The sequence below is a fragment of the Paenibacillus sp. P13VS genome, assembly GCF_015143645.1.
Classification (GTDB): domain Bacteria; phylum Bacillota; class Bacilli; order Paenibacillales; family Paenibacillaceae; genus Paenibacillus; species Paenibacillus xylanilyticus_A.
In genome coordinates this window covers 1-115,343 of the sequence record NZ_WYEV01000012.1, presented here as the reverse complement: position 1 = coordinate 115,343, position 115,343 = coordinate 1, and the positions used below count along the sequence as shown (strand labels likewise).

The following is a 115,343-nucleotide window of genomic DNA, read 5'->3' as shown; positions in this document are numbered from 1 at the left end:
TAGTTTCTCCCCTTCGATATTTTATCGGCAAGGAAAACTAGTTCCTTTAGTACATCTATAAATCTTTAGTCCCATTCATTATTTCGCAAATTCACTAGTTATGTATAGTTCAATTGCACTTTTTCTCCTTTATTAATATACATTTTATGACTATCTTGCGTAAAATATTAGATACAAGCCCTTATACCTAAGCCTCAAAGCCTATTTAACATTTCTAATAAAATGACAAAAAAGCCCCGTCTCGTGGGAAGAGACAGGGCTTAACGAATGATTAATTATGCAGCTGGACTAATTTTTTCAGCACGTTCACCAAATGTTCACATAATTCCGGAATATCTCCCATCTGGTCTTCATTCACGTTTCGATCAAAATACACATGACTTGAAACGTTATACCTGATGGGTTCCTCTCCATACACAAAGTGAATGTCCTGTACCAAGCGCTGATCTGGCCAGCTCACTTGTATGATGGAGCGAATTGCGGGACATAGCCTGTCTGGCTCAGGAGTCTCCTGGCTAAACCGAAGCTCAAGCCGGCATCCCGGCTGGCTGCCAGGTGACTCCAATATTTCGGCCGCCAGCGCTTCTAGAGAGCTTCGGAGTATAATTTCCCCTTTGACCTCAGAATGCTCCCTTAGAACGAACTGCAGCACGAACTCTCTGGACATGCTCGCCATCTCCAGGATGTCTTTGCGGTTGGATATGTGAATGACCTCATCTAGATTGTCGAGATCATACAGATAGTTCTCAATACCGACCTTGAGATTGTCATACACGGTTGGATCAAACATGAACTTGCCTACTTTCCTAAGAACTTATACTGACCTGTTTGCGAAAATGACGTGATCCGCTTCAGATCAGTGTATCCTATTATAACCAACTCTACGATTGCAAAAAAAGCCCGGTCATCATGACCGGGCTTCGTCTGGGGTAGGGGAGCCGAACTCCCAAGCCCCTATTATTCCTCTGCTGCCTTCTCTTCCTCTGCAGCCACAGGTTCTGCCTCATCAGCAGAAGCTGCCTTCTCTTCCTCAGCCGCTTGAGGTGGCATAACGGATGCGATAATGGAATCGGGTGACGTAATCAGTGTCAAGCCCTTATCCAGTTTAATATCTTCCGCTGTCAGGCGATCACCAATGTCCAGCCCGCTGACATCCACCTCAATGGAAGTCGGCAGGTCGGCTGGAAGTCCTTCGACTTCCAATTCGGTTTCCTGCGTCTGGAACACACCACCGGCTTTGGAACCGGCAGCCGTACCTTGGAAATCGATCGGTACACTTACGCTGATCGGTTTATTTTTGGATATTTGCAAGAAGTCCACGTGCAGCAGACGTCCATTGCGCTCCTGCTGATCCTTAATCAGCACAGGAACGGTTTTGCCACCCTCCAGATTGAGGTTGAACATCTCGGAACGACCTGTACGAGCGACTTTGAGCATCTCTTTTTCATCCACATGTATGGAGGCCCCTTCAAATTCTGGACCATAAACGACAGCCGGAACACGTCCGCCTTGTCTTAACAGGCGCAATGCCGCACCTTTCTTTTCAGTTCGTGGAGTTGCAGTAAGTTGAGCCATTTTTCCGTTGGATTTCATGATTGAACATCCTCCTTCAAGGGATCCCTACTTTGTTTGGTGTTGGGAAGCATTCGGCTTCTCTCATAGACCAAATGGGTCTTTTTTTCTGCGGCCAAATCTGGGGCCATATCTATATATACCCCAATGAACGTGTTTCTCAAACATTGGCCTGTACAATTCATCCCTTTTTCCAATCAAAATCCAAGCTCTGCGCACCAAAAAAAGACAGCCGGAAAGACCCTCCGACTGCCTGCTGCTTCTAGGTTGATCTAACCCTACTATACGAATCTAACAAGAGGATTCAAGCACTTGTACGGTTCTCCTCTTCATCACTCTCGCGTATAACCTGCATTTGGTCTGTACCGCTCTGCACAACAATCTGCACATCCCCGTCTTCTGGCACAATATCTACATATCGGTCTCCACAGGTATCCTTGGCCTGCCACTCATTCAGCCGAATAATCAGCCCCAGATGATGCAGGCCTGGAGCTACACGAATACGGGCCTCTGCGGCATTGCCCACTCGTTCAAGGGGTACCGCTCCATCTGCCATTCCTGTGCCCCATACCCAAACATCCCATCCCTCGTACTGTTGATCCTCCCGTTCATAACGAAGCGTAACCAGACGTGAGACGTGCTTGTGGACTTTGATTGTTGTCGTAGACTGTATACTGCCAGCCATGGCTGTAATTTGCGCTGTCCCTGGGGATAAGGCACGAACGATTCCAGCCGTACTGACCGTTGCAATATCCGAGTTCGAGGAATGCCAGCGTATGGCAGTCCCTTGAAGCGGCTGCCCAAATTGATCCAGCACCAATGCACGGAAACGACTGATTCGTGTCGTATACAGAAACGTTTCACCGACAAGCTCAATTCGTTCGGCATGACGATGCTCCACCTGCAAGAGACTTGTAGCAACGATATGACCACATTGAACCGTTATCGCTGCTTCACCTGTCTCTTTGGCATGGATCGTTCCATCCGGGTCAATCTGAATCCGCTGCGGCTCCGAAGAATGCCACAGGACTTCGCAATTCTCTACTACATTACCGAGACGGTCACGCACAATCGCCCGCAGCCCTGCCGTTTCACCTGGGCTATACACCTGCCGTGGAGTATTAATCTCAATGGTAGCCGGTTCTGTTCCGCCCACATGTTCGAAATCATACAGTACCATTAACGACCAGCGTTCTATAGGAGCAATGCCGCTAACCGTCCCAATCGAGTCTGTACCTGCCTGATGATCGTTAACGACCACATGCCAGTCACCTTCCGGCAAATGAATCTGCTGCTGGTACGCTGTCGCATTATAGGCCACGATGATCCGATTCCAGGTATCCTGATTGGCTCCATCCTGAAGCATGAATATGACGACATTACCGTCAGCACGTAGAATGCGAAGGTGATTCCGGATCTGGTCTGCGCTGATCATACGAAAGGCAGGATGAGTACGGCGCAGATGTATTAACCCCCGGTAATAGTCAAAGACAGGTCTGAAACGGAATTTGTTCGCCCACTGAATGGCGTTAACCGCATCTCCGCTGCGGTAACTGTTGTGATCTCCCGCTTTTGATCGTAGGAGCTCATCCCCTGCATGCAGAAAAGGTATCCCCTGAGAGGTTAGCAATATTCCGGAGGCTAGCAGCGAGCGGCGAACCATCTCATGGTTAAGCACATCATCAGCATCCACATACCGATAGGGATTTGCTGCCTTTACCGCCGATTCTGCACTCCCTCCCTCCACCGGTTGGCCGTCTCTCCATGCTGGGAAACCCAATTCATGTCTGAGATTCATTGTGGTTGCGATTTTGTCCCACAGGTTCAGGTTGTCATGTGCCGTGACATAATTGACGGTCTCCACAGGTGAGGATGTAAAGTCATCGATAGCTCCGGAAATTCCCTTAAGCAGTTCATGCTCCAGGCCATCTGCTCCGGTTACATACCCTTTCCCGCTCCCATCGCTGTCCCCTTTGATCGCACTGCGGAAATGATCATTGAATACGGCAAATCCCTGCCCCCGCTGAGTACCTTTCAGGGTTTTGCGATCCAGTGGTGAGTCTCCGCCTGTCCACGGCTCCCCATAAATTAGCATGGCAGGATCAATCTGCTCTCGCAGCTCACGGGTCAATTCATTCATCGTATCCGTGTCAATCAGGCCCATGAGATCGAAACGGAAACCATCTACATGATATTCCTCAGCCCAGTACAGGAGAGAGTCTATAATATATTTTCGCACCATTGGGCGCTCTGTAGCCAGTTCATTACCTACACCCGATCCATTACTCAGTGTGCCGTCTGTCCGATAGCGGTAAAAATAACCGGGTACAATTCGTTCAAATGGACCTTCGTCCACACCATACGTATGATTGTAGACCACATCAAGCACGATACGTATACCCTGGCGATGCAGAGACTGCACCAAGGCTTTGAACTCACGAATTCGCACGGCCGGATCCCGCGGATCCGTCGCATAGGAGCCTTCCGGGACGTTATAGTGCTGTGGATCATAACCCCAGTTATAAGGTGCTCTGAACGTTGTGCCTTCTTCAGCAGATTCCAGTTCATTTACCGTCTGGTAATCCGCCACAGGCAGAAGATGCACATGGGTAATCCCAAGTTCGGCAAGATGATCCACCCCGATACGATGACCTGCCCTGTCGGTCAGTCCCGAAGCGGTGAAGGCCAGAAATTTCCCTTTATACGGAATGTGTGCATGGGGATCAGAGGAAAAATCACGCACATGCAATTCATAAATGACGGCGTCCACCGGCCGCTGAAAAACAGGCTTCACGTCCAGCTCCCAATCCGGTGGATGCGTTGTATCGAGATCAATAATGGCCGTCCGCTGACCATTGGGCGACACGGCGCGGGCATAAGGATCTACCACGACTTCTATGCGTTGATCATCGTGGGTAATGCGATACATGTAATAAAATCCGGCCCAATCGCCTGCCAGCTTCACGCTCCATATACCGTCTTCATCACGAGTCATGTCACTTGCCTGCCCACCATCATGTTCTGTTACCCATCCTCTTGCATTGTAGCTGCCCTCATTTTCAAAAACCAATATAGAAACCTGCTGGGCCGTTGGGGCCCACAGCTTGAAAGTACTGGAAGCACGAGTATATGTTAAGCCAAGATCGTTGCCTTCGTAACGAAAAGATGTCCATTCCGGCATCGTTCCCACCGCCTTTATATCCATTGATTTCGTGTTGTCCCGATGGTACGGAGTGGGACGTCATTTGTCAACCCGGGGTTGTCTGTACTCAACATATCGGTTGAACAGAGGCTTTCATGAAGTCACTCGCTGGATTTTGGTCAAACCCTTGCAGCAATCGCTTTCAAAATACAGCATATGTAAACAAGCGCCGCAGATTGACAGCATTTGTACCTGTCTGATCAAAAAAACAAAGCACCCTTTTCTTCGCAGAGAAGAAGGGTGCTTTACTACCATACGAAAAAATTTAATTATTGGCATACATGACCATCAGGGATATCGCCGGTACGCTGACCTGCCCATCGTTGACGGTGCGCAGTGGTTCAAGACCTGCTTGTCCCTGCTCTACAACAATATTCCACATTCCGGAAGGAATAGGGAGGATTCGGCTTTCCTTTGCCGCGTTGTAGATCACAATAATCCGATCCCAGGAATCCCCGGCAGCCGTGCCTGATAGCTCATAGGCAAGCAGGCTTTTATCTTTTTTTAACAGAGATACATGTTGATTAATGTCGTCCCGGGTTCTGAAACGGAAGGCGGCATGTTCACGGCGAAGACGAATCAGTCCACGGTAGTAATCGAATACCGGCTTGAACCGCTGCTTTTGCTCCCAACGAATCGCATTGACGGCATCACCACTCTCGTGACTGTTAGCATCGCCATATTTACTGCGCAAAAACTCATCCCCCGCCGCAAGCAGCGGAATCCCTTGGGATGTCAGCACAATGCCATTCGCAAGCAAGCAGCGCCGAACCGTTTCATTCTCCAGCACATGATTCGGATCAATCTGCATATACGGATTCGCATGCTGTACTGCCTGCTCTACACTGTCATATCCACGAATGTGACCCTCATCATCATAGGAGATAAACCCAAGCTGTTCTTCCAGTTCTTGTGTATGCACAACCTTGTCCCACAGATTCAGATTATCATGAACCGTTACGTAATTCACCGTCTCGGATGGACTGGCCGTAAAATCGGTAATCGCTCCCCTTACACCCGTCCAGATATCCTCTTCCTTTCCCTCCGCACCTGTCGCGAATCCTTTCTCTGCTCCATCACTGTCCCCTTTGATCGCTCCACGATAATTATCGTTGAATACAGCTAGCCCGTCTCTTTTCTGATCTCCCTTGAGGGTCATTCGCTCTCCTAGTGGGGAGTCCGAGGCCGCCCATGGCTCACCGTACAATAGGATGGATGGAGAAACATGTTCATGCAGTTCCGCAGCCAGTTCCCGCATGGTTGTCGTATCAATCAACCCCATCAGGTCAAACCGAAACCCATCAATATGGAATTCCTCTGCCCAGTAACGCACCGATTCCAGGATAAACTTGCGTACCATCGGACGTTCTGTGGCTACCTCATTCCCAGTCCCGGATCCGTTGCTGTATGTGCCATCCGCATTCTGACGATAGTAATACCCCGGTACCAGCTTCTCAAACGAACTGTCTGCCGTATTAAACGTATGGTTATACACCACATCCATAATTACTCCGATACCTCTCTGATGAAGGGCTAGCACCAGAGCCTTGAGCTCACGGATGCGTGTACCAGGCTCATCTGCACGAGTGGCATAAGAGCCTTCGGGAACGTTGTAATGCAGCGGATCATACCCCCAATTATAGCTGGAATCCTCGGAATCACCGTAAGCACGGTCTCCAGCCTTGGATTCATCCACGGTGGCAAAATCAAATACGGGCAGCAGGTGCACATGGGTAATCCCAAGCTCGGCCAAATGATCAATCCCCAGTGTATTGCCCTCGGAATCGCGCAGTCCTGTTTCCGTAAAAGCCAAATACTTGCCTTTGTTCACCATGCCTGATGATGGGTGAATTGAAAAATCCCGCACATGCAGCTCGTACAATACGGCATCCACCGGACTCTTCAGCTCTGGACGAACATCCTGGCTCCATCCTTGGGGATCAGTCTCTTCCAGCCTGATAATAACGCCCATTTCACCATTCATGGTAACTGCCCTTGCATAAGGATCCACCGCTGTCTCCTGTCGTCCTCCCTTGAAGGTGGCCCGGTACATATACCGATACCCATTCCATTCTCCATCCAGCTTCAACAGCCAGATGCCCTGCTGCTGTCGTTCCATTAGGAATTCCTTTGGCTCGGCACGTTGTTCCCCGGTTCCTCCCTGTCCTCCTGGAAGCTCAGCAGTAGATGCCGGGTAGAGCAGCACGTGCATCTGAACGGCATCTGGCGCCCATACTTTGAATTGGCAGAATTGAGCGCCGATCGTTACCCCCAGATCTTTTCCCTCGTATGTATCATTTCCTGCTATGTCTTGCTTGTCATGTTCTTCAATCATGATGTCTTTCCCCTCTCGCTTGAGTATAAATGGATGTGAAAAAGAATGTTCCTTTCTTGTATACCCGTTCCGCTGCCCAACCATAATCCTGTATTAGAAAAAGAAGCCATGCTTCACGTCCATTCACGTAAAACATAGCTTCTTGGGGCACACGTATGCTCTGCGGTTGCTCTATTTCCCGTTCAGTTCGGCGTAGGATGCCTCCAGTTCAGAGATCAGCTGGTCTCCCCCGGCTTTTCGCCAGTTAGCCACTTCCTGCTCCCAGCCTGCGTCGTCCATCTTGCCCATAATGTACTTGGTCTGTGCATCCCAGATCATCTGATCCAGTTCCTGACCCCGCTCGGTGTAGATGGCCGATGACAGTGTCAGCGCAGGATTCGGAATGGCATACTGCTCATTCTCGCGAGCCATCTTGGTGCCCTTCATGCCAATCGGAACATCGACCAATTCAGCCACGTTGTATCCTTCAACACTTAACAAATTGTCACGGTACGGCTTCACTTCGCGTTGATAAGCGTCAAAGTCCTTGAGTTCGGTTTTACCGTCGGCTGTCTTGGTGTAATGCACATCGAGCAGCCCGCGAAGCTGCAGCGTACTCAGCTCCTCATCCATCAGCTGATCGAGGAATGTGAGCACTTTTTTCAATTGTTCCTCATCCGGGACGGCGGCCTTCGGGATCACCAGCATGCCATAGTTCCCCGGTTCCCCAGCGATGCGTATACCATCTGTTCCCTGGAACGGAGCTACATCGATCACCCCATCCGGAGCGTTCGGCGTCAGCCGCTGCTGGGATGACTTGCCGTTCTGCGCCACGCCGTTCAGCTTCATCCCGACCAGGCCAGAGTCCATTTTTTTATCCGCATCCGAAGGATCGAGCGCAGGGAAATCACTGTTGATCAGACCTTCACTGAACAGTCGCTTGAACAGCTTCATGGTGTCCACATATTCAGTGGTCAGGAATTCCGGAGTCAGTTTGCCCGCATCATCCACCCCCCACTTGTTCACACCCCCGATGCTCACGGCAATCCGGGTCAGCGGTGAAGACACGCCTTCGTTATACTTCTTAAAGAGCAGCGCACCATACGTATCTTCCTTGCCATTCCCGTCGGGATCATCCTTGCGCATGGAACGCATCACTTCATACCAGTCATCCAGTGTCTTTGGCACATCCAGCTTCAACTTGTCAAACCAATCCTTGCGGTATACAATGGCCGTTCGTCCGATATCGCGGAAGTTCGGAATGCCGTAAATTTTTCCCTCAATCTTGATATTGTTAAAATAGGCCTCGGATTGTGCAGACAGATTTTTATAATCCTTCAGGTAGGGCCCCAGCTCCCAGAACAGTCCCGTTTTGGCAGCATTGAACGTGGTCGGCACGTAGTTTACACGCATAATGGTCGGCATCTCTCCGGAAGCAACCATGACGTTCACCTTGTCATCAAAAGCCGACTGTGGAATCCACTGAACATTGACATCCGTATTCGTATACTCCTCAATCTTTTGCTCCACCCCATTTTCCTTCGCGGGCACATCACCAACCTGCATCAAAGAGATGGAAATGGGAAACTTGCCTTCCCCGGCGGCTGGAGCCTTTTCTCCTCCACAACCTGCAAGCAGTCCGGCGGACATTGCACCAATGACAACCAATCCACCTATACGGGACACCCGACCTTTTGGACTCATGAACCATCTCTCCCTTTTATATTATCGTCACTACCAGCATTAGGCTCGCCTGAATGAATGCGCTATCATTATTCTGTCTGAAGAAAAGAACCAGCGTTAAGCCAGTTCCATCTCCACACCTGCCAGAATAAACGGGGCAACCGATTTCGGATCATTGATTCGGATCGACTCGGTTACATAATATTCGTACGACCCGTCACGATACGGACTTCCCCCAAGACCTGCACCGCCATTGCACTGGGTCAGCGACAGTACACCTTCACGATCGGTTTGCAGCAAGTGCTGGAGCAGCCCCTGATATCCTTGTTCTGCGATCTCCTTGAACTTGCCGCTCAGGTAACCTTTGCGTACACCTTTGGCCAGCGCATATACAAACATCGATGTACCCGACGCTTCCAGATAATTGCGCTCACGCCCCGGCTGATCCAGCAAATGAGGCCATAGCCCCGTCTGTTGATCCTGTACATGAACAAGTGCGTTTGCCACACGTTCAAAAATGCCGACAATCTGGCCGCGCTGTTCATGATCTACAGGCAGATGATCCAGTGTATCCACCAGGGCCATCACGTACCAACCCATGGCCCGGCTCCAGACATGGGGAGAACAGCCGGTTTCGCCCGAACTCCAGCGCTGCTCCCTGCTCTCATCCCAGCCATGATACAGCAAACCGCTGCGCGGATCACGGGTATGCTTCTCCACCAGCAGCAGCTGCAGAGCCGCCCGGTCAAACCACTTTTCTTCGCCCGTTACTGCCCCATACTGCGCGAGGAACGGAGTTGCCATATACAATCCATCCAGCCACATCTGAAAAGGATAGATCTTCTTGTGCCAGAAACCGCCTTCGCTGGTTCGCGGCTGCCCTTTGAGCTGAACCATGAGCAGGTCTGCTGCCTTGCGGTATTTCGCTTCACCTGTTTGAGCCATTAGGAAGAATAAAGATTTCCCCTGATTAATCTGGTCCAGATTGTACTCCTCGACGTTATACGAGCGTATCGTGCCATCCTCCTGAATAAATTGATCCATCAGCTCCCGGATATAATCGTAATACTTGGCTTCCCCCGTACGATGATATAGTTCTTCCAGCGCTTTCAGCAGGCAGCCGTTCTCATAATGCCAGGTGGGGTACAGCTGATGATTGCGGTAACTTTCCATGAACTGATCTGCCATTCGTACCGCTGTGAACTGCAAGGTTTCCTTCATCGATACCCTCCGCATCCGCTCGCTTATTGAGCCTGTTTTTTGTAATCTTCTGCGTATTCCTCGCGAATCTTGGTTCCGCCCGCATTGGCCCAGTTCTCAATCTCCTGTTTCCAGCCATTTTCATCAATCTTGCCCATGATGTATTTGGTTTGCGCATCGGCAATCATCTGATCCAGATCCGCCCCGCGATCACCGTAGGTTGGCGAGTATAACGTAAGTGCAGGATTCGGAACTGCATGTTCGGCCAGCTCTTTGGCTAGCTCCGTTCCTTTTACCCCCAGCTCGGTATCCTTCAACTTCGGCACATTGTAACCTTCAACGTATGGCAGATTGTCACGATATGGCTTCACCTCACGCTGGAACGCATCGAAGTCGCTCATTTCCACTTCATCCTCGCCCACTTTGGTGTAATGTTTGTCTTCTATTCCACGCATGAGCAGTGTGGCCATCTCCGGTTCCATCAACTTATCCAAAAAGCTCAGCAGGCTTTTCAGCTCCTCTTCGGATTTCACTGTCGCTTTAGGAAAGGCCAATATGCCGGAGTTGCCTGTCTGGCCCGCAACACGGTCGCCATTCGCACCAAGCAAACCTGCAATGTCCACAACCCCGTCCGGGTCATTCTTGGAGAGACGCTCCTGCTGACTCTTACCGTTCTGTGCTACGCCGACACGCATGCCGACAACGCCGGAGTCATACTTTTTCTCCGCTTCCGTGGAATCAAACACGGCAAAGTCCTGATTCAGCAGCTTCTCATCATACAAGCGTTTCAGCAGATCCAGCACCTGCATATATTCCGGGGTCATGAACTCCGGTGTGAAGCTGCCATCATCCTCAACTTTCCACTTGTTCGGCGCACCGAAGCTTACGCCAAGACGCGTCGTGAAGGAATATTGATCTTCGTTGTATTTTTTGAACAGCATCAGACCGAATGTGTTATCCTGCCCATCTCCATCTGGATCGGAAGTTGCCAGGGTTTTGATCGTTTCATACCATTCATCCGGTGTGGTCGGTACCTTGAGATTCAGCTTATCGAACCAGTCTTTGCGGTAAATGACCGTTGCCCGTGCAATATCAGAGAACACCGGCACGCCATAGATTTTCCCCTCTACCTTGATGTTGTTGAAGAAGCGCTCGTTCTGGGCGGACAGATTTTTATAATCCTTGAGCAGGGGACCGATCTCCCAAAACACATCGTTGCGCATGGCACTTGTGACTGTCGGGTTGTACTGCACTTTGACGATCTTCGGCATATCGCTGGAAGCGATCATGACATTAATTTTGTCATTGTACGCCGAAGCGGGAATCCACTGAATATCCAGCTTGGTGTTGGTAAAGGCTTCGATTTTTTGCTGAACCTCATTTCCTTTACCCGGTACATCACCTACCTGTGCAATCGCAATGGAGATGTTCTGTACGCCGCCCTCGGCAGCCTGACCCTCGTCTGATCCACATCCAGCCAGCAGCCCCGTTACCAGTGCAAGTGTGCTCAGGACAGCCAGAGCTTTCTTTTTTGTTCCTCTCATCAAATGAAAACCTCCCCTTTTATACATTGCTGATTCCGCATGCAGCATGTTACATGCTGCATTCTGCAACCATCCATTCCATCATCAATCTCAACCTTTCACAGACCCCAGCATCACTCCCTTGGCAAAATGCTTTTGCAGGAATGGATACACAAGCATGATCGGAATCGTTGAGAACACAATGACAGCCATGCGAATGGTCAGCGGCTGAATCTCCGTCTCCTCAATACTCGTGTCACCAATCCGGCTCTGAGCCAGAATGACAATCTCACGAAGCCATACTTGAACCGGCCACTTCTCGCTGTCATTGATGTAGATGACGGCGTTGAAGAAGCTGTTCCAGTGAGCGACTGCATAAAACAGGGAGAACGTGGCCATTGCCGGCATCGACAAAGGCAGTACAATACGGAACAGAACGCCGACATCATTACAGCCGTCTATTTTGGCAGCATCCTCCAGTTCATCCGGAATGGCCTGGAAAAAGTTCTTGAGTACGATCAGGTTGAACGCACTGATGGCGGTAGGCAGCATCAGGGACCATAACGTATCGGTCAGGTGCAGTGATTTAACTACGAAATAGGTAGGAATCATGCCTCCGCTGAACAGCATGGTAAACAATACGCCGAGCAGAATCGGCTGCCGTCCTCGCAGATATCTTCTGGATAGCGGATACGCCATCAGTGACGTGAATAACAAGTTAATCAATGTACCGACCACAGTAATGTAGATCGAGACTCCGAGACTGCGAATCAGTGTATCTGTCGAGAAAATGTAGCGATAGGCCGCCAGGGAGAATTCTTTGGGAAAAAGGATGAATCCTCCCTTCGCCACCTCATGCGGGCTGGTAAACGAAACAGCCAGAATGTAGATAAACGGAATGACGGTCACAATTCCGATCAACAGCAGCAAACCATGATTGACGATATCGAAGATTCGGTTGCCCCACGTTTTATCCTGTTGCATCTTAATGTTCACTCCTGTCTGGTGAAGACGTCTGCTTGCTCATGTTAGTAGACGCCTTCCTCCCCGAATTTTTTGGCCAGCTTGTTGGCACCCAGTACAAGCGCAAGCCCAACAACCGACTTGAACAAACCGACAGCAGCGCTGTAGCTGTACTGTGCTTGCGTCAGACCTTTGGTGTATACATAGGTATCAAATACCTCACCCACATCCCGGTTGGTTGGCGTCAGCATCAGGAAGATCTGTTCAAATCCTGTATCCAGGAAGTTGCCCAGACGAAGAATGAGCAAAATCACGATCGTACTGCGGATGGCAGGCAGCGTAATATGCCAAGTCTGGCGCCAGCGGTTGGCTCCATCAATCCGCGCAGCTTCATAGAGCTGCGTGTCTACACCGGAAAGTGCCGCGAGGAAAATAATCGTGCCCCAGCCCACCTCTTTCCAGATGGATTGTCCGACAATCATGGAACGGAACCAGCCTGGCTCCAGCAGGAACGCAATCTTTTGCCCCGTCAGACTGTACAGCAATTCGTTGATGGCGCCGCCCTCCGTAGTAAACAGCATGTAGAACACCCCAACGACCACAACCCATGATACAAAGTGCGGAACATAGACCAGCGTCTGTACAAAACGCTTGAAGCGCTCACGGCGCACTTCATTCAGCATCAGTGCCAGCACGATGGGCAGGGGGAAGAAGAAGACCAGATTATAGATCGCCAGCAAAAACGTGTTCCGGAACAGGGTCCAGAACTGCGGTTCCCCGAAGAAACGCTGAAAATGCTTGAGTCCTACCCAGTCACTCCCCAAAATTCCTTTGTACGGTGTGTAATCCTGAAAAGCCATCGTAATGCCATACATGGGTATATATTTGAAAATAACAAAGTAAAGCACTCCCGGTATCAGCATGATGTAGAGCCACCGGTTTTTGATAACGTCCCTCCACAGCAGGTTTTTGTCACTGCGGGCAGCGGGCCGTGTCCGAGCCGTCGTTTCGGCTTTCATAGTGTTTTCCTCCCCACATTGGAAACGATTACAAAAGTTCAATTCCTGAACTCATGCCTTCATTGTGGAGGATAAACGAATCACTGGCTATCGTCCGGTTTTAGCTTCTTGTTTTTCCTTGACAGGCAAGGGTTTAGGGCACTTCGCCCGTTGAAATCTCAGGCGCAGATGCACCCGTTTTAACCTCTATAATCCTGTCTTAACCCGGGACGATGGAGCGTGGCCAGCAGGGTGTACAAACATAAAAAAGCCTGCCCGCCATGGCAGGCAGAGCAGGCTTTGTTTTACCGTTGCTGTTCCCGATACTTGCCGGGAGTTGTTCCCGTAATTTTACGAAACGTTCGGATAAACGCAGTGGGGTTGGTGTAATTTAGTTTCTCGGCAATTTCCGATATTTTGAGGTTGGTGGTCTGAAGCCAGGTCTTGGCTTTTTCCATTCGATACTCTGCCAGATATTCCGTGAAATTCACACCGGCTTCCTTCTTGAACACCCGGCTTAAATAAACAGGATGGAAATTCAGCTCTTCCGCACAGGCTTCCAATGACAGTTCACGGTCATAGCGTTCCTCGATTAATCGGATCATCCGCCGGGCGATGTTCATATACTGCGATTCTTCCTGCTCCCGCCAGAAACGAATGACGGGTACAAATAACCGTTTACGGAACCAGTTCGTCATCTCATCAAGGGTAGAGAGCTTCAGCAGATGAGCCATAGATGCCTTCTCACCAAACACTTCGGCCACATCTCCTCCCTGTTCCTGCACAAGCTGGTACACACGGGACAGAAGCTGGACCATAATTACGGGATATTCACTAAAATGCAGTTTCTTGTCGGCGAGCAGCCCCAGATACTGTGTAAAATACGCATCGGTTTTTTCCTCATCCCCTTGTTTCAAGGCCGAGGCAAGCTGATCCTCGATCATTCTGAGCTGTGTATATAAGGCTGCCTCGGTCTGGCCTCGCGGCTGGATATCTTCATAATGCAAAATGATACGGCTTCCCAGACTCACCCTGCCCTGCAGCGCCTCCCGGCTCTCCTGATACGCCCTAGGTGTATCTCCAATGGCAAAATATGAACGGCTTATGCCGATACTTACGGGCAGATTGAGATAGGTCACTACGCGTTCCCTGATCCATTCGGCCTGAGTGTGCATCCACTCCTTGAGCTGCAGCTCATCATTCAGCCTTGTAGCCAGAACCGTCACTTGTGCATCATCGATCATAACCGGGGTGAAGCGCAATTCCGCAGGCAGAAGCTCTCCAACCATATTGTTAACGGCAAACAGCAGCAGGTCCCTGTCCTGTTCTTCGTACCTGGTTCCTTCGAGCGTATCGATCTGCAGTGTAAGCACACCCAGGCTCGACCAGTCTGCCGGAAAATCATAACGTTCACCCTGATACCTGAAATCCTCTTCCGAGATTTTGCCGGTCAGCAGTTTGGTCATGAAAAATTCCTCCAGATGAACATGCTGTCCCTTCATCTGTTCCCGCAGCGATTTTTCCGAGCTGAACAGCGTGGATAAACGTTCCTCAATATAAATAAATTCATCCTGACGGCGGCCCGTCTGCAAAACCGGTGAGTCCAGCCCCTTCGTAAACTGAAGCAGTCTGGAAATGGGAGAATACATCCGGCGGCTGCCATAGATGGCAAACAATCCGGTCACGCATAACATGACGAGTGTAGCTACCCCGGTCACAAGAGCAATTTTCTGCGACTGGGCAGTGATCTGTCCAAGAGATACCACTGATACATACAGCCACCCATTGAGCGGTGATTTTCTGTAGCTTACAGCCACCTGGTTTCCTTCCACTTCAGCGTTAAAGAAGCCTTCTGCCTGATTGCTCGTTTCCACCTTAGCCTGAATTTCCTCATTCAAGGCAGCATATTTCTCTTCTTGCCCATTCTCGTTCAGAAAAAAGTTCTGATCCCGGTCCAGGACATACATATCTCCGGTGTTCGGATTTTGGCTCAGAAACGTGCTAATTTCCGCATCTGCGATATCAATCACAAGAAATCCCTTTGGGCTCACATTCGTCGGCACCATTGGAATTTTGAATACCATACTGACCACGTCATTCGATGAAATGAGTGTGGGCATCTGTTCCTGCGACTCTTCGGCTATTCCAGCCGAAGCCGGTATGCTTTCCGTAGACAAATGTTCATTCTGAGTCACCCAGAAGAGACTGTTCGAATAGGTGAGATAGGAGCCAATGCGGTCCCGAATACTGAAATCATCCAACTTTCCAAATGATCTCATGGAGACCACCCAGTCCTGATCCAGGTTAACCAGATAGGCCTGATCTATATTTGTAACCGCTTGCAGGTTGTTAAACCCGGACGTGAGATCACGTATTTCCTGAAACTCGGAGCTGTCCAGCGGCTTCTTCATGGCTTGCAGTACTAAGGGAGAATTCACATACTGGATGGATGACAATTGCAGGCTGCGTAAAACTTGTTCTACCCGCATTTGGGTTTGATGCAGAATCTGCAGATTGCTCTCACGTACTTTTTGTTCAATGTCGCGCGAAGCGATCGAATAGGAAACGGAACCGATAACGATGACTGGAAGGGCTCCGAGAATCATGGTAAAACAGAGCAAACGCAGCAAATATTTAGGCAATGTGAGCATCCTCCTTTGTATAGAATCTGCATATATGAATGCCTGATGGAATACATATCCATCTGTATAATATCGCTTTCATTGGATTAATTTACTATTGTTATTTTAAAACCCAATCTTATTCAAGTCCACTATTTATTCTTAAGATTGACTTTGGGACTGTTTCCAGTTTATAGTGGAGGCATATTCCTCAATTCGAAGGAGAGATTTTGATGTCGGTGAGCGTTCTTAACTAATCAAGTTTCATATTCAGGAGTTTGGCCTTTCATGTGCGCTTGTGCCTTATGGCATACGTGTATTTCTTGATGCGCCATAACCCTGTACTTAGTTAAGAACAGCGGATATCATAAATCGCCTCCGGGATTGTACTTGTCCGGGTCTATTTCCGCGCTGTGTTCAGCGTGGATTTTTTTGTATAGACCTATCATGGACTCTGCTTTCCCCTACATGAAGGGCGGAGAATGACGTTTGTTCATTCTCCGCCCTTTTTGCGTTTTCAGGAATAGATTCAGAGTTACCACCGAAGTTACAAATTCAAAATCCAAGGAGAGATCAAGCATGTATGAAAACACAATGAATACACTGGGCTATCATCAAATTCAAAACAACGTCGCTTCCTGCGCCCTTTCTTATCTGGGCAAACGTTACGCGAAAGAAATGAAACCCATGGTGGACCCCGGGCTGATCCAGATGCGCCTCGCTGAAACAGAAGAAGCCTCTGCTCTCATCCGTTACGGGGCCAGTGTTCCCATCCCTTCGCTTGACGGTATGGAGACCATTATGGATCTGCTCGGTACCGGTTATCTGTTTAGTGAACGGGACTTCACTCAACTTGCGCAGTTTCTGCGAAGCTGTGCACAATTAATGAAATACATGGAGGGCAAATCCGAAGCAGCTCCTACGGTAAGCCGGTATGCTGCATCCATGATGCGGATGGAATCCCTGTTAAGCGAGATCGAACGCTGCATTTACAGCGGCCGAATTCAGGATCAGGCGAGCAAGGAACTGACACGTATCCGGAAAAAGATGACCGTGAACGAGGAACGAATGAAGCGCAAGCTGGATTCTCTCGTGAGCAAGCACCGGTCCATTATGCAGGAGAACGTAATCAGCCAGCGCGGTGGAAGAACAGTATTACCCATCAAGAAAGAATTCCGCAAGCAGGTGAAAGGCAGTGTCCTGGATGAATCAGGGAGCGGGCAAACCGTTTATATTGAACCCGCGGAACTGGTGGGACTGCAGATGGAACTCGCTTCACTGCAAGCCGAGGAATCCAGAGAAGAAATGAAAATCCTGGGTGATTTAACGTCGCTCGCAGAATCTTATAATCGCGAGATTGCGCTGAATACCGAGACGGTAGGTGTCCTTGATTTCCTGTTTGCCAAAGCGAAATACGCGGCAACCATGGATGGACGTACGGTCCAGGTAAATACATCGGGCCGAATTACGCTTCAGCAGGCGCGCCATCCTCTGATGGGCACCTCCATGATTCCGCTTGATTTTGCCATCGGGAAGGATTATTCCTCACTTATCATTACAGGGCCGAATACAGGCGGGAAAACGGTAGCGCTCAAAACATTGGGGTTGCTCACCCTGATGATGCAGTCCGGTCTGCTCGTTCCTGTGGGTGAAGGCGGCGAGATGGCCGTATATCATGAAGTGGCTGTCGATATCGGAGACGGACAAAGTTTGGAGCAGGCACTCAGCACCTTTTCAGCTCATATCCGCAACATGATCGGCATTCTGGAGCAGGCTGATGCATCTACCCTTGTGCTGATTGATGAGATGGCCTCCGGAACAGACCCGGGAGAAGGGGTCGGTCTTTCCATCGCCATGCTGGAGGAACTGCACAGCCGCGGAGCAACCGTAGTGGCTACCACTCACTTTGGGGAAATCAAGCATTTTGCTGCTGCCGCACCAGGATTTGAAAATGCACGGATGGAATTCGATACGGCTACGCTGCAGCCCCTTTACCGGTTGCGTATCGGTGAAGCAGGGGAAAGTTACGCATATTCCATCGCCTTGAAGCTGGGAATGCCACAGCGCATTATTGATCGTTCCCAGTCCATATCGGACCAGGGCATATCGAAAAGTCCTATCAACAGCATGAGCTCCATCATGCCGATAGTGAAACCAATACCAACTGAGAGTTCTGTCCTTGAGCCATTTCCGAACTCCGCAGCTGCACAGAGGGCGGAGAAGAAAGTACATTCCCCGGCATCGACTAAATCTGGAGACCAATCCCAGCAGGTAGAAGATACGAAGTCGGTTCCCCCAGCGAAAAAATTTCGAAAAGGGGATCGTGTATACGCAGCCTATTTGAACCAGTCAGGAATCGTCTGTGACGTGGAAGACAGCCGTGGAAATATCGGGGTAATGCTGCGCGGGCGGAAAGTCAAAATTCACAAGAAACGCCTCACACTTCATATATCTGCAGATGAGCTGTATCCAGGCGATGACTATGATTTGGATATTGTGCTGGAGACAAAGGAGAATCGGAAGAAGCGCAAATTAATGGGACGTAAACATGTCGAAGGGCTAACGATTGAATTGCCACCTGAAGAATAGGGCCAGCCCTGTTATACTATGAAGTATGACGATATGGAGAAAGTAGGCGTGCCATGAGCGGAAGTTCCAATTCACAGACCAAGAAGACAGGGACCAATGTGCTCTTATGCCCACTGTGCGGGGAGGCCAATGGCTGCTCCTATGCGGCTGGCCGTCCCCATTCGGAATGCTGGTGTAACCATGCCGAGTTTCCCGAAGGTGTGTTTGACCGCATTCCGGCAGAGCAGCGGCGTAAATCGTGCATCTGTCAGCGATGTCTGGAATCGTATACAGATCAGGCTGAACACAAACAAGAGCCTCACAGTTAATTCCTGTGAGGCTCTTGTTTTGCAATGGGATACCATAACACGGCACGCAATCATATATAAGTTGTTTCTTACATTTGATGATAATGTTCTACAGCCTGCTTGAGCACAGGGTGCTGCTCATCCATGGCTGTGTAGTGACTAAGTGCTGCAGCAATGCCCTTTTGTTTGATCATATCCTGAAGCTCTGCTGCCTCCGGATCATCCTGTACATCGAATTTGCAGGCGGCCGCCATGCCTCTTGCCAGGTTCGTCGTGCCCATTCCATAGTCATGTGCCTGTAGCGCCGGACGAACCAGACGGTCGTTGGGCGAAAGCTTCCGCAGCGGCGAACGCCCTACCCGGGTGACTTCATCGGTGAGATGCGGGTTTACAAACCGCTCCAGAATTTTTTTTATATACTTCTGATGATCTTCGGGGTCGAAACCAAACCGTTTCACAAGAACCTCACCCGTTTCCTGCAGTGCACTATAGACAAGAGATTTCACTTTATCGTCTGCAATCGCCTTCTGAATCGTATCATACCCGTTCACGTAACCGAGATATGCCGCGCAGCAGTGTCCCGTATTGACGGTAAACAGCTTCCGCTCGATATAAGGCTCAAGGTCATCCACATAGAGTACACCTTCAATTGGAAGGAATGCAGCCGCCATCTGTGAACGGTCCACAACCCACTCATAAAAAGGTTCAACCTGAACATGCAGCGAGTCTTCGTGATGCTGTATGGGAACAATCCGGTCTACTGCGGAGTCAGGGAAATACACATATTGATCAGCAAGAGCCTTAACGGGTTCTTCCAACAGAGCATACACATGCTCTTTCAGCTGTGTGCTGGCCCCAATGGCATTCTCACATGCAATGATGTGAAGTGGTTTTTGTACCGAACCTGAATTCAATCTTGCCTCAAGCCCCTTGGCGATGCCTGGTGCAATATGTTTCAGGATGCCCACTCCGACTGCGGTCGTAACGAGATCTGCCTCTGCAACGTTCCGGGCAACCGTCTCCAGCTGCCTTCCATCAATGGCATTGACCCCTTTGACCGTTTCCATATCTTTTGTTTCGTTGGCCAATTCGACCGTATACTGTCCACGCTCCTGTAATGCCTTAACCAGCTCCTGGTTCACATCCGAGAAGATGACATTATATCCTGCCCGTGACAGGATTAATCCGATGAACCCGCGTCCGATATTACCTGCTCCGAAATGTAGGGCCCTCATAGTTCCATTTCACTTTCGAGAATGGTAATGATCTCTTCCGCCGTTTTGGCATAACGAAGGGCTTCCATGTTCTCATCTTCAGCACAAATGACTGCAATGCTGGTCAGAATCTCCATGTGCTCACCGCCCTGAGCAGCGATACCGATCACCATGTAGGCTTTTTCATCCCCAAAATCTACACCTTGCGGGAACTGAATCACTGAAATGCCTGTGGACAGAATGAACGATTTGGATTCTTTGGTTCCGTGTGGAATGGCAAGTCCATTGCCCACATATGTCGATACGATCTCCTCGCGCTCAAGCATCTTGTCGATATAATCGGCAGTAATGTGTCCTGCGTCTTTCAGAATCTGTCCTGCCATGCGAATAGCCTCATATTTGTCCTGTGCCGTTGCGTTCATAACCACTTTATCTGTTGTAAGTATACTCATGTTTGTTAACCTCCAATTTCGGTTTTACTTCGATAAAATCCAACCAATTCCCGGGACAGATAATGAATAAGATCATCCCGAACTCCCTTTTCCAGCAGTGTAATCATCTCATCCTGCAGTAACAATGCGCTGATCTCGCTTAGCACCTCCAGGCTCTCCCGGGATAGCTCCCTCGGCCCAACCATCAGAAGGATATGGCTGATGCCAACCTGGTCCTCCGTCGTCACAAGCAGCGGCTCTGATAATTGAAACAGGCTAATGGACGGCCTATATATGCCATCACTGCGGGTATGAAACAGCGCGAGTGATGTATCGGGAATTTTCTGGCTGCCCACCTTCTCCCGCGCTTCAAGCAGCCTGGCGATTTCCTCTGGATCCTTAAGCACCCCGGATTCCTGCAGTACCTTGCACATGGCAAATGCCGTTTCATAGAAGCCCATCTTACGGTTATCCAGTGGAAACACCTGAAACTTGCCTGTGATCCTAACGATTTCAATAAGTGTGGCATCAAGCCCCGCTGGATCAGCATGGCGGTCAGGTGCCTTTCCACTGGCTTTACTCTCTCCATACTTAACTTGTACCCGCTGCAGCGTCGTATTTTGAATGTACAGACGCAAACGTTCGCTTTCTTCCGCTGTTAACAAGGGACTTACCTTGTAATACTGATGCGGTTCCATCGGCAGATCGACTGTGGATAAAATGAGGTCATAATCCTCTTCGGGGATCCGAGCCGCCTCATACCATGATGCACTGTCAACGATCCGGATCTCCGGAATCTCTTTGGACAACCGGCTGGAAAGCATACGGGATGAGCCAATTCCGCTTGTGCACACGATAATGGCCCGAATCTCGCGCTTCAGCACACGCAATCGCTCGATGGAAGCGCCAAAATGCATGACCAGGAATCCAATTTCCTCATCCGGCACGTCCGTATCCGGCCATGCGTCATGCACTGCGTTTTTCACATCCCCGAACAACGAATCGTAATCCTTGCGAATCTGCTGAAGCAGTGGATTACGTATGCTTTGCCTGCCTCCAATCCGCTCCATCACCGGCTGCATATGGGCAATCAGCCCTTCCCGCAGAAGACGATCCTCCTGAAATGCATAACCCGTTCTCCCCTGCATCTGATCCATCAGGGAACGAACCATGTCCAGCAATACCAGATCGTCAACAGGCAGTAAGCGTGTGGAGTGAATAAGCTGCTCGGTTTCAATTAATAATTTGTGCAAATAGCTCTGTTCTTCCTTGGCAAACGAGATGCCAAGCTGATCGGAGAGCACGCTGCATAGTCTCGCAGCCATGTATTCAGGCACACTCTGATCTCCAGTAGAAGGGTAAACCGCTTTTTTATCCGAAGAAGGAATACGCCCGACGGTAAACCCCTTGCGAATGCGCACCAGCGCAACGGACAGTTGAATAAGCAATTTGGTATACTGGCGCTCGGGAATATTTTCGAGCCAGTCAATATCCGGCTGCCATAAGGCATTCTCGACCGTCAGTACATCACGATGGCCAATCATGCCCAGCAGCTTCTGGTTCACCTTGGAAATCCCCTGGTCAGGCTGCCTTCCGAACAGATCAGATTCATCCAGATATTCAAGCGCAAGTCCTGCGATTGCTGCGCGATAGGCTGTTTCACTGCCATTGATCTTCACTCCGTATCCTCGCCTGCGAACGAGCTTCAGGCCGGCTTGACGAATCCGGGGTTCCAGTTCATCCAGATCATTGCTCACGGTCGAGACCGTTACTCTCAGATCCGATGCGAGCGCAAGCAGTTTTACAGGCTCCGCCTCATCCAGCAAAATACAAAGCATGAAGAGTTTACGCTCTTCGGGCGTAAACTCCACATATTCGTTCAGCTCCAGCTGCTCACGCAGTGAAGCCAAATCATCGGAACCAGGGTCTATGCGGACCCCGGTTCCTGATTTTTTTTCCAATTTCATGCCAAAGGGTGCAAGCCACTTCTCAATCATCTGAAGCTCCCGATGGACGGTTCGTGTGCTGACTTTGACCGCTATTGCAATGTCGCCGGCGGTTACTTCCTGCGGATGTTCCAACAGGAACTCCACAATTTCACGCTGTCTTTTCGTAATACTCATATCTCAAGCCTCCGGCTCAGGGAAAACGATCGCAAACCTGTTATTTCAGGCGTTCAACGAGCGCATCGTATTCCGGGCTTTTTAGGAAGTTGTCGATGGATATATGTTCTGCATTCGGTGCCACGCTGCGGGCACGGTCCGTCAATGTCTTCTGCGTAATAACAACGTCTGCGTCCTGCGGGATATCACTGATTGCCGTGTTGGTTACCGCAACGTCAATCCCTTCGGCTTTCATCTTCTTGCGAAGAATGGAAGCCCCCATGGCACTTGAACCCATACCTGCATCACAGGAGAAGACGATTTTCTTCACATCGGTTTTTGCTTTCACAGCGGAAGAAGCCAAATCCGCGGCTCTGTCTGCTTCACGATTATCTGCTGTAATAGCAGCATTTGCTGTGTTGCCTTGGCTCTTCATGTCTTTCATGCGATTCGCTGCAGACTCCAGATCTTCTTCTTTTTGCTTACCTGTTTTCAGCAGCAGTGCTGCAACCAGGAAGGATACGATAGCGGCCACAGCCACCCCGGCGAGCATCGGCAGATATCCACCTTTTGGCGTTAACAGGGAATATGCAATGATACTACCCGGTGAAGGTGCTGAAACCAGTCCGGCTCCGGTAAGCATGAAGGTTGCTGTACCTGCCACGCCGCCCGCGATTGCTGCAAGAATCAGAATCGGTTTCATCAGAATGTAAGGGAAATAAATTTCATGAATTCCCCCGAAGAAGTGGATGATAACCGCACCCGGTGCGGAAGATCTTGCTGTTCCACGACCGAAGAAGCAGTAAGCCAGCAGGATACCAAGTCCGGGACCCGGGTTCGATTCAAGCATGTATAATACGGATTGACCCAATTCTCTTGCTTGATCTGTTGCAATCGGTGTTAGAATGCCGTGGTTGATTGCATTGTTCAGGAACAATACCTTACCTGGTTCAATGATCAGGTTGACGAGTGGGAGCAATCCCAGATTCATCAGCCCCTGTACACCAGCCGATAATACGGTGCTAATTCCTTCTACAGCAGGTCCGATACCCAGCAGTGCAATGATCGCCAGGATACCACCGATAATACCGGCTGAGAAGTTATTAACCAACATCTCGAACCCTGCTTTGATCTTGCCTTCAACGGCTTTATCGAACTTTTTGATGATCCATGCAGCCAGTGGTCCGGCAATCATGGCACCCAGGAACATCGGAATGTCACTGCCGACGATAACCCCTATAGTCATGATGGCACCAATGACACCACCACGCTGGCCATGCACCATCGTACCTCCAGTGTAACCGATAAGCAGTGGCAGCAGATATTTGATCATCGGATCTACTAACGTTGCAATCGTTTCGTTAGGGAACCAGCCTGTTTTGATAAACATGGCCGTAATTAGCCCCCAGGCAATAAATGCACCCATATTCGGCATAACCATACCACTCAGGAATCGGCCAAAACGCTGAACGCCTACCCGGAGACCGCCTTTGGAATTGGACGTTTGGTCCAAGTTACTCATTGTATTATCCTCCTCGGATCAAGTAGTTATCATTTATGAAAGGGGTATCATTTCTCCCCTGCTGTTATCCTAAGCCAGATTGGTCTCCGGTTCAACGAAATGAAAGCGTACTTTCGTCATGATCATTGATGACAACATTGTGTTTATGTAATCGTTTTTATGGTGATGAGAGGGTTCTAACCATTGATATACTTAGCTTTTTTGGTGTGTGACTTATATCATTTACGGTGTTGAATTCTATCATATAGCTTGTGCGATTCAGCCCTATTCCATCCTGTTCAAGTGCCTTATATGGCAACAAGCCTGTCCTTGTGAACACAAAAAAACCTGCATGAGCACCAAGGCTCACACAGGCTCTGAAGACGTGCACGACCGTCCAATTTATCAAAAAAACATGGATTATTAAAGGTTATTTAGTGCAAATACATTCTACTCCTCGGTATGCTTTCGATATGCATCAGCATTCATAAGTTTAGACAACGCTGCTGTCAGATCACCTTCAACACGAATCTCGATCATCCAGCCTTCTTCGTAAGGCGAACTGTTGACGAGTTCAGGTGCATCCTGCAGTGCTTCATTCACAGCAATAATCGAACCGCTTACCGGAGAAAACAAATCCGAAACCGTCTTCACGGATTCAATCGTACCAATGCTGTCTTCTGCTTTTACATCCGATTCAAGGTCAGGCAATTCCACAAACACAATGTCACCCAGCTGATGCTGCGCGAACTCGGTAATGCCGATCCGTACAGTATCCTCCCCTACGGTTTGCACCCACTCGTGCTCTTCACTGTACAGGAAATCACTTTTCAATTCGCTCATCGATATCCGCCTCGCTTTTCATTAATGAGTGCATGCGTCCTTCGGCCAACCTTTTTCCCAGAACATAGCGTAAGATATTTTGGATTGAAATGTCAAGATACCTCACAAATTATTTGATTTTTGATGATTACCGCCTGTAACGCAAACACCCTCACTCTACATATAATGGGTAATATTAGAATAGTAAGCGCACTCTTTTTATATACACGAACAATAAGTTAAGATCACTAAATATTATTCGGTTTTTTATCAATTTCTGTGATATCGTTCTTGACATCGATAGGGGATTCACGTTTTAATGAGAGAGTAAATGTTAATCGTTGTGTGCATCACCCGCGGATGAATGTAAAGGGAGAGATTACCCGTGACGCCCAACTCTTGGATGCATGCGGTAACGCCGAAGGAGTAAACCACCCGACAAGCGGGAGGTGAATCTCTCAGGCAAAAGGACTTTTACGGGACGCAACTCTGGAGAGCATCTATTCGCCCGGTAGGGGCGTTTTGATCACCCAAGGGGAAACCTGCTGCAACCTATTGGCGGGGTAACTCTCAGGTACCAAGGACAGAGCCTAAGAATACAGCGTGCTTCTGGCATGCCGGTTCTTTGGCCTGTCCTTTTCCTTTTTCCCAAAAAAAACGAAATTCAGGATCGAACCGGCGCTGTCATTAGCAGCCTTAACCATACTTATCCAAGAAAAGAATGCATCATTCATGTTATACACTCGGCCCGGTAGCGGCCATAACGAGGTGATTTGATGTCCGATTTGCTTAGAACTCCACTTTATCCACTTTATCAGCAATATGAAGGTGTACGGTGCATCGATTTTGGAGGCTGGGAGCTTCCGGTGCAATTCATTGGAATTCAGAAGGAACATGAAGCGGTGCGCGAACGGGCTGGACTGTTCGATGTATCCCACATGGGTGAATTCACGGTGCAGGGTGAACAGGCCGAAGCATTTTTGCAGAAACTGACGACCAACGACGTAACTACACTGGTTCCCGGCCAGGCACAATACACATTAATGTGTTACCCGGACGGTGGCCTAGTGGACGATCTGCTCGTATACAAGCTGGAAGATCATCATTATATGCTCGTCGTGAATGCCTCCAATATCGACAAGGACTGGGCATGGCTGCAGGAACACATGGTCCCTGGGGTGAGCATGACGAATGACTCCGCGGAAACAGCTCTGCTGGCTCTACAGGGCCCGCTTGCTGCAGACATCATCGGAAAAGTTACAGATACCGACGTATCTGTAATCGAGCCTTTCCGTTTTGTACAGAATGCTGAGGTCTGTGGTGTAAAACTGCTGCTGTCCCGCACCGGTTATACCGGAGAAGACGGCTTCGAACTATACGTACAGGCAGATCAGGCCCCTGCGGTCTGGAACGGATTGATGGAGGCGGGAGCTGACCACGGACTGGTTCCGGCTGGACTTGGTGCACGGGATACCCTTCGATTCGAAGCGAAACTGCCCCTCTACGGACAGGAATTATCGCCGACCATTTCACCGCTGGAAGCAGGCGTTGGCATGTTTGTGAAGCTGAATGCCGGACCTTTTATCGGACACGAAGCGTTATTGCAGCAAAAGAATGATGGACCTGCCCGCAAACTCGTCGGCATTGAAGTACTGGAACGCGGGATTCCACGTCCCCACTATCCCATCTACGCCGAAGGCGTGCAGATCGGGGAAGTAACAACCGGTACACAGTCCCCTACGCTGAAGCGCAATCTGGGGCTCGCCTTGATTAACAGCCAATATGCTGCACTCGGCACCCCGCTCGAGATTGAGATTCGCGGCAAAAAGCTGAAAGCCGAAGTTGTGAAGACCCCTTTTCATAAACGGACACGTACGTCAAAGACACCTACCCAAGGAGCTGAGCAAGCATGAGCAAGCACCGCTATATTCCCATGACTGAACAGGATCAGAGCGCCATGCTCGCAACCATCGGTGTGGACACGATTGAAGATCTGTTCCAGGACATTCCGCAGGAGATTCGTTATCAAGGCGAGCTGCCTGTCTCCTCCAAACTGGATGAATACGCACTGACGCGTCATATGTCCAAGCAAGCCGGCGCGAATGCCAATTTTGAGACACACGCCAGTTTCCTGGGCGCAGGCATATACGATCATCATATCCCTTCCGTGATTAATCACGTCATTTCCCGTTCCGAGTTCTATACCGCCTATACGCCATATCAGCCCGAAATCAGTCAGGGTGAGCTCCAGGCGATCTTCGAATTCCAATCGTATATCTGTGAACTGACTGGCATGGCTGTAGCCAATGCGAGCATGTATGATGGCGCGACCGCATTTGCCGAAGCAGGGAATCTGGCCGCAGCGGCAACACGCCGCAAACAGCTGATCGTCTCCCGTACCGTTCATCCTGAAGCCCGTCAAGTGTTGAAGGCTTACGCCCACGGTCTGAATTTGGAGATTGTCGAGATTGGTTATCAGAACGGGGTGACCGATTGGGATGCCCTTCAAGCCGCCGTATCAGATGATACCGCAGCTGTCATGATCCAGAGCCCAAACTTCTTCGGTGCCGTGGAAAATGTAAAACAGGCTGCAGACCTCGCGCATGCGCACAAGGGTCTGCTCGTGGTCAGCGCAAACCCGCTGGCGCTAGGTATGCTCGAAGCTCCAGGCAAGCTGGGTGCCGACATCGTTGTCGGTGATGCACAGCCGCTTGGCATCTCCGCGTCGCTCGGTGGTCCGACATGCGGATATTTCGCTGTATCCCAGGCTCATATGCGCCGAATTCCCGGCCGAATCGTTGGCCAGACAACGGATCGCAACGGTAAACGTGGTTTTGTACTGACACTCCAAGCACGTGAACAGCATATCCGCCGCGAAAAGGCGACATCCAATATTTGCTCCAATCAGGCATTGCTTGCCCTAAGCGCTTCGGTGTATATGTCTACTATGGGAAGACAGGGCATGATTGATGTGGCTGACCTGAATTTGCAAAAGAGCCATTATGCTCTTCAAGCCCTGACAGCAATTCCTGGCGTCAGCCTGACCTTTAGTGCCCCCACATTCAATGAATTTGTCATCCAGCTGCCCGAAGGGACAGACGTTGATGCCCTTCAGTTGAAGCTGCTGGATGCCGGTTTCATCGGTGGATATGAACTTGGACGGGATTACCCGGAGCTTGCCGGACATATGCTGGTCGCTGTTACGGAACGGCGCAGCAAGGAAGAGATTGACGAATTCGCACGTGTATTGGAGGGATCGCTGTGACTCAGGAAATGACAACCATCCAAGGACAGCCGGAAACGGCAGCTCCTTCCCAAGCCGAAACCAGCACGCAACAAATGACACAAGCAGCATCGCCTGCTCCAGAGCAGTCGCTGATCTTTGAACTGAGCAGCCCGGGGCGTGTCGCTTACTCCCTGCCTGAATGTGATGTTCCGCGTCAAGATCCCGCGAGCTTGATTCCCCGGGAAATGCTGCGTTCGGAAGCAGCTGCACTGCCTGAGGTATTTGAAGTGGATGTCATTCGTCACTATACTGCCCTTTCCCGCCGGAACTTCGGGGTAGATAACGGATTCTATCCACTCGGCTCTTGTACAATGAAGTACAATCCGAAGATTAACGAAGATGTAGCTCGCTACAATGGATTTGCCAAGATTCATCCGTATCAGCCTGAATCCAGTATTCAAGGTGCACTTGAACTTCTGTATACGTTGCAAAACGACCTTGCAGGTCTGACTGGCATGGACGCGGTGACCCTGCAACCAGCTGCTGGTGCACATGGTGAATGGACCGGCCTCATGATGATTCGCGCCTATCACGAAAGTCGTGGTGAACAGCGGACCAAAGTCATCGTCCCGGATTCTTCACACGGCACCAACCCGGCCAGTGCAACCGTGGCTGGCTTCGAGACAATAACCATTCCATCCCGTGCGGACGGTCTGGTCGATCTGGATGCACTGCGTGCAGCCGTAGGTTCGGATACCGCAGCCTTGATGCTGACCAACCCAAATACCCTGGGATTGTTTGAAAAGGACATTCAGGAGATTGCCTCCATCGTGCATCAAGCCGGCGGCCTTCTCTATTATGACGGAGCCAACTCCAATGCCATTATGGGTATTACCCGTCCTGGTGACATGGGCTTCGATGTCGTGCATCTGAACTTGCACAAAACGATGAGTACTCCGCATGGCGGAGGTGGCCCTGGTGCCGGACCCGTCGGCGTAAAAAATCGCCTGATTCCGTTCCTGCCGAAACCGATGGTGATCAAGAACGAACAGGGACAATACGCGCTGGATCGCGAAGGAGATCAATCGATCGGTCGGGTCAAAGCGTATTACGGAAACTTCGGTATCTTGGTGCGCGCCTATGCTTACATTCGTACGTATGGACCTGAAGGCTTGCGCCGGGTATCCGAATGTGCCGTACTCAATGCAAACTATATGATGGCACGGCTTGCCCCTTATTACGAAATTCCGTACCCAGGCGTATGTAAGCATGAATTTGTCATGTCTGGCCGGGGCCTGAAGCAATATGGTGTAAGAACATTGGATGTAGCCAAACGACTGCTTGATTTCGGGTATCATCCGCCAACCGTCTACTTCCCGCTCAACGTAGAGGAATGTATCATGATTGAACCAACGGAAACGGAGAGCAAAGAAACGCTGGATGGCTTTATCGATACGATGATTCGCATTGCCAAGGAAGCAGAAGAGACACCTGAACTGGTTCTCAATGCCCCATACGGCACCCCGGTTACCCGTCTGGATGAGACCACAGCAGCACGTAAACCTGTATTGAACTGTGCGTGCAGTTAAGGAATAATCATTAGCTCAAATCAAAAGCTCCTGCTGATGTTTAAACGTCAGCAGGAGCTTCTTTTATTTACTTATGTTCCTGCAGCCTTCACGCGAAAGGTCTCTTCTTTCATTTCACACGATCCCCCATCAACCCGCAAAAAAAGCCGGCATCCGCTGTTCGCAGATACCGGCAATATCGCTGCATTTCTGCAGCCCATTCATCGGAAAAAGAAAAGACCTTAAAATCCGGAGGAAAACCCTCGCAAAATTACGCTTTGATGCTTTGAACCAATTCAACCACTTGCTCAGCAGTTTGCATATCCAGAGCTTTGGCAGCCAGTTCCTGCATGTCCGCACGGGACAGCTTGGTGATCTGGCTACGAGCTGGCAGGATGGATGTTGCGCTCATGCTGAACTCATCCAGTCCGAGACCAAGCAGCAATGGAATTGCTGTTTCGTCTCCCGCCATCTCTCCACACATGCCAACCCATTTACCTTCGCGATGTGCTGCATCGATGACCATTTTCACCAGACGCAGAATAGCAGGGTTGTATGGTTGGTACAGATAGGATACACGCTCGTTCATACGGTCAGCTGCCATCGTGTATTGAATCAGATCGTTCGTTCCGATACTGAAGAAATCAACTTCTTTGGCAAATTGATCCGCAAGCACAGCAGTCGAAGGAATCTCGACCATGATACCCAGTTGGATGCTGTCGGAAACAGCAATCCCTTCAGCTACCAGCTTTTCCTTCTCTTCGAGCAGGACCGCTTTCGCTTCACGGAATTCACCCAGTGTTGCGATCATTGGGAACATGACACGCAGGTTGCCATGTACGCTTGCACGCAGCAATGCACGCAATTGTGTACGGAAAATATCCAGACGGTCCAGACACAGACGAACTGCACGGAAACCAAGGAATGGATTCATTTCTTTTGGCAGATCCAGATATGGAAGCTCTTTGTCTCCACCGATATCGAGTGTACGAACAACGACAGGCTTGCCTTCCATTTTTTCAAGTACAGCTTTGTAAGCATTGTACTGAATATCCTCGGAAGGAAGTTTGTCTCTGCCCATGTACAAGAACTCGGTACGGTACAAGCCTACAGCCTCTCCACCGTTCTCCAGAACACCAGTAACGTCATTCGGCGTACCAATGTTAGCTGCCAGTTCCACATGAACGTTATCCACCGTTACCGTTGGTTCGTCACGCAGTTTTCTCCACTCGGCACGTTGTGCATCATATTGTTCCTGTTTGGAACGATACTCCGCAATAACTTCATCTGTTGGGTTAACCAGAACATGACCGTCCAAGCCATCAACGATAATCATATCGCCTTGTTTAGCTTGAGCCAGAATGTCTTTGGTTCCCACAACAGCCGGGATTTCAAGAGAACGAGCCATGATTGCAGAGTGGGAAGTACGTCCACCAATGTTGGTTGCAAAACCTTTAACATATTGACGGTTCAATTGAGCTGTATCGGAAGGCGTCAGATCCTCCGCCAGCACAATCACTTCCTCGCTGATCTCAGCCGGACTCATGAAGTCGATACCAAGCAAGTGATTCAGCACACGTTTGGTTACGTCACGCATATCTGCAGCACGTTCCTGCAGGTAAGCACTCTTCATGTTTTCGAACATGGAGATAAATTGCGATGCCGTTTCGTTGAGTGCAAATTCTGCATTCACTTTTTCATCAGCAATTTTTGCTTTTACCGGATCAATCAGTTCCGGGTCATTCAGAATGAGCAAATGGGAAGCAAAGATTTCAGCTTTCTTCTCGCCAAGCTCTTGTAAAGTACGCTCTTTGATCGCCTCAAGCTCAGACTGGGACTTGCCCAGTGCTGAGTCGAGTTTTGCGATCTCTGCGTCAACGTCGTTGATTTGGCGTTTTTCTACAGAGTAATCAGGATGCTCCAAGATAAACGCCTTGGCGATAGCAATACCCGCCGAAGCCGCGATCCCGGAAACATTAAGCATTAATTTCGCCCAGCCCTTCGTTAACCATAACGTCAGTCAGAGCTTGAAGAGCTTCAGCTTCGCCTTCGCCTTCAACGATGATGCTGATGGTGTCGCCTTGTTCCAGACCGAGGGACAGAACGCCCAGGATGGATTTCAGGGTTACTTTTTTACCGTTAGCTTCTGCAAAGGATTCTGCACCTTTGAATTTGTTAGCTGTATTAACCAAGGCTGTCGCCGGACGTGCGTGGATACCATCTTCGTCTGTAATTCTGAATGTTTGTTGCATTACAATCATCTCACTTTCAAGTAGTTTATTTTAGGCATTGCATATATTTACACTTGCTTGCCATTGTCGGAACACTTCTTATTTTATCTCAATGATTGGCTGATCGCCAATTTTCAGTACTCCACTCTTCTTCAGGGTCACTGTGGAGCCTTCAGGCAAGTTGGTGAAAATCACTGGAGAGATGATGGATGGAGCGTTAGCTTTCACATACTCCAAATCCACTTCCATAATCGGTTGACCCGCCGATACCAGGTCACCTTCCTGCACAAGCACGTTGAAACCTTGACCTTTCAATTTCACCGTGTTGACACCTATATGAACCAGTACTTCCTTGCCGCCGTCAGACATGATGCCGACAGCATGTTTGCTAGGGAATACATTAAACACTTTACCGTATACAGGCGAAGTAATCTTGCCATCATGCGGCAGCACAGCGAAACCGTCACCTGTCATTTTCTCGGCAAAGACCGGATCAGGCACGTTAGTGATATCCATCAATTCACCGTTAACCGGCATGACGATATCTTCGGCAATAATGCGTTCGCCTTCTGCTCCCGCTGCCTTCTCCTCTTCAGGGGCAGGTTTAACATCAGCAGCTGGTGCTGGTGCCGGGGTGCGTCCTGCAATGATGTCCTGCATTTGGGACTTGATTGTATCTGAACGTGTACCGAAAATGGCCTGTACATTATTACCCACTTCAAGCACGCCAGATGCACCTAATTGTTTCAAACGATCTTTATTTACATTGGATTTCTCATTTACTTCGATCCGCAAACGAGTGATACATGCATCCAGGTGTTTGATATTCTGCTGTCCACCGAAGGCTTCCAGAATATTGTGTGGCAGATCGTCTGTTGAACCTGATCCTCCACCCGAATTTGTTTCAGGTGTTGCATCTTCGCGACCTGGTGTTTTGAGGTTGAACTTGCGAATGATCATTCGGAATCCGAAGTAGTAGATCACGGCAAGAATCAAACCGACGATAATAACATCCCACCATGGTGTGCGGTTCGGGATGATCCCGAAAATCAGGAAGTCAATGAATCCACCGGAGAACGTCATCCCGATTTTGACACCCAGAATTTGCATTGTCATGAAAGACAAACCTGCGAAGATACAGTGTACTGCAAACAGGACTGGTGCCACAAACAGGAACGAGAATTCAAGTGGCTCTGTAATCCCGGTAAGGAACGAGGTCAGCGCAGCTGAACCCATGATCCCTGCAACATACTTTTTGTGCTCCGGTCTTGCTTCATGGTACATCGCAAGTGCCGCAGCCGGCAAACCGAACATCATGAACGGGAATTTACCCACTTGGAAGGTTCCCGCCGTGAGGTTCACACCATCACGCAATTGGTTGAAGAAGATCTGCTGGTCCCCACGAATAACGTCTCCAGCCTTGTTCACATACTCACCGAATTCAAACCAGAATGGAGAGTAGAAAATGTGGTGGAGTCCAAACGGAATAAGGGACCGTTCCACAACTCCGAAAATGAATGCGGAGAGCGTCGGACTCGTATCTACCATGAAATGAGATACAGCATTCAGTCCATTTTGAATCGGTGGCCAGATAACCACCAGCAGTAACCCGAGCAAGAGGGAAACAACCGACGTGATAATCGGAACAAAACGTTTACCTGCAAAGAATCCAAGGTAAGACGGCAGTTCGATTTTGAAGAACCGATTGTAACACAGTGCTGCGGCTATACCAATGATGATACCTCCGAACACACCTGTACTCAGTGTAGGAATACCCAAAATGCTGGCATAACCTGGTACTTCGCCGATCATTGCCGGCGTTACACCAACGGCTGTACCCAAAGTGACATTCATCACCAGATAACCAATGATGGCGGCAAGACCTGCCACACCTTCGCCACCGGCCAGCCCAACGGCTACACCTACTGCAAAGAGCAATGCCAGATTGTCAAATACGATCTGACCTGCGTTCATCATGATTGTTGCAATTGAGTTTACCCATGGGGTATCCAGTGCCGTTACATATTGCAAAAAGTCCGGATTCACCAGCATGTTACCGATTCCGAGCAACAAGCCCGCTGCTGGTAGAATGGCTACAGGAAGCATAAGAGCTTTACCTACTCTTTGCAAGACGCCAAAAAGCTTTTTAAACATCGCGTCGTATTCACCCTTTCGTTTAGATCTGTATGTCGTGATGCAAGCAAGGGAAATCAAAAAAGGCATAAGCTAATAAAGCGAATTGTACCAACCTTCGGGTATAGCATACCCTGTATAAGGTAAGAACAATCACACTCTAGAAACTCATGCCTGATCGAGTCAGTAACACGTCGCTTATGTTTTTTTCAGTTGCTTGATTACGGACACCATTGTAGCATCACTTCAAAAACAGTGCAAGCCTTTACACTAAATTTCTCAGGACGCCATTCCATACGTGGAAAATTTTCACTTGTTCTCTTCTTCTTTCCTTTGATACAGCCGTTGAAGATGAATTGTCAGATAACCCACTTCTGCAGGATAGACAGGAAGATTCAACCTTTTCTCCATGACTTTGGTCAGCTTCCATGCAAGCGAGTACATTTCGGGATACTCCAACTTGAGCAAGGAATCGAGCTTATGAAGTTCTTCCACCTTGTCCCCTCGACGCACACGTTCCAATGCAAAGCGAAGATGCGTAAGCAGGCGCGAATAGTCCAGCGACTCCGTTTCAAACGAATATTCCAACTGATCCGAGACGATTCCTACCAAGTCGGTAATGAGCTGTGAATGTTCGCGTACTTGGGATATGTTTTGGTTGGTCATGGCACTGTAGATATGCAGCGCTATAAATCCAATTTCGTCCATGCCCAAGTCGACACCGAGCTTCTCCTTAATGAGGCGAACAGCGTATTCTCCCATCCGATATTCTTCTGGATAGATCTCACGTGTTTCATATAGAAACGGATTCTGGATGACAATGCCCTGTTCTTTGCGCTTAAGTGCAAAAGAAATATGATCAGTCAATGCAATATGAATATGTTCATTAAGCGGAACATCCGTACGCTCTGCAATATACGTAATGCATTCGTTAATAATCTCGATCAATGCCTCATCCACTTGCGGAAGAAGCTGTTTGTACTGCTCTTGTTCCTGCTGGTTTTTCAAAATAAACATTTTCTCCACAGCCATCAAGGGAATGATGTCACCGGTTTTCCGGTTGAAGCCAATGCCTTTACCGATGACAACGACTTCTCCATGCTCAGGATGCTGTGCAATAATTACATTATTATTTAAGGCTTTGTTTACATGCAGGCTGCTCAATGTTTGCACCTCTTTTTTCATACCATCTGGAATGTGATTCGTCACATCCTCGTAATGAACGAAAAGACGTCCGGTGCGGGCAAACCGCGCCGAACGTCTCGCTTAAAAAGTAACAAAAAATCACGTTAAGGTCAATAGAGCTTCACGCATCGTTCACACCTCGTCCTAATCCTCTGCCCCAGTTCTTTCCACAATCTTGTCAATCACAGATGGAGTTGTTGGTGTCTCGCTTTGCTGAACAGCAACAGGTGCTGGTGTTTTGGACTTGGTCAAACCTTTAATTAACTGCTCTACATCAATGCCTGATACGCTTTTCAGCATCTCAGGAGCTGTAGACATCAGTTCGGTCACATAGTTACTTACACGTGCTGCACCCTCACCCTTACCTGTATCTACGACCGTCAATTTATCAATGGATGAGATCGGCTCAGCAATTTTACCTGCAAGTTCAGGCAGCATCTTGACGATGATATCGAGTACTGCAGCTTCGCCAAACTTCTGGAACGCTTCCGCCAATTTTTCCTTCGCTTCCGCTTCGGCCAGACCGCGCAAACGAATGACTTCTGCATCAGCAGTACCTTTGGCCCGTTCTGCATCTGCCACCGCCTGACCTTCAAGCCGTTTTTGTTCTGCCGTTGCCTTGGCTTGGGTCTCGATGGAGTACTGCACTGCATCGGCTTCGCGCATTCTTTTTGCTTTGTCCGCTTCGGCCGCCTGCTCGACAGCATAACGATCGGCTTCGGCTTTTTTCTTCACTTCGGCGTCATACTGCTTCTCGCGTACGGTGATTTCTTTTTCCTTCAGATCAATCTCACGTTCTTTACGAACGAGTTCAACTTTCATTTGTTCTTCAACAACCGTCTGTTTCGCACGTGCTTCTTGGATATGATACGCTTGGTCCGCTTCGGCCTTAGCCGTATCCTGATCGCGCTTAAACGCTGCCACTTTCAATTCCTTCTCTTTGGCTGCTTCAGCGATATTGGTATCGCGGAGCAATTCCGCCTTTTGCCCTTGCTCTTCTGCATTCGCTTTTTGAATACGCGCATCTCTCATCGCTTCGGCTTCCGCAATTTCGGCATCCCGTTTCACGGCAGCAATTCTCGGCTTACCGAGCGCGTCCAGATATCCTTGTTTGTCACGAACATCCTTGATGGTAAAGGATACGATCTGCAGACCCATCTTCTTCAGATCCCGTGCAGCCACACCCTGAACCTCTTGTGCGAACCGATCCCGATTTCGATAAACTTCTTCTACAGTCATCGTTCCGAGAATGGCCCGCAAATGCCCTTCCAGAACTTCCTGTGCTTCGCCTCTTAAGGCATCGACGGGTTTACCGATGAATTGTTCAGCTGCTGTGGCTACATCTTCCACAGCACTACCAACTTTGATAATGGCTACACCGTCTGCAATTACCGGAACGCCTTGTTCCGTATACACTTCAGGCGTGGATACGTCCAGCTTGTGAGACAGCAATGAGATAAATTCGGACTGCTGGAACACAGGCCAGATGAAGGCACCACCGCCGCGTACAATTTTAATTTTGCGACCGGACTCATCTTCGGAAATATTTTTATTCCCCAGGAATGAACCCGTAACGATCATCGCTTCATCGGGTCCAACCGTCTTATATCTCGCCCAGAAGGCCAAACCAAGAACCAGAATGACACCTACAACAATTGCAGGAATCAACAAAACATCCATATTCAAATTATCCATTCACATCTCTCCCCTTATTACAATGATGACAAAACAATTCTCTCGTTCTACTCAAACGTCTTTAAGTACATCCTCATCCCATTCCGCCACACGAAGCACACCTTCAGTTACGTCCACCACCACAACGCGTACTCCCGCCGCAATAGGGCGATGTTCGAAGCTGGATGCCGTATGAATCGTGTTACCGGAAGCAACACGGATCATGACCTCACCGAAACCCCTTTCAGGTACTGGAATCGTAATTTCTCCAATTTTCCCGGATAGTTCCTTCATGGAAAATGCAATGGAAACCTCACTATTCCGCATCGGCTTGATATAAGCAAAGAATACCAGCATGGCAGCAGCAATACCTATAAGCAGGGATAAGATAAGACCCGCAATGGCACTTACCGAGCTATAACGTGTCAACATGATACCAGCTCCGCCAAAGGCTGTGATGGAACCAGCAAGTACAACAGGTTTGAGAAAATCAATGCCTGGCAGTTCAAAGGCTCCATCCAGCAATCCGTCAATCAAATCACCCAGCACCAAGCTGACGATCGCAAATATGGCTCCTCCGATTAGACATCCCCAATAGATGGACTCCATTCCCCGTTCCTCCTCTCTTCTGCCGTAACACCTAACTCACTGGGCATTCCTCATGTAAATAAATACGTAGCTACCCGCAAAAAGTTTCAAAATCTTTCCTCATTTGTATTCCAGACCCGATAATGGTTATTCTACATGATATTTCACGCAAAAAGACCGCATATCTCTATATTGTGGAGATATGCGGTCTTTTTTAATAATTGAATGCAGTTTATTACAGCGATGCCTTGTAAATGGATACAACATCCTCACGCTGCAGCTTCTTGAAGTTACCAAATGGGCCAAACAGCATCGCTTTGTCAGCCATGACATCAATCTGGCTGTCGTCAATGTCATAGTCAGCAAGACGACTAGGCGCGCCAATGGACGTCCAGAATTTGCGCAAGGCTTCGATGCCTTCCTCGGCAACCTGTTTGTCCGATTTGCCTTCCGGATTGACTTCAAAGACATTAATCGCCAATCGTTTGAAACGATCCACGTTTACGTCCAGGTTGTGTTTCATCCAGTTCGGGAACAGAATAGCAAGACCCCCGCCGTGCGGGATGTCATATACCGCAGATACTGCATGTTCAATGTTGTGGGTTGCCCAGTCACCAGCAAGACCCATATTCAGTACACCGTTCAATGCCATGGTACCGCAGTACAGAATCGTTTCACGCAGCTCATAGTTTTCCAGATCCTCTACCAAACGAGGTGCTGCATCCATAACCGTACGCAGAATCGTTTCACAGAATCCAAGTTGTACTGGCGTATTCTCATCCAGATGGAAATAATGCTCCAATACGTGAGACATCATGTCAACCATGCCGTATACCGTCTGATCCAAAGGCACGGTATATGTATTAACCGGATCAAGGATAGAGAACGCAGGGAACGAATACGCACTGCCCCAGCCCAATTTTTCCTGTGTATCCTGATTGGTAATAACGGAACCCGAGTTCATCTCGGAACCTGTTGCTGCCATGGTCAGCACCGTACCAAGTGGAAGTGCATCCTGAGCAACCGCTTTGCGCTGAGCAAAGTCCCACATGTCGCCATCATATTTCGCACCTACGGCAATCGCTTTGGCGCAGTCAAGCACACTACCGCCACCTACAGCGAGAATCAGCTCGATGTCCTTAGTTTTACAGAGGTCTACCCCTTTATGAACAGTCGAAAGACGCGGGTTCGGTTCCACGCCCGCCAGTTCTGTAACTTCTGCTCCAATTTCCTTAAGCAATCCGATCACTTGATCATACAGACCACTACGTTTAATGCTGCCGCCGCCATATACAAGCAAGACCCGTTTGCCATACTTCGGTACTTCGGTTTTCAACGCTTCCAGTTGCCCTTTACCGAAAATCAGACGGGTCGGGTTATAAAATTGAAAAGATTTCATAATCTATGTCGCCTCCATTGGAGTTAGAATGTTTGTGCAACTCCAATTATAGTACCCCGATTTTATAAAAACAAATCCACAGTCACTCACTTATAACAAGCCGTTGATTTGCAGATGGGCACGGAACATATCCATGCTGGAAGGCAGACTCTCCTTATCCACCCAGGTCTCGGAAGACCACAAGCCCGCCTGCTTGAATGCTCTTGGGCAATGGATAAAGCATTCATTCACGTCTACAATAACCGCTGCCCCAATCGTTTTTCCCGTCCAGCCCATACTATGGATAAACTCCTCATCCTTCGTAATAGAAGCTGTTCCATTGATGCGTAATACTTCGTTCATGCCAGGAATGAGGAAGAGCATGCCCACCCCAGGATGGGTTAGGATATTTAACAGCGAGTCGATGCGGCGATTGCCTGGACGTTCGGGATAGACCAGACGATGCGGATCAAGAACCTTCACGAAGCCTGCTTCGTCTCCCCGGGGGGATGATCACTTCTACCTTCCCCATCGGAACTGGACAGAAAAAATAGGGGTGACATGGATAAAAAATGTTCAACATGGGAGTCCACAAACGATATCGCTTTGTTTCTCACGTGCTCATGAGGCTCACCCACCATGTTTTGCAGTTCTGCTGCATCGGTGATTAGCGGTATGTTCAGTGGCTTCTTTTCCATTTATTCGTCCCCGTTTCCTAAACTTCAATATTTGTTCAAGCCTATGATAATCATTCTCATATTATACAATGAACCATCCCCCTCTGCCATGGCCCTGTGTTTATTGCTCAAGATAGAAAGATACCTTGGTTACATGAGCTACATGAGCACAAATAACCATCGAGCGACATACCCAAGGATTTGCAATATGAATGATTTATTGTATTGAAAAAAAGGATAGACGAGCATTGCTACTCACCTATCCTTCGCAAATGTTTATTCATAGCATTATATTACTGCCCATTTATACTTATTCGGTATATCCCATGCTTTCTACAAATCGACGGAAAGCCTGACGTCCGGCTTCATCATATTTGTACACTCCGGCATGCTCCAAAATCTCGGAAAACTTAAGGCCTACTTCCTGCTGAATCACAGCAACGGCCTGTTCCTTGTCCAGGTTGGAACCGAAACGTTCTTTCAGATCCTCCGCCCAGCAAAGATGCTGGTTCAAAACATGATCAGAAGCCTGGGCAGCTTCCGCTAGCTGAGTGTCTCCTGCGAGAATATCAGCGATTCCGTCCAATTCTTCTTTTAATCGACCTGGAAGGATCGCAAGCCCCATGACTTCGATAAGTCCGATGTTCTCTTTTTTCAAATGATGCATTTCACGGTGCGGGTGGAAAATCCCCTCGGGATGCTCTTCATTCGTACGATTGTTGCGAAGAACCAGATCCATCTCGTAACCACCGTCCGCACTGCGACGAACAATTGGCGTTACGGTGTTGTGAGGTACCTGCTCTCCATCCACCTCGCTGAACGCCTGGATCTGAACGGAAGGATCACTGTACAGTTTCCACGCTTCATACACGGCGTTACCCGCTTCGAGCAGCTCCGCTGGATCATGTGAAGCGAGCCGAAGAACAGACATTGGCCATTTGACCAGACTCAGGGTAAGCCCAGGTGCATCCGCATGACGAAATACCGCTTCAGGTTTCGCATTTTGGATGGCAAAAGTATGGCGTCCGCCTTGGAAATGATCATGAGTCAGGATCGAACCACCCACGATAGGCAGATCGGCATTGGAACCGATAAAATAATGCGGATACTCGCCTACAAAGGCAAGCAGCCTGCGCAGCGTATCTTTTGTCAACTTCATAGGCACATGATCATGATGGAAAATGATGCAGTGCTCGTTATAGTACACATATGGCGAGTACTGGAAGAACCAAGGTTCACCGTTTAATTCCAGCGGAATAACGCGCAGGTTTTGACGGGCCGGGTGGTTGACCCGGCCAGCATAGCCTACATTTTCCCGGCATAATTGACACTTCGGATACACCGGCGGCGGAAGCAATTTGGCCATGGCGATTTCCTTCGGACTTTTCTCCGGCTTGGACAGGTTAATCGTAATTTCCATATCGCCATATGGCGTTTCCTGTGTCCAATACACATTCTTCGAGATTCGGTCCATACGAATGTAGTTGGAGTGAATCGACAGCTCGTAAAACTTCGATGTGGCTGCTTCGATACCTTCTGTTTGCTCTGTGTGGCGGAACGCGCGAACCACCTCGGATGGACGGGCCATCAGCTGACCCATAATTTTCGCATCCAGCAAATCACGGTACGTATCCGTATTCTCCGGAATGAGTCCAATGGCATAACCATAGTCAATCAACGTATCCAGCAAGGATTGCGGTCCATCCGGTACAATCTCGTTCAATGTTCCATCGTAAGGCTCGGAAAATCCGAACTGTTCCAGCAGAAGGTTGCGGCTGTAATCCCGATCCGCTTCTTCAATCAGCTTGTTCTGCAAGGCAAATGCAACCAGACGTTCAATGGCATGCAGTGCTTCCTGCTGCTCCGGTGTCCGGTCTGTGGTGCCTGCAGCATTATGGGTCTGTGACATATTGATGTTCGCCTCCTAGTTTTTTCCGTAGCCGTTAGGATGAGATTGATGCCAGCTCCAGGCACTCTGAATGACATCTTCCAGATTGGTCCGTGTCGGATTCCAGCCCAGTACGGATCTTGCTTTGGCAGACGAGGCTACCAGGACAGCCGGATCACCTGCACGGCGCGGCTCCTGTACAACCGGGATATCCAGTCCAGTCACTTTTTTCGCAGTTTCAATCACCTGTTTAACCGAGAAGCCTTGACCATTACCCAGGTTAAACACGTTGCTGTTCTCCCCTTTGCGGAGATAATCTACCGCACGCAGATGCGCATCTGCCAAGTCACTCACGTGAATATAATCGCGGACACAGGTTCCATCTTCTGTCGCGTAGTCATCGCCAAACACAGCGATGTGCGGACGTTGTTTCAGTGCGGTTTGCAGCACCAGAGGGATCAAGTGGCTCTCCGGCTGATGGTCTTCACCAATTTTGCCGCTATCATGTGCTCCAGCTGCATTGAAGTAACGCAGGGACACATATTTAATCTCCTGTACTTTATCGAACCAGGACATCATGCGTTCCATCATCAGTTTCGTTTCGCCATACACGTTCGTAGGTTCAGTGCGGTCGCTTTCTTCGATTGGCACTTTCTCAGGCTCGCCATATGTCGCTGCTGTCGAAGAGAATACGATCCGGCGCACATTGGCTGCATTCATCGCTTCCAGCAGGCACAACGTACCGAACACGTTGTTGTCATAATATTTAACCGGATCCTTCATGCTCTCGCCGACCAGCGAGTTGGCTGCAAAGTGGATGACTGCATCAATGGAGTTCTCAGCGAACAGCTTTGCCAGAAACGCCTTGTCACGCAGATCTCCTTCATACAGCTTGCCGCCGAGCAATGCTTCACGATGCCCTGTCTGCAAATTATCCAGAACCACAACTTCCTCGCCGCGTTCCAACAAAGCCGCTACCGTATGCGAACCAATATATCCTGCTCCACCTGTCACCAAAATTGCCATTTTACTTCGCCTCCTTCAATTCTTTGACACCGTCGCCTACTCCGCACACATAGAAGTCTCCCTTGAGACTTGTACGTGCTTCATACGCTGCCCCCACTTCGCGGACAAAGCGCTCTACATCATCCTCATGTACCAGTGACACCGTGCATCCACCGAATCCGGCTCCCGTCATGCGTGCACCGAGTGTGCCTGGAATGCGCTGCGCTTCCTCTACCATCACGTCCAATTCCTCGCAGCTTACTTCATACAGATAGCGGAGCGATTCATGGGATGCATTCATCAGCTTGCCGAACGTTTCCAGATCGTTACTACGCAGTGCTTCCACCGATGCAAGCACACGTGCATTCTCTTCCACAACGTGCTCGGCACGCTGTCTTACCTTCTCATCCTTGATGTGATCCTGCAGGGTTACAAATTGCTCCGGCGTCAGTTGCGCCAGATAATCAAGTGCAGGCAGCTGTTCCTTCAAAATGGCAAGTGCCTGCTCGCATTGGGAGCGCCGCTCGTTATAGGCCGAGTCTACCAGACCGCGACGTTTGTTCGTATTGCCAATGACCAGCTTATAAGAGCCTGTACGGAAAGGTACTTTCTCATATTCAAGCGTATCACACATTAGCAGAATTGCATGATCTTCTGCTCCGTTAGCTACGGCAAACTGATCCATAATGCCGCAGTTGACGCCAACAAACTCGTTTTCTGCTTTTTGGGACAGAAGTGACAACTGTACTGTATCGATCTCCGATACACCTTCCATGGATTGAATCGCGTATCCCGTAAGCACCTCCAGTGAAGCCGAAGAGGAGAGTCCGGCACCGTTCGGAATTTCACCGTGGTACAGGAAGTCATATCCTTTCGTTACCTTCACGCCTTTAGCTTGCAGTTCAACCATGACACCAACTGGATAATCTGTCCACTCCCCTGTTTTCTCCTTGCCGATCGAGGATGTATCCAGCACGCCTTCATAGGACATGTTGGTGGAAGCCAGCTGTAATTTGTCGTCCTTCCGTTCCCGGATAACAAGTGTTGTACCGAATTCAAGTGCTGCCGGAAGCACGTACCCACCATTGTAGTCGATATGTTCCCCGATCAGATTTACACGTCCAGGAGCATGGAATACACGGAGATTCGCTTCACCCTCTCCGTACTTCTCAATAAACTTTTGTTTCAATTCATGTATGTTCATTGCTGCTGCACCTCATCTCAATGTTGTTGTTTTGTTAAGGTTATTATACAAGAAAGCGGTACCTCTTGAAATGCAACCATGTGTGTTTCATATGGATAAATGTGACCTTCCGTCATATAATGGAAAGAACACCACAGAAAGAAGGAACGGCACATGATTGATCAACACAAGGAACATTCAGCAGTAGACCCGATAAAAAACATCCAGGAATCCTCGGGGAAAAGTGGAGCAAAAACGTACTCCGTTGCCTCCAATCCGGTCTATTATGAAAAGGGGCCATTACATGTCCTTTTTGCAGGCGCAAGCCAGACCCTTCCGGGTCATGCCCTTGGTCCAAAACTATACGATTATTATCTGCTTCATTATGTAGAAAAGGGCGCTGGTACATTCCGTACGGAACTCCATACCTACGAATTATCCGCAGGAGATTGTTTCCTCATTCATCCCGGGCAACTGGTAAGCTACCAGTCCGATGCCCGCCGCCCCTGGGAATATCGATGGATGGCCTACACAGGCAGCCAGGCTGGGAAACACACGGAAGAAGCGGGCTTTCGTCCGGAAAAATCCGTTTTTCATGCCGGACCGTCCTGCGGAATTGCTGACTGGCTATCCGTCATGCAAAATGCATTTGCGGAGCGCAAGGAAAGCTCTCATTTTACATCCATCGGTACGTTATATATGATTCTAGCCGAAGCCCAAAATCACCTTTCTCAGGGACAAACTCTGATTCCTGGTGAATCTTCGATTAGGCGGACGGTAAAACAGATGATCCAATACATGTCTACTCAATATGCTCACCCCGTCTCCATTGAACAGATGTCGGCTAGTCTTGGCTACAACCGTGCTTATCTATCCCGGATATTCAAGCAGGAAACCGGTCTATCCCCGGTCACGTATCTGCTCAAGCTCCGCATTGACAAGTCACGGCAGCTGCTGCGTGAACGTCCGGATCTGTCCATTGAGCAGGTATCCGCATCCGTAGGACTGCCAGATGCCCTTTATTTCTCCAAACAGTTCAAACGTTTCCATGGAGAAGCACCGACTCTCTATCGGGAAAATATACTCTCCAGACCTCCAGCTTCGAGGCCCGGCATGACTCAGCCAAACAAGTAATAACCCTTCAGGAAAAGTGGTAAGTGTTACGAAAAACTCCTCGTTACTAGGGCACCATGCATGATTGCAAATTAGTGAAAAAAAAGAAGATGCATCTGCCATTACGGCTAACATGCACCTTCTTTTTTTCATTTATTATAGGTTCTTAGTCACATGCTTATTTGTCATGAGGTTCGGGACTAAGAATGGATTCAATCCGCTCCAGCTCTTCCGATGAGAAGTCCAGCTGATTGAGCGCGGCCACATTCTCCTCGATCTGCGATGTACGGCTTGCACCGATCAATGCCGACGTTACCCTACCGCTTCGCAAAACCCAGGCCAGCGCGAACTGCGCCAGACTCTGACCACGAGCTGCAGCAATCTGATTGAGAGCACGAACTTTGCGCAGCGTCTCAGGTGAGATATTGTTCTCGTTCAAGAAAACGGACGGCCCTTTTGCACGAGAATCCTCCGGAATGCCGTTCAGATATTTGTTCGTCAGTACCCCCTGTGCCAAAGGACAAAATGCAATGCTGCCTGCACCATACTCATCCAGCACATCCTGCAGCCCATCTTCAATCCAGCGGTCCAGCATGGAATACTTCGGCTGGTGGATCAATAGAGGTGTACCCAGACCTTTCAGAATTTCGGCAGCCTCTCTCGTTTGCTCTGCCGGGTAATTGGAGATGCCCACATACAGTGCCTTACCCGAACGAACAATATGGTCCAGAGCCATCATCGTTTCTTCAAGCGGTGTTTCCGGATCATAACGATGTGAATAGAAAATGTCGACATAATCCAGACCCATGCGCTTCAGACTCTGATTCAGGCTGGATACCAGGTACTTGCGGGAACCCCATTCGCCATACGGTCCGGGCCACATATAATATCCCGCTTTGGTGGATATCACCAGCTCATCCCGATAGGGCTTCAGATCCTGGGCCAGCACCTGACCAAACAGCTGCTCTGCAGAACCTGCGGGCGGACCGTAATTGTTGGCAAGATCGAAATGCGTAATGCCCAGATCAAAGGATCGAGTAATCATGTTTCGACCGTTCTCCGCATTATTGATGCCGCCAAAATTATGCCAAAGTCCAAGTGAAATGGCCGGAAGTTTCAACCCAGAACGTCCAACCCGGTTATATTTCATCGTTTCATAGCGTGTATCGCTGGCTAAGTAGACCATCATGAATCCCTTCTTTCCCCAGGTTCCGCTTCCTGCACTCTGTTCGAGCGCGGGAGAAGGCGGTTATTTCAGACAAACCGTTTAACCAAGAAGCTGGTCCACCTTAATCATTACCTCGCCGATCGGCTCGGTAATCAGCAAATCCGCCTGCCGGTCATACGCCGTTGGCGTGGCATTCAGTAAGACGGTATGTTTTCCCCGAAAATACGTAATTAGCTGTGCAGCAGGATGGACGGTCAGCGAGGTACCGCCGACCAGCAGCAGGTCAGCAGAAGAGATTGCGTCCACAGACTGGTAAAGCGTGTTCTGGTCCAATTCCTCTTCATAGAGCACAACGTCAGGCTTAATGACTCCATGACAAGCTGTACAGCGGGGTACCGCATCCTTCGACCGAATGATATCATCCAGCGGGTAGAAACGCCCGCAATCCATACAGGCATTCCGATGAACGGAACCATGCAATTCGAGTACGTTGGTGCTGCCTGCTTTTTGATGCAACCCGTCAATATTCTGGGTAATGACCGCCTTCAGCCGACCTTCCTGCTCCAAACGTGCAAGGAGCTTATGACAACCGTTGGGCTCGGCATCGGGATGAAGCATTTTGCCCCGATAGAAATCATAGAAAATATCGGCATGCTGATCGAAAAAGTGACGACTCAGCAGTTCCTCCGGCGGATAAGGGGAATGCTGCTCTGTCTGATATAGACCCGCGGCAGAGCGGAAGTCGGGAATCCCGCTTTCGGTCGACGTTCCTGCCCCTCCGAAAAATACAATATTCGAACTTTCCTGAATCCAGGAAGCCAGCTGTTCTACCCCGTTCATCCTCTCTCCTCCTTAGCGGAATAATCCCGTTCAGGCACCATCCGGACTCACCCGGATTTCATGATAATCCCCAATAACGACATCCGCATCCTGTAAATGTACTGCTTCCTTCCCAGGGGGACACACACCAATAACATGCGAAACACCTGCATTCAGCCCCATCTGCATATCCCCGTTGCTATCACCTATAACGATGGCCTGGTTAGGATGAATATGTAATTCATGACATGCCAGCTTGGCAGTTTCGCCATTCGGCTTGCCTAAGGTAACGCGGTCACAGCCTACGATCGACGTAAAGAAAGATCGTATCCCCATCCATTCCAGATGCTCTTCTGCTGCGGACGTGCTGTCCGAGGTTACCACCGCCACCTTGATCGAAGCTGCTCGGCAGCTCTCCAAAAAAGAGACCAGTCCAGGCATAGGCTCAGCCTGCCGTTTGGAACGAACTTCCTGCATGGCTGAATTGGAGAGCTCGCGGACTGTTGTGATCGCATCATTCCAGGGCATGCCTGCTGCATACAACTGTCCGGCCAGGAGCCCGGTACTCTCATCTACGGTAGCGATGGCCAGCGGACCCTGCCTGTCATAATCAATAATGTGTCCTTCGCTATCGTGGACTGTACCAAGTACCCTGCCTCTTTCTACCGTGAAACCAGACCCCATGCCTGATAACACGGCTTCCAATTGATTTAGCAAGGAATCGGCCCACGGACCCCATAATTGCAAAAATTCAAGCAGTGTCCCATCCTTATCTAACAAAATGCCCTGGCAGGGAAGCTGCAGACCCTTTATTTGAAGTATGGCCATAACCTTGCCGCCCCTCCTGGCAGATGTATTATTGGATACCTTCGAGCCATTCAGTAACCGCCTTTACCGTTTGAGACAACTGCTCTTCGCCTGTAATTTCAGGTTCTCCGTCACCACTCTGGTGCCCGTAGTCACCGAACTGCGAGTGGTTCCCTCCTTCAATTGTGTAGTACACCGTGTCTTCCGGCAGATAGGAGCGGCCATTTTGGTATTTTGTCGCATTGACGACTTCGTCATTGGTACCCAATATGGATAGCGCCTGAATCCCCAATGACTTCACGCTGCCTTTTTGATCCGGATAGGACGCCAGGAAAAAGATACCTTGAAGGGCGTCTGGATGGGATGCTGCATAACGTGCAGCCATGGATCCACCCAATGAGTGTCCACCCATGACGAATGATTCGTCCGGATAAGCATTAAGAATATCATCTGCAAGATTTTGTTTCAGTACTGCCAGATTGACCGGCATTTTGGCAATGATGGTATGGTGTTCGGCCTTAGCCAACTCGTGAGCCAGAGGAGCGTAGCTTTCCGGTTTCACCAAACCACCTGGATAGAAGATAACACTAATCCCTTCAGGTTTGTCTGGCATAAAATCAATCCAGTTTTCCTGTTCACTCACCGTAACCTGATCCGCTGTTTGCATAGCCTTCTGGGCCATTTCCTGCGGTCCGTACGGGGTAAATAGCTTCCAGGCAACAAACCCGCATCCAATGACAATGAGCGCCAGAAGTACGAGCAGAAATTTTCCGATGCCCCTCTTCTTGCGCCCTGTATTATACCGGTTCCTCAACTTCAATCACCTTTCTTCACTTACCGCAGGTGTTGCGGCTCTTGGGGAATAGGAGCAAGGCTGAACCTTCTCACATTCCCCGCCTTGCCTCTATTCCGCTTTCGCCTTACGGTAAGCATCCATATATTGTTCCGCCTTGCGGCGAACATGACTTAAATCCCCTGTTTTCATCGCTTCGGAAGTCAGGTCGGACCCGATTCCCACAGCTACGGCCCCTCCCTTGATCCAATCACCCAGATTGGACAAGGATACCCCGCCGGTCGGCATAAAATTCGCTTGAGGCATAGGCCCCTTCATCGTCTTGATAATGGATGGATCATACAGATTGCCTGGGAACAGCTTCACGATGTCCACACCAAGCTCAAGCGCACGTTGAACATCGGCAATGGTCATTACGCCAGGCAGGATCGGAATTCGATAGAGATTGCAGATCTGTACGGTATCCGGATTCAGCGATGGTCCGACAACAAACTCAGCACCTGACATAATTGCTGCTCGCGCTGTCTGGGGCTCAAGCACTGTACCTGCTCCTATTATCGCAAACTTTTCGGGATCCTGTGTGTTCCAATGGTAGACACGGCTCAGTTTCTCGATGGCTTTGAGTGCACTGGGAACCGTCATCGTAATTTCAATTACTTTGATTCCACCGGCAATGGCTTGCTCGGCCATGGCAATGACCTGATCGGCAGAGTCGGCCCGAAGCACGGCGACTACCCCGTTATCCGTTATTTTTTGCAGCAGCTGAAGCTTCTTCATTTCATTCTCTCCCTTATCAATGTGGTTGTTTATTACAAGCCTTACAATTGAAGATCGAAGATGAGACTTACATGATATCAGCAGCGACTAGCGCTCAACATGAGTTACGTTGTTCAGCTTGGCCTCAACTTGCTCCCACGTCGGAAGCGCCTCCCAATCGCCAACGGCCTGTATGACCATGGAGCCCGTTAAGTTCCCGAGCCGGGTAGCTTCCTCCGGAGAGTATCCTTTGAGCAGGCCTGCTAGGAAACCTGCACAAAATCCATCTCCCGCGCCAACCGTATCCAGCACATGATCCGCCTTGAAGTACGGAACTTCCGTTAGGGTACCATTCACCAATACATAGGTCAAATCCGGTCCGCCTTTCACGATGGAGACGGCATTCAGAGCTGACAAACGCTCAAATATCTTCTGCTCATCCTGTTCGTTATACAGAAGTTTCATCTCATCCAGGCCTGGCAAAAAGTAGTCAGCCTGCTCTGCCAGACGAAGCAAAACCGGACGAGCCTGCTCTGCTGACCAGAGTTTGAGACGCAGATTCGGATCAAAACTTACTTTTACACCAGCCTGTTTGGCTATATGTATGGCAGCTTCTACCGTTGACAAACCCGAAGGGCTTATAGCGGCAGTAATACCAGTAACATGCAAAATCTCAGCCCCGGCAATATATTCCGGATCAAGATCATCCGGAGTCATCGCACTTGCAGCGGATAGTTTCCTATAATAATGTACAGAGGATTTCCCGGAAGCGTTCTCACGAATCATCAGACCTGTCGGCTCCGCGTCACTCAAGCGTGCTCTGGATACATCTACACCTTCACCACGAATCGCTTTTAATATCATGGTGCCGATGGGATCCTGACCCAAGCGCCCAAACCAACCACTTGTATGGCCCAGACGGGACACACCGATGGCCAGATTGCTCTCTGCGCCGCCAAACGACTTGTCCAATGAAGCCGCGTATTCAAGACCTCTTGTATCCTTGGCTGTCAGCAGACCCATACTTTCACCGAATGTAACAATTTCTGGACTTTGGCGGGTATTCGTTGACATCGTTTCTTAGCCTCCTTAAATTTACAATTCCTCATCTTCTTTTCCCATTGTCATCCTCTATGCAACCGTTGTCAATCCCGCCCGTTCATTTTGTTGTCACAGCTCCGGGAAAGGATAACGCTTTCTATTGTGAATTATATCACAATGATTACTTCATATTCATATTACCCTTATGAAAGATACAGATGGCCTCGATCGTGAGGTCAACAGGAGGGTTACAACATGAACAACCGGACTGGAAACCGTGGTGATCAGGAATCATTTTTTTATAACTTGCGCTTTATGCTTATAGTCTGTGTACTCGTTGGAAATGCGCTTGAACCACTCATTACACGCTTTGCGGGAGCAGAGGCTCTGTTCCTGTGGATATATACATTTCATATGCCGTTATTCGTATGGGTTACCGGATATTTCGCCAGACATGCTCCTCAGGGTGCACCCGGACGCAAAGTGCTTAAACAAATTGCGCTTCAATACGTTCTGTTTCAATCGTTATACGCTCTAATGGATGTTACGGTGTTCCACACTCCGCACATGAAACTGTCTTTTTTTGCTCCTTATCTGTTGCTGTGGTTTCTGGCCAGCCACTTCTGCTGGAGGCTCCTGCTCAGAGCTACCTTATCCTGGAAGCCCATCTATCGGCTCATTGCCTCCATTCTGCTGGGAGTCGTGGCGGGTTACCTGCCTGTGGACGGATTTTGGCTCAGCTTCAGCCGAACATTTGTATTTCTCCCTTTCTTCATGATCGGTTATGACTATGGAGCGGCCATCCGTTCTTATGTGCGAACTGGCTGGGGGCGTCATGCCGCCGCAATATTATCTGCTGGTCTTTTGATATGGATAGGCTTGGGAGGACTTCAGATCTCCACAGGCTGGTTAATGGGCAGCATGACTTATGCTGAACTCGGTCACCATGAGTGGTATGCCGGAATCTATCGTCTTGCAATTTATGCCCTCGAAATGATCTCGGGAGCTCTATTTCTGGCCTGGGTGCCTTCTCTTACATCCAGACTGACCGATATGGGACGGCGTACACTTTATGTATTTCTCCTGCACGGATTTCTCGTTCGCCTTCTGATCTGGTCAGGCGTTTATAATTATATCGAAAGCGGATTATACATTCCCGTGATCGTTGCCATTGCCGTAATGTTTGCTGTACTATTGGCCCAGCCCGCAGTACGTCATGCCTTTCGGCCCGTAATCGAACCGGATATCTCCCGGTTTTCCCTGCATCGCCGTGAAATATTCAAACGTTCTGCGTGAATGCTCATCTGTCCCTTGTTCATTACTCTCTAGTAACGGCTTGTTTCATGGTGGAAGCAACGTGGTAAGTAGGGATACGCGCTACAAAAAACAACTTATCCCTTAAGGAGTGATTTGTAATGGCACGTTCACAGGCAGCTGGACAAAAGATGAGTCGCGAGGAAGCAGGCCGATTGGGTGGTAGAGCCACTTCCAAAAATCATGACCGCAGCTTTTACCAAATGATAGGCAAAAAAGGTGGAGAAGCGACCTCCGATGCTCATGATTCCGATTTTTACAAGGAGATTGGCCGCAAAGGTGGCGAAGCAACCTCCGAAACGCATACCAAAGAATTCTATCGTGAGATCGGACGCAAAGGCGGAAGCAACTAGCCTTTTGCACCGAATCCTATCCGAATAATAACAAAACGTTATATTGCTGTTAAGAAAGCCGAACTCCATGGAAATGAGAGACGGCTTCTTTCTATTGATTGTAGAAATATGACGACGGTTGTGATAGACTCTATAAAAAACCGGGTTGTTCACGGGTTTAAAGCAGCAAAGAACTTCATAAACTACGGGAAGCTCGAAGCCGACCACGTCGGTTATTTTTTAGAGTACGGATGAAATTAAACGACAGATGCACTGCCATTTATATTTCCATTCATGTTGCTCAATATTATATATTTGGGGGGAAATACACCATGTCAGCCAAGAAGATGCGTTCCGATATGATCAAAAAGGGTTTTGACCGTGCACCGCACCGGAGTTTGCTCCGCGCAGCGGGCGTTAAAGAAGAGGACTTTGGCAAGCCGTTTATCGCTGTATGTAACTCTTACATTGATATCGTGCCCGGCCACGTTCACCTGCAGGAATTCGGTAAAATTGTTAAGGATGCCATCCGTGAAGCCGGCGGCGTTCCATTCGAATTCAACACGATCGGCGTAGACGATGGAATTGCCATGGGACATATCGGCATGCGTTACTCGCTGCCAAGCCGTGATATCATTGCCGATTCTGTTGAAACGGTTGTATCCGCGCACTGGTTCGACGGCATGGTCTGTATCCCGAACTGTGATAAAATCACGCCAGGCATGATGATGGGCGCACTCCGCTGCAATATCCCTACTGTATTTGTAAGTGGTGGTCCAATGAAAGCAGGTCGTGACAGCAATGGTAAGGCCCTGTCCCTGACTTCCGTATTTGAAGGCGTAGGTGCATTCCAGGCTGGTAAAATTGACGATAAGAGCTTGCTTGAGCTTGAACAGTTCGGTTGCCCAACTTGTGGTTCTTGCTCCGGTATGTTCACAGCGAACTCAATGAACTGTCTGGCTGAAGCAATGGGACTGGCTATGCCAGGTAACGGTACCATTTTGGCAGTAGCTCCTGAGCGTCGTGATTTTGTTAGACAATCCGCGAAACAATTGATGGAACTCATCAAAATGGATCTGAAACCACGCGATATCGTTACGGTTGAAGCGATCGACAACGCCTTCGCACTGGATATGGCTATGGGTGGTTCAACCAACACTGTACTGCACACGTTGGCTCTTGCTCATGAAGCAGGCATCGATTATCCAATCGAGCGCATCAATGAAGTGGCTAACCGCGTACCTCACCTGGCGAAGCTTGCACCGGCATCCGACCTGCACATCGAAGATGTACACAATGCCGGCGGCGTAAGTGCAGTTCTGAACGAATTGCTGAAGAAACCAGGCGCGATCCACGCTGACTGTATTACCGTAACAGGTAAAACGATCCGTGAGAACGTAGAGGGACAAGAGATTCAGGATACGAATGTTATCCACAAGCTGGATAACCCGCATTCCGAAAGAGGTGGCCTTGCGGTATTGTTTGGTAACCTTGCACCGGAAGGCGCGATTATCAAAGTCGGTGCGGTTGATGCTTCGGTTGGCGGTTACCACAAAGGACCTGCAATCTGCTTCGATTCACAGGAAGAAGCACTTGAAGGCATCGCGAACGGCAAAGTAAAAGAAGGACACGTTGTCGTTATCCGTTACGAAGGACCAAAAGGCGGACCAGGTATGCCTGAGATGCTTGCTCCAACTTCCCAGATCGTAGGTATGGGACTTGGTGCCAAAGTCGGTCTGATCACAGACGGACGTTTCTCTGGTGCATCCCGCGGTATCAGCATCGGCCACATCTCTCCGGAAGCAGCAGAAGGCGGTCCAATCGCTTTTGTTGAAGAAGGCGATATCATTGAGCTGGATCTGAACAACCGCATCATCGAGCTGCACATCAGCGATGAAGAGTTCGAACGTCGCCGTGCAGGTTGGAAAGGCTTCGAGCCGAAAGTAAAAACAGGCTTGCTGGCTCGCTATTCCAAACTCGTTACCAACGCAAGTAACGGTGGGGTTTTGAAAATTTAATCTCCTGCCATTTTTCAATTGTTTTGCTATCTGATGCAAAATACCAAATAAAAAGGGTTGCTCCTCTGCCAGTGATGGCAAGGGAGCAACCCTTTTTGCATTGATTTACATGCAAACGAATTAGATATGAATAATACTCTTCTAGTTTATTAAACCGTTGGTGTGTTGTTCAGCTCAGCACCGGCCAGTACTTCCGCTTCAGTCTCCACCAGATCAGATTGCATCTGTTCCGTTGTTGCAGCTACAAGGGCATGTTGTCCGTAACGCTCCATTAATGCATCCAGCGGCATGGCAATCATTTTTGGAACCAATTGCTCGGAACGCTGTTTCAGACGCTTGGTTCCTGATGGATGAATTACGCTGAGCAATAGTTTAAGATACACCTTGGAAGCCGAACTGAAAGGTCCAGGCGGCAGATCCTTAACGGTGAATCCGAATTTCTCCGGCCCCCGGTTAATCATGCTTACACCGTACACTGCTTTGGCAGAACGGAGTTCAGGTTCCGATGCAATCTGCCGCGCCAGATCGGGAAGCTGCTGTTCCATGGCCCGAATCATACGGATGGCCAGATGCATACTGGAACGCGAGGTCATCCCGAGCTCAAATAATTTTTTATTATCAAAATGAAGTTCAATAACCGGGTCCCCGTTTCGGATCACTTGCCCCTCGCTCATTTCAACCAGCGCACCGTGATATACACGGGATCGATAATGAAGCATCGGGTCTTCCGGCGAAGCCGTCCGCAGATGGTATACCCAGTGGAACAGCTTCTCCCAGCCAAGCCATAAAGCAACCACAATTCGTTTCCATGGGGATAATACGGTCTGAGCTGGACTCGTTTTCTGAGGTTCACTCACGGTAATGCCTCCTCCCATCAAGGTATCGATGCGTACACTTTGCAATCCCTGGCGCTCGGCCTCTTGCAGTACCACTTCCAAGGCCTGGAGCATCTGTTCAGGTGCATGTGCGTCAGCCCCAAGCGTGGTACCCCGGTCATGCAGCAGCATGACTTCTCCGCCTCTGAGCTCTTTCAACATGCGTTCTGTCAGTTTCTTCGCTCCGACACGACTTCTCCAATCCTCGAACATCGAAGACCACAGAACAATCTGGCGATCCTTTTTGCTAAAAAAGTCAAACAGGTTCATGATCCCCCAAGGCGGACGGTAAAAACAGGTTCTTACCCCCGTGACCTCCTCTATAATCTGGCCTGTTCGCTGTATCTGATTTTTAACCGTACGCGGCCGCATTAACCAGTTTGTTTTGTGGATGTAGTTATGGATTCCGATCAGATGTCCTTGCTCATGAATGTGCTGGATAAGTTCCGGGTGACTGGCCGCATGCTCCCCAACCACAAAAAAAGTCGCCTTGGCATCGTATTGCTTCAGCAATCGGAGCAACCTTGGCGTGTATACCGGATCGGGACCATCATCGAATGTTAACGCAAACTGTGTATCGCTTTTCCCACGCCTGAACACGCGCAACCCAAAAAGTCTGCTGATCAAACTTGGAATAAAGGCGTAAAAAGATGAAATGTACAATGCCCATAAAAACAGGCTCTGAAGTAAATTTGTCATGCTCTGATTCCCCACTTCTCTTGCTGAATGACTGCTCCCATCCAAGTACTATGGAAAATAAATCGCCTTTAATTTTATCACAATTTAAACTGTTCTTGAATCCTGTTTTCCAAAAAACAAGTCAATCGTGTACAATAAATGGAATGAATGACGGATGAAGGAGCCCTGCCCATGTTACCCCTTTATAGAAAATATGGACGTACTGTTTTTGACATTGCTTTACTTGTGTTAACTGTATATTTGGTCATGTATGGCTTTAGCCGATTGTATCAACTCGCTGCACCTGTATTTCTTTCATTTATCGTATACTGGATGATTGAACCACTGGCCCGTTTTTTGCATCGCCGAGGACTGCCCAAAACACTGGGAGCGGCGATATCCGTTTTGCTTTTTCTCGCACTGATTGTTGCTGCCTTTTTTGGCGTGGGTCTGATTATCATTTCTCAAATATCCAATCTGCAGGATAACTTCCCTCGATACGTAGAGCTGCTGCAGAGCGAGTTCACCAATCTGGCCTACTTTCTTCAGGACAAGTGGAACGCACTTCCTCCTGGTATTATTGAGAAGATAAACGATTATTTTGCAACCCTTACCGGTTTTCTGTCCAGCTGGGTGACCAGTGGCGCACAATTCATTATTGGATTTCTCGGTTCATTTTCATCCTTTATCACAAACTTTGGGATTGCGATCATTCTTGCCTTCTTTCTCAGTATCGAGATTGAATCCTGGCGCAAGTTTGCCCGTGCCAAGACACCGAAAACATTGAAGCTCGCTATGGCTTTTATGCGCAACCATGTCTTCAAAACCATTCGTTCGTACTTGAAGGCACAGATGATCATGATGCTGATCACCTTTGTATTGATCTATGTTGGACTGCTCATTCTTGGAACCAATAATGCCTTTACGATCGCTGCAGTCTGTGCGGTATTTGATCTCGTGCCTCTTCTGGGGGTTCCGGTTATATTTATCCCATGGATTGTCTATCTGTTTATCATAGGCAACAGCAGCTTGGCCATTGGTCTGGTCGTCGTTCTCGTGATTACCATGCTGACACGTCAGCTGCTTGAACCGAAAATATCCGGCAACTCGATCGGAGTGTCTTCCGCATACCTGATGCTTTCATTTATGCTGATCTCACTCTCCATATTCGGCCTTGCCGGAGTTGTTCTATCTCCAGTACTGCTGATTTTGCTAAAAGAACTGCTGCAGCAGGGCTATTTACAGCGGTGGATTCATCTGCCCAAGGATGAATTCGATTCTTCTCCATTAGTCATGGATACGCCTGGGGGTGAAGCCGCGGGCGTGAACACCGAAGCATCTGCTGAAGCTTCAACACAGACTGCAGATCAGGAAGATTCGGCCAAGTAATCCATCACACGGCGAAAGAGTTCTGTAGCCTGGTGGTGTCCGCCTGGTGTTACATTCTGCACCAAAACAGCAACGGCATATCGAGGCTGCTCTACCGGGCCATACCCGATAAACCATTGATGATTGCGTTTCCGTCCTTTCTGCTCCACCTGGGCGGTACCTGACTTCCCTGCAACGTGCCACCGTGCATGCTGCAGGGTTTTTCCGGTTCCATCCGTTACAACCTTACGCATCCATCTCAGAAGCTGATGAGAGGTTGCGGGAGAGATCTGGCCGGCTTCCGAAGGCGAGTGCTGCGGGGACATCTCAAGCATCACATCACCATCAGCATATCGGATACGCTGAACAAGCCGCGGTGCGTGAACACGGCCATCATGAAGCAGGGTCACAATCAGATTCGCCGCCTGTAACGGGGATACACGGGTATCACGCTGACCAATGGCTGTCTGTATCCGGGCTCCTTCATCCTTCGAGGAGACTGTTGTTGTACGTACACGCCCAGCATCTTCGTGATCAAAATGACGCAGGACCGGCATTCCAGCCACATTCTTCTTCTCCCAGCCGATGGTCCGTGCTAGGCCCAAAGCATCGGCAGTACGATCCAATTGCTCCATGCTGAGGCGGCGGGCGGTTTCGGCAAAAACAATATTACAGGACTCAGCGAAGCCCTGCTCCAGCTTCAGATCACCATGTCCATGTGCTTTCCAGCAGGACAACCCATACTTTCCCCATTCTCCGCCACAATGAAAGGTTTCTTTGGTTGAAACAGCTTGGGATTCCAGCGCCGCAGCCGCCGTAACTATTTTGAATATTGATCCGGGGACAGCACTCTGCACAGCCCGATTCGCCCAGGAGGAGTTGGCCGGATCCACATGCAGCGGATCGTAAAATGGAACTGAGACCATTCCACGTACATCTGCATTTGCCGTATCCAGTACAACAATCGCCCCTTCTTGCATACCCGCTTCCTCTGCAATCTGTTCTATTCCTTGTTGTATGTCTGAATCGACTGTGGTCTCTACCTTTAAAGGATAGTGACTATTTCTCGGGGCAATTACCCTTGGTGCGTATTCGGGAATAATTTCTCCTGATCCGGTAACCATTCGAGTCAGCAAGGTTGGACCCATGCCCATTAATAGGGGATCAAGCGTCCTTTCCAGTCCAGCTGCACCCGACTTCAGCGCAAAAGGTTGTTTCACTCCATCTGTATGTTGATCTCTCACGCTCAGAACATCAGGTTGTTCAGCCAGGTAACCTAACCATTGCCTTCCTGTACGGCTCTTGTCATAACGTGACATCACGGGGTATACGCCAGCTCCATCTCCTTCGAATTCCTGAAGTTTCGCTTGTTGGGCCTTGTCCAATACCATGGGTTGATGTGTGCCTGCTGTCCAAAAATGAGGGGCGTCTCCCTGCTCCCACTCTTTAATCAGGTGTGTTGTATCCGTATGTAGTATGGCTGCCAGCTGCTTCAATCTGACGTTCGTCGTACTCATCACCGATTGGACATGCCCATGTGCAAAGTGCGGAAAAAGCACAACACCCCACTGCAGGCTTCCTGTCAGTGATTTTCCCTTACGGTCTGTGATTTGTCCTCGGCCTGAATCAAGCATAACGCCCCGTTCACGCTGCAATACAGACATCTCACGTACCGTTCGTTGGAATCCCGGCATGACTCGATTCACCTGAACCATCTGAATCCAACCAAGACGAAGGATAAGGATTGCAAAAATGAAGGTCAGGAAGACACAACCCATATAAATTCTTCTTTTTAGTTGTACATGCATGCTTCCTTATCCCCCTTCTTCATTTTTCTGCATAGTATGCTTCATCGCATCTGGGATTATCCGGAAAACAGCAACAAACCTGCTCCAGAAACGGAACAGGTTTGTTGAAGAGATTTCACACTATTTGTATTTGATTATACCGTAAAGCGTGACAGTGTATTTTTCAGTTCAGTCGATACATTCTCGAGCTTATCGGACAAGTTTACTAACTGATTGCTGATATTCTGCTGCTCGCTGCTCAAGGAAGCCACTTCTTCAGAGGTTGCAGAGGATTCCTCGGCAACTGCGCTTACATTACTCATCGCCTCAGACAATGTACCTTGAGACTTGCTCAGATCCCCGATGGAGTCCGTTACCATGCCCAGCTTCTCTACAAATGCTCCCATCTGCTCTTGAACCGAAGCAAAGATCACATTGGTATCTTTAACGGCATCCATCTGCTCTCGGAACAAAGGATTTACATTGGACAATGCAGCCACCGTTTCATTCATCTCATGCATGATCTTATCGGTAATCTCGCCCACCATGTCAATGGATTGTCTGGATTGCTCGGCGAGTTGACGAACCTCACCAGCAACAACCATGAATCCGCGTCCGGCTGCACCGGCACGTGCTGCTTCAATGGTGGCATTCAGTGACAGAATATTCGTCTGCTTCGTAATATTCTGAAGCACATCCAGAACCTTCAGAACGGAGGATGTACTCTCTTTCAGGGAGTCTACCTTGTTCACCAGAGCACCGATCATCTCTTCGGTCTTCTGCGTCTTCGTCATTAATTGATTCAAGTGCTGTGTGCCTGTCTCACTGGACTGCTCGACATGACGGGCGGATTGCCCCATCTCCTCGTTCGCGGCTACAACACTCTGCATCTGACGTGAGATATTATCAGTCAACTCATTACCACGCTCGGCTTCGGTAGCCAGGCTGCTTGCACCACCTGCAATCTCTTCCGTTGCTACTGCAATCTCCGATGCGGAAATGGCCGTCTTCTTGGATGCATTGCTTAGCTCGGAAGCGGTATCCAGTACCTCCTGTGCGGAACGATTCGTTTGCTCAACCAGCTTCGTGATCTGTTCCATCATCAGATTGAAGGCGGCTGATAATTGACCAATCTCATCTTTGGAGGTAAACGGTGTACGTACCTTCAGATTTCCTTTGGCACCTTCCTGCATGAGGTCTTTCAATTTTCCCAGCGGACGGGCAATCATACGTACCATCCATACCCCAATCAATACTGCAATGGCTGCATCAACCAATGCCATCCACAGTGTCAGTGTCAAAATGCCTTTGGCATCCTTAACCAGCATTGAAGTAGGCACCATTCCAATCAACTTCCAATCTGACGTTTCCATCGTGCTGTAAACGACAAGCATATCGGTCGATTTCCCATCAACCGCATACGCTGCATTGGTACTGCCTGTCTTTTCAGTCAATTCTCCGTAAAATGCGAGCTCTGTCTCCTTACCTGTGCGGTCAGCAATCGTTGAGGCAACAACTTTTTTATCCGGAGCAATAAGCTGAATTACAGCTCCCTCTCCAAGATTAAGCGATTTCAACTGTTCCTCCAAAACTTCCAGTTTCAACTCAATCACCAAGACATAGGACTGATTTGTCCCCTGCAGGTTTTTCATGGAACGGGCTATTCGGAACGTTGGCGCACTTCCGTCTTCTTTAATTTCTGTTGGAAGCCAGCGATATCCGCCGGACTGTACGATTTCGTTATACCAAGCTTCGCTGCGAATATCACCCATGGATGCACTGCTGCTGCCGGTTCCCATGGTAGACTTGGTATCATCTGTCGGCACCAAATAAATCGCTTCCATAGATTTATTTGTAAAAGCAACATTGGATAGCTGTTTATTGATCGAGCTTGAATTGATGAACATATCATATGCTGTCAAATCTTTATTAGACATGTTTTGCAACAAGGATTGCATCTCCGGATCAAAGAAGATCTGGGTTGACGTATCCACAAAACGCTCCAGAATGATATCCATTTTTTCTTTGGTTTGATCAATCGTTTCCTGGTTTGCCCGGGAGGCATTTTCCTCAATGGTGTTTTTGGCTTTCGAGTAGGATAATAGACCCAAACTAATAACAAAAATCATAATCCCCGCAAAAAAGATTAAGAATAGTTTGACCCCTACCGATTTAACCGGATTTGCCTTCCTGACCTGAGTTAACGTTGTCCCTCCCATCTTATTCCACTGGATCTTTTTCCAATCCAGCTTAAATGGCTTCTTATTCGATGGTTTTTCCGTCTTGCTTTTGAAGAAGCTCAATTTCTTAAACTTTTGCTCTCTCGGTTTTTTTTCCTTCACTGGTTTCTTCACCTTTTCCCCACTGTCCTTCTGCTTCTTTTGAACCAATTCCATTCACCTGCCATTTTGCTAGTTGTTTTTCTTTCTCTCCCCTATAAATATGTAATATTCGACAGTTTTCCCCTTTCCCCTTTTGTTTTTAAAAAATATTTTGCAACTTTTTTCCTATTTTTCTATAAAAAAAAGCCCCCCATATACCGATATACGGAGGGCTAAATCGTTAGATTCATAACAACATATTGTTAATTCATAACACAATTTTGTTATCGATAGGTCATTTAACCTATTTCTTTTTTCTCATCATATCAAAATAGGATACAGGCTGGTCTACCTTCATTTTGATCAACTGCAGTGGGTGCCTTGCTGCGTCCAGTACATTGCCTTCTTCATCCTGAATTTCACCTACAACCTGTTTGAAAAAGGTGCCGTTTGGACCGAAAAATTCGATCTCTTGTCCAGGCTTGAAATGATTCCGCTGCTGAATGGTGGCCATTCCTGTAGCGGCATCGTAGTCCATAACCAATCCGGCAAAATCATAAGGTACCGCTTTTTCTTCCGGCTCGTAGATGTGATCCTCATGGTCCGGTGTATCATAGAAGAATCCGGTGTTTAACGGACGGTTGGCAGCCTTATTCATCTCTTCGACCCATTCCGGCTTCAACACATAGTTTTCCGGATCAGCCATGTAAGCATCGATCGCTTGACGATATACGTTCACGACAGTAGCCACATAGTGGATCGACTTCATGCGACCTTCAATTTTGAAGCTATCCACGCCTACATCAATCAACTCGGGAATATGGCCGATCATGCACAGATCTTTCGATCCCATGGAGAATGAATTATCCTGTTCCTGGAACAGGGGCAGCTGGTTCTCACCCAGCTTGAAAGGTGCCGGTGCCTGCATCTGCATTTCTTCCTCGCTTACCCACACCGCGTCTTCTCTGGCATCCTCAAACAAATCATACTTCCAGCGGCAGGATTGGCAGCAGCCCCCCCGGTTGGAATCCCGATCTGTAAAGTGATTGGAGAGCACACAGCGTCCGGAATAGGAGGAACACATAGCCCCATGAATGAAGGCTTCAATCTCGATATCGACATTCGCCTTGATCTCTTCGATCTCCTCGAAGCTGGTTTCACGCCCCAGAACCACACGCGGGAGTCCCTCGTCTTTCCAGAACTTCACGGCTTGCCAGTTCAATGTAGACTGCTGTGTACTTAGGTGCACCTCAAGGCCGGGTACGGCACGCTGAGCGACTTCAATAATCGCCGGGTCCGCCACGATCACGGCTGCGATACCCGCATTGTACAAGTTTTGCAAATATGCCTCAATGCCCTCAATGTCTTCATTATGTGCATAGATATTGGTCGCCACAAATACTTTGGCGCCGTATTTGTTGGCAAATTCCACACCTTCACGCATTTCTTCAAAGCTGAAGTTGTCTGCATTGGAACGAAGTCCATAGGCCTGTCCGCCAATATACACAGCGTCTGCGCCATAATGAATCGCAAATTTAAGTTTTTCCAGATTCCCCGCCGGAGCAAGAAGCTCCGGTTTGTCCAGACGGTTACGTTTACCCGAGAACTTCCGCTGTACCGCCACTGTTTCCATTTCGTTCACCTCGTCTATTAATACACCTGTTCTTTGTAGAAAAAGCCAAATGACAGCTCCCGTTCAGGATCCTGCAATTGGCGGACCTCATCCAGCCACTCATCCGAAAAAGCATATGCATCCGCATCTGCTGCATAACAATCAATAGCTTTCCGGTATGCCCGGACAACAGCCTCATTATAAACCAGCGGTTTGAGAATACCTTCAATCTTGAAGCTATGAACACCTGCCTCCATCAACAGATGTAGATCCTCTAAAATGCAAATATCTTCAGAACTCATAATGTGCGTACCGTTGACATCTTCATAAATCGGGAATTTCTCATCCCGGCGTTCTGCCTCAATCAGAAATAGCCCGCGTTCTTTACCAAGGTGCCCCTCTACCGGGCGCCCCTGATGAGCCATATAGCTTTGCACCAGACTGCGTTTGGAATGATAAATATTCGTCATGCCATGCACCTGGACCTGAGCTTCAACTTTTAGAAAAGGAACCATCTCCGTCAGCTCATCCATGTTCAGCTCTCTGGCGAGTACAACACGACTGGCACCTTTATTGCCCCAGTAGTTTGCCGTTGCGTAGTTCGTTGAAGTCATCTCCGCATTCCAGTGCAGCTGGATATGGGGAGCGTACTCCTTAATCGCAGCCAGAACGGATGGATCGTTAAATTCCACGGCATGGACCCCAATGCCGCCCAGAGCTTGAACATACGCAGGGAGCTCCTTCAACAGCTCGTTGGACATCAGGTTATTCATGGATACATATACACGAGCCTGATGTTTGGTAGCCAGGGCAACTACTTCTGCTGTCTCTTCCACAGTGAAACTGCCGGGTAATCGCATCCCGAAGCGATCATCTCCAATTAACAAGGCATCTGCTCCGGCCTGCAGCAGTACTTCTGCTTCCTTAACATTTGCTGCCGTAACGAGCAGTTCATGTTTCTTACTCATATACATCCCCTCCGCTTATTGCGCAGCCTTACTTTTGGCTATATTTTGCTGATGTTCCTTGTACGTTTTGGCAAACAGATGCCCGGATGATCCATCCTTCTTCGTAACATAGAACAGGTAGTCTGAAGCTTCCGGTGCCAGAGCCGCCTCAATGGATTCCAAACTTGGGCTTGCAATCGGCCCTGGCGGCAGTCCCTTGTTGAGATACGAATTGTATGGACTCTTCACCTTCAAGTCTTTGAACAACAATCGTGCCTTGGGCTTGTCCAGCAAATACTGAACGGTTGCATCAATCTCCAGCTTCATGTCCTGCTTGATCCGGTTATCAATAACCCCTGCAACCAGAGCACGTTCCTCATCCACCACAACTTCTCGCTCCACAAGGGAAGCGATCGTAAGCAGCTCATGCAAAGAGAGATTGCGGGCTTTCAGTTTGGAACCCAGATCCGGTATGGTATTGATTTTGGTCTGAAATTCTTCAAGCATTCGCTGCATGACGTCATGGGTGGAGCTCCCCTTCTTGAGCTCATAGGTTTCAGGGAACAAGTATCCCTCCAAGACGTAACGAAGTTCTTCATCCACCGGAATATCCTTAATGATATCGACATCGAAGGAAGACGGATCGTTTGCCAGCTTGATGAATTCTTCACGATCGACTACACCTTCCGCAGACAACTTATCCGCCATTTGCAGCACGGTATATCCTTCAGGAATCGTAAATTTCACCATTTCTTCGGGCACCACTTCACCGCTGTTCAGCTTGCTAATAATCTCATCGTATGACACGCCAGGATTCATCGAATATGTACCTGCCATAAAACTCGATCCTTGCTTCTTCCATTTCAAATATCCCTTGAAGGCTAAACCGCTTCGAATCAGTCCTTCTTGTTCCAGCTGATCGGCAATTTGGGATGTCCCTGATCCGCTTTTGATCTCGAATACGACCGGATCTGCCGAAGCCGCAACGGGACGCATCATGTTCCAGACCGCCGCACCCGCTCCTCCAGCTGCAATCACAATGATAAGCAGAACGACTAGTATGGCTTTCCCTTTCAAAAAAGACACAACTCCTTTACACAACCAAAAAGAGCGGACTTCTCCGCCCTTCCGGTTTCTTCAATTTGAAGCTGGTTAATCTTCATCAATAGGGAGAGTACACTCATCGTACAATTCCGATATGTTCTCCCATTCATCGTCATCATCAATCGTAACTAACTCCGGCATGATCTGGTCTTCGCTTCCCGGCAATACCCGCAGAAGTTCAACCTCGTCATAAGGACGCAATGAACTGCGGAGTACCGCGTACTGTTGACCATGCACTTCAAACTCAGCCAACAAGTCATACGGTTGCGATTTACCGTTCTCTTCCTCGAGCTCAACATGAGCACCGAATGCCAGACGCAGTGAATCTGTCCATTTCAGGTCTTTGCGGCTATATTCCGTCATTTAGTTCGCTTCCTCTTCATCTTCAGCTAAAAATGTATTAAACGTCTCCTCGACAATATCCCATTCGGCATCATCTTGGATGACGAAAAGTTTAATATCGTCGCCATCTTCTTCGTAACGGAATGCATATACATCCGTTTCGCCATCTTCAGGTTCAACCGGAGCAACCATCATATACTTGGCCTCCGACCCATCCACTTCAAACTTCATGATGACTTCGAATTCTTCTTCATTGCCCTCGTCATCCGCGATGTAAATAATCTCCGATTCTTCTTCCATACCCAGTCGATCTTCAGCCATTGTTGATCCCCCTCACCTTTTACTGTTCGCATCCAAATAATTTTGCAAAATCAAGCTTGCGGCCATTTTGTCCACAACCTGCTTGCGTTTTTTCCGACTGACATCCGCTTCAAGCAGCGTTCGTTCTGCTGCCATGGTTGTCAGCCGTTCATCCCAAAGGTGAACAGGTAAATTCAGTTCGCCCCGCAGGCGTTCGGCAAAAGCAATGCAAATTTCACCACGCGGCCCTACGGTGCCGTTCATGTTTTTGGGGAGCCCGACAACGATCTCGCTGATTTCGTGCTCACGCACAAGTTCAGCAATACGACCGAACTCACCTTCATCCCGGCGGCGTTCAAGCACTTCTAATCCCTGGGCAGTCCAACCGAAGGCGTCACTAACGGCAACTCCGATTCTTCGGTCCCCATAGTCCAAACCTAATATTTTCATCCATGCTCTCCCATCCTCAAGCCCGCGCGGGAAGATAAGATTCTTCCCTTCTCAAGCTTCAGGCTGTCTTCTGTCGGTTCATTTCCCGCTGCATGCATGGCTGCTCACAGCGGAAGCGGTATACATTACCGGTGATTGGCCAGATAAGAACGTACAAGCTCTTCAATCAGCTCGTCGCGCTCCTTCTTCCGGACCAGACTGCGTGCGTTGTTATGACGAGGAATGTATGCAGGGTCTCCCGAAATGAGATACCCGACAATCTGGTTGATTGGATTATACTCCTTATCCACCAGTGCATCATACACCGTGAGAAGAATCTCTTTGGAGGATGCTTCCTGCTCGTCAGCTTTCACATTAAATTTAACCGTCTTATCCATGGAGTCCATTGATGACACCTCGCTCCTGCATGAACATGGGGACCATGTCCTGCCGAATTGATTTCTGCTTATATAATAACATATTCTGACTGCCACGAGTAAACAAAGGAGAATGCAATTGTGTTTTTTGCTTGTCCGTTATTAACCTCAGCATGTTGCATAATTCGATTCCACTCGCTCCCGGGAACAAAATATAGCCGAATAGAACCATTTCGATCTATATTTTGGTCATTGAAAGCCGCTTATTGGATTTATGCAATATGCTAACCGATGAGTGAAACGGCCAGTTTCAGCGCTTCATCCAGCTTGGACGCATCCTTGCCTCCGGCTTGTGCCATGTCTGGACGTCCGCCGCCGCCGCCGCCGCATACTGCTGCAACTTCCTTGACGATTTTACCGGCATGAAGACCTTGCTTCACTTTCTCAGCAGGAACAGCAACGACGAAGTTTACTTTGCCATCTGCAGGAGCACCCAGAACGAGCACAGCATCAGGCAATTTCACTTTCAATTCGTCGGCAACAGTACGCAGGGCATCCATGTTCGGCGCGTCCACACGAGCTGCGAGTACTTGTGTATCTCCTACCTGTACCACTTGATCCGTCAACGAGCCTGCTTCCATGGCACTCAGCTTGCTTTGCAGCGATTCCGTTTCTCTCGCAGCTTCTTTCAGCTGTTGGTTGAGACCTTCGATCCGTTTAGGCACATCTGCAACATTGGCTTTGAGCAGGGCTGCGGATTGTTTGAGCAGCTCCAGCTGACTTTCAACGAAGAGGTACGCACCACGACCTGTTACAGCCTCAATCCGGCGTACACCGGAACCAATGCCGCTCTCGCTGACAAGCTTGAACATGCCAATCTCCGATGTATTGTTTACGTGACAGCCGCCACAAAGTTCCAAACTGTAGTCTCCGATCTGTACGACACGTACAATATCTCCATATTTTTCACCGAACAATGCCATAGCGCCCATTTCTTTGGCTTCATCAATGGCCTTCAGTTCAATGTTCACATTCAGGCGATTCCAGATCTGCTCATTCACCTGACGTTCAATCTCTGTCAATTCTTCCGGCGTAATGCTGCCGAAGTGAGAGAAGTCAAACCGCAGACGCTGCGGCTCCACAAGGGAACCTGCCTGATTGACATGCGTACCCAGTACATCCTTAAGCGCTTTGTGCAGCAAATGGGTAGCGGTATGGTTTTTGATAATATCTCCGCGCTTGGACGCATCCACTTCCGCTTGAATCACATCACCTACACGCAATTCACCCGACTCAACGCTTACCATGTGTACGTGCTGTCCTTGCGGAGCTTTGAACAGCCCTTGTACTTTGGCAGTAACGCCTGTTCCGCTCAGCAAGCCCTGGTCGCTGACTTGTCCGCCGCTCTCTGCATAGAACGGAGTTTTGTCGAGGATCACCTGACAGGTTTGTCCCTCGCTTACGGAATCGACAAGGGCATCGCCTGCAACGATGGCAACCACCTTTGCTTCCGTCAACAGGTCAGTATAACCAACAAACTCGCTTTTAACCTCCAGATCGGCAAGTGGTCCGCCTTGGACCTTCATGCTTTCGCTTTCCTGACGGCCTGCACGGGCACGATCACGTTGCTCTTGCATGGATGCATCGAACCCTTCACGATCAACAGTCAAGCCATGCTCTGCCGCATAATCTTCAGTAAGGTCAAACGGGAAGCCATATGTGTCATACAATTTGAATGCTTCCGGACCACTGATCACCGTACGACCTTCGGATTTGGCTGCAGCACTGATGTCTGCCAGAATCGCCAATCCGTCACTAAGTGTTTCGTGGAACCGTTCTTCTTCGGTTTTGATGACCTTCGCGATAAACTCCTGCTTGTCTACCACCTCTGGGTAGTATACGCCCATGACTTCTCCAACGGTTGTTGTCAGTTCATAGAGGAATGGACGGTCCAATCCGAGAACCTTTCCGTAGCGTACAGCACGGCGCAGCAGGCGGCGGATAACGTATCCACGTCCTTCATTACTTGGCAGAACGCCATCGCCTACTGCAAAAGCAACGGTACGGATATGGTCAGCAATAACTTTCAGGGCTACATCAATCTCCACGCTGTCGTTGTATTTCACACCGGCAAGTGCCGCTGTTCTTTGAATCATCGGCTGGAACAGGTCTGTGTCAAAGTTGGAATCCACGTTCTGCAGAATGGACGCAAAACGCTCCAAACCAGCACCTGTATCAATGTTTTTGTTAGGAAGCGGTGTATAGCTGCCATCCTTGTTGTGATTGAACTGGGAGAATACCAGGTTCCATACTTCAAGGTAACGCTCGTTTTCCCCGCCCGGGTACATTTCCGGATCGTTCATGTCATTGCCGTAGGCTTCACCGCGGTCATAGAATATTTCAGTACAAGGTCCGCATGGGCCTTCACCAATATCCCAGAAGTTCTCATCCAGTTTGATGATACGTTCTGCCGGCAATCCCACTTTTTCGTTCCACAGTTTGAAAGCCTCTTCGTCTTCCGGATAAACCGTTACCGACAGACGCTCTGGATCGAATCCGATCCATTCCTTGCTGGTCAGGAATTCCCATGCCCAAGTAATGGTTTCTTCTTTGAAGTAATCTCCAATGGAGAAGTTACCCAGCATTTCGAAGAACGTATGGTGACGGCGTGTTTTGCCGACATTCTCGATATCGTTGGTACGAATACATTTTTGGGAGTTCGCAAGACGCGGATTCTCCGGTTTCTCACGTCCGTCAAAATACGGCTTAAGCGGTGCCATTCCCGCATTAATCCACAAAAGGGATGGATCGTTGTGAGGTACGAGCGATGCACTTGGCTCGATTTTGTGACCTTTACTTGCAAAAAACTCTATCCATTTGGAACGGATTTCACTGGCTTTCATACGAACTGCCCCCAATTAATTATAATGGTCCGGTGCGAATTGCTCCGGTTGGTAAACATTGCTTTTGTAAAAACAAACACAAAAAACGCCCCTGAAATATCAGGGACGATGTTATCGCGGTACCACCCTGGTTATTGCTGCATGTCCCTCATTTCGGACCAATCAGCAATCTCCTCGTTGATGCGAATAACGGTCGCGCCCGGCAGGGTTGTCCTGCACTCCGAAATCAGCTTTCCGCCGCTTCAACTTTCAAGACTCTTCCAGCCATCGGTCAGATCTGAATCTGATCCGAAGAAGTCTATTCTCTGAGGAAAGGAACCCCCGGCGTACTTCATTTCATCATCGATTTCATTTTTGAAACATGTGACTTCATTATATCGATACGCCATGCGAGTGTCAATGTACCCCCCAGGACGCCTCATCCTCGAGCTTTTAATCCGTCCTTCGCTTGATGTAGTAGGCAAAAAAGTGCTGCACGATGACTTTCAGAACGGCAAAAACAGGTACCGCCAGAATAAGACCTACAATTCCTGCCAGTTCTCCACCTACAAGCAGCGCAAAAATAATCGACAATGGATGCAGATGCAGCGTCCGCCCTACAACCTGCGGGGAGATGACGTTGCTCTCCAGTACCTGGCATAGCGTGTTTACGATGACCACCAGCAGGACCATTTTAACAGATACGGTTGAAGCCATAACTACAGCTGGCGCCGCACCCAGGAAAGGGCCCAGGTATGGCACAATATTAAATACAGCCACTATGCTTGCCAGCAGCAGCGCGTAAGGCATATCAATAATCACGTAACCGATATAGGCGAAGATGCCAACAATGACACAGACGATGAACTGTCCCCGAATATAATTACCGAGTGCTGTATCAATCTCTTTCATAACCGATACGATGGCTTTGCGGCGAGAACGCGGTAGATACGCAACGACCGTGCGTTCGAATACCTCAAAGTCTTTTAACATATAGAAAATGAGAAACGGCACAATAAATACGTTAAACAGCACATTGATTGTGGCTCCGATATTGTCCATCAGCATCGTTATGCCTTGAGTAAGACGGTCTTCCATCTGGAAGAACCAGCTGTTCATGCCTGTGCGTACGCTTGGTGGCATCAATTTATGATCCATGCTGTTCATGAGGCTCTGCGCGCGCATCGACAATTCAGGCATATGCTCATTCAGTTCTTCAAGCTGTTCAATCAGCACCGGAATGACATTCATGAGGATGACGCCGATACAGGTGAGAAAAAAAGCATAAATCAGCAAAACAGCGATGGAGCGTGGCACCTTCCGTCCACCCAACATACTTACAATGGGATTAAGCACATAGGAAATAATAAGGGCCACGATAAACGGTGCAAGTACGGTTTTCAGGAATCCGTATATATGAAGCAGCAAGGGCCTCAGCAGCCATATAAAATACAGAATGATCAAGCCGAGCAGCAGCCAGATGGCATAACGGAACAGCTTGTTTTTGGTTAATTGCTCCACTTGCATCTCTCCCCTTTGGACTGGCTCTGAGAGTCAGTATATGTAGGAAAGGGAATATTTATTAACCCCGCACAGATGTGGAAAAGAAGAAAACAAAAAAGCGCCCCTTCACTAAGGAAGGAGACGCATGTTAAGGCCTGCCCCAGCATACATTAATGCAGGCTGGACAGACTGCTATGTAACTGTCATCTATACACATCTGTCGTCGCTTTCCGACATGTTCCGTGACGTTCGTTGTCACAAAACCGCATATAGAGGAAGTTTCACTCGCATGTTAAGAAGATGCGTGCAAGTGCGGGAAGTCCTGTGGCAGCTCTTCCCCGAAGAACAGATCGTCAAGCGAGCTGAGCGTTCCATCTTCTTCAACTTGGTATACGGACATTTTCTCACCGTTTACGTTCAGTTCAATAAAGCAACCCCAGCAATAAAACTGGTGGGAACCAATTTTCCCGATATCTTTGGAACTACAATTTGGACATTTCATATACATTCACCTATCCATTAACAGAATGAATGGCATTTTCCAAGCGCTGCTCACTCAGTGCAGGCACCATAATGGCACTTTCACCGATAGACATATCGCTTGTACATGGCAGCCATTTACGGCCCTCGATCAGATCGGACACAAAACCGTCCGTAATTTCAATCCCTATTATTGTATTTCCCAACTCTTGGTCAAAATAAACATCGGAGACTCGTCCAAGCAGCAAACCTTCCTCGGTCAGCACGGACATTTCTTTCAATTTAGATTGGCCAAGAAGATACGTGTGTTTTATGTCGTCGGCTCCCGTCTTGCGGACAGCCTGTTGATTACGGATCATGACGGCATCTTCGCCGTAGGCAACAATGTCTTGCCACTGCACGATTTTGACATGATTGGTAAACAGGCCTTTGTTCTCAAGTTCAATGCCTTCAATTTTCCAATCGTCACTAACAATGAAATCCTGGATCTTCCCGACCTGTTTCCCGTCCTCGACATCAAAAACGGCTAGTCCGATCATTTCCTGAAGCTTCATCGCAGGGTCCTCCTCATCTTCTTATCATTAAATAGGCGCGGCGCTATTGCTAGGTATGCCCAAAGTTGATGAGTGGCAATCAGACGCCGATCATCAAAACCGCTTCTATCTAACCGATGAAATGGAACTTCTTCCCTCCTTTTGTTCCATGTGCAAAAGAGCCCCTTAGGGTCTATTACGCAATCGTTCAAGAATGGTTCCAATTTTTTCGGCAGTTTTCATGATTTCTTCCGTAGTATTACCCAATCCCCAGCTAAAACGAATCGCTGAATGCAAAAATGCCTCCGGCAGCATCATTGCTTTGAGTACATGAGATACTTCGAGAGAGCCTGAAGTACATGCAGAACCGCTCGCAACCGCGATGCCTTCCATATCCAGGTTCATTAACATGGTTTCCGTAGATACCTCAGGAAAACTGATATTCAGAATGTTCGGAAGCGTATATTCGGGATGACCATTCACGTGAAAATGGGCTTCGCCCACATGGATTTCCAGCTGTTTTAACAAAAGCTGCCGTAATTCCAGATCATGCTGACGGTGCGCCTCTGCCTGCGCTGTCGCAATTTTGAGTGCCTCTGCAAATCCGGCAATTCCTGCGATATTCTCCGTACCTGCTCGGCGCTGACGCTCTTGCAGTCCTCCATGGGATTGGGCTTCCAGTACAATGCCACGACGCACATAAAGTGCCCCTACACCTTGGGGACCATTAATTTTATGCGCAGAGAAACTGATCAAGTCAACCGGTAGATCTTTACAAGAGATGTTTTGGGTGCCCAGAGCCTGTACTGCGTCGGTATGAAATAAAATCTGATGCTTCCGTGCCAGCTCCCCTATTTCGCGGATGGGCTGAATCGTTCCTACCTCGTTATTGGCAAACATCATCGTAATCAGTACCGTATCCGGACGAATAGCCTCCTGCAGCTCATCCACACTTATTCTTCCATGCTCGTCTACAGGCAGATAGGTAACTTCATAACCTTGACGTTCAAGCTCCTGGCAGCTGTGAAGAACTGCATGATGTTCAATCACCGTTGTAATCACGTGTTTCCCCTGCTCTTTTCGTGCAGAAACCGCACCAAAGATCGCCAGATTATCACTTTCCGTACCACCACTCGTGAATACGAGTTCATCCGGGAAACAGTCCAAGGAAGCCGCAATACTGTCCCTTGCTCCGCTAACCGTCCGTTTCGCATCTCGTCCAAAAGAATGTATGCTCGAAGCATTGCCATATTGGCCAGTCATGACTTTCATCATCGCTTCCGCCACCTGCGGATGCATGGGCGTGGATGCAGCGTGGTCCAAATAAATTCTATTCATTGAATTCACCCCGTTATATGTTGAAATTTCATTTGATTTATGGGTATAAAATGTTGCTTTGCATGGCTAAAGCCCCCATAATGGGGGCTTTAGTGTATGGCTGAATGTTCCATAATCAACCTTGATTAAATGTAGAACATGTAGCTGTCTTTTTGTTCCTGATCCTGGAATGAAATCAGGTCTTTGAGCGTTGTGGAATCCAGCACCTCTGCAATGCTGTCACGAATGCGCAGCCACAGATCCCGTTTGGCCGGGTCATCTTCCTCGGTGAAGTCCACTGGGGAGATCGGCCCCTCCAGAACACGAATCACGTCACCTGCAGTCACTGTCGCAGGATCTCCTGCCAAAATATATCCACCGTATGCTCCACGGATACTCTTGACGAGTCCGGCATTGCGCAGCGGTGCGATCAGCTGCTCCAGATAATGTTCCGAGAGCTGATTGCGCTCCGCGATGCTTTTAAGGGATGTAGGGCCTTCGCCAGTTCTGGCTGCCAGCTCCATCATGATAGTTAGCCCATAACGGCCTTTTGTCGATATTTTCAAAGGAGTCACCTCTTTCAATTTTCAGAAAAACAATTACAATATATACTTGGCGTGATGCAAGACCGTATTTTTCCATGATCCGCCACAGCGGGATATGAATAATACAGATCTCATGCACGTAATCCTCCGTATTCCGATCATAACCCTCAGCTAATGTTAACATATCTGCAAGCTTTATGGAAAAGAAAGATTGACGATATTCCAAATTGTGCGCCTGGAGTGGACACTATCCAAAATTGGCCGGGTGTATCGTAACTTGAGTCCGGTTATGCTAGAATAGAAACGAAACACATTTATATATAGAAATGGTGATAACGATGTCCAAAACAATTGAGAATACTCGGGTCGTCGTTGGCATGTCCGGAGGTGTCGATTCTTCCGTTACCGCCTTGCTGCTGAAGGAGCAGGGATACGATGTCATCGGCATTTTTATGAAAAACTGGGATGACACGGACGAGTTCGGCCACTGTACCGCTGAAGAAGATTCAGAGGACGTTCGCCGGGTTTGTGAACAGATCGGCATTCCTTATTACACTGTCAACTTCGAGAAAGAGTACTTTGATAAAGTATTTACCTATTTCCTTGATGAATATAAGTCAGGTCGGACTCCAAATCCAGATGTCATGTGCAATCGCGAGATCAAATTTGGCGAATTCCTGAACAAGGCCCTTGATTTGGGTGCAGACTATGTTGCCACAGGGCACTATGCTCGCCTTATCGAAGAAGACGGCACGTTCAAGCTGCTGCGTGGCGTGGATAGCAACAAGGACCAAACCTACTTCCTTAATGCACTAAGCCAGAACCAGCTGTCCAAAGCGATGTTCCCGATCGGCCATCTTCCTAAACCGGAAGTACGGAAAATCGCTGAAGCGGCAGGTCTGTACACGGCTAAGAAAAAAGACAGCACAGGCGTATGCTTTATTGGCGAGCGCAACTTCAAGGAATTCCTGAGCAACTACCTTCCTGCCAAAGGCGGAGACATGGTTGATATTGTAACGGGTGAAGTAAAAGGCCGTCATGACGGACTGATGTATTACACCCTCGGACAGCGCCAAGGTCTGGGCATCGGCGGTTCCGGCAATGGTGAACCATGGTTCGTGGCAGATAAGGATTTGGAGAAAAATCAGCTGCTTGTGGTTCAAGGCGATGCGCACGCGAGCCTGTACTCAACAGGTTTGACGGCTACTGGTGTTAACTGGATTGCTGGTGCTGACCAAGTGCCTAACGTACCTTTCCGCTGCACCGCCAAATTCCGTTATCGTCAGCCGGATCAAGGTGTCACTCTGACCTGGCAGGAAGACGGAAGCGTCGATGTACAGTTCGATCAACAACAAAAAGCGATTACCCCGGGACAAGCCGTTGTATTCTATGATGGTGATGTTTGTCTCGGTGGTGGCACGATTGATCAGGTTCAAAAAGTACCTGTACCAGCGATGCAATAACAGGTAAGCTTCCAATATGTATAGATAATGTGGAATACCCTGTATTCCCATCATAAAAGCCATCTTTCATGTATACCATGAAGGATGGCTTTTTTCCTGCTTTTTCCTGAAAAAACATTTTAAATTTTTAGTTATGCCGTTAACCAAACGCCAGCAAAGGAGGCAGCTACACCCAGTAAAACGGAACTTACTACATATAAAATAGCTGACGGATAACGGTTCATGGTGAGCAATTGAATCGTTTCATACCCGAAGGTCGAGAACGTTGTATAGGCTCCGCAAAATCCGGTGCCCCACACAACCCAAAGTCCATCCGAGATCATCTCCGATTGATGCCATCCATATAACAAGCCCAGCAGCAGAGAACCACTGATATTAATGATCCAGGTCCCCCATGGAATAGCTGTGCCCAATTTTCCTGAGATCCATCGCCCCAGACTGTAACGAAGTATGGCCCCCAAAGTACCTGCCAGTCCAATCCAGATCATCATGCTGCACCATCCTGTGACGGTTTACCCCGCATGAGCTGTCCAAGCCGGATCCCCAACGCGCAGAGCAGCAAACCCGCGAGCAAACTCGCCACGATATAAATTGCGGCCTTCGTCCACATGCCGTTCTCGGATAGGCGGACAATATCCAGCGTAAAGGTAGAAAACGTAGTAAATGCACCTGTAAATCCGGTGCCTATCGCAAGACGAAGTTGTGGTGTTATTTTGTCCGGGACGGCGATGGTAAAGAACCAGCCTAAGAACAGGCTGCCAATCGCATTAATCAGCAGGACTGCCCAAGGAAAGCCTACGCTCGCTGATGGAATCCCCAATTGAATGGCATATCGGGCCAGTGTACCCAGAAACCCACCAGCGCCTATATACAGAAGCTCTTTCATGTTGTATGCATCTCCCGGGTCACCAATCTTACAGTTCTTTTCTCCGCTGCTGATTCAGTCTGATTTTCGACTCATTGCCCTGCTCTGTTGCTTCATAGAATACTCTTCGCGAGAGCTGTTTGGGCAGATATTCCTGCTTCACATAGTGCCCCGGATAATTATGGGGGTATTGATAACCTTCATGTCCCAGCTTCACTGCTCCCGAGTAATGGGTATCCCTTAAATGGAGCGGTACCTCAGCCGACTTCACCTCATCGATGGCGCTCATCGCCTTCGAAATGGCTGTGTATACCGCATTCGACTTCGGACTCTCCACTGCGAATAAAATGGCCTGTGCAATATTCAGCTTCGCTTCGGGCCATCCGTTGTTACGGTAGGCATCCAACGCACCTATAGCCTGGGTCATCGCTTGTGGATTCGCCAGACCGATATCTTCGCTGCTCGCGGCAATCAGACGCCTGATAAATGTCATCGGATCCATGCCAAGCTTCTCTACTGCGTACAAAAACCAGAACAATGCGGCATCACTGGAACCGCGAATGCTCTTGTGAAAAGCAGACAGCACATCATATTGCGTGGACTCATCCGCCTTCACGATCGGACGACGAATCGACTCCTCTGCCACGGCAAGCGTAATATGAATGGACCCGTCCTTCTCAGGCGGCGTGGTCAGCGCAGCCAGTTCCAGCGCATTTAGAGCACGGCGAATATCTCCATTGGCCATGGTGGCAATATGATCCAGAGCTTCGTCATCTGCCCGCAGTTCCATGAATCCAAGCCCTTTATCGGAATCCGCCAGCGCACGGCGCATCGCAATAAGTGAATGTGCCTTGTTCAGCGACTCGAGCTGAAAGAGGGTTGAACGGCTCATCAAGGCACCATTCACATAGTGAAATGGATTCTCTGTCGTAGCACCGATAAAAATGATGGTGCCCTTCTCCACTGCTGGCAGCAATGCATCCTGACGGGAACTATTAAAGCGGTGTACCTCATCCAGGAACAATATGGTTTTGGTTCCGTACAGCTGCTTGTTTGTCTGTGCCTGCTCGATCACTTCACGAACGTCCTTCACCGAGGCGTCTACTGCATTCAGACGAACAAACTCTCCCTGTGTATGCTTGGAGATGATGTGGGCAAGCGTCGTCTTCCCGCAGCCGGGAGGACCGTATAACAAGATGGACGAGATCTGGTCCGCTTCAATCGCACGCCGCAGCAGCTTACCTGGTCCGATAATATGTTCTTGTCCAATATATTCATCAAGATGCTCTGGTCGCATGCGATCAGCAAGCAGTCTTGCCTGGGGCTTGGAGTCCTGTTGAAACGAAAATAAATCCACTGCTCATCACTTCCTTAACGGATTACCTATCCTAGATTGGATCTAAACACCTCAATATTCTCTACTCTCTATCATATCATAATCCCGCGGCAGCATAGCCATAAATGCACCGAGCGCACTGCTGACAAATGCATCCTTGCGTGTAATAAAACGAGTCATCATCCGGCTCATGCCCGCAGGAAGCGAATGCTTGCGAAGTATGCCGCTATTCATCTGCTGACGAATAACAATCTCCGGTAACAATGAGATGCCCATCCCCGATGCTACGCCACTGATAATGGCTTCCAATGTGCCAAATTCCATGATTATAGGGCGATTTACCCCGCAGGTTAGCAACCACTCCTCTAACGTCTGGCGGTAGGAACATCCCATGCTGTAAACAAGGATCGGTTTACGAGTAAGCTCATCTTCTGGCATTACACCTGATGAAACGACAAACAGTTCTTCATCAAATACATCCAGAGATGTGATCTCGGGATGATCGCAGGCACAACCAATAAATGCACCTTCCAATTCATACCCGATAACTTGGTCTATAAGCGCTTGTGAATTCCCAGTAGTCAGTGACAAGGACACGTCGGGATATTGCCTATAATATGCTGCAAAAAGTTCGGGCAATCGCACCGCTGCTGCAGTCTGCGTAGAGCCTATTCGCAATGGACCCGATGGCGCACTTGTCGCCTGAAGCGCTTTGGAAGCATCGTTCAGCAGACCAATGATTTTATCTGCATAACTCATTAGCATCTCTCCCGCTGGAGATAACGTCATTCCCCTGTTGTGACGAATGAACAGCTTGGTGCCCACCTCTGCTTCCAGATGTCTGATCCGGGCCGTGACGTTGGATTGCACATATCCCAGCTTCGAAGCAGCTTTCGTCAAGTTTCCTTCCTGTGCCACACATTGAAATATTCGAAGATCTCCGCTCTCCATCTTATCCCCCACTTCTGACATCATTCAGAATGATGGCCAGTTCACTAACAATCATTATACTCCATGCGCAAACCGGACTACAATTCATGTAGATTCCAAACCAGTTCACCAGCTGGATGATGATAAGGAGTGTTCAACATGACATATTGGAACAACAGAGTAGCCTTAATTACAGGCGGCGGAACAGGCATTGGTCGTGCGGTGAGTCTGCTGCTCGCTCAAAAGGGAGCATTGGTCGCTCTCAACTACTCCCGGTCGCGGGAAGCGGCAGAAGAAACCGTTCAACAGATCGTGGAGGAAGGAGGTCAGGCATTCGCTGTTCAAGCCAGCGTTGCTAGTGATATGGAAGTTCGGAAGATGGTGGCTACAGTTACTGAAACGTATGGCCCCATAACTGCCCTTGTTAACAATGCCGGAATCACCCGGCACATTCCTCTGCAGGATCTGGAATCCGTTACGGAGGATATATGGAATGAACTGTATGATGTGAACGTGAAGGGCATGTTTTATTGCGCTCGTGCAGTGACAGAAGGCATGCAGCAGGCAGGCGGCGGCTCCGTTGTGAACCTGGGCAGTATTGCGGGCAGCACAGGTTCCGGCTCCTCCCTCCCTTATGCCGTTTCCAAAGCGGCAGTTCACGGCCTGACCTTATCTCTTGCCCACGCACTCTCACCGCTCATTCGGGTGAATGCCATCGTCCCTGGTGCCGTTGCAACCCGTTGGTGGGCCGGAAACGAGGAACGAATGAATCGTCTCGCTGGCTCGCTGTTATTACAGAGAATCTCCTCTCCCGAGGATATTGCGCACATGATATGCGCTGCGCTTGAACAGCCATCCATGACCGGACAGCTGATTACCGTAGATGGCGGTCAGACGTTATGAGCCCCGGTACTCAAGCTGATAGCCTCACGATGAAACCATTAAAATATACAATATGGATCTTGTTAACGACATTGATTATGGGTACTTCTTTTCCGGTTGGCAAAATCGGCATGCTGTATGCTCCACCGTTCCTGCTCATGGGCATGCGTTACGTACTGGCAGGGGGCCTGATGGCCTGGTTTCTGCGGAAACGCCCTCTACCTGCAGGATGGCAAGCCTGGCTAAGAATCATTTTAATTGGCCTGTTCCAATCTGCTGGAGTGATGGGATGCGCCTATTACAGCATGAACTGGATTACATCCGGTGAATCTGCCATTCTTACCTTTACCAATCCGTTGCTGGTCATTATCATCAGTGCTTTGTTGTATCGGTTAACGTATCGTTTCAGCCAGTGGATGGGTGTACTCCTCGGCCTCGCCGGCGTCCTGTTAACCTTTGGCTCGCATATGAGTTTTAGCCCCGGAACCTGGATTGGAATTGGTGGTGCGGTTTCCTTCGCAGTCTCCACATTACTTATTAAACGCTGGGGTAATCGTTACGACACTTTTGTGCTTACCGCGTACCAGATGCTCGCTGGAGGCGCAGTACTGCTTCTGCTTACCACATGGACTGAACAGCCTTATTTTATTGTGAACCCCACCTCGGTTGCAGTGCTGCTCTGGTTGTCCCTTGTATGCTCCATAATCCAGTTCTCACTCTGGTTCTATTTGCTGCAGCATAGCGATCCTGCCCAAACCAGTTCCTATCTATTTCTGACACCGTTCTTCGGAGTGTTGTCGAGCTGGATTTTACTGCAGGAACAGGTCCAGTGGTTCGTTGGTGCTGGCGGCATACTCATAGGTGTTGGTATTTTTCTGGTCAATCGTCGTTCATCTGCACAGAAAACGAAGGAACGCCCATCTGAACTCCGCAAGCATTATCCTCCAGTGAGTTGAGATGGTCACACACCAGCAGAAAAAGGCATGCGCTCATGGGATTCCCCATGAACGACATGCCTTTTATATTCTTGATTTTACATTGCTCTACCCATGTCTATTCGGCGTCACTATCCGGCCAACCCTGAATGGTTACCGGTTCGCCTTCCGAATGATGTGTTGCCGCCGCATAAGACGGTAGGTCACCTTTATGGAACAGCCACAACTCGTGCAATGCCCTTGTACAGCCCACGTACAGCAGCTTGGCATCGCCTGCATTAGACAAGTAATGCTGCTCATCCGCGTCTGCCACAATAACTGCATCAAACTCTAGTCCCTTGGACAGATAGACAGGTAAAACGGAATGCCCGCCTGTATACTGCTTTTTGCCCCCATCGATCAGGTTCAGGTCCCAGCCCGCATCCAGAAGTTCACGATGAAGCTCAATCGCTTCATGCAGGGTACGCGTCAGAATGGATACGGTGCGGTAGTCTTTTACCGTTAACAGCTTCAAAGCCCGTTCAAGACTCTTCGTTCTTCCTTCACCGTCATAGGCTAATGTTCGAACCGGATCTCCGCTCCGGAAGACAGGGATCGCCGTAATCCCGCTTTTGACCCCACGTTCGAGTATCGTATTGGCATAATCAATAATTTCCATGGTGGAACGATAGCTCCGGGTCAAGGCAAAGTAAGCATTCTGCTCGTCGGGGAACAGGGTACTCATCTCTTCCCATGCATGAACCCCGCGATACTCATGAATACCTTGGGACAAGTCACCCAGTATGGTGAAGGAATGTCCTTTGACAAACAGATCCAGCAGAGCGACGTGAAATGGCGAGAAATCCTGTGCTTCATCTATCACGACATGATCGAATCGTTCCGCTCCTTCAATATCATGAATAAGGGTGTGAATATACACAAGCGCAGGCAGATCCTCTTCACGAATCACATCCTGCTTCAGATCTGCTGTCGTCTGCTTCATTACACCTTTGGGAATAAGACTGCTTAGTGAAGCAGGCACTGAGCCACCCTTAGCGGCCTTGAACAGCTGTTTATACAGCGTAAGCGGTTCATATTGGGGCCACTTTTTGGCATATGCTTTTTCACGTGTCGCTGCTTTCTTTTTGCGTTCTTTGCGCACGCTCTCGGGACAAGGCTTCTTGAGCTCCATTTCGATCCAGCGGTGGATCCGCGCCATTACCCGCTCCTTACGTTTAGCCAGTGGGTAGTGCTTATATTCTTCGCTAAACCAGCTTTCGATCTCTGCCTTGCTAAGTACCGCACCGTCCCAGGGAGTGAAGTCCAGATCGGGTACCGATTCCTCCTCCATGCCTGACAGCCATTCTTGAATGAGTTTCATGAAGCGTATCGAGCCCTTATAGCGCCCAGGTACGTCATCATTCAATTCGGGACGTGCTTCCGGCGTCTCAAACCAGGTGTTTAGTGTCTCCGACGTATCTGCCAGAGGCATCTCCAAGCCCAGCAGATTCATCGCCCAATCCGGGAATGTGCGCTGCTGAATATCTCCGACGCCGAGTTCCGGGAGTACATCCGAGATGTAATCGAGGAACATGTGGTTGGGTGCGAAGATAACCATCTTCTCCGCAGATACCTGCTCTTTGTACTGATACAGCAAAAAGGCCAGCCGGTGCAGGGCAACAGTTGTTTTTCCTGAACCCGCCACACCCTGGATGATCAATGCCGTATTTCTTGCAGCACGAATGATCTGATCCTGTTCTGCCTGAATGGTGGATACAATGTCACGAAGCTTGTTATCCTTGTTCTCTCCCAGCCGATAGACGAGAAACTCATCCGATACGGCCGGCTGATCGCTATCCCGGTTGTATGTATCTGCAACGCGCTCCAATATCCGCTGCCGGATAACCACGTTACGTTTCAGATAGACCAGGCCTTCAATCAAACCTTCGGGTGCATCGTAGGTTGCGGAGGCTTCCCCTCCCGTAAATGAGTAAAACAGGCTCGCGACCGGAGCACGCCAATCGATGACGAGCGGATGCTCTCCCACCTCTTCGCGGTCTACGCCGACTTTGCCAATGTACAGCGGCTTCCGTTCCCCGCTGCCCTGTTCTTCGAAATCCAAGCGTCCGAAATAGGGTTGCTGCGCGCTCTTGGACAAGGCGGTGCGGCGCTCTTCGCGTCCGGCTTCCAGCACTTGTTCGGTGAAATCGTGGCCAGTATACACCGGTATATTCTTCAGCCGTTCCAGCTGACGATCCACTTCCTCCATCGTTCGCTCTAACCTGTACTCTTCTTCTTGATAGGCACTTTGAAAGCTGTCTGACATGTTTCAGTTACCTCCTAAGAATATGTTTTTTTGCATAGCCAATCTGACGACACAAAAGGATACCCACTATATCATATTGAATGGCAAAAAGCTACAGCTAACAGGACGAAAAGACAAATGAACCGCTGTTCCCGTCCCTTTAAGACGAAAAAACAACGGTTCACATCGTTTATCAATTAATACTCCTTGGGCTCTGGCTTCCCATCTTGTGCAACAAATTGTTTCTGAGCCAGCTCACGATATACCGGATGCGTGCTGATTAGCTCTGCATGTGTACCCGTCCCGGTGACATGGCCCTGCTCCAGTACAACAATCTGATCCGAATCCACGACTGTGGACAAACGATGCGCAATTACAACCGTTGTCCGTCCCTCCATCAAATTCGAAAGGGCTTGCTGCACTTCATGTTCCGAAGTACTGTCCAGACTGGACGTTGCCTCATCAAGCATGAGGATATCCGGACTGCGCAGTAGTGCCCTGGCTATGGCAATGCGCTGACGCTGACCGCCCGAAAGCTTGATTCCACGTTCGCCCACCTCGGTCTCGTAACCCTGGGGCAAGCTATCGATAAATGTTGACGAATATGCCATGTCAGCGGCGTGCCGAATCTCGTCCATACTTGCTTCTCGTCCAAGCCCATAGGTAATGTTGTCCTTAATGGTACCTGCCATTAGCGGACTCTCCTGTGAAACATATCCGATCTTGCTTCGCCAGGAGGCGAGTGAATAGTCCCTTATGTCTTGTCCTCCGTAAGTTATGTTACCCGAATCGGGAAGATAAAACTGCTCAAGCAGTGAGAATAAGGTTGATTTGCCACTGCCGCTGGGACCAACGATCGCCGTCACTTTACGCGCAGGAACGGTTAAATTAATACCGTGCAGCACTCCTTCTCCTGTGACATAGGCGAAATGCAGGTTGTTGAATGCAATGGTCTCGTTGCCTTTTGGAGCTGCCTTCACATGGTGTTGTGGTTCTTCTTCATGTGCAAGAATAGCCTGAATGCGTTCAGTTGCACCGACTACTTTTTGCAAACGCGAATACAGTGTCGTGAACTGCCCCATCGGCATAATAACCTGGAACAGCAGCAGGATAAAGGCTACCAGTTCCCCGGGTGATAACAATCCAGATGCTACCCGCATACCGCCAACACCCAGAATAACAACTAATACAGCGGTCATGACAAAGGTAAAGAGCGGTCCGATCAACGCCAGGATTCTTGCTTCCTGCAAGCCAAATGCAAACATTTTGTCAATGCGGGAATATCCGGCTTCCGCCTCCTGTTTTTCGGTGCCATACGCTTTTACCAATCGGATCTCACTAATGACCTGGCTCAGCACGGAAGTGAGGCCAGCCATCTCATCCTGCTGCTTTTTGGAGATTTTGTACATTTTACGTCCTACTGGCAGCAAAATCAGCAGCGTTAACGGTACCAAGCTCAAGATAATAAGCGACATGACCCAATCCAGATAAAATAGCAGAGCCACCCCGCCCACCACCGCAACGATATTGGAAACAAAGGAGACCAGATAATCGGCAATCAGCGTCATGATCTGGCTTGTATCATTGGTGATGCGGCTCATTGTATCCCCTGTACGATTACGATCAAAATAGGGCATTGGCAGGGATAAAACCTTGTTCCACAGCTTCGTTCGCAGTGTTGCAACCACGCGTTGTCCTGCATAATTCAACATATAGATGCTGATGCCTGAAGCAATCGCCTGAATGACAAAAGCGCCAAGCAGGAGAAAAATGACGGATGTATTCAGTGCAGACATCGTTAGTCCATCAATGAGGCCCTTGGTCATCAGTGGAACAATTAACCCGGCCGTAGTCTGAATGAGGGTCAGAATCAATGCGACGATCAAAATGAGTTTGGGAGGTTCTGTGGAAGCAATCAGCTTCACAAAATCTTTAAATCCTTTTTTCCCCAGCTTCGGTTCAACCCGGTCCGTCTGTTCCTTCTCTTCCATTCCCCGTTCCTCCATTCTCCACCTGTTCACTAGACATTACACGAATGATCTCTCCGTACGTCCCAACTGATTACAATACGCCATGCAGTACAAAGTTGGCCAGAAACAGAATGGCAATGCCATACATAACCACAGGCACCTGTTTCCCCTGACCTGCGGCCAGCTTCGCCAGTGGATAAGCAATGAAACCAAACGCCATGCCGTCCACAATGCTATATGTAAAGGGAATCATGACCATAATCAGAAATGCCGGGAATGCCTCTGTAAAGTCACCAAAATCCATATCCTTCACACCTTGCACCATTAAACCGCCAATGATGATCAAAATGGGGGCTATTGCACTGTCCGGAATATACCCGAGCAGCGGAATGAAGAAAAAAGTCGCCCCGAACAGCACGGCTGTAACGAGCGGTGTCAAGCCCGTGCGTCCGCCTGCTGCAATACCGGCCGTAGTCTCTGCCGCAGCTACAGGAGGGCTGCTTCCGAATATACCTGCCAATACCGTACTGATCGACAGAGCGCGCAGGCTGCCTTTGAAACGCTGCGGGCGATCAATCATTTGCGTCTGAGCCGTAATCAATCCGATATTCTCGAATACGACAATCAGCAGCAGCAAAAAGACAGCAATCCAGAACGCAATATCTGCTAGATTCATCAGGGACAATTCGCCAAACAACCCGCCGTATTGACGCAGCGCTTCCATCGCGGACACGGGTTCACCCGGGTTCACTGCACCTAGCACATAGGCAAGTCCAGTCCCGATCAGAATACTGATGAGAAGTCCGCCCTGAATATTACGTATGAATAGAATCACAGCAAGCACCAGTGTTACGCAGGCCGTAATGACATTAGGATCATTGAAGTGCCCGATCGCTACAAATGTCGTCTGATGAGCGATAACAATTCCGCTTTTCTGCAAACCAATAAAGGTCAAAAACAGACCAATGCCCACCGTAATCCCATGCTGCAGGTTTTTCGGTATGGCTTCGCTGATCACTTTATATAGTGACGTAAATGCAACGATTGCAAAAAGTATACCTGTAACAGCCACCACGGCCAGTGCTTCTTGCCAGCTCAGCTTCATGGAATGTACGAGTGTGTACGTGAAAAATGCATTGATCCCCATTCCGGGTACAACCACAATAGGTGACTTACCTCCGAATGCCATCAGCAAGCAACCCGCAATAGACGTCAGCAGTGTGCCTACCATCGCTGCCTGTAGAGGCATGCCGGCATCTGCCAGAATTGTAGCATTGACCATCACGATATAAACGACAGCAAAATAGGAGATGGCTCCCGCCACAATCTCCTTTTTCCACTGGTCCCCCGGCTCCACACCGAGACGTCTGGTCATCCAACCTTGTTTCATCCGTTCTGTTCCCCTCTCTCTATGTACACTGCCATTTCTCTATATATTTATCATCATTTCGCGCAGCACCACATATCATACACGGTTTTGAGATTGAAGTACATTACATGATGACTATAAAAAAAGCGCAGGCGCCTTGTAGGCACCTACGCTTTTCGCTCAACAGGTTACTGTTGTTTTTTCGCTGCATTTTCAATCAATTCCTTGACTGCCACACTGACCATGATCAGTCCGGCTACCGGAGGAACAAACGCGTTGCTCGCTGGTGGCTGTTTCGCCTTGCGAATTTCCGGTGCGTTCTCAGGAACGATCTTTTGAGTAACATCTTCACGCGGCTTTAATGGCTCCTCTGTAGAAAAGACCACTTTGACCCCTTTTTTGATGCCTTCTTTGCGCAGTTTTGTGCGAACCACACGGGCAATCGGGTCCATGGACGTTTTCGAAATATCCGCAACCTGGAATTTCGTAGGGTCCATTTTGTTCGCCGCACCCATGCTGGAGATCACCGGAATTTTACGTTTGAGGCATTCCTTAATGAGATGGATTTTGTAGATGATCGTGTCGGATGCATCCAGGACATAATCCAGTTCATATTTAAAGAGCTCCTCATACGTTTCTTCCGTGTAAAACATGTTCAAAGCGATGGCATCAATCTCAGGGTTAATGAGCTTGACCCGGTCCACCATCAGATCGGCTTTTTTCTGACCAACGGTCGTGGTCAACGCGTGAATCTGGCGGTTAACGTTGGTGATGTCCACCACATCCTTATCGATCAGGATGATGCGTCCAACCCCGCTGCGAGCAAGGGCTTCAACGGCTATACCGCCCACGCCGCCAATACCAAGCACGGCAACTGTACTATTTTTCAAAGCATCCAGACCTTCAGGTCCGATTGCCAGCTCTGTTCTTGAAAATTGATGGAGCATTGAGAATCGATGCCTCCTTTATTTCTTTTCCGCCACCGGTTTACGGGCTACACGGATATGAAGTTGTTCCAACTGGGCTCCGTCCACTTCAGAAGGTGCGTTCATGAGCAGATCGGTTGCACTTGCCGTTTTCGGGAAGGCAATGGTTTCACGCAGGTTTGTACGGCCTGCCAGCAGCATAACGAGACGGTCAAGACCAAAGGCGATACCGCCATGTGGTGGAGTTCCGTATTCGAAGGCTTCAAGCAGATAACCGAATTTCTCATTGGATACTTCAGGAGAAAGTCCAAGGGCTGCAAACATTTTCTCTTGCACGTCACGCTTGTAGATACGCATTGAACCGCCACCTACTTCATAACCATTCAGAACAAGGTCATAAGCTTGAGCACGAATCGCACCCGGGTCTGTATCGAACAGAGCCACATCTTCGTCTTTTGGACGAGTGAACGGGTGATGTTCTGCCACGTAACGCTTCGCATCTTCATCATATCCAAGAAGTGGGAAGTCCACAACCCAGGCAAATTTGAATTTGCTGTCATCGATCAGACCAAGTTGACGACCAATTTTCAAGCGCAGTGCACCCAGAACGTCTGCAACCACTTTTTTGTTGTCGGCAGAGAAGAGCAGCAAGTCGCCTTCTTCAGCGCCAGTGCGTTCTTTCACCGCTTCAATCTCTTCTGGTGTAAAGAATTTCACGATTGGGCCTTTGAATTCGCCGTCTTTCACTTGAATCCAAGCCAGACCTTTGGCACCGTAACGTGCTGCGAATGGTCCGAGATCGTCGATCTCTTTGCGGCTCCATGTGCCACAGCCTTTGGCATTCAGCACTTTTACTTCTCCACCTTTTTCGATGACAGAAGCAAATACTTTCACACCACTGTTCGCTACGATATCGTTCATTTCCACCAGCTCCATGCCAAAGCGCAGATCCGGCTTGTCTGAACCGTATTTACCCATCGCATCTGCATACGTAATCCGCTGGAATGGCAGCTCAAGCTCAATGCCTTTCGTTTCACGAAGCAATTTTGCCATCAGCTTTTCCATCATTGGCAGCAGGTCATCCTGTTCCAGGAAGGAAGTCTCGATGTCGACTTGTGTGAACTCAGGTTGACGGTCTGCACGCAGATCCTCATCCCGGAAACAGCGGGCGATTTGATAATAACGCTCAAGTCCGCCGACCATCAGCAATTGTTTGTAGATTTGCGGAGATTGCGGCAGAGCGAAGAATTCACCTTCATGTACACGGCTTGGTACGAGATAGTCACGCGCACCTTCCGGGGAGCTCTTCGTAAGAATCGGTGTTTCCACTTCAACAAACTCTTCTCCATCCAGGTAGTCACGGAATACTTTGGACGCTTTGGAACGCAATTTCAGTGTTTCGTACATTTCCGGACGACGAAGGTCCAGATAACGATATTTCAAGCGAAGGGACTCATCAACTTCCACACCATCTTCAATGAAGAATGGCGGCGTTTTTGCCGCGTTCAGCACTTCGATTTCCGTAATCTGAACTTCAATTTCACCTGTAGGCAGGTTTTTGTTCACGGTCTCTTCATCACGTTTAACCACTTTACCCGATACGGCGATAACATACTCACTACGTACCCGGTCAGCAATTTGCAGAGCTTCGCCGGAGTAAGCCGGGTTAAATACCACTTGTACAATACCGCTGCGGTCACGCAGATCGATAAACAGTACGCCCCCCAGGTCACGGCGGGTCTGTACCCAGCCGTTCAATGTTACGGTTTCGCCGATGTGTGCGGTCGTTAATGCGCCGCAATGATGACTTCTTTTCATAACCAAACTCCTCATTATGTGAATTTCCGTTCTGTGCAAGTAGGCCAAGACCATTACTTTAACAGCGCGGTTGCGTGAAGACGATATATTGAAAGGCGTTGTACTTACGGGAGCTGTACCAATTTTGGACAAAATCTAGGTTGAATGGCTTCCAGGCCCCGTAAGGCTGCCGAATCATATAAAAATGAATTGAACTTACTCTGGCTTCTGCGAACTTATTTGGTTCCCTGAATGGTTGCAATCAGCTCTTCCAGTTTTACGGTTTGCTGTTCACCTGTATCCATTGCCTTGAGGGCAATCTCACCGCGTTCCAGCTCATCATCACCAAGAATCGCCGTATAACGGGCTTTGTAACGATCCGCTGATTTCATTTGAGCCTTCATCTTGCGCCCCAGATAATCACGTTCACCTGAAAGACCGGACTGACGAAGCTTGAACAACAGACGGTTTACTTCCCGATCTGCTGCTTCTCCAAGAGCAACAAAGTACACATCAAGTGGAGTTAGGGCACTTACATTAATATTTTGGTGTTCCAGAATCAGTTGAATGCGTTCCAGACCAATACCAAAACCGATGCCCGGTTGATCCGGTCCGCCGATATCTCCAACGAGGCCGTTATATCTGCCGCCACCACCTACGGTATCAATGGCACCAATTCCCTGTGCCTTCAATTCAAATGCTGTCATGGTGTAATAATCCAGACCGCGCACAAGACGTGTATTCACTGCATAATCTACGCCGAAATCATCCAGAAAACCTTGAACTTTGGCAAAGTGGTTTGTTGCTTCCTCGTCCAGACTATCCAGAATGGAAGGTGCACCGACAAATTTGTCCTGATCTACCTTACAATCGAGGACGCGAAGCGGATTGCGTTCCATGCGATTTTGGCAATCCTTGCACAAGGTGTCCTTCATCGGTCTCAGGAAGCCCAGCAGCTCTTCACGATAGGCAGCACGGCTTGCTGCATTACCCACCGAGTTCACTTCAACTTTGACATCCTTCAACCCCAGCTCAACACAGAACTGATAACCGAGTGCGATAACCTCTGCATCGATTGCCGGATCTACTGCTCCGAATGCCTCTACCCCGAACTGGTGGAACTGACGCTGGCGTCCTGCTTGCGGACGCTCGTAGCGGAACATGGGACCTACATAATAAAGCTTCGTTACATCTGGCTCCCCATACAGCTTATTCTCTACAAAAGCACGTACAACGCCAGCGGTTCCTTCCGGACGAAGCGTCATGCTGCGATCGCCCTTGTCCTTGAACGTGTACATTTCTTTTTCAACGATGTCCGTTGTTTCGCCTACCCCTCGCTCAAACAGTGAAGTCTGTTCAAAAATGGGTGTACGGATCTCCCGATAATTAAAACGGCGACACAGATCCTTAATTTTCTCTTCGACAAACTGCCACTTCTCCACTACGCCAGGCAGCAAATCCTGTGTTCCCGTTGGTTTCTGAAAAGCCATCTTGTATCCCTCCAGCCTCTAGTTTCTCTATATAACAAAAAAATCCCTCGCCCTGTCGCTGCATACAGCAAACAAAGGGACGAGAGATTGTGTATATACATTCACCCGTGGTACCACCCACATTCCGGAACTCCTGACACTTTTGCCGTTCAGGTAATCATTTGATCATAAAAGACTGCACTATGGCAATACGATCAGACCATCGTTCCGCTCTACGTGTAACGCACGTCCTGCGCAGGCCGGCTAATGGCTATCAGAGTCATCTCTGATGTGTTCGCCGTCTGTTCTCGGGGAAGTCATTCGTCCGCTCATCAAGAGAATCCTTACAGCCAAGGGATTCCTCTCTGTTCATGTGGGCACGGAGTACTTGGTCCCGTCATCAAATCAGTATTATAATTCAAGAAAACGACTGATATTGACTATAGTCAACATATTATTTTCTGATTGTAATGAACCGCAGTACTAAAGTCAAGGGCTAACATCAAAAGACAGCAAAAAAAAGCCTGCACACGGTGTGCAGGCTCAAAGGATATATAAAAAAAGGGGGTCATGTTTGTTATTATAAACGCCCTATGTTAAAGCCTTATGTAACTAATATTACAGTAATATTACAAAAATGATAGCGCTTTAATAATATCTAAATAAACTTATACAGAAGAGCCCTTGTGATCGCGCTGACACGAAATGATGTCAGGCGTCACAAGGGCTCTTCCATGATCTATACGTTAATTCAATTCCTCCACATAGGCATTGTTGGACCGAAGCTTATGAATAATTTCATCATAATCCTCGTCCTGTACTTTGGCAGACAAAACATAATGCAGATCATCATAATCGTCCGAGGAGACGTCTGCTGCTCTGAGCAGGTCACCGTCCGCATTCACATTGTCGTGTACATCCCGGTCCCGGTCAGCATTACGATCCACATTACTAACCACTGGAACTACATTCTCACTTGCCGGAACTCCAGGTGCTGTACCGACACCCATGGCTCCATTTGTACCTGCGCCACCCGCCGTATTATAAGGCACCAGCGGCAGCAAGATGCGTTTGTCTCTGCCAATCGCACTGTCCAGCTGTCCTACCTCCAAATGCTCGGTCCGAAACGTCTGGAGTGAAGTTCTAGCACCCTCCGCCTCATCTTCGGTTCGAAAATATGCCTGAATATGCTTTGCCATGTCAAACCCTCCTTTGTCGGATTGAATTACATCATGTATTGTGAGATTAACTTGATAAACAAGTTAAATCGTTTACCCGTGACCGATTATATGACTTTCAACAGTTCACGAACAAATGCAGGCTCATCGGCTGGTGTTCTCGATGTAATGTAATTACCGTCCACTACAGCCTCATGATCCTTAAATTCAGCACCTGCATTGACCATATCATCCTTAAGTGGCGGATAGGACGTAATGGTTCGCCCTTTGAGCAGGTCAGCGCTGGCCAGAATTTGCGGGCCATGGCAGATTGCCGCGATTGGCTTCTTCGCACTGTTAATCTCCGTTACAAACTTCAGGATGTTTTCATCCGTGCGGAGATTTTCAGGAGATGATCCTCCTGGAATGACTACTGCGTCATAATCTGAAGCAGATACATCTGCAATCGCCTTGTCTGAAGTATAGGAAGCCTTGCCGCCTTTACCTTTGAGCGTTTCTCCTGCCTTCAAACCGATGATTTCCACTTCGTGTCCGGCTTTTTTAACCTCATCATATGGGACCTGCATTTCCGAATCTTCAAAATCGTTCGCCAATAAAAAAGCAACTTTACTCATAACGTACGTTCTCCTTTCCGTGTTCGAAAAATCTTTTCATATTCGGGTTTTGCAGAATTTAGTAAGCTACAAATTCAGTAAATCCATGTACAAACCCTGAACCTCGGCACGATCCTGTGCCTCGTGTTGTTATTACCCTAACTGCAGCTGTTTATAACAGTTTAAGTAATCGAACATTGAGTTTCTTTCTAACATGGAAACGAAAACACAAAAAAGCCCTGATTCGAATATCGAATCAAGGCTTTCGGCTCTCCTGTTATACGAGTAAACTCTGGGCATATAAAATGACTGCTTGCTTACAGCTTTTATTTCAACATAATTAGGCACGCGGCAGGTGACTCTGTTCTCCCTTGTCCGAATCCTGGGTAGACCAGATCGTAGCCACGCATTCAGAAGCTGCGCGAGCCAACTTCAGCGACTCGTACAGATTCCCGGGAATGAGCAGTGGTTCCATACGGGAACGTGTTATCTTGGCAGATTGACGCATAGTGAGAGATACTCCTTTGATCAGCGTATGCTAATACTAGAACTATCCCTCATTATGGCCTGATCCAAGGTGAATTATGCACGTGCTTCCTGACGGAGAGGGCTCTCCAGCATTAATGTCACGGGACCCCAGTTGGTGAAGGACACATCCATCATAGCTCCGAATCTCCCTGTTTCCACCTGAATGCCTTTATCCCTCAATAGTTGATTAAAGGTCTCATATAACACCTCAGCCGCTTCTGGCCGGGCTGCAGCCGCAAAACTCGGGCGTTTCCCTTTGCGACAGTCACCATATAGAGTAAATTGCGAGACCGAAAGGACTGCGCCACCCACATCCATCAGGCTAAGATTCATCTTTTCCTGATCATCCTCGAAAATGCGAAGTCCTGCTACCTTGTCTGCAAGGTAAACTGCATCTTTCTCCGTGTCTTCATGAGTAATACCTACGAGCAGCATGACCCCGGATTCAATCTGTCCCGTTATTTCGTCACCAACGGTAACCTGAGCCTCTTTGCAACGTTGTACAAGCACTCTCATCTGACAGGCTCCTTACTGCATAATCCGATGCACGGAATAGACATCTTTAACCCGTTTGATCCGTTCGACAACAGAATGCAGATGCTCTGTATTGCGGATCAGGATTGTAACGTGCACCAATGCTAATTTATTTTTGTCTGTCCGTCCGGTGACGGCAGATATATTGGTTTTACTTTCGGAAACGGCCTGAAGCACCTCATTGAGCAGTCCATTGCGATCATGTCCGGTAATCTCAATATCGACACTGTAGTTGGCCTCAATATTTTCTTCCCATTCCACCTCAATAACGCGTGCTGCTTCCTCTCCATCCCCGCTTGAAGGAATGTTCGGACAGTCGCTGCGGTGTACGGATACCCCGCGTCCGCGCGTAACGTAACCGATAATGTCATCACCCGGGACAGGATTACAACAGCGTGCAAAACGAACGAGCAAGTTATCGATGCCTTTGACACGTATGCCGTTCGTAGGACGATTCTTGCGTTCAGGTGCAGGCTTCAGCTCCCGCATTTCGGAATTCAATTCGAGCAAGCTCGACTCTTCCTGTTCCTTGCGCAATTTCTCGGTTGCTTTGGTTATAATCTGGGCAGCGGTAATGCCACCGAATCCAACCGCTGCAAGCATGTCATCAATATCGTTAAACGCATATTTTTTGCATGCTTCCATCAATTTGTCATCCGTCATCCACGCAGAAGGATCAAGTCCCATACGTTTCAGCTCGCGCTCACAGCTTTCGCGGCCTTTTTCAACGTTTTCTTCGCGACGTTCCTTCTTGAACCACTGCTTGATCTTGGCTCTCGCATGGGATGATTTCGCAATTTTGAGCCAATCCTGACTTGGACCATATGAATGTTTGGACGTCAGGATCTCAATGATATCTCCAGTCTTCAGATGGTAGTCAAGTGGAACAATGCGACCGTTGACTTTGGCACCAATCGTACGGTTACCTACTTCGGTATGAATTCTGTACGCAAAATCGAGCGGTACGGAACCTGTAGGCAGCTCAATGACTTCACCTTTTGGTGTAAATACAAATACCAAATCAGAGAAGAAATCCATCTTAAGGGATTCGACAAATTCAGATGCATCCTGCGCTTCATTTTGAAGCTCAAGAATTTCCCGGAAGAACGTAATTTTATCTTCAAAATTATTCCCGGTTGCTGCACCTTCCTTATAGGCCCAGTGGGCCGCAATCCCGAATTCGGCAGTACGGTGCATATCCCATGTCCGAATCTGAACTTCAGTCGGCTCCCCATTCGGGCCAACCACCGTTGTATGGAGCGATTGGTACATGTTAGCCTTAGGCATTGCAATGTAATCCTTAAAACGTCCAGGCATCGGTTTCCATAATGTGTGTATAATGCCGAGGGTAGCATAACAATCTTTGATATTATCCACAATAATACGAATCGCAAGCAGATCGTAGATTTCGTTAAACTGCTTGTTCTTCGTTGTCATTTTTTTGAACACACTGTAAATATGTTTCGGACGACCAGACAGATCTGCCTGAATTCCCATCTCATCAAGCTTGGTCGTGATTCCATCCATCACCGTATCGATGTACTGCTCACGTTCTGCACGCTTCTTATGCATCAGATTTGCAATACGGTAGTATTGCTGCGGATTCAAATAACGGAGAGCAATGTCCTCCATTTCCCATTTGATCGCAGAGATACCCAAACGGTTGGCAATGGGACAGAAAATCTCCAGCGTCTCATAGGAAATTCTACGCTGGCTTTCTTCCGATTGAAATTTGAGTGTCCGCATATTGTGCAGGCGGTCAGCCAATTTGATAACGATGACACGGATGTCCTGCGCCATGGCGATGAACATTTTACGATAGTTTTCGTTCTGCTGCTCTTCCTTGGAGCGGAACTGAATACGTTCCAGCTTCGTCAAGCCGTCAACAAGCATGGCACACGTATTGCCGAAGTGAGTGCGGATTTCTTCAAGCGATACCGTAGTATCTTCTACAACATCATGAAGAAGCGCTGCAATAATGGAGATGGTGTCCATCTGCATGTTCACAACAATGTCGGCAACCGCAAGCGGATGCAGAATATACGGTTCTCCCGATTTACGCGTCTGTCCATGGTGGGCCTGATCAGCAAATTCGTAAGCTTCACGTATGCGCACCAGATCGGGTTCTTTGATATAAGCTCCGGCCTTCTCGAGTAATTGCTCTATGCCCATTCTGATCTGTTCCGTGTCCTTTCTATACAAAATGGAACCCGTGACAAATGCATCAACACAGGTTCCCCGTAAAAGTAATTTCCTATAATTATGACGCTTCGCCCGTTTCCCGTCAACTGCTGACGAATAAGAGCGTATATCCAATTTTTTAAAAGAATTTATGACTGGCCCATTCATATCTCCATAATCCGCTCAAAGGGATTGAACCGTGCCTTTATCTTAAATATTATGGCCATTTATATTCGAAATAGAATCAATATTTGCTAAAAAACGTACATTCGGAGCCAAATCGCAAAAAATGTTATTGCTTAATTAAGAGAAACTCTGTAATCTATTGAAGATTTGTGTTTCGGAAAAGGAGATGAATGTTCATTGCAACGCGAAATTCAGGTTAATCAGAAGATGCCACTAGGATCTGGCTCACTGCTCAGTCTGCAGCATTTGTTTGCCATGTTTGGCAGCACGGTGCTTGTACCCAACCTGTTCGGGGTTGATCCAAGCATGATCCTGTTGATGAACGGTATCGGAACATTGCTTTACATATTGATGTGCAAAGGCAAAATACCAGCCTACCTGGGTTCCAGCTTTGCTTTTATCGCGCCCGTTACAGTTGTTATAGAATCGCATCCGGGTAACGGCTACTCCATGGCCCTCGGAGCATTTATTATAACAGGTATTGTATTCTGTCTAGTCGCTCTTATCATCAAATATGCCGGGACAGGCTGGATTAATGTTGTGTTCCCTCCAGCAGTCATGGGAGCCATCGTAGCCCTGATCGGTTTGGAACTCGTGCCTGTTGCAGCCGGCATGGCTGGGCTAATCAATTCTGACCCTGTGAACAATCCCAACTGGGTTCCTCAGGCCAAGCCCATTATTTTATCCATGGTTACTCTCGGTATCACTGTTATCGGAGCCGTAACCTTCCGTGGATTTCCCAAAATCATTCACATTCTGATCGGGATTGTATCCGGATATGTCCTTGGGTACTTTATGGATGCAGTCGAAACGGAAAAGATCGCAAGTGCTGATTTCATTTCAATGCCAACAGTCACCACGCCGACGTTTGACTGGTCCGTTATCTTCACCATTTTGCCCGTGGCTCTCGTTGTTATTGTAGAGCACATCGGACATTTGCTCGTAACGAGCAGCATTGTAGGCAAGGATCTCTCCAAAGACCCTGGTCTCCATCGTTCCCTGCTCGGAAACGGAGTTTCCACTATACTGTCCGGTTTTGTTGGATCCACGCCGAATACGACCTATGGTGAAAATATCGGTGTTATGGCACTTACAAGAGTCTATTCCACCTACGTCATTGGTGGTGCAGCCATCATTGCGATCGTGCTCTCGTTCTCGGGAACATTCTCGGCGCTTGTTGCCAACATTCCGGTACCGGTTATGGGCGGTGTATCCCTGCTTCTGTTTGGTGTCATTGCCGCATCCGGTCTGCGTATCCTCGTTGAGCAAAAGGTTGACTTCGCGAAGCCAACCAACCTGCTCCTGACAACGCTTGTGCTTGTCATCGGACTCAGCGGAACTCAAGTATCCATTTACGGAGTGCAATTGAAAGGCATGGCACTGGCTACTATTGTCGGTATTCTGCTGAGCCTGTTGTTCAAATTGTTTGAAGTCCTCGGATGGTCTAATGACCAATCGGAAAAACAGGCCCTGACTGAGAAAACCCCGGACTAATGTCCTTAGTCGGATCATAATCATCCACATTCGGGGTTACCAACAAACATAAATACCAAAAAGCCTGCTTTCTCAATTCTTAGGAAATGAGAAAGCAGGCTTTTTAATAATCATTAATGCTGTATATTATTTCCCGGGAAACGGGAGATGCACTTTAAAGTGATAAGACAGCACGCATGCAGGGATCTTAGTAGTTCATCAACGTAAATACATCGATCTCCGGCAATTTGGCACGTCCATTCAGGTCAGACAGCTCAATCAGGAATGCTGCACCTACAACTTTGCCTCCCAATTGTTCAATCAGGTTAACGGAAGTTGCAATCGTTCCACCCGTTGCCAGCAAATCGTCAGCAATCAGGACATTTTGTCCTTTTTCAATTGCATCGGTATGCATCGCAAGTGTATCCTTGCCATATTCGAGATCATAACCTACTTCAATCGTCTCTCCAGGCAGTTTTCCACTTTTGCGAATCGGAGCAAAGCCGACACCAAGAGCGTATGCCAGAGGGGCGCCCACAACGAAACCACGTGCTTCAGGTCCAGCAATGACATCAATTTTGAGATCAGAAACCATTACTTTCAGCTCATTGATTGCCTTGCGGTACATTTCTCCATCCTTCAACAATGTCGTAATGTCCTTGAAGCTGATTCCCGGTTGTGGAAAGTCAGGAATGACACGAATATACTCTTTAAAATCCAAAATAATCTCCTCCTAAAATAAATACACAACTTCCATCTAAGATACGCCCTTCATCCGGGATATCATCCATTGTGTCAGCTGCGGTGTAGATGCATCCAGCAGTACCTGTTCTGTCTCGGCCATGTTTTCCAGTGCCTGATAATGACGGGACGAAGCCAGATCGCGTTTGGGCGGGTTATCCACAAACGATATTTTGCCATCCTTGCGGGTGATGAACGATAATTCTTCAAACACATCCAGCATCATGGTAATCATACGCGGCGAACATCCACACTGACGACTGAGCACAGGAGTAATCTCTTGTTCCTCTACCGGTTCAGCTCTCCATTTCGACACCAGCATATAAATACGCTTGAAGAGGTCTCTGGAAGGCATCTGAAGGCGATCTCGGCGGTTGCCTGATCCGTGCAGAAGGATGATATTCTCGGCTCCGCTGAACATGGCCAGCATGGCATCAAGTTGTTCCGGGGTTTCCGGCGTATCAAACACAAATAACGTCCGGACCTGTTCCTGTCCATAATGCTGCGCAGCAGCATTATACGGAAACAACCCGACCTTTCTATCATATACCCAAAGGCACGGTTCATACAATGAATTTCCCTCAGAAACATCGATATCCTTCCGGACAATCACACCTACCGAGCCAGATGTATACCTTAAATGTACTTCAAGTGAACCAAGGAACTGTTTCATCGCGTTCAGTCGATCAGCATTCCCACGCAGATCGAAGACTTGAGCGTGTGGAACATGAATGTCCTGAAGCATCAATTGCGGTTTGCGCATCCCGTTCCATTCATTGATGGACAATTCGCCCATTACATCAATAAGCGTACCCGCAGGTAAATATTCGGCTAAAGCTCCCTTGCCAAAGGCAACCGTTTCGAGCTGCTGCCCGTCTTGTTCGAGAACCAGTTTCAGATGCCGTTTCTCCCGGCCCATCGTTCGTGTTTCTTTTACCATGACATTTTTCAAAACAAAACGAGGTGAAGGATTGCTCATGCCGAAAGGCTGAAGTCTGTCGATTTCCTGAATGACTTTCAGCGGCACGTCACTAATTCTACACTCGTCGTCTGCCAGTCGCTCAGGCATAAAATCCGCTTCCGTCAGAACGGCGGCTGCAAACTCATTCAACCCCGATTCCAGCTCTTCCAGCTGATCCCGATGAAGGGTCATGCCTGCAGCTGCCGGATGTCCACCATAGTGGTCCATTGTATGTTTACAAGCCGTGAGTGCCTCATAGATATCCAGGCCATCAATGGAGCGGGCAGAGCCTTTGCATACACCCGTCTCGGGGTCTATTCCCAAGATGAGCGTCGGACGATAATAGCGTTCCAGTATTTTGGAAGCTACGATGCCCACAACCCCCACATTCCAGCCTTCTCCTGCAAGAACAATCACATCGGGAACTTTACCGGAACGAAGCTGAATTTTTTGCTCCAACTGCGCGCTTGCCTCCTGGACAATGCCCTCGACAACCTGCTGCCGTTCCCGGTTCAACAGATCAAGTTGACCTGCAAGCATATGAGCCTCATCCAGGTTCTCGGTTGTAAGAAGCGAAACAGCTCTTCCTGCATGATCCAAACGACCACTGGCATTAATACGGGGAGCCATCGCAAAGGCAATGTTTACCGATGTCACCTGACTTTGATCCACGCCGCTAATCTCAAGCAGCGCATTTATGCCTGGCAGACGTGTTCCCCGCATGGACTCAACGCCATAACTGACAATAACTCGGTTCTCTCCTTCAAGTGGCATGAGATCGGCGACGGTGCCAATGGCAGCAATCTCCATCCACTCGCCAGGCACCTCACCGATCAGGGCTTGGGCCAGTTTCAAGGCTACTCCCGCGCCGGCCAAGCCTTTGAAAGGATAGGGACAATCGGGAAGTTTGGGATTAATCAGAGCAAACGCTTCTGGAAGAGTTTCAGGCGGTTCATGGTGATCCGTTACGATGACTTCCATTCCAAGTGTTGCCGCATATGCAATTTGATCCACCGCACTGATTCCTGTATCGACCGTAATAATTAGAGTAACCCCTTGCTGATGGGCCCAGTCCAGCGCATGATTGTGCAATCCATAGCCTTCATTGGACCGATGAGGGATGTAGATATCATAGGATGCCCCAAGATGCCGCATTAAATGGATCATTAGCGAAGTACTGGACACACCATCTGCATCGTAATCTCCATAAATTAAAATATGTTCACCACGCTCCAGCGCAAGCCGGATACGGGGTACAGCTTCATTCATGCCCCGTAGCAGATAAGGATCATGCATCTGCCCCAGATCGGGATGAAGAAACCGCTCTGCCTCAGTTTCATTATGGACTCCCCGGCTAACCAGCAAACGTCCAACAAGTGCTGAAACGGAAAGCGCCTGCGAGAGTCCCGCAGCCGCCTCCAAATCGATATTCGGTGTGTTCCACCGGTATTGCGAATAAAGCAATGATAACGCTCCTTTCCTGATCTACGGGACCCGCGCTACATTACTGAATTAATGTCGCTTCATGATCGGGCAGTTCATGATTGGATTTGTATGGATATCCCGGATCATAGGGGATAGCCTGGATTTGTACTTCTTTTACATGACTAAATCGGGTTAACAGCAGGGTCTTGGCGCGATTGGCAATTTCCTGTGCTTCCAGCACCGAGATTCTCGGATTCACACTAATGACCAGTTCAACGGTTACAGCATGTTCCTGTTCCCGGGCAGTCAGATGCTCAATCGTAATAACACCATAAACCCGTTGTACCGTTTCCTTGAAATCCATGGCCTCTTCCTGTTCCAGTTCCTGAACGAGCGAGCCATAGACGGTATCTACAATCATGCGGTAACCCTTATGAAGAACGAAGCAGGAAGCAATAAGTGCGGCCGCTGGGTCCAAATACAGCAGAACATGAATCCCCATCGTTTCACCAGCCATAGAACCTGCAATGCCTATGAGTACAGTGAGAGAACAATAGAGAGCACGACGATGTTCCTGAGCATAGGACAGAGCCTGCGACTGATTACGCCTGCGGTAATATCGATATTGAAATTGGAAAATAGCTTCTTTCACAGCAAGCGCAGCAAAAGCTGCAATAAGTGCATGATCGTATTTTGCCGATTCGCCAGGCTCATCCCCGGTCAATCCGGTCAGAGCAGAGATTGCAATCTGTAGGCCTCCCATAAGGATCAGGACGGACAGCAGTACCGTAATCCCGGGCCTCGCCATGCGCGAATGCTCTCTGACCTTTTCCCTGCGAGCTTTGTTGCTATCCTGTACAGACTTCGAGGGGAAGAGACCTGCCAGTGAGGAAGCAGCTTCCGATGCAGAATACAGACCATCGGCAAGCAGCGATTTGCTGTTCGCCATATAACCGACGCCAGCCTTAATCACTGCAAGTGTCATATTCCCGGCAATACCACTCCACGTTGCCGCTTGAGCAGCTGGAATACGTTCTCTGGTCATGAAAATTCCCCCTTAATCCTGTACGTAAAGTTGCAAAACCGCGCCTGACAGACGCGGCTTGCAAATAAGATGTTTAGTTGGATGCTTTGGCTGCCGTTTTCGGCTTGTCCACTTGTTTTCCTTTGAGAACCAGCCACAGTGGTGCAGCGATGAAGATGGATGAATATGCACCAAACAGTGTTCCGATCACCATCGCAAGCGAGAACATTCGAATGGACTCCCCACCGAAAATAAACAAACAGATGGATGCCGCAAACACTGTAAATGTTGTGTTCAAGGAGCGTGTCATCGTTTGTGCCAAACTGCGGTTAACCACTTCACGCAAGTCGGCTTTTGTTGTTTTCTTGGCGAAACGCAGGTTCTCCCGAATACGGTCAAAAATAACAATGGTATCGTTAATGGAGAAACCGACAATCGTCAATACAGCGGTAATAAAGGTCAGATCCACTTCCAGACGGAAGATGGAGAACACACTAATAACTACAAACGCATCATGGAAGAGCGCAATAACGGCTGCCAGTCCAAAACGCCACTCGAAACGGATTGCAACATAGATCATAATCCCGATACTTGCGATAAGGACCGCATAAATTGCGTTACGTTCGAGTTCTTTGGCCATTTCCGGGTCTACGGTATTGACTTCATAAGAAGCCTCCGGGTCCAGCTTGGTGAACTCCTCTTTGAACTTGCTCTCTTGCGTCTCATCCAATACGTTGGAGAAACGAACGTTAACTCGGTCGGCACCTGGTGTAATATTTGCATCGCCTTCATTGACACCAATGTCTTCGATAATCGGAGTAATTTGTTCTGAAGTGATGGCCTTGGAAACGGTAATATCCACGTTCGAACCTGAGCGGAAATCAACCGCATAATTTAATCCAAGGGAGAACAAACTGATAATCCCTGCCAAAGTCAAAATAATGGAGAACGTATAGGCAATTTTACTGCCTTTAATATAATCATAGTTCCAATTAAAGCGCACGAATTTCACTCTCCTTCACTCCGAAGTACTTAGGCTTCTTCAACACGTTAGCCCGCACAAGCAGGGTCAACAGGAAGCGGGAGAAGAAAATATTCGTGATAATGCTAGTGACGATGTCAAAAATCAGCACGAGCGCGAAACCTTTAACTGCGCCTGTACCCAGGAAAAACATAACGGCCGCAGCAATGATGGTTGTGATATTGGAGTCGATAATGGTACGGAAGGAATGTTTGCTTCCTGCCTTAACTGACGACAGAATTGATTTACCACTCCGCATTTCTTCCTTAATCCGTTCGTACGTAATGATGTTGGCGTCAACCGCCATCCCTATACCCAGGATAAATGCTGCAATCCCCGGAAGGGTAAGCACAAATTCTCCCATATAGAAGATCGCAAGTACCAGCCACGTATGTGTAATCAAGGCAAAGCTTGCGATGATCCCCGGTATGCGGTACAGACCAATCATGAACACTAAAATAATAACGGAACCGATCAAGCCCGCTTTAATCGTTTGGTCGAGAGACAATTTACCCAGCGTTGCTCCGACGCTTTGCGAGTACTTCTCTGTAAGTTTCAGAGGAAGTGCACCCAGGTTAATGGTGTCACGCAGCTGGTTTGCTTCCTCACGTGTGTAACTGCCTGTGATCTGCGCCGAACCGTCCGTCAATTGCTGCTGTACGGTTGGGGCAGAGAGCAGCTGATCATCCAGATAGATGGCCAGAGGTTGTCCAATAAGGCGCTTCGTAATTTCAGAAAATTTAGCCTTATCCTTAACTTGAATGTCGATCATGGGAGCATTGAGCTGATTAAAGACCACCTTCGCTCCATTCTCAACAAATTCATTTCCTCGAAGCTCAATCTTCGTATACTCGCCTTCCTTGTCATTCTCTCCTTTACTACGGAAAGTCAGGACGGCAGGTTCTTTCATTTTGGCTCTAACTTCTTCCTCGTCTGTAACACCAGCCAATTTCAAACGAATCCGGTTGGTTCCTTCTGTGGTTACTTCCGGCTCGCTTGTTCCGAGCGCATTGGCACGGCTCTCCAGACTTCTTGCAGTTTGTACCAAAGAGGCTTTGGTTACTTGCTGCCCTTGTTCCAGCGGCTCTGCTTCATATAAGATCTCGTAGCCTCCCTTTAAATCGAGGCCCAAGCGAATATTTTTGAGCAGGCCCGGACTTGTGCCCAACATGACTCCTGTGGTCACAAGCACGACCAGAATGAAACTGACAATTCTCTTCATGCCGTTCCTAGATCCCCCTTCATTCTCAATATTCCTATTATAGCGATGCCGTAAAAAGCAGTCAATTTCCAACACAAAAAGATCCCTTTCGTTAGAAAGAGGACCCCCGGTATGCAGAAACGGTCATAAAGTTCATAAAGCTTGTTGCTTTCAGTGACAAAATGTCGTTCACCAATTGGTGAAGCGGTGGAATGCCCTGTTTTTCGTATTTATGACTAACGCAATTCCAGACATCTTTGCTGGTCACATATTCGTACCCGACGAGCCTTAATTCCTCCGCCTTGCTGCGACATAACATCTCAATGGATTCTTCCAGCTCCATATCGTTCATTTCTTCCAAGCGGGGAGCGCCTCCCTTCTTACGCACAAGCCTTTATGCGGCATCAATATTACATAATTCGACTTCATATATTCAGATTCCTGCTTGCCCAATCTGGATCTTTTTGTTAATGGAGTCCAAGTTGTCATGAGAAGACAGTGGACTGGCATAGGATGAAGAACAACGGCTTTGTCCCGTTTACGAGACCTGTTACTTTCAACCGGGAAAGAGGGGTAGTTTTGAAGAAACAGACATTTATCCAGGGAGCCATGATCCTGCTCGCTGCAGGCATTATTAATCGTATTCTCGGCTTTATCCCCCGTATTGCGCTCCCTCGCGTAATCGGAGCAGAAGGAGTGGGTTTGTACCAGCTAAGCTATCCTTTCTTCATCGTACTTGTGACATTGATTACTGGAGGCATACCGCTCGCCGTTGCCAAACTCGTTGCTGAAGCAGATACAGGGGCCAACCGCTATTCTCCCCAGCGCATACTACAGATTAGTCTAAGCTTCACCTTGACCTTGGGCGTTGTTTTCATGTTTCTGTGCATTGTCTTTGCACCATGGGTTACACGTTATGTTCTAACGGATGAGAGGGTGTATCATACGTTTGTAAGCATGAGTCCGATGATTGCAATCATCGCCGTGTCTGCGGTGTATCGCGGGTATTTTCAGGGCAAGCAGAATATGATTCCTACTGCCGCTTCCTCCATTACGGAAACCATCGTACGCATTATTTGCGTGATCTGGTTCTCCTGGCTGCTTCTCCCACAAGGTATTGCCCAGGCAGCAGCAGGGGCCATGCTCGGAGCACTCGTCGGTGAATTTGTAGGCATGCTTGTACTGCTATGGAATTATAACAGACATAAAAAGGATCCTGATCGCTCCAATCATCTGATCCCACCAAATGCACATGTTCCTCCACCCGCACTACCCGTTGATTCAAATGCATCACAAACAGGATTGATCAGACGCCTCCTGGCCATCTCTGTACCCGTAACAGCAGGCCGCCTAGTAGGCTCACTCTCCTATCTTGCTGAAACCATTGTCACCGCTCAAAGTCTGGCTATTGCGGGCATATCCCGTGGACTGGCGACCGCTCAATATGGTGCGTTACAAGGCATGATCATTCCACTGCTGCTCCTGCCGGGTGCACTGACTTCATCTCTTGCCACATCACTTGTTCCCTCCCTGTCAGAAGCGTCTGCGCAGGGGGATCGGGCGCTCATCCATAAACGAATGCACCAGGCACTGCGGCTTGCCCTCGTCACAGGTGCCCCTTTTGCTGTTTTTATGTATGTGCTTGCCGAACCGATGTGTTTAGTACTGTATAATGATGCATCGATCGGAAGCATGCTTAAACTTATGGCTCCTTTTGCTCTGTTTATCTACATTCAGGCACCTCTTCAAGCTGCTCTGCAGGCACTCGATCGTCCAGGAAAAGCTCTTCTCAATACATTTATCGGTGCGGTCATTAAAATCACTTTGATTTTGCTGCTTGCATCCAAACCTGAATACGGCATTTTTGGTGCAGTAATTGCTATCTGTGTGAACTCAACTGTGGTTACTCTTTTACATGCCAGAAGTGTGCGCCATTTGCTTCAGTTCCGGTTCAAATGGATGGATTGGGTCAAAACAACAGCCGGCATGGTTATTATGGGAGCAGCAACCCTTTTGGTTTATGAACATACGGCCATTTTGCTGCCCTTCTGGCTGAGAATGATCCTTGCCCCTCTTGCTGGTCTCATTGTTTATTTTATTGTGATGGGCATGACCCGCATGATTGACTTTCATGATCTCTCCCGGATGCCGATCATTGGTTCCTGGTTCCAACGGCGATCTCGGAAGTAAGCAGACGATCGCTATTTTTTATCATCCTTGAGGCTTACGAATACTTTGCCATTATGGTCGATGGAGCATATAAACACATCCTTGAAATCGAGCACACCCTTCTGTTGTATCTGGTTTTTCAGCCAAAAGCGTGTTTTCTGGATCAGCTCCAAATTTTGGTCTTGGACTTTACCATCCATAATTAACGGCAGGGGAAGACCCTCGTATTTAATATTTTGAAAGCCATCGACCTTGTCCTGCCTAGGCTTTTTCATGTTATTTTGCGATGAACTGTTTCCTTGGCCCGAAGAAGAGTTATTCATGGGGATAACGGTTAACTTCCCAGTCGTTTCCAAAATGGCAAATTCAACTTCACCAATACTGTCGATATTCTGTTCACGCAATTGCAGCAATAGGTCATCCAAATTATATCGTTGTTTACGCATTTCATCACGATGGAGTGTGCCCTTGGAGATGAGTACCGTCGGTTTGCCATCTATCATGAGTCGTAAACGACGGCTCTTGAGACTTAGAAAGGCCATGCCAATCTGAACAACAAGTACGGTCACCATGGGCACAATGCCGTGAGACAACGGTTTATCTGTATCCTCGATGACAAATGCGGCTATCTCAGCAAGCATAATGGACACAACCAGATCGAACATGGATAGCTTTCCTATTTCCCTTTTACCCATAATCCGAATGGCCCCATAGACAATAAAATACATGAGAATTGTTCGAAAGATATGTGCTCCTATATCCGAAAAGTTCATACCATGGTCCCTCCTTCACATCTGATTTACAAACAGATACCTGAAGCGTAATCCCTATTTTGACCTGAACCAGGTATGCCCATGCGAATCTTGATTGTTCATTTAATGGAAAATTCAGTTCATAACTCGTGAGGCTTGACCATACAATGTAATAATTTCAAACTTGTACAAGGGGGTTGCTTCATGCAGCTGATTCGCCGAGTGATTTCGTTTCGAATGTCCAACCCGATTTTGTCGGGCCTCTGCCATGCATTTGTATGGATGTTACTGGGAGCGTTAATCCTCTCCCTCTTTCTCTGGATGAGCAGCATGCGGGAGCAAGAACTTTCGCTTTACACGTATGTCGTTCATGGCTTGTCTTTGCTGGTTGGAGGATTTGTAGCGGGAAAACGGTCTGGCGAAAAAGGCTGGTACCATGGAGGGCTAACCGGTATCATTTATGGACTGATCGTATTGCTTATTGGTTTCCTCGCTTTGGATGCTTCATTCAATTGGAAAGACAGTCTGCAGCTTGCAAGCGCATTTCTGATTTCGGCACTCGGAGGAATTTTCGGGGTGAATACACACAGATCGTAGAAGTTTGAATCGTATGACCTTACAGAGAAAAAGAAAAAGAGAACCGGGTCTCTAGAGATCCGGTTCTCTGCACTAACTATAATAATCTATTCAACAGCGGTTTCACGACTCACTGCACTGCTGATCGCATTACGGTCGAATGTAAGCTTAGTTACATCGTTTACACGAAGTACAACCACATCATCCGTAATTTCAGCGATCGTACCGTGAAGGCCACCGATCGTTACAATTTTATCGCCTTTTTTCAACTGGTTCAGCATCGCATTACGCTGCTTTTGCTTTTTGTTCTGTGGACGAATCATCAAGAAGTAGAAAATCGCAACCATGAGTACCAAAGGTACAATCAAAGATACAATTCCACCGCCTGCATTGGCTGTTGTTGCAGTCATTCCCTGGAACATTCAAACTCCCCCTTATCGACTATACTTACAGTTACTGCTTGTTTCTCCGGTTCTGCAAAACCTGATCAGAAACCTTTGTCGTTGTCATGAAGACCATATTGATCGAAAAATTCATCACGGAAATCAAGCAAACGATCTTCCATTATGGCTTTGCGCACATTGCGCATCAAATTCTGCAAGAAATGAAGATTATGAATGGTCGTCAAACGCAAGCCAAATGTTTCATCCGCTTTGATCAAATGACGCAGGTAAGCTCTGGAGTAGTTACGACAAGTATAGCAATCGCATTCAGGATCCAGTGGACCAAAATCTGTTGCAAACTTGGCGTTACGAACAACGAGTCGTCCCTGACTTGTCATTGTTGTTCCGTTACGGGCAATCCGGGTAGGCAGTACACAGTCGAACATGTCCACTCCACGAATCGATCCCTCAATCAATGCATCGGGCGAACCTACTCCCATCAAGTAACGTGGTTTATTGGAAGGTAACAGCGGTACTGTGTAATCCAATACGCCATACATCAAATGTTTCGGCTCTCCAACACTCAGTCCACCAATAGCATACCCCGGGAAATCCATGGAAGTCAAATCTGCGGCACTCTGACGACGCAAATCCTCGTGCATGCCTCCCTGTACGATAGCAAACAGGCCTTGATCATGTGGACGAGCATGACTTTCGAGGCAGCGTTCCGCCCAGCGGCTCGTTCTCTCAAGTGATTTTTTTACATATTCATATTCAGCCGGATACGGAGGACATTCATCAAATGCCATCATAATATCGGAGCCGAGTGCGTTCTGAACTTCCATGGCCACCTCGGGTGAAAGGAACTTTTTGTCTCCATTCAGGTGGGAACGGAAGTGAACGCCTTCTTCTGTAATTTTGCGCATCTCACTGAGGGAGAATACCTGAAACCCGCCGCTGTCCGTCAGAATCGGCCGATCCCAGTTCATGAACTTGTGCAGACCGCCAGCCTGGCGGACAATCTCGTGTCCTGGTCTGAGGAACAGGTGATAGGTATTGCTCAGAATAATCTGTGCATCCATCTCCTTCAACTCTTCAGGACTCATTGTTTTTACAGTCGCCTGTGTACCAACAGGCATAAAGGTTGGTGTCTCGATAATACCATGCGGCGTATGTACACGTCCCAGACGCGCACCGGATTGTTTACATGTTTTGATATGTTCATACGTAATTGCTGCCATTGGTTTTAATCATCCTCTAAAATTAATCGTTAGCCTCAGTATGCCTTTGTGAATCAATAGATTAACATGGCATCGCCAAAACTGAAAAAGCGGTATTTCTCTTGAATCGCCTGCTCATATGCATGCATGATATGTTCTCTGCCTGCTAGTGCACTAACTAACATAACAAGTGTCGATTTGGGCAAATGAAAGTTTGTAAGCATGCCATCTATAACTTTGAAATTGTAACCTGGGTAGATAAAGATTTTGGTCCAGCCGCTGCTTTCCTGAAGCACGCCATCTTCGAACTTGCTGCCTACGGTTTCAAGCGTTCGACAGCTCGTCGTACCTACTGCAAATACACGGTTACCACGTTTCTTCGTTTCATTAATCAGGTTCGCCGTTTCCTGAGACATGGAGTAATACTCTTCGTGCATCTCATGCTCTTCCACAACATCAACAGACATTGGGCGGAATGTTCCGAGACCAACATGAAGCGTAATAAAAGTAACATTGACGCCTTTGGCACGGATCTGATCCAGCAGCTCATCCGTAAAATGCAACCCAGCTGTTGGAGCCGCTGCTGATCCTTCGTGCTTTGCATACACCGTCTGGTATCTTTCACGATCATCCAGAGTCTCTTTAATATAAGGAGGCAATGGCATCTCGCCCAAACGATCCAGGATCTCCTGGAAGATTCCGTTATAGGAGAATGTGAGGGTACGTGCACCCATTTCGCCTTCTTCATCAATAACAGCCTTAAGCTCATCACCGAATACAATAACTGATCCGGCTTTTAGCCTCTTCCCTGGTTTAACAAGAGCTTCCCAGCGGTCGCCTTCCACATTTTTCAGCAAAAGCACCTCTGCTTTGGCTCCGGTATCTTCTTTTGTACCGAACAGTCTCGCTGGCAATACCCGTGTGTCATTCAATACCAATGTGTCGCCAGGCTCTAGAAAATTGATGATATCCGGGAACGAGCGATGGTTAACCTCACCGTTCTCCTTGTTCAATGTCAGCAGCCGCGATGCCGTACGATCAAGCAAAGGCGTCTGTGCAATCAACTGCTCTGGTAATTCAAAATCATATAAGTTCACATTCATTTTCAATTCATTCCTTAACAATAGTCGCATTTTGATAATAGTGTTTCAATATTGTCTGGTAATCATACCCTTCATCTGCCATACCTTTGGCACCCCATTGAGACAAGCCCAATCCGTGACCATTACCTTGGCCGATAAACATGAAGGTTTGACCCTGAGTTACTGCTCTGGCTTGACCATCACCGCTCATAACGACAAGAGCATTACCGGATGATGTTCCCGTTCCGGAAGCGGACAACACAGCAGCACCTTTTGATCCGGTTTTGCTTGAAGTTTGCCCGTCAGCGCCTAATACAGTATAACTTCCGGTCCCTGCAATATCAAATAAAGTACTCGGTAATCCTCCAAGTGCATAACGATATGTATCTGCATATTTGACTGTCAAAGGCTGTCCATTCGCACTCACTTCAAGAGCTCTTCCTGAAGGTCCACGCTTTGTGACCTCCAAGGTAGAGATGGATGCCGGAACGGCGGTCGTTGTTTTCCCTTGTAACGCTTTAACCAACGCAGCAGAGGTAAATGGTCCTCTTACCCACGCGTAATCATTGGATTGAGCCACTTTGGCCAAAACAACAGCCTCTGTGCCCGGGTTCATTTTCGCCACAGGTTCAACCGTGGATTGGATTAGCGGAATGGGACGTACATTCGTGTTTTGGGCAGTGACTGTGACTTTGGACAACCCTGCTTCTGTTTTAGTCGCTAATTCTTTTACATTATCCTCACGGATATATCCACTAACCCCTGAGCTTAGCAGTACATGGTACCATGTGTGTAAACCTGCCTGAGCTGACGCATCTCCAGGGCTGTCCACATTACTGAATACGCCTGCGCCCCCGTTCCATACTTCGGATGGGTGAGCCGTTTGGCCTCCAGCATTGGAAGAGAACACAGCTTCAACGATTTTACCGCCGCTTTTGATGACTTCACCTGCTGTTGCATCTACTGCACTTGTTACTTTATCGTTCTCCGAGCCTATTCCGTTATACGCTTGGCTGAGTGTCGTATCCACAACATTGGCGATTTTGAATCGCTCTCCCTGTTGAAGTGCGTAGGAACGAGCTGCGACAGCCTGAACTTTCAGAGCCTCTGCCGGCCAGGATGAATATACTTCAGCGCCTACAACCGAGTATAGATACTGCTCCAGCGGGACAACGTTGACCAAAGCCAAATCTCCGCCTACGATACTAACTTCCATGTCCCCACGGTATGTCCGTGCGGAACGCTCCAACACTTTAATCCCACTTCCATCACCCTGCACATAAGCTTTTGCTTCAGTTCCTGCAATCGTGTAATGTGGAGCAGTTTTCAGCGTATCTGTGCTGAGTCCCGCATCCTGGCGGATCATGAGCACATTGCTGTCAGATACTGGCGTCAAGCTTACGCCCGGTGCCTTGACTTCCACCGTTTTTTTCAATGCTGCTAGTTCGGCGTCTGTTACCGATTCCCCGACCCACACTGAATATCCTTGAGCCCCGCCACTGAGCTGCAATACGGTAATGGCATTGATTCCAGCAGCTAAGAGTGATTCCTGTGCAGCCTCAGCTTCCTGAAGCGAACTGTAGCTCCCTGCTGACAAATGTTTGTTTCCCGTTACCACCGGTTTTTGACCGCCGAGCCCTGCTGCTGCCACCTTTTGCACTCGTGCAACAGCTTGTGTAGCCAAAGCTTCTGTCGCATAATTTCCTGTGTATAATTGATACGTGGCCTTACCGCTCAACGTCGTTGTGAACAGCAATGGTTTATCACTGGTCGCCTGCAACAATTTTGCTGCTGCTGCAGCAGTCTTGAAGTCCCCGGTTTCCAACACTTTCACACGAAATCCATCTGCACTGAAGCGAATTTGACCAGCAGGAAGTGTGACTCCCGCCCCGCTCTCTGATCCAATGCTCCATTTACCGGTTGATTCAAGTGTAATGAGAGGGGTTGTTGACTTATATGTGCTCCCCAGATTCGCAAACATGGCTACCCGAATCATCTGCCCGTTACTCTCTGCAGCAAAAGCGGGCACTTGCAGACATCCCACTGTTAAGAGTGCAGCAGCGAGTACCTTTAACCGCCGACTCCACTTTTTCTTTTGTAATGCTTTCCCCACGTTCAAACTCCTCTCCATGCTGTTTCTACACGTTATATCGGGAAGTTTACATAAAAACTTCAATTTGATTTCTTAAAAACTACAGTACTTGGTTTACTTTCCGTCCCTCGGCGGTATAGGCAAACCAAGATGATGATAAGCCAGATCCGTAACAACCCTGCCTCTTGGTGTACGCTGAATCATACCGATTTGCAGAAGATATGGCTCATAGACATCCTCAATCGTCTGACTTTCTTCACCAATCGTAGCTGCAATCGTATCCAGTCCAACGGGTCCTCCGCGGAAACTGTTAATCATGGATGTAAGCATCTTGTGATCGATCTCGTCCAAACCGCGCGGGTCAATCTGAAGTCGTTTCAACGCTTCTTCAGCCAGTGCCTGGGTAATGATTCCATCGCCCCTTACCTGGGCAAAGTCACGTACCCGTTTTAGCAAACGATTGGCAATTCGCGGGGTCCCGCGTGAGCGAAGAGCAATCTCTTCTGCCGCATCGCCAACAATTTCAACGCCCAAAATTTCCGTAGATCGTGAGACGATATAAGCCAGCTCATCCACGGTATAAAACTCCAACCGACTGATTACACCAAACCGGTCTCGAAGCGGTGCAGACAGCAACCCAGCACGTGTTGTAGCCCCGATCAAGGTGAATGGCGGAAGATCCAATCGCACGGAACGTGCACTTGGACCTTTTCCGATCATAATATCAAGGGCCGAGTCCTCCATAGCCGGGTACATTACTTCTTCAACGGTACGATGCAGACGATGAATCTCGTCAATAAACAGAACATCGCCTTCCTGCAGATTCGTCAGCAGTGCAGCGAGATCACCCGGTCGTTCAATCGCCGGTCCCGATGTGGTACGCAAGTTTACGCCCAATTCATTGGCAACGATATTGGCAAGTGTCGTTTTACCAAGTCCTGGCGGACCGTAAAGCAGCACATGATCCAATGCTTCATTGCGTAATTTGGCAGCTTCAATATATATTTTCAAATTTTCCTTGACCTTGTTTTGCCCGATATACTCATTCAGATACCGGGGACGGAGGCTCAGTTCAACATTCTGATCCTCCATCATCAGGTTAGCGGAAATAATCCGGTCATCCATGTTCATCCCTACCTTTTTTTGTGCGGGCTACTGCCATTATATATGCAAATTCATCTATCCGGTAAACAGCATTTGCAGCGCACGTTTCATCAACACATCAACAGAATCAGCCGATGTAACATCCTTTTTCAATTTCAGCCACACTTTATCGAGCTCACTGTCTGTATAACCTAGAGCCTTCAAACCGTCACGAGCCTCATCCCAGGCCGAACCGCTTCCCGCTTCTTCAGAAGGTGGGGCAAACAAACCTGTAGCATAAGCCGCCGCTCCAAACCCGTCCAGCTTGTCTTTCAGATCCAGGATCATGCGCTGTGCTGTCTTTTTGCCGATACCCGGCAACTTCGTCAGGAACGTCAGGTTCTCCTGGTAGATCGCGGTAACGACATGGTCTGGCGTACCACCGGCCAGTATCCCCAGTGCAACCTTTGGTCCGATACCGGATACTTCAATTAGTTTGCGGAACAAGCGCTGTTCTTCTCGTGTAACAAACCCAAACAGCAGCATCGCGTCTTCTCGCACATGATGATGGGTATATACTGTGATCTCTCCTTCCTGCTTCGCAAACGCAAACGGATTTGGACAAAACACACGGTATCCCACGCCATGAACATCCAGCACAATATAGTCATTCTCTACATGTACGAACTGTCCTCTTAGAAAATCAATCATTTTCGCAATACCTCATTCAACTTGGAATTTAATGTATATGAGTGCGCGTGACATACAGCCACAGCCAGAGCATCCGCTACGTCATCCGGCTTCGGTATAGCCTGTAAACGCAAGAACATTTTGACCATTTCCTGTACCTGCCGCTTCTCTGCCTTACCGTATCCTACAATCGCCTGTTTAATCTGCATTGGGGTATACTCCGCTATAGGCAGCCCCTTCTGAGCAGCAGCAAGCACCATAACGCCTCTTGCCTGACTGACAGACATCGCTGTAGTTACATTCCTGTTAAAGAAAAGCTTCTCCAGTGCTACTGCGTCTGGTTTGTATTTATCGATCAGCTGCACCATGCCTTCATACACGTGAAGCAGTCGTTCTTCTTCAGGTGTATGAGCTTCAGTCTGAATGCAGCCATATTGTACGGGTACCACTTTACTACCGATCTTATCCACAAATCCAAAACCGACAATCGCAATCCCCGGGTCTATTCCCAAAAAACGCAAAACCATCTCTCCCTTACAATAAAGCGAACATATGTATCGTTCATTTCATTATAACAAAAGATAGACCCTGCGACAGGAAAAACTTTGTCTAATCTCAGGAGTGCATGGTTCGGCATCATACTGGCTTTTCTGCACGAATGCTTGTACTTGTCGACTCGTTATTTTCAACGACAAAAAGGACATCTCTCGATGTCCCATGATTGACCTCTCGGTATGACCACTTTGGATGCTATCCATTCATCCGCCATTTCGAAGCTCTTCTTTATGTGGTCCATCAATGGCATAATCACTAAAAGTTGAAATTACGCTGTTATATTCATCCTTGTCTTGAACACGGATACCTTGCTGTAGCTGCTCCAGTACTCCCTCAGGTAGAGAACTCTCCAACGATCCGACGTCCATTTGAAAAAAAGTGCGAATTACTTTTTCTTCTGCAGGTCGACCTTCGTAAAGATTAAGATTACCCACCGCATCCACGCTGATATATGCCTGTTCCTTGCAGAGCGGAGATAGATCATCCACTTGTTTCTTAATTTGCAATGTATCTGCAGACACTACCTCAGCCTCCCACTCCGGATGCTGTTGAAGTAATACTTTTAATTGAGGTATGGCCATTTTCCCCAATTGTTCCGTTTCAATTCCGCAGATATAATGCGTCTCCATGACCACAGAAGTTAAACGATCCGTCTCGGGTCTAAGTTGCCCCAATATGCTTTGTACCTCTTCTTCGGAACGTTCTTCTGTGACTGGAGCCATGGCTGTAGCGGCCTCACTGAAGTTAGTGGTTAACAGCCGCTCAATATGAGATGAAATCGACAACCCGCTGTATGCCAGGATCGTAATAGCCACCAATGAAGCAGCCATCCATGCAGTACGTTTCCAACGCCGCCATCGTCTTTTAAACTGTTTTCTGAATTTAAACGTGTTCACATGAACCCCTTCTATCACTTTTTTAAACCTAGTGTGACCGAAAGGATTATGCTTTATGCAAAATTAACCCAATGTGAAAAGGCAAAGTACTTTCCTCATTATTTTTAGAAAACATAAAAGTGGACTATCTATAGTAAGATAGTCCACTTCTTAAGATCGGGATGACACGATTTGAACATGCGACCCCCTGGTCCCAAACCAGGTGCTCTACCAAGCTGAGCTACATCCCGTTATGTTATACCGGCGAGAGGACTCGAACCTCCACGGTTTCCCACTCGATTTTGAGTCGAGCGCGTCTGCCATTCCGCCACGCCGGCAAATAAGTTATATAATGGCGCGCCCTGAGAGATTCGAACTCCCGGCCTTTTGATTCGTAGTCAAACGCTCTATCCAGCTGAGCTAAGGGCGCAAAATAATTGGAGCGGACGACGGGAATCGAACCCGCGACCCTCGCCTTGGCAAGGCGATGCTCTACCGCTGAGCCACGTCCGCATGCGGTATTAAATATTAAATGGCGGAACCAACGGGATACTCTCACTTCGTTCGAGACTGCGAAGCTAATGCTCTCGAAGTGTATGCTCCGACGAACCCAAAAACGTATTCTCATCCCTGAAGCATAATCAAGATGGCGGAACCGACGGGATTCGAACCCGCGATCTCCTGCGTGACAGGCAGGCATGTTAGGCCAACTACACCACGGTTCCAAATCACTTTCTGTGAGGAAAGTTTAATTGCGGGGGCAGGATTTGAACCTGCGGCCTTCGGGTTATGAGCCCGACGAGCTACCGGGCTGCTCCACCCCGCGTCGTTATAAAAATGATATGGTGGAGGCTGAGGGGCTCGAACCCCCGACCCTCTGCTTGTAAGGCAGATGCTCTCCCAGCTGAGCTAAGCCTCCATATATGACCCGTAGGGGATTCGAACCCCTGTTACCTCCGTGAAAGGGAGGTGTCTTAACCCCTTGACCAACGGGCCTTACTGGCTCCCCGAACAGGACTCGAACCTGTGACAACTCGATTAACAGTCGAGTGCTCTACCAACTGAGCTATCAGGGAATAATATGCATTTGCAGGGCAAACGCAACATCGTACAACGCTAACATGCAAAGCCTGTTTTCTATGTAAGATGAAAGAGTTCGCTTGGCAGCGTCCTACTCTCCCAGGACCCTTCGGTCCAAGTACCATCGGCGCTAGAGGGCTTAACGGTCGTGTTCGGGATGGGTACGTGTGGAACCCCTCCGCCATCGCCACCAAA

At 48.6% G+C, this 115,343-nt stretch carries 94 protein-coding genes, 9 tRNA genes, 1 rRNA gene, 1 pseudogene and 1 riboswitch; of the genes and pseudogenes, 16 read left to right on the top strand and 89 right to left on the bottom strand.

Going from position 1 to position 115,343, the window contains the following annotated elements; genetic code table 11:
* Positions 1-271: 271 nt before the first annotated feature.
* From GUA98_RS24390 to GUA98_RS24345, 10 genes are all read right to left on the bottom strand, one after another.
* On the bottom strand, positions 272-790 hold the full coding sequence (locus GUA98_RS24390; RefSeq protein WP_193724667.1) for a hypothetical protein: 519 nt from the start codon (positions 788-790) through the stop codon (positions 272-274).
* A gap of 167 nt (positions 791-957) precedes the next feature.
* Positions 958-1,593 carry a 50S ribosomal protein L25 gene (locus tag GUA98_RS24385; protein ID WP_193724666.1) on the bottom strand — a complete coding sequence of 212 codons (636 nt, stop codon included), beginning with the start codon at positions 1,591-1,593 and terminating at the stop codon, positions 958-960.
* A gap of 283 nt (positions 1,594-1,876) precedes the next feature.
* On the bottom strand, positions 1,877-4,753 hold the full coding sequence (gene pulA, locus GUA98_RS24380; RefSeq protein ID WP_193724665.1) for a type I pullulanase: 2,877 nt from the start codon (positions 4,751-4,753) through the stop codon (positions 1,877-1,879).
* A 286-nt stretch (positions 4,754-5,039) separates the two neighbouring features.
* A complete protein-coding gene (gene pulA / locus GUA98_RS24375) occupies positions 5,040-7,109 on the bottom strand; it encodes a type I pullulanase (protein ID WP_193724664.1) in 2,070 nt (689 codons plus the stop codon).
* Between the two features lie 171 nt (positions 7,110-7,280).
* The gene (locus tag GUA98_RS24370) at positions 7,281-8,792 is read right to left on the bottom strand and encodes an extracellular solute-binding protein (RefSeq protein ID WP_193724663.1); all 1,512 of its coding nucleotides are present in this window, start codon (positions 8,790-8,792) and stop codon (positions 7,281-7,283) included.
* A 96-nt stretch (positions 8,793-8,888) separates the two neighbouring features.
* The gene (locus GUA98_RS24365) at positions 8,889-9,992 is read right to left on the bottom strand and encodes a glycoside hydrolase family 105 protein (RefSeq protein ID WP_193724662.1); all 1,104 of its coding nucleotides are present in this window, start codon (positions 9,990-9,992) and stop codon (positions 8,889-8,891) included.
* A 23-nt stretch (positions 9,993-10,015) separates the two neighbouring features.
* On the bottom strand, positions 10,016-11,515 hold the full coding sequence (locus GUA98_RS24360) for an extracellular solute-binding protein (protein ID WP_193724661.1): 1,500 nt from the start codon (positions 11,513-11,515) through the stop codon (positions 10,016-10,018).
* Positions 11,516-11,605: 90 nt separating this feature from the next.
* Entirely contained in the window at positions 11,606-12,478 is an 873-nt protein-coding gene (locus GUA98_RS24355) for a carbohydrate ABC transporter permease (RefSeq protein WP_095289558.1), read from the bottom strand.
* A gap of 44 nt (positions 12,479-12,522) precedes the next feature.
* A complete protein-coding gene (locus tag GUA98_RS24350) occupies positions 12,523-13,476 on the bottom strand; it encodes an ABC transporter permease (RefSeq protein ID WP_095289557.1) in 954 nt (317 codons plus the stop codon).
* A 284-nt stretch (positions 13,477-13,760) separates the two neighbouring features.
* Positions 13,761-16,097, bottom strand: a complete 2,337-nt coding sequence (locus GUA98_RS24345) for a helix-turn-helix domain-containing protein (RefSeq protein WP_193724660.1) — start codon at positions 16,095-16,097, stop codon at positions 13,761-13,763.
* Positions 16,098-16,655: 558 nt separating this feature from the next.
* Here GUA98_RS24345 and GUA98_RS24340 point away from each other — a divergent pair.
* Together GUA98_RS24340 and GUA98_RS24335 are read left to right on the top strand one after the other, a co-directional pair.
* On the top strand, positions 16,656-18,665 hold the full coding sequence (locus GUA98_RS24340) for an endonuclease MutS2 (RefSeq protein WP_193724659.1): 2,010 nt from the start codon (positions 16,656-16,658) through the stop codon (positions 18,663-18,665).
* 53 nt (positions 18,666-18,718) lie between these two features.
* The gene (locus GUA98_RS24335; protein WP_193724658.1) at positions 18,719-18,973 is read left to right on the top strand and encodes a cysteine-rich CWC family protein; all 255 of its coding nucleotides are present in this window, start codon (positions 18,719-18,721) and stop codon (positions 18,971-18,973) included.
* Between the two features lie 68 nt (positions 18,974-19,041).
* Here the strand turns inward: GUA98_RS24335 and GUA98_RS24330 are convergent, their stop codons facing one another.
* The 5 genes from GUA98_RS24330 to gcvH form a co-directional block, all read right to left on the bottom strand.
* On the bottom strand, positions 19,042-20,187 hold the full coding sequence (locus GUA98_RS24330; RefSeq protein WP_193724657.1) for a mannitol-1-phosphate 5-dehydrogenase: 1,146 nt from the start codon (positions 20,185-20,187) through the stop codon (positions 19,042-19,044).
* Complete coding sequence (locus GUA98_RS24325; protein ID WP_095359756.1) at positions 20,184-20,618, bottom strand: PTS sugar transporter subunit IIA; 435 nt, start codon at positions 20,616-20,618, stop codon at positions 20,184-20,186. The genes GUA98_RS24330 and GUA98_RS24325 overlap by 4 nt, the downstream gene beginning before the upstream one ends.
* A 5-nt stretch (positions 20,619-20,623) precedes the next feature.
* Positions 20,624-22,720, bottom strand: a complete 2,097-nt coding sequence (locus tag GUA98_RS24320) for a BglG family transcription antiterminator (protein WP_193724656.1) — start codon at positions 22,718-22,720, stop codon at positions 20,624-20,626.
* A 40-nt stretch (positions 22,721-22,760) separates the two neighbouring features.
* Entirely contained in the window at positions 22,761-24,221 is a 1,461-nt protein-coding gene (locus tag GUA98_RS24315; RefSeq protein WP_193724655.1) for a PTS mannitol transporter subunit IICB, read from the bottom strand.
* 429 nt (positions 24,222-24,650) lie between these two features.
* Positions 24,651-25,043: a glycine cleavage system protein GcvH gene (gcvH, locus tag GUA98_RS24310; protein WP_095289549.1), complete on the bottom strand. Its 393-nt coding sequence runs from the start codon at positions 25,041-25,043 to the stop codon at positions 24,651-24,653.
* A gap of 339 nt (positions 25,044-25,382) precedes the next feature.
* A riboswitch (glycine riboswitch) is annotated at positions 25,383-25,506 on the top strand.
* 292 nt (positions 25,507-25,798) lie between these two features.
* Here gcvH and gcvT point away from each other — a divergent pair.
* From gcvT to gcvPB, 3 genes are all read left to right on the top strand, one after another.
* Positions 25,799-26,935, top strand: a complete 1,137-nt coding sequence (gene gcvT / locus GUA98_RS24305; protein WP_193724654.1) for a glycine cleavage system aminomethyltransferase GcvT — start codon at positions 25,799-25,801, stop codon at positions 26,933-26,935.
* A complete protein-coding gene (gene gcvPA, locus GUA98_RS24300; protein ID WP_193724653.1) occupies positions 26,932-28,287 on the top strand; it encodes an aminomethyl-transferring glycine dehydrogenase subunit GcvPA in 1,356 nt (451 codons plus the stop codon). The genes gcvT and gcvPA overlap by 4 nt, the downstream gene beginning before the upstream one ends.
* Before the next feature lie 74 nt (positions 28,288-28,361).
* Positions 28,362-29,837 (top strand): aminomethyl-transferring glycine dehydrogenase subunit GcvPB, encoded by a 1,476-nt coding sequence (gene gcvPB, locus GUA98_RS24295; RefSeq protein ID WP_193724689.1) that lies wholly within the window; start codon positions 28,362-28,364, stop codon positions 29,835-29,837.
* Positions 29,838-30,087: 250 nt separating this feature from the next.
* On the opposite strand, the gene ptsP is transcribed toward gcvPB, so the two are convergent.
* From ptsP to GUA98_RS24240, 12 genes are all read right to left on the bottom strand, one after another.
* A complete protein-coding gene (gene ptsP, locus GUA98_RS24290; protein ID WP_095289546.1) occupies positions 30,088-31,800 on the bottom strand; it encodes a phosphoenolpyruvate--protein phosphotransferase in 1,713 nt (570 codons plus the stop codon).
* Positions 31,793-32,068 carry an HPr family phosphocarrier protein gene (locus tag GUA98_RS24285; RefSeq protein ID WP_036617010.1) on the bottom strand — a complete coding sequence of 92 codons (276 nt, stop codon included), beginning with the start codon at positions 32,066-32,068 and terminating at the stop codon, positions 31,793-31,795. Before GUA98_RS24285 ends, ptsP begins: the two co-directional genes overlap by 8 nt.
* A 78-nt stretch (positions 32,069-32,146) precedes the next feature.
* Positions 32,147-34,201, bottom strand: coding sequence for a glucose-specific PTS transporter subunit IIBC (gene ptsG / locus GUA98_RS24280; RefSeq protein ID WP_193724652.1), 2,055 nt, complete (start codon positions 34,199-34,201; stop codon positions 32,147-32,149).
* 288 nt (positions 34,202-34,489) lie between these two features.
* On the bottom strand, positions 34,490-35,344 hold the full coding sequence (gene glcT / locus GUA98_RS24275) for a glucose PTS transporter transcription antiterminator GlcT (RefSeq protein ID WP_153979703.1): 855 nt from the start codon (positions 35,342-35,344) through the stop codon (positions 34,490-34,492).
* 165 nt (positions 35,345-35,509) lie between these two features.
* The gene (locus GUA98_RS24270) at positions 35,510-37,060 is read right to left on the bottom strand and encodes a flotillin family protein (RefSeq protein WP_193724651.1); all 1,551 of its coding nucleotides are present in this window, start codon (positions 37,058-37,060) and stop codon (positions 35,510-35,512) included.
* 51 nt (positions 37,061-37,111) lie between these two features.
* On the bottom strand, positions 37,112-37,648 hold the full coding sequence (locus tag GUA98_RS24265; RefSeq protein ID WP_193724650.1) for a protease: 537 nt from the start codon (positions 37,646-37,648) through the stop codon (positions 37,112-37,114).
* 214 nt (positions 37,649-37,862) lie between these two features.
* Complete coding sequence (locus GUA98_RS24260; RefSeq protein WP_153979705.1) at positions 37,863-39,026, bottom strand: iron-containing alcohol dehydrogenase; 1,164 nt, start codon at positions 39,024-39,026, stop codon at positions 37,863-37,865.
* A gap of 90 nt (positions 39,027-39,116) precedes the next feature.
* On the bottom strand, positions 39,117-39,488 hold the full coding sequence (locus GUA98_RS29790; protein WP_321573914.1) for a pyridoxamine 5'-phosphate oxidase family protein: 372 nt from the start codon (positions 39,486-39,488) through the stop codon (positions 39,117-39,119).
* A complete protein-coding gene (locus GUA98_RS29785) occupies positions 39,485-39,703 on the bottom strand; it encodes a hypothetical protein (RefSeq protein ID WP_227780059.1) in 219 nt (72 codons plus the stop codon). Before GUA98_RS29785 ends, GUA98_RS29790 begins: the two co-directional genes overlap by 4 nt.
* 289 nt (positions 39,704-39,992) lie before the next feature.
* Positions 39,993-41,591, bottom strand: a complete 1,599-nt coding sequence (locus tag GUA98_RS24250; RefSeq protein ID WP_193724649.1) for a UDP-glucose--hexose-1-phosphate uridylyltransferase — start codon at positions 41,589-41,591, stop codon at positions 39,993-39,995.
* A 15-nt stretch (positions 41,592-41,606) separates the two neighbouring features.
* Positions 41,607-42,596, bottom strand: a complete 990-nt coding sequence (gene galE, locus GUA98_RS24245) for a UDP-glucose 4-epimerase GalE (RefSeq protein WP_095359770.1) — start codon at positions 42,594-42,596, stop codon at positions 41,607-41,609.
* 1 nt (position 42,597) lies between these two features.
* Positions 42,598-43,779 (bottom strand): galactokinase, encoded by a 1,182-nt coding sequence (locus GUA98_RS24240; RefSeq protein WP_193724648.1) that lies wholly within the window; start codon positions 43,777-43,779, stop codon positions 42,598-42,600.
* 153 nt (positions 43,780-43,932) lie between these two features.
* Here GUA98_RS24240 and GUA98_RS24235 point away from each other — a divergent pair, with 153 nt between their 5' ends.
* Entirely contained in the window at positions 43,933-44,892 is a 960-nt protein-coding gene (locus GUA98_RS24235) for an AraC family transcriptional regulator (protein WP_227780057.1), read from the top strand.
* A 157-nt stretch (positions 44,893-45,049) separates the two neighbouring features.
* On the opposite strand, the gene mgrA is transcribed toward GUA98_RS24235, so the two are convergent.
* From mgrA to GUA98_RS24205, 6 genes are all read right to left on the bottom strand, one after another.
* On the bottom strand, positions 45,050-46,057 hold the full coding sequence (gene mgrA / locus GUA98_RS24230; protein WP_193724686.1) for an L-glyceraldehyde 3-phosphate reductase: 1,008 nt from the start codon (positions 46,055-46,057) through the stop codon (positions 45,050-45,052).
* A gap of 81 nt (positions 46,058-46,138) precedes the next feature.
* Positions 46,139-46,879 (bottom strand): NAD-dependent protein deacylase, encoded by a 741-nt coding sequence (locus tag GUA98_RS24225; RefSeq protein ID WP_153979709.1) that lies wholly within the window; start codon positions 46,877-46,879, stop codon positions 46,139-46,141.
* A gap of 30 nt (positions 46,880-46,909) precedes the next feature.
* The gene (locus GUA98_RS24220) at positions 46,910-47,686 is read right to left on the bottom strand and encodes an HAD family hydrolase (RefSeq protein WP_193724647.1); all 777 of its coding nucleotides are present in this window, start codon (positions 47,684-47,686) and stop codon (positions 46,910-46,912) included.
* 28 nt (positions 47,687-47,714) lie between these two features.
* Entirely contained in the window at positions 47,715-48,479 is a 765-nt protein-coding gene (locus GUA98_RS24215) for an alpha/beta fold hydrolase (protein ID WP_193724646.1), read from the bottom strand.
* A 90-nt stretch (positions 48,480-48,569) separates the two neighbouring features.
* Positions 48,570-49,235, bottom strand: a complete 666-nt coding sequence (locus tag GUA98_RS24210; protein ID WP_095359776.1) for a bifunctional 2-keto-4-hydroxyglutarate aldolase/2-keto-3-deoxy-6-phosphogluconate aldolase — start codon at positions 49,233-49,235, stop codon at positions 48,570-48,572.
* A gap of 87 nt (positions 49,236-49,322) precedes the next feature.
* Complete coding sequence (locus tag GUA98_RS24205; protein ID WP_193724645.1) at positions 49,323-50,288, bottom strand: sugar kinase; 966 nt, start codon at positions 50,286-50,288, stop codon at positions 49,323-49,325.
* Between the two features lie 222 nt (positions 50,289-50,510).
* On the opposite strand from GUA98_RS24205, the gene GUA98_RS24200 reads away from it, so the two are divergent.
* The 3 genes and pseudogenes from GUA98_RS24200 (at position 50,511) to ilvD (ending at position 53,919) form a co-directional block, all read left to right on the top strand.
* The gene (locus GUA98_RS24200) at positions 50,511-51,551 is read left to right on the top strand and encodes an acyltransferase family protein (protein ID WP_193724644.1); all 1,041 of its coding nucleotides are present in this window, start codon (positions 50,511-50,513) and stop codon (positions 51,549-51,551) included.
* 119 nt (positions 51,552-51,670) lie between these two features.
* Positions 51,671-51,913, top strand: a pseudogene (locus GUA98_RS24195) (KGG domain-containing protein); the annotation flags it as partial.
* 320 nt (positions 51,914-52,233) lie between these two features.
* Entirely contained in the window at positions 52,234-53,919 is a 1,686-nt protein-coding gene (gene ilvD / locus GUA98_RS24190; protein ID WP_153979714.1) for a dihydroxy-acid dehydratase, read from the top strand.
* A 149-nt stretch (positions 53,920-54,068) separates the two neighbouring features.
* On the opposite strand, the gene GUA98_RS24185 is transcribed toward ilvD, so the two are convergent.
* Positions 54,069-55,493 carry a polysaccharide deacetylase family protein gene (locus GUA98_RS24185; protein WP_193724643.1) on the bottom strand — a complete coding sequence of 475 codons (1,425 nt, stop codon included), beginning with the start codon at positions 55,491-55,493 and terminating at the stop codon, positions 54,069-54,071.
* Between the two features lie 171 nt (positions 55,494-55,664).
* Between GUA98_RS24185 and GUA98_RS24180 the strand changes: the two genes are divergently transcribed.
* Positions 55,665-56,861, top strand: a complete 1,197-nt coding sequence (locus GUA98_RS24180) for an AI-2E family transporter (RefSeq protein WP_193724642.1) — start codon at positions 55,665-55,667, stop codon at positions 56,859-56,861.
* Here GUA98_RS24180 and GUA98_RS24175 read toward each other — a convergent pair.
* The 15 genes from GUA98_RS24175 to cymR all read right to left on the bottom strand — a co-directional run bounded on the left by GUA98_RS24175 (position 56,840) and on the right by cymR (position 73,340).
* On the bottom strand, positions 56,840-58,648 hold the full coding sequence (locus GUA98_RS24175; protein WP_227780055.1) for a peptidoglycan D,D-transpeptidase FtsI family protein: 1,809 nt from the start codon (positions 58,646-58,648) through the stop codon (positions 56,840-56,842). The genes GUA98_RS24180 and GUA98_RS24175 overlap by 22 nt on opposite strands.
* Positions 58,649-58,782: 134 nt before the next feature.
* Positions 58,783-61,023, bottom strand: a complete 2,241-nt coding sequence (locus GUA98_RS24170; RefSeq protein ID WP_227780053.1) for a methyl-accepting chemotaxis protein — start codon at positions 61,021-61,023, stop codon at positions 58,783-58,785.
* 229 nt (positions 61,024-61,252) lie between these two features.
* Positions 61,253-62,581, bottom strand: a complete 1,329-nt coding sequence (locus GUA98_RS24165) for a peptidase U32 family protein (protein ID WP_193724641.1) — start codon at positions 62,579-62,581, stop codon at positions 61,253-61,255.
* A 17-nt stretch (positions 62,582-62,598) separates the two neighbouring features.
* A complete protein-coding gene (locus GUA98_RS24160; protein ID WP_193724640.1) occupies positions 62,599-63,528 on the bottom strand; it encodes a peptidase U32 family protein in 930 nt (309 codons plus the stop codon).
* A 15-nt stretch (positions 63,529-63,543) separates the two neighbouring features.
* The gene (mltG, locus tag GUA98_RS24155; RefSeq protein ID WP_227780051.1) at positions 63,544-64,584 is read right to left on the bottom strand and encodes an endolytic transglycosylase MltG; all 1,041 of its coding nucleotides are present in this window, start codon (positions 64,582-64,584) and stop codon (positions 63,544-63,546) included.
* Positions 64,585-64,659: 75 nt separating this feature from the next.
* Positions 64,660-64,974 (bottom strand): DUF1292 domain-containing protein, encoded by a 315-nt coding sequence (locus GUA98_RS24150; RefSeq protein ID WP_095289524.1) that lies wholly within the window; start codon positions 64,972-64,974, stop codon positions 64,660-64,662.
* Positions 64,975-65,274: a DUF1292 domain-containing protein gene (locus GUA98_RS24145; RefSeq protein ID WP_095289523.1), complete on the bottom strand. Its 300-nt coding sequence runs from the start codon at positions 65,272-65,274 to the stop codon at positions 64,975-64,977.
* Positions 65,275-65,286: 12 nt separating this feature from the next.
* On the bottom strand, positions 65,287-65,703 hold the full coding sequence (gene ruvX / locus GUA98_RS24140) for a Holliday junction resolvase RuvX (protein ID WP_153979719.1): 417 nt from the start codon (positions 65,701-65,703) through the stop codon (positions 65,287-65,289).
* A 125-nt stretch (positions 65,704-65,828) separates the two neighbouring features.
* Positions 65,829-66,089 (bottom strand): IreB family regulatory phosphoprotein, encoded by a 261-nt coding sequence (locus GUA98_RS24135; protein WP_024633073.1) that lies wholly within the window; start codon positions 66,087-66,089, stop codon positions 65,829-65,831.
* Between the two features lie 254 nt (positions 66,090-66,343).
* Positions 66,344-68,962: an alanine--tRNA ligase gene (alaS, locus tag GUA98_RS24130; protein ID WP_193724639.1), complete on the bottom strand. Its 2,619-nt coding sequence runs from the start codon at positions 68,960-68,962 to the stop codon at positions 66,344-66,346.
* Positions 68,963-69,394: 432 nt separating this feature from the next.
* Positions 69,395-70,462: an AI-2E family transporter gene (locus tag GUA98_RS24125; RefSeq protein WP_095289520.1), complete on the bottom strand. Its 1,068-nt coding sequence runs from the start codon at positions 70,460-70,462 to the stop codon at positions 69,395-69,397.
* A gap of 274 nt (positions 70,463-70,736) precedes the next feature.
* On the bottom strand, positions 70,737-70,946 hold the full coding sequence (locus GUA98_RS24120; protein ID WP_095289519.1) for a hypothetical protein: 210 nt from the start codon (positions 70,944-70,946) through the stop codon (positions 70,737-70,739).
* Positions 70,947-70,956: 10 nt separating this feature from the next.
* On the bottom strand, positions 70,957-71,478 hold the full coding sequence (locus GUA98_RS24115) for a PRC-barrel domain-containing protein (protein ID WP_193724638.1): 522 nt from the start codon (positions 71,476-71,478) through the stop codon (positions 70,957-70,959).
* Positions 71,479-71,643: 165 nt separating this feature from the next.
* The gene (locus tag GUA98_RS24110; protein ID WP_193724637.1) at positions 71,644-72,795 is read right to left on the bottom strand and encodes a cysteine desulfurase family protein; all 1,152 of its coding nucleotides are present in this window, start codon (positions 72,793-72,795) and stop codon (positions 71,644-71,646) included.
* Between the two features lie 125 nt (positions 72,796-72,920).
* On the bottom strand, positions 72,921-73,340 hold the full coding sequence (gene cymR / locus GUA98_RS24105) for a cysteine metabolism transcriptional regulator CymR (protein WP_127538637.1): 420 nt from the start codon (positions 73,338-73,340) through the stop codon (positions 72,921-72,923).
* Positions 73,341-73,657: 317 nt separating this feature from the next.
* Between cymR and mnmA the strand changes: the two genes are divergently transcribed.
* Positions 73,658-74,782, top strand: coding sequence for a tRNA 2-thiouridine(34) synthase MnmA (mnmA, locus tag GUA98_RS24100; RefSeq protein WP_141236692.1), 1,125 nt, complete (start codon positions 73,658-73,660; stop codon positions 74,780-74,782).
* 131 nt (positions 74,783-74,913) lie between these two features.
* Here the strand turns inward: mnmA and crcB (GUA98_RS24095) are convergent, their stop codons facing one another.
* Genes crcB (GUA98_RS24095) through GUA98_RS24080 form a run of 4 tightly spaced genes read right to left on the bottom strand, consistent with a single transcriptional unit; the run spans position 74,914 to position 77,934 of the window.
* A complete protein-coding gene (gene crcB, locus GUA98_RS24095) occupies positions 74,914-75,273 on the bottom strand; it encodes a fluoride efflux transporter CrcB (RefSeq protein ID WP_193724636.1) in 360 nt (119 codons plus the stop codon).
* Entirely contained in the window at positions 75,270-75,668 is a 399-nt protein-coding gene (gene crcB, locus GUA98_RS24090) for a fluoride efflux transporter CrcB (protein ID WP_193724635.1), read from the bottom strand. Before crcB (GUA98_RS24090) ends, crcB (GUA98_RS24095) begins: the two co-directional genes overlap by 4 nt.
* A 28-nt stretch (positions 75,669-75,696) precedes the next feature.
* Complete coding sequence (locus GUA98_RS24085) at positions 75,697-77,004, bottom strand: replication-associated recombination protein A (protein WP_193724634.1); 1,308 nt, start codon at positions 77,002-77,004, stop codon at positions 75,697-75,699.
* A 51-nt stretch (positions 77,005-77,055) separates the two neighbouring features.
* Positions 77,056-77,934, bottom strand: coding sequence for a LysR family transcriptional regulator (locus tag GUA98_RS24080; RefSeq protein WP_193724633.1), 879 nt, complete (start codon positions 77,932-77,934; stop codon positions 77,056-77,058).
* Positions 77,935-78,072: 138 nt separating this feature from the next.
* Here GUA98_RS24080 and GUA98_RS24075 point away from each other — a divergent pair, with 138 nt between their 5' ends.
* On the top strand, positions 78,073-78,816 hold the full coding sequence (locus GUA98_RS24075; protein WP_193724632.1) for an SDR family NAD(P)-dependent oxidoreductase: 744 nt from the start codon (positions 78,073-78,075) through the stop codon (positions 78,814-78,816).
* Positions 78,817-78,845: 29 nt separating this feature from the next.
* Entirely contained in the window at positions 78,846-79,751 is a 906-nt protein-coding gene (locus tag GUA98_RS24070; protein ID WP_193724682.1) for a DMT family transporter, read from the top strand.
* 97 nt (positions 79,752-79,848) lie between these two features.
* Here the strand turns inward: GUA98_RS24070 and GUA98_RS24065 are convergent, their stop codons facing one another.
* The 11 genes from GUA98_RS24065 to GUA98_RS24015 form a co-directional block, all read right to left on the bottom strand.
* Entirely contained in the window at positions 79,849-82,035 is a 2,187-nt protein-coding gene (locus GUA98_RS24065) for a HelD family protein (RefSeq protein WP_193724631.1), read from the bottom strand.
* 176 nt (positions 82,036-82,211) lie between these two features.
* Complete coding sequence (locus tag GUA98_RS24060) at positions 82,212-84,020, bottom strand: ABC transporter ATP-binding protein (RefSeq protein WP_193724630.1); 1,809 nt, start codon at positions 84,018-84,020, stop codon at positions 82,212-82,214.
* Positions 84,021-84,075: 55 nt separating this feature from the next.
* Positions 84,076-85,374, bottom strand: a complete 1,299-nt coding sequence (locus GUA98_RS24055) for an NCS2 family permease (RefSeq protein WP_193724629.1) — start codon at positions 85,372-85,374, stop codon at positions 84,076-84,078.
* Positions 85,375-85,541: 167 nt separating this feature from the next.
* Positions 85,542-86,300: a ThiF family adenylyltransferase gene (locus tag GUA98_RS24050; RefSeq protein WP_095289508.1), complete on the bottom strand. Its 759-nt coding sequence runs from the start codon at positions 86,298-86,300 to the stop codon at positions 85,542-85,544.
* Between the two features lie 18 nt (positions 86,301-86,318).
* On the bottom strand, positions 86,319-88,097 hold the full coding sequence (aspS, locus tag GUA98_RS24045) for an aspartate--tRNA ligase (RefSeq protein ID WP_193724628.1): 1,779 nt from the start codon (positions 88,095-88,097) through the stop codon (positions 86,319-86,321).
* Between the two features lie 215 nt (positions 88,098-88,312).
* Positions 88,313-89,566: a histidine--tRNA ligase gene (gene hisS, locus GUA98_RS24040; protein ID WP_193724627.1), complete on the bottom strand. Its 1,254-nt coding sequence runs from the start codon at positions 89,564-89,566 to the stop codon at positions 88,313-88,315.
* A 725-nt stretch (positions 89,567-90,291) separates the two neighbouring features.
* The gene (locus GUA98_RS24035; RefSeq protein WP_193724626.1) at positions 90,292-90,744 is read right to left on the bottom strand and encodes a hypothetical protein; all 453 of its coding nucleotides are present in this window, start codon (positions 90,742-90,744) and stop codon (positions 90,292-90,294) included.
* A gap of 86 nt (positions 90,745-90,830) precedes the next feature.
* Positions 90,831-91,337, bottom strand: a complete 507-nt coding sequence (locus GUA98_RS24030) for a type 1 glutamine amidotransferase domain-containing protein (RefSeq protein WP_153979743.1) — start codon at positions 91,335-91,337, stop codon at positions 90,831-90,833.
* A 319-nt stretch (positions 91,338-91,656) separates the two neighbouring features.
* Positions 91,657-91,824, bottom strand: a complete 168-nt coding sequence (locus GUA98_RS24025) for a hypothetical protein (RefSeq protein WP_153979744.1) — start codon at positions 91,822-91,824, stop codon at positions 91,657-91,659.
* A 74-nt stretch (positions 91,825-91,898) separates the two neighbouring features.
* Positions 91,899-92,360 (bottom strand): D-aminoacyl-tRNA deacylase, encoded by a 462-nt coding sequence (dtd, locus tag GUA98_RS24020; RefSeq protein ID WP_193724625.1) that lies wholly within the window; start codon positions 92,358-92,360, stop codon positions 91,899-91,901.
* A gap of 12 nt (positions 92,361-92,372) precedes the next feature.
* Entirely contained in the window at positions 92,373-94,550 is a 2,178-nt protein-coding gene (locus GUA98_RS24015; RefSeq protein ID WP_153980827.1) for a RelA/SpoT family protein, read from the bottom strand.
* Between the two features lie 372 nt (positions 94,551-94,922).
* Between GUA98_RS24015 and uraA the strand changes: the two genes are divergently transcribed.
* On the top strand, positions 94,923-96,239 hold the full coding sequence (gene uraA / locus GUA98_RS24010) for a uracil permease (RefSeq protein WP_193724624.1): 1,317 nt from the start codon (positions 94,923-94,925) through the stop codon (positions 96,237-96,239).
* A gap of 187 nt (positions 96,240-96,426) precedes the next feature.
* Here the strand turns inward: uraA and GUA98_RS24005 are convergent, their stop codons facing one another.
* The 6 genes from GUA98_RS24005 to GUA98_RS23980 form a co-directional block, all read right to left on the bottom strand.
* Entirely contained in the window at positions 96,427-96,939 is a 513-nt protein-coding gene (locus GUA98_RS24005) for an adenine phosphoribosyltransferase (RefSeq protein ID WP_095289483.1), read from the bottom strand.
* Between the two features lie 36 nt (positions 96,940-96,975).
* Positions 96,976-99,384 (bottom strand): single-stranded-DNA-specific exonuclease RecJ, encoded by a 2,409-nt coding sequence (recJ, locus tag GUA98_RS24000; protein WP_193724623.1) that lies wholly within the window; start codon positions 99,382-99,384, stop codon positions 96,976-96,978.
* 40 nt (positions 99,385-99,424) lie between these two features.
* Positions 99,425-100,390: a cation diffusion facilitator family transporter gene (locus tag GUA98_RS23995; RefSeq protein WP_193724622.1), complete on the bottom strand. Its 966-nt coding sequence runs from the start codon at positions 100,388-100,390 to the stop codon at positions 99,425-99,427.
* A 73-nt stretch (positions 100,391-100,463) separates the two neighbouring features.
* Positions 100,464-101,372, bottom strand: a complete 909-nt coding sequence (gene secF / locus GUA98_RS23990) for a protein translocase subunit SecF (protein WP_193724621.1) — start codon at positions 101,370-101,372, stop codon at positions 100,464-100,466.
* Positions 101,362-102,612, bottom strand: a complete 1,251-nt coding sequence (secD, locus tag GUA98_RS23985) for a protein translocase subunit SecD (RefSeq protein ID WP_193724620.1) — start codon at positions 102,610-102,612, stop codon at positions 101,362-101,364. The genes secF and secD overlap by 11 nt, the downstream gene beginning before the upstream one ends.
* Positions 102,613-102,703: 91 nt before the next feature.
* Positions 102,704-102,943, bottom strand: a complete 240-nt coding sequence (locus GUA98_RS23980) for a post-transcriptional regulator (RefSeq protein ID WP_095289489.1) — start codon at positions 102,941-102,943, stop codon at positions 102,704-102,706.
* A 227-nt stretch (positions 102,944-103,170) separates the two neighbouring features.
* On the opposite strand from GUA98_RS23980, the gene spoVB reads away from it, so the two are divergent.
* Positions 103,171-104,781: a stage V sporulation protein B gene (spoVB, locus tag GUA98_RS23975; RefSeq protein ID WP_193724619.1), complete on the top strand. Its 1,611-nt coding sequence runs from the start codon at positions 103,171-103,173 to the stop codon at positions 104,779-104,781.
* A gap of 11 nt (positions 104,782-104,792) precedes the next feature.
* Here spoVB and GUA98_RS23970 read toward each other — a convergent pair whose 3' ends face one another.
* Complete coding sequence (locus GUA98_RS23970) at positions 104,793-105,533, bottom strand: DUF421 domain-containing protein (protein ID WP_193724618.1); 741 nt, start codon at positions 105,531-105,533, stop codon at positions 104,793-104,795.
* 183 nt (positions 105,534-105,716) lie between these two features.
* Between GUA98_RS23970 and GUA98_RS23965 the strand changes: the two genes are divergently transcribed.
* A complete protein-coding gene (locus GUA98_RS23965) occupies positions 105,717-106,109 on the top strand; it encodes a TIGR04086 family membrane protein (RefSeq protein WP_095359806.1) in 393 nt (130 codons plus the stop codon).
* 86 nt (positions 106,110-106,195) lie between these two features.
* On the opposite strand, the gene yajC is transcribed toward GUA98_RS23965, so the two are convergent.
* From yajC to rrf, 18 genes are all read right to left on the bottom strand, one after another.
* Positions 106,196-106,510 carry a preprotein translocase subunit YajC gene (gene yajC / locus GUA98_RS23960; RefSeq protein WP_193724617.1) on the bottom strand — a complete coding sequence of 105 codons (315 nt, stop codon included), beginning with the start codon at positions 106,508-106,510 and terminating at the stop codon, positions 106,196-106,198.
* 65 nt (positions 106,511-106,575) lie between these two features.
* Positions 106,576-107,712, bottom strand: a complete 1,137-nt coding sequence (gene tgt / locus GUA98_RS23955) for a tRNA guanosine(34) transglycosylase Tgt (RefSeq protein ID WP_095289474.1) — start codon at positions 107,710-107,712, stop codon at positions 106,576-106,578.
* A 53-nt stretch (positions 107,713-107,765) separates the two neighbouring features.
* Entirely contained in the window at positions 107,766-108,794 is a 1,029-nt protein-coding gene (queA, locus tag GUA98_RS23950) for a tRNA preQ1(34) S-adenosylmethionine ribosyltransferase-isomerase QueA (protein WP_193724616.1), read from the bottom strand.
* 7 nt (positions 108,795-108,801) lie between these two features.
* On the bottom strand, positions 108,802-110,904 hold the full coding sequence (locus GUA98_RS23945) for a SpoIID/LytB domain-containing protein (protein ID WP_193724615.1): 2,103 nt from the start codon (positions 110,902-110,904) through the stop codon (positions 108,802-108,804).
* A 75-nt stretch (positions 110,905-110,979) separates the two neighbouring features.
* A complete protein-coding gene (ruvB, locus tag GUA98_RS23940; protein ID WP_095289471.1) occupies positions 110,980-111,990 on the bottom strand; it encodes a Holliday junction branch migration DNA helicase RuvB in 1,011 nt (336 codons plus the stop codon).
* Between the two features lie 54 nt (positions 111,991-112,044).
* Entirely contained in the window at positions 112,045-112,659 is a 615-nt protein-coding gene (ruvA, locus tag GUA98_RS23935) for a Holliday junction branch migration protein RuvA (protein WP_183522189.1), read from the bottom strand.
* Positions 112,656-113,159 carry a crossover junction endodeoxyribonuclease RuvC gene (gene ruvC, locus GUA98_RS23930; protein WP_056701196.1) on the bottom strand — a complete coding sequence of 168 codons (504 nt, stop codon included), beginning with the start codon at positions 113,157-113,159 and terminating at the stop codon, positions 112,656-112,658. The genes ruvA and ruvC overlap by 4 nt, the downstream gene beginning before the upstream one ends.
* A gap of 237 nt (positions 113,160-113,396) precedes the next feature.
* The gene (locus tag GUA98_RS30215) at positions 113,397-114,089 is read right to left on the bottom strand and encodes a BofC C-terminal domain-containing protein (RefSeq protein ID WP_193724614.1); all 693 of its coding nucleotides are present in this window, start codon (positions 114,087-114,089) and stop codon (positions 113,397-113,399) included.
* Positions 114,090-114,245: 156 nt separating this feature from the next.
* Positions 114,246-114,319, bottom strand: a tRNA-Pro gene (locus GUA98_RS23920).
* Positions 114,320-114,327: 8 nt separating this feature from the next.
* A tRNA-Leu gene (locus tag GUA98_RS23915) sits at positions 114,328-114,406 on the bottom strand.
* A gap of 15 nt (positions 114,407-114,421) precedes the next feature.
* Positions 114,422-114,498: transfer RNA gene (locus GUA98_RS23910), tRNA-Arg, on the bottom strand.
* An 8-nt stretch (positions 114,499-114,506) separates the two neighbouring features.
* Positions 114,507-114,581, bottom strand: a tRNA-Gly gene (locus tag GUA98_RS23905).
* 134 nt (positions 114,582-114,715) lie between these two features.
* Positions 114,716-114,793 (bottom strand) — tRNA-Asp (locus GUA98_RS23900).
* A 27-nt stretch (positions 114,794-114,820) separates the two neighbouring features.
* Positions 114,821-114,894, bottom strand: a tRNA-Met gene (locus GUA98_RS23895).
* Positions 114,895-114,911: 17 nt separating this feature from the next.
* Positions 114,912-114,987 (bottom strand) — tRNA-Val (locus GUA98_RS23890).
* 5 nt (positions 114,988-114,992) lie between these two features.
* A tRNA-Glu gene (locus GUA98_RS23885) sits at positions 114,993-115,064 on the bottom strand.
* 4 nt (positions 115,065-115,068) lie between these two features.
* Positions 115,069-115,144 (bottom strand) — tRNA-Asn (locus tag GUA98_RS23880).
* Positions 115,145-115,226: 82 nt separating this feature from the next.
* Positions 115,227-115,343 (bottom strand): 5S ribosomal RNA (gene rrf, locus GUA98_RS23875).

Bases quoted from the DNA above. Each gene is read 5' to 3' on its own strand.
- GUA98_RS24390 (WP_193724667.1), bottom strand. From the start codon at position 790: ATGTTTGATCCAACCGTGTATGACAATCTCAAGGTCGGTATTGAGAAC.
- GUA98_RS24385 (WP_193724666.1), bottom strand. From the start codon at position 1,593: ATGAAATCCAACGGAAAAATGGCTCAACTTACTGCAACTCCACGAACT.
- pulA (WP_193724665.1), bottom strand. From the start codon at position 4,753: ATGCCGGAATGGACATCTTTTCGTTACGAAGGCAACGATCTTGGCTTA.
- pulA (WP_193724664.1), bottom strand. From the start codon at position 7,109: ATGATTGAAGAACATGACAAGCAAGACATAGCAGGAAATGATACATAC.
- GUA98_RS24370 (WP_193724663.1), bottom strand. From the start codon at position 8,792: ATGAGTCCAAAAGGTCGGGTGTCCCGTATAGGTGGATTGGTTGTCATT.
- GUA98_RS24365 (WP_193724662.1), bottom strand. From the start codon at position 9,992: ATGAAGGAAACCTTGCAGTTCACAGCGGTACGAATGGCAGATCAGTTC.
- GUA98_RS24360 (WP_193724661.1), bottom strand. From the start codon at position 11,515: ATGAGAGGAACAAAAAAGAAAGCTCTGGCTGTCCTGAGCACACTTGCA.
- GUA98_RS24355 (WP_095289558.1), bottom strand. From the start codon at position 12,478: ATGCAACAGGATAAAACGTGGGGCAACCGAATCTTCGATATCGTCAAT.
- GUA98_RS24350 (WP_095289557.1), bottom strand. From the start codon at position 13,476: ATGAAAGCCGAAACGACGGCTCGGACACGGCCCGCTGCCCGCAGTGAC.
- GUA98_RS24340 (WP_193724659.1), top strand. From the start codon at position 16,656: ATGTATGAAAACACAATGAATACACTGGGCTATCATCAAATTCAAAAC.
- GUA98_RS24335 (WP_193724658.1), top strand. From the start codon at position 18,719: ATGAGCGGAAGTTCCAATTCACAGACCAAGAAGACAGGGACCAATGTG.
- GUA98_RS24330 (WP_193724657.1), bottom strand. From the start codon at position 20,187: ATGAGGGCCCTACATTTCGGAGCAGGTAATATCGGACGCGGGTTCATC.
- GUA98_RS24325 (WP_095359756.1), bottom strand. From the start codon at position 20,618: ATGAGTATACTTACAACAGATAAAGTGGTTATGAACGCAACGGCACAG.
- GUA98_RS24320 (WP_193724656.1), bottom strand. From the start codon at position 22,720: ATGAGTATTACGAAAAGACAGCGTGAAATTGTGGAGTTCCTGTTGGAA.
- GUA98_RS24315 (WP_193724655.1), bottom strand. From the start codon at position 24,221: ATGAGTAACTTGGACCAAACGTCCAATTCCAAAGGCGGTCTCCGGGTA.
- gcvH (WP_095289549.1), bottom strand. From the start codon at position 25,043: ATGAGCGAATTGAAAAGTGATTTCCTGTACAGTGAAGAGCACGAGTGG.
- gcvT (WP_193724654.1), top strand. From the start codon at position 25,799: ATGTCCGATTTGCTTAGAACTCCACTTTATCCACTTTATCAGCAATAT.
- gcvPA (WP_193724653.1), top strand. From the start codon at position 26,932: ATGAGCAAGCACCGCTATATTCCCATGACTGAACAGGATCAGAGCGCC.
- gcvPB (WP_193724689.1), top strand. From the start codon at position 28,362: ATGACACAAGCAGCATCGCCTGCTCCAGAGCAGTCGCTGATCTTTGAA.
- ptsP (WP_095289546.1), bottom strand. From the start codon at position 31,800: ATGCTTAATGTTTCCGGGATCGCGGCTTCGGCGGGTATTGCTATCGCC.
- GUA98_RS24285 (WP_036617010.1), bottom strand. From the start codon at position 32,068: ATGCAACAAACATTCAGAATTACAGACGAAGATGGTATCCACGCACGT.
- ptsG (WP_193724652.1), bottom strand. From the start codon at position 34,201: ATGTTTAAAAAGCTTTTTGGCGTCTTGCAAAGAGTAGGTAAAGCTCTT.
- GUA98_RS24270 (WP_193724651.1), bottom strand. From the start codon at position 37,060: ATGGATAATTTGAATATGGATGTTTTGTTGATTCCTGCAATTGTTGTA.
- GUA98_RS24265 (WP_193724650.1), bottom strand. From the start codon at position 37,648: ATGGAGTCCATCTATTGGGGATGTCTAATCGGAGGAGCCATATTTGCG.
- GUA98_RS24260 (WP_153979705.1), bottom strand. From the start codon at position 39,026: ATGAAATCTTTTCAATTTTATAACCCGACCCGTCTGATTTTCGGTAAA.
- GUA98_RS29785 (WP_227780059.1), bottom strand. From the start codon at position 39,703: ATGGAAAAGAAGCCACTGAACATACCGCTAATCACCGATGCAGCAGAA.
- GUA98_RS24250 (WP_193724649.1), bottom strand. From the start codon at position 41,591: ATGTCACAGACCCATAATGCTGCAGGCACCACAGACCGGACACCGGAG.
- galE (WP_095359770.1), bottom strand. From the start codon at position 42,596: ATGGCAATTTTGGTGACAGGTGGAGCAGGATATATTGGTTCGCATACG.
- GUA98_RS24240 (WP_193724648.1), bottom strand. From the start codon at position 43,779: ATGAACATACATGAATTGAAACAAAAGTTTATTGAGAAGTACGGAGAG.
- GUA98_RS24235 (WP_227780057.1), top strand. From the start codon at position 43,933: ATGATTGATCAACACAAGGAACATTCAGCAGTAGACCCGATAAAAAAC.
- mgrA (WP_193724686.1), bottom strand. From the start codon at position 46,057: ATGGTCTACTTAGCCAGCGATACACGCTATGAAACGATGAAATATAAC.
- GUA98_RS24225 (WP_153979709.1), bottom strand. From the start codon at position 46,879: ATGAACGGGGTAGAACAGCTGGCTTCCTGGATTCAGGAAAGTTCGAAT.
- GUA98_RS24220 (WP_193724647.1), bottom strand. From the start codon at position 47,686: ATGGCCATACTTCAAATAAAGGGTCTGCAGCTTCCCTGCCAGGGCATT.
- GUA98_RS24210 (WP_095359776.1), bottom strand. From the start codon at position 49,235: ATGAAGAAGCTTCAGCTGCTGCAAAAAATAACGGATAACGGGGTAGTC.
- GUA98_RS24205 (WP_193724645.1), bottom strand. From the start codon at position 50,288: ATGTCAACGAATACCCGCCAAAGTCCAGAAATTGTTACATTCGGTGAA.
- GUA98_RS24200 (WP_193724644.1), top strand. From the start codon at position 50,511: ATGAACAACCGGACTGGAAACCGTGGTGATCAGGAATCATTTTTTTAT.
- ilvD (WP_153979714.1), top strand. From the start codon at position 52,234: ATGTCAGCCAAGAAGATGCGTTCCGATATGATCAAAAAGGGTTTTGAC.
- GUA98_RS24185 (WP_193724643.1), bottom strand. From the start codon at position 55,493: ATGACAAATTTACTTCAGAGCCTGTTTTTATGGGCATTGTACATTTCA.
- GUA98_RS24180 (WP_193724642.1), top strand. From the start codon at position 55,665: ATGTTACCCCTTTATAGAAAATATGGACGTACTGTTTTTGACATTGCT.
- GUA98_RS24175 (WP_227780055.1), bottom strand. From the start codon at position 58,648: ATGCATGTACAACTAAAAAGAAGAATTTATATGGGTTGTGTCTTCCTG.
- GUA98_RS24170 (WP_227780053.1), bottom strand. From the start codon at position 61,023: ATGGAATTGGTTCAAAAGAAGCAGAAGGACAGTGGGGAAAAGGTGAAG.
- GUA98_RS24165 (WP_193724641.1), bottom strand. From the start codon at position 62,581: ATGGAAACAGTGGCGGTACAGCGGAAGTTCTCGGGTAAACGTAACCGT.
- GUA98_RS24160 (WP_193724640.1), bottom strand. From the start codon at position 63,528: ATGAGTAAGAAACATGAACTGCTCGTTACGGCAGCAAATGTTAAGGAA.
- GUA98_RS24150 (WP_095289524.1), bottom strand. From the start codon at position 64,974: ATGACGGAATATAGCCGCAAAGACCTGAAATGGACAGATTCACTGCGT.
- GUA98_RS24145 (WP_095289523.1), bottom strand. From the start codon at position 65,274: ATGGCTGAAGATCGACTGGGTATGGAAGAAGAATCGGAGATTATTTAC.
- ruvX (WP_153979719.1), bottom strand. From the start codon at position 65,703: ATGAAAATATTAGGTTTGGACTATGGGGACCGAAGAATCGGAGTTGCC.
- GUA98_RS24135 (WP_024633073.1), bottom strand. From the start codon at position 66,089: ATGGACTCCATGGATAAGACGGTTAAATTTAATGTGAAAGCTGACGAG.
- alaS (WP_193724639.1), bottom strand. From the start codon at position 68,962: ATGAAAGCCAGTGAAATCCGTTCCAAATGGATAGAGTTTTTTGCAAGT.
- GUA98_RS24120 (WP_095289519.1), bottom strand. From the start codon at position 70,946: ATGAAATGTCCAAATTGTAGTTCCAAAGATATCGGGAAAATTGGTTCC.
- GUA98_RS24115 (WP_193724638.1), bottom strand. From the start codon at position 71,478: ATGAAGCTTCAGGAAATGATCGGACTAGCCGTTTTTGATGTCGAGGAC.
- GUA98_RS24110 (WP_193724637.1), bottom strand. From the start codon at position 72,795: ATGAATAGAATTTATTTGGACCACGCTGCATCCACGCCCATGCATCCG.
- mnmA (WP_141236692.1), top strand. From the start codon at position 73,658: ATGTCCAAAACAATTGAGAATACTCGGGTCGTCGTTGGCATGTCCGGA.
- crcB (WP_193724636.1), bottom strand. From the start codon at position 75,273: ATGATGATCTGGATTGGACTGGCAGGTACTTTGGGGGCCATACTTCGT.
- crcB (WP_193724635.1), bottom strand. From the start codon at position 75,668: ATGAAAGAGCTTCTGTATATAGGCGCTGGTGGGTTTCTGGGTACACTG.
- GUA98_RS24080 (WP_193724633.1), bottom strand. From the start codon at position 77,934: ATGGAGAGCGGAGATCTTCGAATATTTCAATGTGTGGCACAGGAAGGA.
- GUA98_RS24075 (WP_193724632.1), top strand. From the start codon at position 78,073: ATGACATATTGGAACAACAGAGTAGCCTTAATTACAGGCGGCGGAACA.
- GUA98_RS24070 (WP_193724682.1), top strand. From the start codon at position 78,846: ATGAAACCATTAAAATATACAATATGGATCTTGTTAACGACATTGATT.
- GUA98_RS24065 (WP_193724631.1), bottom strand. From the start codon at position 82,035: ATGTCAGACAGCTTTCAAAGTGCCTATCAAGAAGAAGAGTACAGGTTA.
- GUA98_RS24060 (WP_193724630.1), bottom strand. From the start codon at position 84,020: ATGGAGGAACGGGGAATGGAAGAGAAGGAACAGACGGACCGGGTTGAA.
- GUA98_RS24055 (WP_193724629.1), bottom strand. From the start codon at position 85,374: ATGAAACAAGGTTGGATGACCAGACGTCTCGGTGTGGAGCCGGGGGAC.
- GUA98_RS24050 (WP_095289508.1), bottom strand. From the start codon at position 86,300: ATGCTCCATCAATTTTCAAGAACAGAGCTGGCAATCGGACCTGAAGGT.
- aspS (WP_193724628.1), bottom strand. From the start codon at position 88,097: ATGAAAAGAAGTCATCATTGCGGCGCATTAACGACCGCACACATCGGC.
- hisS (WP_193724627.1), bottom strand. From the start codon at position 89,566: ATGGCTTTTCAGAAACCAACGGGAACACAGGATTTGCTGCCTGGCGTA.
- GUA98_RS24035 (WP_193724626.1), bottom strand. From the start codon at position 90,744: ATGGCAAAGCATATTCAGGCATATTTTCGAACCGAAGATGAGGCGGAG.
- GUA98_RS24030 (WP_153979743.1), bottom strand. From the start codon at position 91,337: ATGAGTAAAGTTGCTTTTTTATTGGCGAACGATTTTGAAGATTCGGAA.
- GUA98_RS24025 (WP_153979744.1), bottom strand. From the start codon at position 91,824: ATGCGTCAATCTGCCAAGATAACACGTTCCCGTATGGAACCACTGCTC.
- dtd (WP_193724625.1), bottom strand. From the start codon at position 92,360: ATGAGAGTGCTTGTACAACGTTGCAAAGAGGCTCAGGTTACCGTTGGT.
- GUA98_RS24015 (WP_153980827.1), bottom strand. From the start codon at position 94,550: ATGGGCATAGAGCAATTACTCGAGAAGGCCGGAGCTTATATCAAAGAA.
- GUA98_RS23995 (WP_193724622.1), bottom strand. From the start codon at position 100,390: ATGACCAGAGAACGTATTCCAGCTGCTCAAGCGGCAACGTGGAGTGGT.
- secD (WP_193724620.1), bottom strand. From the start codon at position 102,612: ATGAAGAGAATTGTCAGTTTCATTCTGGTCGTGCTTGTGACCACAGGA.
- GUA98_RS23980 (WP_095289489.1), bottom strand. From the start codon at position 102,943: ATGAACGATATGGAGCTGGAAGAATCCATTGAGATGTTATGTCGCAGC.
- GUA98_RS23970 (WP_193724618.1), bottom strand. From the start codon at position 105,533: ATGAACTTTTCGGATATAGGAGCACATATCTTTCGAACAATTCTCATG.
- GUA98_RS23965 (WP_095359806.1), top strand. From the start codon at position 105,717: ATGCAGCTGATTCGCCGAGTGATTTCGTTTCGAATGTCCAACCCGATT.
- yajC (WP_193724617.1), bottom strand. From the start codon at position 106,510: ATGTTCCAGGGAATGACTGCAACAACAGCCAATGCAGGCGGTGGAATT.
- tgt (WP_095289474.1), bottom strand. From the start codon at position 107,712: ATGGCAGCAATTACGTATGAACATATCAAAACATGTAAACAATCCGGT.
- queA (WP_193724616.1), bottom strand. From the start codon at position 108,794: ATGAATGTGAACTTATATGATTTTGAATTACCAGAGCAGTTGATTGCA.
- GUA98_RS23945 (WP_193724615.1), bottom strand. From the start codon at position 110,904: ATGGAGAGGAGTTTGAACGTGGGGAAAGCATTACAAAAGAAAAAGTGG.
- ruvB (WP_095289471.1), bottom strand. From the start codon at position 111,990: ATGGATGACCGGATTATTTCCGCTAACCTGATGATGGAGGATCAGAAT.
- ruvA (WP_183522189.1), bottom strand. From the start codon at position 112,659: ATGATTGATTTTCTAAGAGGACAGTTCGTACATGTAGAGAATGACTAT.